A 115,343-nucleotide genomic window follows, 5' to 3' on the forward strand; every position below is an offset into this window, starting at 1 on the left:
CAGGTATTTATAAGCATATACATAGGATATTTAACATACTACTTTGTAAGAAGTAATTTCTCTCTTGCAAAAGCTTATTTAGTAGATCAAGGTTTTAGTAAATTAGAACTAGGTTTTGTAGCATCAGCTCTTGGAATAGCTTATGGAATAAGTAAATTTGTAATGGGAAATGTATCAGATAGATCAAATCCAAGATATTTCCTTGCAATTGGGCTAATAGCATCAGGGATAGTTAACATATTCTTCCCACTAACAAGTAGCATTACACTTATGTTTATCTTGATGCTAATTAATGGTTGGTTCCAAGGAATGGGATGGCCACCTTGTGGAAGAACAATAACTCACTGGTTCTCAGATAGAGAACGTGGAGTTAAAATGTCACTTTGGAATACTGCCCATAATGTTGGGGGTGGACTTATAGCAACAATAGCCGTACTTGGAGTTTCTATATTCCATGGATGGAAAGGTATATTCTATCTTCCAGCAATAATTGCAATTGTAGTTGGAATACTTTATATGATTTTTGCAAAAGATACTCCTCAATCTGTTGGATTACCTCCAATAGAAGAGTACAAAGACGACTATCCAGAAGTTGCAGTTGATGATAGAGAAAGAGAACTTACAGGAAAAGAAATACTATTTAAATATGTATTAAACAATAAATATTTATGGTTTGTTGCTATAGCAAATATATTCGTATACCTTGTAAGATATGGGGTAATAAACTGGGTTCCAACTTACTTAGAAGAAGTAAGAGGGTTTAGTATGCAACAGTCATCAGTTGCATTCGCATTATTCGAATATGCAGCAATTCCTGGAACAATCATAATTGGATGGCTTAGTGATAAGGTTTTCCATGGAAGAAGAGCACCACTTGGTATCTTCTGTATGATTGGAGTATTCATTGCTACATTTGTATATTGGAAGAGTAGTAGTCCAATCGCAATAAACTGTGCATTAGCATCAATAGGTGCACTTATATATGGACCGGTAATGTTAATCGGTGTAAGTGCTTTAGACTTAGTTCCAAAGAAAGCTGCAGGAACAGCAGCTGGATTCACTGGATTATTTGGATACATGGGAGGACAAGTATTTGCAGAAGTTGCAATGGGTGCAGTAGTAGATAAATTCAGCTGGAGTGGTGGATTTATGTTACTTATGGCTTCTTGTATATTAGCAATAGTATTCTTAGCATTTACTTGGAATGTTCATAACAGAGCGGAAGAATAGAAGGATTTTTAAATAATCTAGAATTTAAATTTAGGACATTATAACATTAGACCCATTTACTAATGCTTTTATAAATAGCGATGATAAATGTTATTTTAAATTTTTATAATCATAGGTAACTTATTTAATTAAAAACATTTATAAATAGTACTAATTTAATAAATTTCAAATTTTATAGTTTAGTTAACTTATAAAAGGGAAGAATCATAATATAGATTAAGCCCATAATTAAAATAAGGAAATTTTATAAAATATGAGGTGTGTTAGTATGAATAAATTAAAAGCTTTAGTTTCTAAGGAAAATTTAAAAAATACTACAATAGTAGGCATTAGTGCAGCCACAGTACTTATAGGATTTGGAAGTGTAATACTTTTTAAATCAAAACTTAAAAAAGACGCAATATGACCAATTTCACCTTAAATAGGATGCTTAATTTAGCATCCTATTTTTGTTTATAACCAAAATTTTTTGGTAAATAAAATTTTCACTACAATTAATACTTTATGATATAATCAATATTACAAAAGCTAAGAAAAAGGTGAATTATAATGGTTAAGAAGAATGAAGAATACATTTTAGATATAATTAGTGAAGGATATGAAGGTGAAGGAGTAGCAAAGCTTTCAGGTTATCCAATATTTATACAAGGTGCTTTAAAAGGGGAAAAAGTTAAAGTAAAAATAGTAAAAGCAAATAAGAATTTTGCCTATGGAAAACTCATTGAAGTTTTAGAGTCTTCAGAAGGTAGAGAAGAACCTAAGTGTAAGCACTTTAAAAGATGTGGTGGATGTAAGATTCAACATATGAACTATAAAACACAGTTAGATTTTAAATATGAAAGAGTTAAAGATTGTATAAAGAAAATTGGTGGATTAAACGAAGAATTAGTTAAATATCCAATAGGAATGGAAGACCATCCTTATAGATATAGAAATAAAGTTCAATTACCTATTGGAATGGTAAATGGAAAACTAGCAGTAGGATTTTATGCACCAAGAAGCCATGATATTATTGATATAGATGAATGTTTAATTCAAGACGAAGATGGAGATAAGGTAGCAAGAATAACTAAAGAATGGGCATTAAAATTTAATATTAAACCTGCTTTTGTAGATGGTAAGTTTAATAAAAGTGGTTTATTAAGACACGTAATGATTAGAAAAGGCTTCAAAACTGGTGGAGTTATGGTTGTATTAGTTGCAACTAAGAAAAATGTTCCTCATATTGAAGAATACATAAATAGTATTTTAGAAAATGTTAAAGGGATTGAAAGTATAGTACTTAATGTTAATAGCAAAGATACTAATGTAATACTAGGGGAAGAGTGTATTACATTATGGGGATCAGATGTTATAAAAGATTATATAGGAGACTTTAAATTTAATATATCACCACTTTCTTTCTTCCAAGTAAATCCTGTTCAAACAGAAGTTTTATATGGAAAAGCATTAGAATATGCAAATCTTACAGGAGAAGAAACTGTATTTGATGCTTATTGTGGTACAGGAACAATAACACTTTTCTTATCTAAAAATGCTAAGAAGGTTTATGGTGTTGAAATTATAGAACCTGCAATTATTAATGCAAGAGAGAATGCTAAAAATAATAATGTAGATAACGCAGAATTCTTTGTAGGTAAATCAGAAGAAGTTATACCAGAACTTATTGAAAGTGGAGTAAAGGCTGATGTTATAGTTGTTGACCCACCAAGAAAGGGATGTGACATTAAACTTCTTGAAGCTATAGGAAAAGTTGAACCTGAAAGAGTAGTATATGTATCATGTGATCCAAGTACATTAGCTAGAGATCTTAAAGTGCTTGATGAATTAGGTTATGAAACTAAAGAAGTTCAACCAGTTGATATGTTTCCTCATACTAGTCATGTGGAGAATATTGCTTTAATTCAAAAGAAAAAATAGTAGGACTTCTTTAATATAAGCATTTTGCCAAGAGTTAGAATTTTAAGAATATAGGCGTATAATAATCACGTTAATAAATACTATAATAAAAAGTAGTCTGAAAAAAATATCAGACTATTTTTTATTATTCACCAATATTTATTAAGGTTAAAATAATAATTAGTGCAATAAATCACTTAGACAATCAACAGCACAGCGAGAATCAGCTACTTGACCATTAAGAGTTTTTAGTTGTTTATCTAATGATAATAAAAGGAATTTTTCAGTTTCATTTATACATCCTGAATTGCATAAAACTTGAGTTAAGAATATTAAGTTAGATTTAGTTTCAGCTAAAGTAGCTTTCATATCACATAAATCATTTTGAATGTTTCTTATAGTTGAACATGGACATTGAAAATTATTATTTTAGCAATTATCTTTAAAACTGCAACGTTCAAATGAATCTATCATTAGTTTTCCTCCTATTACTCTTAAAAATCATTATTTATATATACTATGTAAATATTAAAGGAATAGTTACAAGAATAAAGTAGAAAAGATAAGTAAATTGAATAAAAAATACATAAATGGTACAACTAAGGAAGTGATTTGTAAATGCAAGGGTAATGATTTAAATGAAAGTGCTCTTAACGATAGATTGGGATTATTTTATGCCTTATGTAGGTTGTTTCAATTTATCTTACTTAGAGAATAGGAGAAATATAGACAAGCATTGTTATAAGTTATATATAGAGAATAAACAATGTGGTATAGATATAACTAAAAAAATGGTTGTTGGGAAGGATAAAAATAATTTTTGGACAAACATAAAAAATATTTTTGATCTAAATAATATAGATAAAGTTATAGTTTCTGATTCTTATAAAGTAGCTTATGAATTGGCTAAAGTAGCTAAATGTGAAGAGGTATATAATTTTGATTCTCATACTGATTTAGGATATGGGGGGCGGAAAGTCTTAATTATGAAGTTAATTGTGCAAATTGGTTAGGAAAGTTACTTAATGATGGATTAGTAAAAAAGGCGAATATTATATTAAGCTCGTATACTAGTGAAAGAAAAGAATATTTTGATGAAATTAATAAAAGGTTTAATGTTTTATATAAAGATATTTGTGATATGAAGTCAAAAATAACAGTAGGTATATTGCACATTTGTAGGTCTGGTGCATGGACGACTCCTTGGTTTGACAATGAGTTTGATGAGTTTATTAATGAATTGAATATACAAATAGAATATAAAGAATATGTGGATAGGGAATGGAATGTTAATAATATTACCTTAGCTGATCAAATAGAATATTTATTGTTTGGTTAGAAGTATATATTTGTATTAAATATGTACTTTTTTAATGTACAAAAGGTACTAAAGTGTTATTTACAATTATTGTAATGATTTGCTATATCCTATATTAGTATCATATTTAGCTTATTTTAGTAAGTTGTCAATAAAAATTTGCATCTGTATAATAAAATTAGACAATACTAATTGAGGTGAGTAATATGAAAGTGGAAAAAAACATGTTGAAGTTTTCAGCAATAGGTTGTTTGTTTTTTGCTGCATTAGGATTAGGATGGGGAATAGTAATTAAGTCAAGCATGATTATGTTTGATGGTTTATATTCATTTATTAGATTATTTTTATCTATTTTAGCATTATGGATAACTAATTATATAAGTAAAAATGATTTTGAAAAGTTTCATTTTGGAAAGGGTATGTTAGAGCCAATAACTGTAGCTTTTAAATCTATAGTTTTAATAATAATGTGTAGTACTACTTTTACTAATGCAGTTAAAGAAGTGTTAGCAGGCGGAAATTACGTAGATACAAATATGGCTTTAGGATATTCAATAATAGCTACAGTTGGTTGTGCTGCTGTATATTTTGTTATAGCTAAAAAAGGAAAAAATTATCATCTGATATTTTAAATGCAGAAAGCAATCAATGGCTTATGGATACAATTTTAAGTGCTGCCGTACTTGTTGGATTTATGGTATCATTTCTTTTATCAAAAACTTCTTTGTCATATTTAACAGTATATGTAGATCCATTTATGGTTATAATATCATCTGTAATGTTTATTAGAGTTCCTGTAGTAGCGCTAATAAATAGTTTTAAGGAAATTGTTAATGTTAATGCAGATGAAGATATAAACAATAAAATATATACGATTGTAAAAGATATAGAAGAAGATTATAATTTTGAAGATTCTATTACAAGAGTAAGTAAGATTGGAAGAGAATTAAGAATCGAAATAGACCTTGTATTTAATGAGGAATCAAAATTGAATGAACTTAAAGAGATGGATAAAGTAAGAGAAAGAGTTTATAATAATATGTCTGGTATTAAACTAAAAAAATGGATGAATATAAATTTTACTGGAGATAAAAAGTGAGCTCTTTAGTTGACAGAAGATATTATAGATGATAGGATTAATAAAAAAAGGTGATGGAGTTCACCATTTAAATGCTATATGCTAATGACTCCTACAAAGTATAGATTAAATTTCTATATTTTGTAGGTTTTTTTATTGTAAAAAATTGTTTGGAGATTAAAGTATGATACTAAGTTTAGCAATAATAATTACATTGGGTCTTATATCTAACAAATTATTTAAGTTGATAAAGCTACCAGGGTTATTAGGAATGATTATATTTGGAGTTATAATTGGGCCTAATATGTTAAAATTAATTGATAAAGATATACTTGCTATATCGCTAGATTTAAGGAAGATAGCTTTACTAGTTATACTTTTAAGGGCTGGTTTTGGGATAAATAGAAATACATTAAATAAGATAGGTAAAACAGCATTAAAAATGAGTTTTTTACCATGTGTAATAGAAGGCTTTTTTATTGCTTTTGCTGGAAAGTACATATTAGGAATATCCTTTGTTGAAGCAGGTATGTTAGGATTTATAATTGCAGCAGTATCTCCTGCAGTTGTAGTACCTTAAATGCTTGAGTTGATTAATAAGGGTAAGGGAAATGATAGTGGAGTACCAACAATAATTTTAGCAGCATCATCTATAGATGATGTATTTGCAATAACTATATTTTCAACATTCTTAGGATTATATGGTGGAAGTGATATCAGTATTTCAGGAAAACTATTAGGTATACCTATATCGATATTATTGGGAGCTGGTATGGGGGGATTAATAGCTTTATTATTAATAAAAGTATTTAAAAGATTTCATTTAATAGATACAGAAAAAGTGTTAATAATACTTGCTGCAAGTATGTTGTTAACTAGCTTAGAGGAAATGCTTAAAAATATAGTTCCTATAGCTAGTCTTCTAGGTGTTATGGTTATTGGATTTATATTATTAGATAAGTATCCTAAAGTGGCTAATAGGTTATCAGAGAAGTTTAATAGAGTTTGGGTGTTAGCAGAAATATTATTATTTGTGTTGGTTGGAGCTCAAGTGGATTTTACGGTTATTGTACACTCTGGATTATTAGGGTTAATAGTTTTAATTATAGGATTAGTGGGAAGAAGTATAAGGCTATATATTTCTCTTATGGGAAGCAATCTTAATTTAAAAGAAAAGTTATTTTGTATAATTTCATTTATTCCTAAAGCAACAGTTCAAGCGGCTATGGGTGCAGTACCGCTTGCATCAGGAGTGGCTTTAGGAAATTTAATATTAGCTATTGCTGTTTTAGCAATAATAGTTACAGCACCACTTGGAGCTATAGGAATAAAATATTTTGGAGATAAGTGGATAAGTTAATTGTGAAATAAAATTTCTAATTGACAATTACATATGTGAAATTTTACAATTAATCTTAGGAGGGGAGAAAATGAGCTGTATATATAAAATAAGAGAAGGTATTGGAAGTTTTACAGATACAGAAGAAAAATTAGCGGATTATATTTTAAATAATAAAGATGAAGTGGTTATGTTAAGTGCTCAAGAGTTTGCAGATAGAGTAGATACATCAGCTGCTGCAGTAATACGATTTTCGAAAAAGGTTGGTTATAAAGGATTTACTGAATTGAAGGTTGAATTAGCAAAGGACAATAGTGAGTCTAATCAATATTTTGATGAAGTTATTAAAGAAGATGATGATGTTAAGGCTTTAGTAGAGAAAACATTAAATTTAAATTATCAAACATTACAAAAAACTTATAAATTGATAAATTATAGTGATTTAGAGCAAGCTATAGAGTATTTAATTAATTGTAATAATATATATTTATTTGGAGTAGGTACATCAGGAATTGTGTGTACCGATTTTCAACAAAAGTTATCCAGAATTAATAGGAATGTTATTCATCATACAGATACACATATACAACTAGCATCAGCTATTCACATAAATGAAGATGATGTGGCTATAGCTATAAGTTATAGTGGTAATACAAAAGAAATAAATGAAGCTATGTTTTATGCAAAAGAAGTTGGAGCGAAAACAATATCAATAACTCAATTTACTAATAGCCCTTTGTCTAAGGCTTCAGAGTTAGTTTTACATATACCAAGTGAAGAAAAAGAATTAAGAATAGGAGCTATATCATCAAGAATGGCGTCTCTAATTTTAACTGATTTATTATATTTAGGTGTTGCAAAACAAGATATAGAAAGAACTAAGAAACAGTTAGTTAAAACTAGAAAAATGATAAAAAAAATAAAATAAAATATATTATAAAAAATTCCAAAAGAATTTATTCATATAATTAGAAATATATGAGTATTCTTTTGGAATTTTATTATATTAGCATGAAATTAAGCTTCTGATTTTATTGAGATTAATAATGTTGAAGCGATAGGATCAGATTTGATAGCTTTTTTAGCGATTGCTATAGCTGATGCATCATCTTCAAGATCACATGAAAAACAAAGTTTTACACCTTCTTTTTTTATAAAAGTAAATTTTGGCGATTCAATAGATTCAATTATTTTTTTTATTTTATCTTGCATTATTCCACTGTTTACAACTATCATCTTTAATCATCCTTTCTTTTGAAATCATTATTAGGAACAAGTATAGTTTATCAGTATTGACATAAAATGTCAATATAAAGATAATATAATTGAAATAAAATTTTAGAAGGGGGTACTTACAATGAGAGAAGATCAAAAAAGAGAAATTAAGTTAACTATTGAAGAGTGTTGTTCTAGAGGAGTGTTTCCAGGAGCAAATGTTGCTATATTATTAGAAGATGAAGAATATTTATTTTCAGTAGGGAAAAAATCAATTTTATCAAAAGAAGAAGCGAATAATATTGATACTATTTATGATATAGCATCTTTAACAAAAGTATTGGTTACTACTACGTTGACTATGAAATTGATAGATATGGGTAGATTAAGGTTAGATACTCTTGTAAAAGATATAATTCCAGAATTTAAAAATAAAGATATAAATATTTTTGATTTATTAACTCATACTAGTGGCATGCCAGATGATATAAAAATAGATTTGAGTGCAGATAAGGAGATAATAAGAAATAAAGTATATAATTGCAATTCAATATATGAAAAAAACTCTAAAGTTGTATATTCGGATATAGGATTTATATTACTTGGGTTTATAATTGAAGAGTTAATAAAAAAGCCATTAGATATAGTTGCTAAAGAATTTATATTTAGTCCATTAGATATGAATCATACTTCTTATCTTATAGATAGTAAATTGATTGATAAATGTGCACCAACAGAGAACTCTCCACATTTTCATAAAATATTAAGAGGAGAAGTGCATGATAGAAAGGCTCATTTAATGGGAGGGGTATCAGGGCATGCAGGAGTTTTTTCTGATATAAAAGATATGAGTAAGTTTGCAAGGATGATTTTGAATTCAGGAAAATACAATAAAAACAGAATCCTAAATGAAAAATCAGTAGAGTTACTATTTAAAAAACAAACTCCTGTTGGAGAAATTAATAGAGGGTTAGGGTATCTTACTTTTGATGAAAGGAGTCCATTTAGTGCAATGAACTCTAATGAATCTATCTTTCATACTGGTTTTACAGGAACGTCATTGCTAATTGATAAAAGAAATAAAATTTCAATAATAATACTTAGTAATAGGGTTCATCCAACTAGAGAAAATACTAAGATAATTGAAGAACGCAAGAAAATACATGAAAAGATAATGAAAATATTACTTAGCTAATATAAAGATATTATTGAAAGGGAATGTTTTGTTGTAGCATTATCTTTTATTTTGCACTTTTTAAAATATTGTTTCAAAAAATAAAAAAATATATTGAAATAATATTTTGAATATGATAGACTTAGTACTGTAATATATTACAAAATTAAAAGAGGGTGAGGTTTATACATGGAAAAATTAACAGGATTTATTGAGGAAAAGATAGCACCGCCGCTAATAAAATTTTCTCAAATGAGATATGTTCAAATTATCCAAAGAACTTTTATTACTTTTACAGGATTATTAATCGTTGGGTCATTATTCTTATTACTTGCATCATTCCCTGTACAAGGATATAAAGATTTTATTGGAACATTTTCATCTAAGTTTGCAGCAGCGTCAGGAGTTGGTACATCATTTATAGGTTTATTTGTAGCAATATCAGCTTCTTTTGCAACTATAGAGTATTACAATAAAAATGGTGAAAATAATGATATTTTAGGACCAGTAATTCTTTCAGTTGCATGTTTCTTTTTAACAGTTCCAGCTCAAACAGTAAAAACTTTTATTGAAGGTAAAGATCCTGGAACATTTACAGGGGTTCCTACAGAATTCTTAGGACCTAAGGGAGTATTTGCAGCACTTATAATTGCAATTGTTACTGCGGAATTATATCGTTTCTTTGTTAGAAAAAAATTAGTTATAAAGATGCCAGAAGGTGTTCCACCAATGGTTGCACAAGCTTTCGTAGCGTTAATACCATCATTATTAATAGTTACTTTCTGGTGGGTAATTAGAGTTGTACTTAATATTAATTTACCACAAATTATTATGGGGGCATTCCAACCATTAGTAAGTGCAGGTGATAGTGTAGCTACAGTAATGACATCAACTTTCTTAAATCGTATACTTTGGTCAGTTGGTATACATGGAGGTAACGTAGTAGGTTCAGTTGCATCACCAATTTGGACTCAAATGAATGTTGCTAACCAAGCTGCTATGGCTGCTGGAGAATCATTACCACATTTATTTAGTGGTGTATTTTATGATAACTATGTTTGGATAGGACTAGCACCTTTATCAGCTATTATGTGTTTCTCTAAGTCAAAACGTATTAAAGCATTAGGTGTATTATCATTACCAGCTGCTCTATTTAATATTGGGGAACCACTAATATTTGGATTACCAATAGTTATGAACCCATTAATGATGATTCCATTTATTTTAAGTTATATGGTAATTGCAGTTGTAGCAGTAGTATTAGTGTCAACAGGTATTTTACCAGTGCCAGTACTAACAGTGCCATGGATAACACCAGCACCAATAAAAGCCTTCTTAGCTACTAATGGTAATTTAACAGCAGCACTTTTTGTTATAGTAACATGGATTATTTTAGCGATTGTATTCTGGCCATTTGTAAAAGCTATGGAAAAGAATGATTTAAATGAAGAATTATTATCAATAGATGGTGAATAGCAGGAGGAAAATATGTTAGGAATATCAGTTTATTTTCAAGATTTAGATTATGATTATCTTGAAAAAGCAGCAAAGATAGGCGCAAAATATATTTTTACATCACTTCATATTCCTGAGGAAGATTATTCAGAGCTAGATAAGAAGATGCCCGTATTTTTAGAAACTTGTAAAATATTGGGGTTAGAAATAGTTCCTGATGTATCTCCAATAACATTTGAAAAGTTGAATATTTCTCATAAAGATTACAATAAATTAAAAGAATTAGGGTTTAAGGCATTAAGATTAGATTATGGATTTGATGACTTTGATACTATAAAGGAGTTATTGAAGGATTTTAAATTAATGCTAAATGCAAGTGTTGTTAATGAGGAATATTTAAGAGCAGCAAAAGAAGCTGAGGTAGACTTTACAGAGATTTCTTTAACTCATAATTTCTATCCTAGAAATAATACAGGACTTGGATTAAATTATTTTAAAGATAAGAATAGAGTATTTAAGAAATATGGATTAAAAGTACAAGCTTTTGTACCAGGAGATGATTTAAAGCGTTTTCCATTATATGAAGGTTTACCAACTGTAGAAAGGCATCGTCAAATGCATCCATATGTTGCAGCTATTGAGTTAATCAGCAGCTGTGGAGTAGATGATGTGCTGATAGGAGATAGTAAAGCTAAAATAGAAACATTAGAGTATATAAATAGATATATAGAAGATAAAGTAATAACTATAAAAGCTCATTTTGAAAAAGAGTATGAGTATTTATATGAAGAAGAATATACTTGTCGTAAAGATTTTTCAGAATCAGTTTTACGTTTAATTACACCAAGAACATCTGGAATCAGACCATATAATAATGGATTCCGTAGAAGAGGCTCTATAACTATAGACAATGAGCTTATAGGAAGATATTGTGGAGAAATTCAATTAATTAAGAGAGACTTTGAATCAGATGCTAGAGTTAACAACATTGGTTTTATACATCCTGATTATGTGGATTTACTAGAATATGTGGATTATAAGACAAAAATTAAGTTCGTTAGAATTTAAAGAATAGAGATGATTAATAAGATATAAAGTTAAGGAGGTTCCCAATGGCAGAAGTAAAAATCACTCATTTAGTTACAGAAAAAAGAAATCAGAAAACGATGGGACTCGACGAAATGAGTATTTGTAGCTTTTTAAAAGTTATGAATGAAGAGGATTCTAAGGTTGCAGAAAATGTTAAAAAATCACTTCCTGAAATAGAGGAAGCGGTAAAACATATTATAGAAGCATTAAATAATAATGGAAGATTAATATATATAGGATCAGGTACAAGTGGCCGTTTAGGAGTACTTGATGCAGTAGAATGTCCTCCGACATTTGGAACTACTACTGAGGTAATAGGATTAATAGCAGGAGGCCCAGATGCTTTTGTTAAGGCTAAAGAAGGCGCTGAAGATAAAAAAGAGCAAGGAGCAAAAGATATAGTAGATGCAGGTGTAAAAAGCAATGATGTAGTAGTTGGAATTGCTGCTAGTGGTAGAACTCCTCATACTATAGGTGCGTTAGAGAAAGCAAAGGAAATAGGAGCATTTACTATAAGTTTAAGCTGTAATCCTAATAGTGAAGTAGGAAAGATTGCGGACATTGCCATTGAAGTTGAAGTTGGACCAGAAGTAATAACAGGGTCCACAAGATTAAAGGCAGGAACAGCGCAAAAGTTAGTTCTAAATATGCTTTCTACAGCTAGTATGGTAGGAATAGGAAAGACATATCAAAATCTAATGGTAGATATGAAAGCAACAAATTTGAAACTTCTTGAAAGATCTAAAAGAATTATAATGGAAGCTACAGGATGTACCTATGAAACAGCAAGTATTAAATTTGAAGAATCAGATAGAGAATGTAAGGTAGCTATAATAATGGTACTACTAAATTGTACTAAAGAAGAGGCAGTTAAGAGATTAAATGCAAGTAAAGGTTTTGTTAAGAAATCTATAAATAATTAATTAAAAAGACTGTATTTTTATACAGTCTTTTTCGAATAGGAGGCAAAATATATGTATGCTGTAGGCTTAATGTCCGGTACTTCCTTAGATGGTGTAGATGCTATACTAGCAAAAATAAATGGAAGTGGCTTAGATACAAGAATAGAGATGATAGGCTTCAATACTTATGCCATTCCAGATGATATAAAAAAAGATATAAAAATGGCATGTAGTTTAGAGCACTCTAATGTGAAATTAGTATGTAGCTTAAATTTTAAGTTGGGATATTTATTTGCAGAATGTGTTAAGAAGATATGTAAAGAAAGTAACTTTGATATATCTAAATTGGATTTTATAGCTAGTCATGGACAAACTATTTATCATATTCCAAGAAAAGGAGAAGGGGTTGTTCCATCTACTTTACAGATTGGAGAAAGTGCAGTTATAGCTTATGAAACTGGGACAAAAGTAATTTCAAACTTCAGAGTTATGGATATGGCAGCTGGAGGTGAAGGTGCACCACTTGTGCCATTTAGTGAGTATATACTTTATGGAAGCAAGGGAGAAGGGGTACTTCTTCAGAATATAGGGGGGATAGGGAATGTAACAGTTATCCCTAATAATGTAGGTGTTGATGAAATTTATGCATTTGATACTGGACCAGGAAACATGATTATTGATGAAGTAATGCTTAGACTTTTCAATAAAAGATATGATTTGAATGGGGAGACTTCTGCAAGAGGTAATGTAAATGAAGAGATGCTAGATTTTATGATGTCTAATCCGTATATAAATGCTATTCCACCAAAAACAACAGGTAGAGAAGAGTTTGGAGAACAATATGTAGAAAAGTTACTTGAGAAATTTAACTTTATTAAAAATGAAGATATTGTTTCTACAGTAACTATGTTCACAGCAAAATCTATAGCAGAAAACTATAAGAATTTCATTTTAGATAAGCATGTTATTAATAAAGTTATTATAGGTGGCGGTGGTGCACATAATTCTACATTACTAAAATATTTAAGAGAATTATTACCTGAAATTCAAGTAGTAACTCAAGAGGATGAAGGATATTCAAGTGATGCAAAAGAGGCTATTGCTTTTGTTATATTAGGAAATGAAACAATACATAGAAGTTTTTCTAATGTGCCAAGTGCTACAGGAGCAAGAGAGAAGGTTGTATTAGGGACCATATGTGAGTGTCCTTTTGTAGGAGGCAATTAAATGAATGAATTGGCAGAAAAGTTAAATGAGAAACTATCAAATCCCATAATGTTTTTATCTGAACAAAGACATTTAAAGGCTATAAAGATGGCAATAATAGGAGCTATGCCATTGTTAACGGTATTAGGAACATTTGTATTTATTGTTTCTTTAGGTATGGAGTTTAATATTAGTTTTATACAAAATAACAAGGAAGTTTTGGTGATTCCATATTTCCTTTTTAATGCAATATTATTCATATATATTTCATATGGAATAGGATCTGAATTAAGTGGTTCTTATGGAATTGATGGGAAAAAGGTTGGATTTATAACTACTTTTTCTACTATTTTAATTTTATGGAGTCAATATATAAATTTTGCCGAAAATACTATGAATATTTATGAATATTTATTTTTATCATATTTTCCTACAATTATAATTTCAATTATAGCTGTAGAAGTATATAGATTATGTTCTAAGATTACTTTAAGAAAGTTAAATTTTAAAGAAGTTCCTGTAGCTGCTATAGAGTACCTAGATGGAATAATTGGTATTTTTATTGTGGTTATAATAATGACTATACTTGCAAATTTAGTGTCTGTTAATTGGATTGTACCTATAAGTAATATATTAGCTCCAGTAATGAAATTTATAGGATCATATTTTGGGATGACGATAATATTAATAAGTAGTTGTCTATTCTGGATTCTAGGCATACATGGGGTAGCTATAATAGGTGTTTTAGTTAGACCTTTTTGGTTTCAAATGATATTCCTAAATACATTTGCAAAAATAAATGGATTTACTTCTCCATATATAGTTAATGAAATGTTTTATCAATGGTTTGTATGGATTGGTGGTTCAGGGTGTACTATAGGCCTAGTATTTTTGATGAGATACTTATCTAAGAGCAATTATCTTAAAAGTATTGGAAAAAGTACCTTTATATCATCTTTATTTAATATAAATGAAGGAGTAATATTTGGTACTCCTATAGCATGCAATAAGACAATGATGATTCCATTTTTAATAGCACCATTTATATCTGGAACAGTAGCTTGGTTTGCAATGAATAGTGGCTTGGTAAATGCTCCATTTATATTAGTTCCATGGGTGCTTCCAACTCCAATAGGTGCATTTATATCTACAGGTGGAGATATATCGGCTATTATTTTATGTGCTGTGCAAATAATAATATCAGTAATTGTGTACTATCCATTTTTTAAATCATATGATAATAAATTATTTTGCGAGGAGAATGAATAATGCGTAAATTAGGAATTTCTATTTATCCAGAAAAATCTACAAAAGAAAGAATATTAAGATATATAGATGAAGCATATGAGGCTGGTTTTAGTAGAATTTTCTCATGTCTTCTTTCAGCGACAGAAGATAAAGAAACTATTAAAAACACTTTTAAAAGTATAAATGAATATGCTTCAAAAAAAGGATTTGAAATAATAGTAGATGTAAGTCCAAAGGTATTCTCAAAGTTAGGAATAAGTTATAGTGACTTAACGTTTTTTAAAGAGATAGGAGCAGGTGGGATACGTTTAGATGCAGGTTATAGTGGAAGTGAAGAATCGATTATGACTTTTAATCCTCAAGGTCTAAAGATAGAGATAAATATGAGTAATAATACAAGTTATATTGATACAATAATGGATTATATGCCTAATAAGTATAATTTAATTGCTTGTCATAATTTTTATCCTCATAGATATAGTGGATTAAATCTACATCATTTTTTAGATTGTACAGATAGGTTCAAAAAGTATGGTTTAAGAACGGCAGCATTTATTACTTCACAAAATAATGAAGCTTTTGGACCTTGGCCTGTAATAGATGGATTACCTACTTTAGAGATTCATAGAGATTTACCAATTCAGGTGCAAGCTAAGCATCTAATTGCTTTAGGATGTATTGATGATATAATAATTTCTAATTGTTATCCAATTAAAGATGAGCTAAATGAATTGTCAAAAATTTGTAAGGATATGGTTACGTTTAACGTGAAATTGGTTAATAATATTCCAGAAATAGAAAAAAAGATAATTTTAGATGAATTACATTTTAATAGAGGCGATAAAAGTGAAAGTATGATACGTTCTACTCAAAGTAGAGTTAAATATAAGAATCATGAGTTTAAAATATTTAATACTCCAGATATTTTAAAACCAGGAGATATAATAATTGAAAGTAGTGAATATGGACACTATGCAGGAGAGTTACAAATAGTATTGAATGAAATGAAAAATAGTGGAAGAAGCAATGTAGTAGGTCATATTGTAGAAGATGAAGTGTTTATTTTAAAGGAAATAAAACCATGGCAAAAGTTTAGTTTTAAAAGTGTGTAGGAGGTAAATATGTACTATATTGGAATAGATGCAGGAGGTACAAAAACATTATTCTCATTATTTAATGAAGAGGGTAATGTGTTATATAAAGTAATATATAGAAAAACTTAGAGGGAGAAGCATATTTGAATTATCAGGTGGTGAAAAACAAAAAAAAATGCTTTCGCATCTGTTTATGCAATGAATCCTGATATTTTTTTATTAGATGAACCTTCATCAAATTTGGACATGATAGCTATAAAAAATTTACGTAAGAAATTAAAAAAACTAAAAGATAAAGGAAAAACAATTTTAATTGCAGAACATCGGATTTTTTATTTAATGGATTTGGTAGATAAGATTATATATTTAGAGGAAGGGAAAATAGCTAAAGTGTATTGTCCTAAAGAATTTAGAAAAATACCTTTAGAACAAAGAAAAGCTATGGGATTGCGTTCTATTAATCTTTCAGAAGAAAATTTAAAATATGGAAACTTATTAAATGCAGAAAAAGATTTAAAAATTAATAACTTAACAGTATTTTATAAAAAAGAGATATAATAATATTAAACTGGAACCTATAAGATGGACACTTATAAAAAAGAGTCTATCTATTATAGGTTCTTTTTTGTACAATAAATTTATGAGGTGGATTTGTTATGAGTAAAATAAGATTTTCAAAGGATGAAATAGTTAAATTATCAAAGAATAAATATGTTAATAAGTTAAGTGAAAAATCAATAACCTATACTAATGAATTTAAAATACATTTAATTGCTGAATCTAGTAAAGGCAAGACTTCAAGAGTTATCTTTGAAGAAGCTGGATTTGATGTAGATATTATTGGGATGCGTCGCGTAGATTGTGCAGGAGCAAGATGGAGAAAAGCATATAAAGATAATGGAATATTAGGATTAGATGATACTAGAAGGAATAATTGCGGGCGTCCGCGTAAGCGTAAAATTACTAAAGACGAAATAATATCAAGACAAAATGCTGAAATTGAATATCTAAAGGCTGAGATAGAATTATTAAAAAAATTAGAGCTGCAAGAAAGGCAGGTGAAAAAAAGTAAAGTAATAGCAGCACAAGCATTTAGACTAATAGAGTCACTAGCTAACAAATTACCTTTAGGAAATTTAATTAAACAATTATGCAATGTGGCAAATGTTTCACGTTCCGGTTACTATAATTATTTAAAGTCTAAAAATAATCGTAAAAATCGTGAAAAGCAAGATGAAATAATTAAAAATAATGTTTTAAAGGCTTTCAATTATAGAGGATATAAAAAGGGATCAAGATCTATTAAAATGATCTTAAAAGAAAGATTCAATATTATTTATAGCAGAAAGCGTATACAAAGGATAATGAGAAAATTTAATATAATTTGTCCAATTAGAAAACCTAATCCGTATAAGCGTATAGCTAAAGCTACAAAGGAACATACTGTAGTTCCAAATTTACTCAATAGGAACTTTAAGCAAAAAGTGCCAGGTAAGGTATTACTTACAGACATTACATATTTGCCATATTCAAATTCTAATATGGCTTATTTGTCTACCATCAAAGATGCTTCAACAAATGAGATATTAGCTTATAATTTATCAGATAGTATAACTTTAGATATTGTTACAAATACGATACATAAGTTAATTACAAATTCTAAGGTAAAATTAGCCGAAGATGCCTTTATCCATTCAGATCAAGGTAGTCATTATACAAGCCCAATATTTCAAAAACTTTTGAAATCTAAAAATCTTGGACAATCTATGTCCAGGCGCGGAAATTGCTGGGATAATGCTCCGCAGGAATCATTTTTTGGACACATGAAAGATGAAATTAATTACAAATGTTGCTCTAGCCTAGAAGAATTACAATTAGTTATAGATGATTATATTGATTATTATAACAATGATCGTTGTCAATGGAATTTAAAAAAGCTGACTCCTGTTCAATACAGAAATTAGCTTTTAGCATCTTAACTCTCTTTTTTTAAATGTCCTTGACATAGGGACCACTTTATATTTAATATATAATTTTATTTTTTAATAGTAATCTAAGATAGATATATAATAATCACATAGATTTACATTAATAATTAAAATATATTGATAATGATATTATAGTATTTTTTATAATACTTATATATACATATATATTTAATTAAAATTAAAAGTTAAAATGTTTTTCACACCATAAATTTGTATTTTTGGATTAAAAATCAAAAGTGATGGCAGCCTTGTTATAATTTAATTATAAATTTGAGATTATTAGGGGGAGGTTATATGATTAAAGTAAAAAAAAGATGATATTAATAGAATAAAAGAAATATTAGGCAGAATATATTTAGATAATGGAGTTACCGATGAGGTGCTATTATTAACTAAACCTGCCAAAATAAAAGTTGTAAATTCAGGACTTTATAAAGATTTTAAAGATGAACTTGATAACTTATGCAACGTAGATGAAGGTAAATATAATCAACCTGTTGTAGCTTGTTATCTTACTATATCAGAGGGTAGAAAACATCAAGTTAAGCGTATGCTAAAGGCTGTAGGATGTTATGTTATGTATTTAAAAAGAGTTGCAATTGGTGATGTAGTATTAGATTAGACATTAGAAAAAGGTAAGTACAGACATTTAACGGAAGAAGAGATTGAAAAATTATTAGAAGAAAGCTATAATTTCTATTTATGATTTCAAATTAAAAATTATGAAGAAGTTTATGTGAATTAAAATTCACACTAAGCATAGGATAAATTTGTTATAATAATAATATAAAATATAAGGACATAATATATTTTTTATTAAGTAATAAATTATTTGAAAGGATGATAGGAATCATGAGCAAAAAGAAAAGCATAAATATAGCAAGCATTATACTATATGTAATAGCAGCATTATTACTTATTTTTATGGTTTGGGCAATTGTAAGTTGTCATGAATATATTTCACAAATGATAGCACAAGGTGCATTAGTAACAGAAGGAAATGCATTTAATATCATAAGTTATTATATGACAAACTGTGCTCAATATGGATTCTATGCAATTGTTTTAGTTGTATTAGGAATTATACTACAAAAGTTAGATAATAATAAAGTAAAAGTAACTACTAACAATGTAGTTATAGAAGAAGTTAAAAAGGTTGAAGAAAAATAATATTATTATTTAAATCTAAAAAAGCTGATTTCTGTATTATTCAGAAGTCAGCTTTTTTATTTATTCAAGAATTTTTCATTAACCTATCAATGATTCTTTAAGTACCTTATTACTTTTTGGACAATATTACCTTGAATAATAATTGATAATTATTATTGACTGATAAGATAAATCATTATATAATTAACTGGCGAATATGAAAATCATTATCATTGAAGTAAGTTCAAGGATTAGTACATAAATTGTGGGAGGAATACATATGAAAAAGTTAAAATCATTAATTTTGATAGCATTATCAGTTGCATCAATGGGTGCCTTTGTTGCATGTGGTGATACAACTAAATCAGATAATAAAGAAGCAGAAAAAAGAACTGTAACTACTCTAAAAGGAGATGTTGAAATACCAACAAATCCACAAAGAATAGTTGATATATCAGGAAGTAGTGAAGACCTAGCTATTTTAGGATATACGCCAGTTGGAACAGCAAATATAGATTCATATGATACAACTAAAGTTCCAAGCTATATGAGTGATAAATTTAAGGACACTAAAGTTGTAGGACATTCAATGATGGAAACTATGGACATGGAAGCAATACTTTCATGTAATCCAGATTTAATAATAATGAGTCAAAGACAAGAAAAAATATATGATCAATTAAAAGATATAGCACCAACAGTTATGATAAAAGACTATGCAAATGATTGGAGAGATAGATTAACTGACATCGGAAAGTTATTTGAAAAAGAAGATGTATCAAAAACTTGGCTTGAAAATTACGATAAAAAAGCAGAAGAACTAGGAAAAGAAATAATAGCTAAAAAAGGAAATGAAACTTACTTACCAGTGCTTGCAAGTCCAGGAAACTTCTTTGTATTTACTGATGCCGGTATAGGATCAATATTATATGACGATATGAAATTAGCTAAGCCAAAAAATATGCCAAAACAAGATGGTATATCACTACCACAAGTTACAATGGAAGGCTTAACGGGTATAGATGCTGATAACATTGTTGTTATTGCAGATGAGTCAAATAAAAAAGATTTAAAAGCAAGTAAAGTTTGGTCACAAATAAGAGCAGTAAAGAATGGCAATGTTGTAATGCTTAATACAAGCCCATACTTCACTCAAGTTTATAACCCAATAGGAAAAGAGTTAATCTTAGAATCAATTAAAAATGAATTAGTAAAATAATTATGAAGGTGGCCTCTTTTGCCACCTTCTTGTTATAAATGCAGGAGGCTAAATGGACATTAAGAAGAAAAGAAAACTAAGAACATATGGATTAGTTACAATAGGATGTATTTTATTAGTATTAGGTCTTTGGCTTTCTATATCATTAGGAGCTAAAGAGATAGATTTATCTACAATTTTAAAAAGTATATTTGTTAATGGTGATGATGTAAATATAAAAATAATAAGGGATATTAGAATACCTAGAGCTATTGCTGCTGCATTAGTTGGAGGGTTTTTAGCAGTTTCAGGAGCAATAATGCAAGGAATTACACGTAATCCAATAGCAGACCCTTCAGTAATGGGTATTACTCAAGGTGCAACATTTACTATAGCAATAGCATTTGTTCTGCAAGCAATAAATCCTAATTTAGCTATAGGTAGCGTAGGTATTATGATATTTGCGTTTTTAGGTGCAAGTATAAGTGGAATTTTAGTATATTTTATAAGTTCAAGAACTACAAGAAAAGTTAATCCAGTAAAATTAGCTTTAGCTGGAACTGCAATTGGAACATTACTTATATCTTTAGCTGTAGGAATAGCTATGTATTTTAATTTATCACAGCAATTAAGCTTTTGGATATCAGGAGGCTTAACTGGGGCTAAATGGGATGGAGTTTATTTATTAGCCGTTGTTGGAATTATAGGAATGGTACTAGCAATTATAATGGCACCAAAAATAACTGTTTTAAGTTTAGGAGAAGAAGTTGCAATAGGACTTGGTCAAAATACTAATAGAGTAAGATTAATATCTATTTTCATCGTAATTCTTTTAACAGGTGCATCTGTTGCAGTAGCTGGAAATATTGTTTTTGTTGGTCTTATAGTTCCACAGATAGTAAAGAAGATAGTTGGTTCAGATTTTAAATATATAATACCAGCATCATTAATAATTGGAGCTGTTTTACTTGTCTATGGTGATATAGTAGCAAGAATGATAAATCCACCATATGAAACACCAGTTGGTTCTCTTACAGCATTAATTGGAGTTCCTATATTTATATATTTAATTAGAAAAGGAGAAAGGTAATTAATGAAAAATAAGAAGTTTGTCTTTATATCAATAGCATTAGTAGCATTAATTTTTGTTACGATTTTAGTTAGTTTAAACCTTGGATCTTTTTCTATGAATCCATTAGAGGTAATAAAAACATTAATAGGACAAGGCACTAGAAGTCATAGTATGGTTATCTTTAATATTAGATTACCTAGAATAATCATTGCACTATTAGTTGGAACAGCTCTTGCAACTGCAGGAACATTACTTCAAGGAGTTACAAAAAATGATTTGGCTGATTCAGGGATACTAGGAATTAATTCAGGTGCAGCTTTATTTGTTGTAGTTTACATATACTTTATGAATGGTGATGTTTATAAAGGAGTAAGCAATTTTACTATATTCACTATGCCTATAGTAGCACTTTTAGGAGCTTTATTAGGAGCATTTTTTATCTATATTTTAGCTTGGAAAAACGGAATAAGCTCTTCAAGGCTAATTTTAATAGGAATAGGAATAAATATAGCATTCTCATCAATACTTACTATATTCCAATTAAAGTTTACTACTCAAGAATTTAATAGAGTAATGGCATGGACACAAGGAAGCATATGGGGTGCAAATTGGAAGTACGTTATAGCTATAGCACCTTTTATAATTGGGTTCATGGCTCTTACAATATATAAATCAAGATATTTAGATACATTAAATTTAGGTGATGAAGTTGCAACAGGACTTGGTGTAAGTGTTGAAAAAGAAAGAAGAAAATTAATTGTCTATGCAGTTATATTAGCAGGTATTGCTACATCAGTTGCAGGAAGTATATCTTTCTTAGGTCTTATAGCGCCACATATTGCAAGAAAGTTAGTTGGTCCAAAGCATAAAACACTTATACCAACAGCAGCACTTATTGGAATTTTAATATTATTAATAGGAGATACAATTTCAAGAAATTTATTAGCACCAATAGAAATTCCAGTGGGAATTGTAGTCTCAATAATAGGTGTTCCATACTTTGTTTATTTAATGTTATCAGAATAGTGGAGGATTAGAAGAGATATGAATTGTATAAGAACTAAAGATTTAAATATATCCTATGGAAATTTAGATATTGTAAAAGATCTTAATTTAGAAATACCAAAAGGAAAAATAACAACAATTATTGGATCCAATGGTTGCGGAAAATCTACAATTTTAAAAACGTTAGCTAGAATAATTAAACCAAAAAGTGGGTCAATATATATAAATGATAAAGAGTTAAATAGTCAAGATTCAAAAGAACTTGCAAAGGCTATGGCAGTTTTACCACAAAGTCCAAAGGCGCCAAATGGATTAACTGTTGAAGAATTAATTTCATATGGAAGATTTCCACACCAAAAAGGATTTGGAAAATTAAAAGATGAAGATAAAAATATAATTAATTGGGCTTTAGAAAAGACAAGAATATTAGAATTTAGAGATAGACCAATAGAAGCTTTATCAGGTGGTCAAAGACAAAGAGCTTGGATTGCTATGGCATTAGCACAAGAAACAGATATCCTTTTACTTGATGAACCTACAACATATCTTGACTTAGCTCATCAATTAGAAGTACTTAAGCTATTAGAAGAACTTAATAAAAAAGAAGGCAGAACAATAGTTATGGTAATACATGAGCTAAATAATGCAGCTAGGTTTGCAGATCATATGATTGGAGTTAAAAAAGGAAAAATAGTATGTCAAGGAACAGCGCATGAAGTTATGACTAAAGAAAATCTTAGAGAAATATTTAATATTGATGCTGAGATTGTTAATGAGCCAAAGAGTGGAAAACCAGTTTGCATAACTTATGATATGGTTTAAAACCATATAGACATAATTAAGAGGTTAAAAATGAAGAATATAGAAAGTTTAGCTGAAGAAAAAATTAGTAAATTACTTATTAAATATTCCGTACCAGCTATTTTAAGTATGTTAATAACATCTTTATATAATATTGTTGATAGAGCTTTTATTGGAGCGATTAAAGATGTGGGACCATTAGCAATAGCAGGACTTGGAGTAACAATGCCAATATTTACTTTGATAGTTTCTTTTGGAGTTTTAATTTCAATGGGAGCAACAACTAATATTGCAATAAAACTTGGAGAAAAAAATCATAAAGAAGCAGAAAAATATTTAGGGAATGCTTTTATTTTCTCAATAATAGTTGCATTAGTACTTATGATAATAGGACTTACTTTTATAAATCCTATCCTAAAAATATTTGGGGCAAGCCCTGATACAATAATTTATGCAAAAGAGTATATTAGTGTAATATTAATTGGATCAGTTAGTTGCATAACAGGTTTTACACTTAATAACATTATAAGAGTAGATGGGAGTCCAAAATTTGCTGCAAGAACTATGATATTAGGATGTTTAATAAATGTTATATTAGATCCAATATTTATATTTACATTCAATATGGGTATAAGAGGAGCAGCTATTGCAACTGTACTTACTCAAGTTATAGTATTTATAGTTATAATATGGTACTTTCTTAGTAATAAATCTACTATGAAGTTAAAAAGAGAAAATTTTAGGTTAGAGATTAGAACCGTTAAGAAAATTATACTTCTAGGAATAGCACCCTTTTTAATGGAGCTTGCTACAAGTTTTGTATCTTTAATAATGAATAACTCTTTAAAGATTTACGGTGGAGATTTAGCAATTGGTGCTATGACTGCAGTTACATCAATAGTACTAATATTTATTATGCCTATTTTTGGAATAAATCAAGGTGTTCAAACTATTATAGGATATAATTATGGAGCAAAGGAATATAAAAGAGCAAAGGATTCATTAAAATTAGCCATTTTATATTCGACAATTATATCAGTAATAGGATTTATATTAATTGAGATTTTCCCAAAGGTATTTATTAGTATATTTAGTACAGATTTAGAGCTTATGAATATAGCAATAAGCGGACTTAGAGTATATGCTTTAACACTTCCACTTATAGGTGTTATATTAATTGGACCAGCTTACTTCCAAGCTATAGGGAAAGTTAAGCAGTCAATGTTTTTATCAGTTCTTAGACAAGTTATAGTATTAATTCCTGTATTATATATATTACCTAAGTTTATTAACTTAGATGGGGTATGGGTTGCACAGCCAATTACAGATGTAGTATCATCTTTAATTATTGTATTTTTATTAGTTAAAGAATTTAAAATTAATAATATAAATATAGTATAAATAGATAGATTTATTTTAAAATATGTAAAAATAACCTATAATAAAATATGAAAAGTAAAAACCGTGCGCCAATATTGTACGGTTTTTTGTATTGAGGGAGAAAAAATATGAATAACAAGAAAATATTTATTATAGAAGATGAGGAAAAAATAAGAAATGAGTTAAGTACTTTTTTAAATAAGTATGGTTATATAACAAGCGTAGCAACAAATTTTGAAAATGTAGTTAGAGATGCAATTAATGAAGATCCACACATAATTTTGTTAGATATAAATTTACCCTATTATGATGGATATTATGTATGTAGAGAAATAAGAAAACAAAGTGACGTTCCAATAATTGTTGTTACAAGTAGACAAAGTGAAATTGACGAGCTTATGAGTATGAATTTAGGTGCTGATGATTTTGTAACAAAACCTTATAATACTCAAATTCTTTTAGCAAGAATAGCCTCAATAATAAAAAGAACATATAGCAATAGCAATGAAACAGAAATTTTAAATTATAATGGATTAAAATATAATTTATATAAGAGTGAAGTAGAGTTCAATAATAAAAGTATTGATTTAACTAAAAACGAAAGCAAGATATTATTTATTTTAATAAAAAATAGTGAAAAGATAGTTTCAAGAGATGAAATAATAAAGACTTTATGGCAAACGAATGAATTTATAGATGATAATACTTTAACAGTAAATGTGAATAGATTAAGAAAGAAAATTGAAGAGTTGGGGGCAAAAGGGTATTTAAAGACAAAAAGAGGACAAGGATATATATTAATATGCGATTAACTGATTTTTTTAAAGATAGAATAATTTTTATAATAATAAATATATTAATTTTATTTTTTACAGGAGCTTTGCTTAAGGCATTAAATATAAGTAACTTTGCTATTTTATTTGTAATAATAATAAATATGTTAGGTATTATTTTATTTCATATATATGATTATTTAAGAAAGAAAAAGTATTATAGTGAGCTGGAAAAAAATTTAGATGCATTAGATAAAAAGTACCTTATATCAGATGTTATTAATGAAGGAAGTTTTTTAGAAAGTAAAATATTATATGAAATAATTAAAAAGACAGACAAGTCAATGAATGATGAAATAGCTAAATTTAAAATTAATAATAAAGAGTATAGGGAATATATTGAAATTTGGGTTCATGAAATAAAGACACCTATATCAACATGTAAATTATTAATAGAAAATAATTATAATGATGTAACTAAAAGTATAGATGAAGAAATAAATAAAGTAGAAAATTATATAGAACAAGCTCTTTTTTACACAAGAAGTAATGATGTAGAAAAAGATTATATTATAAAAGAAATAAATCTATTAGATTGTATAAATAATGTTATAAGAAAAAATTCAGATGTTCTTATAAGTAAAAAGGTAAAAATAAGTATTAAAGATTTGGATAAAAAGGTCTATTGTGATAGCAAATGGTTAGAGTTTATAGTAAATCAAATAGTAATTAATTCAATTAAATATATAGATAAAGAATTAGGTGAAATAAAATTCTATACAATTGCAGACTCGGAAAGCATTACACTTAATATAAGTGACAATGGTATTGGAATAAAAGAAAAAGATATAAGTAAAGTATTTGAAAAAGGTTATACAGGAGAAAATGGACGTAAGTTTAGTAAAGCTACTGGCATAGGATTATATTTATGTAAAAAGTTAAGTAACAAATTAGGAATTTTTATAAATATTAAATCTAAAGAAAATGAAGGCACAACAGTATCTATAATATTTCCAATTAATAAAATGATGATTTTTAATTAAAAGATTTAATGTGACAAATATGTAAGTTTCTCGTTATGTTCTCCTATGGATAGAGAGTATTTATAAATATAAAATTTAATTATAAAGAATTTGTTAGGAGGATAAAAATGAGCAAGGAAATTTTAAGGGTAAATAATATAGAGAAATATTATGGTAAGAAAGGAAATGTAACAAAGGCTATAAATGATATTAGCTTTTCTGTAGAAAAAGGAGAATTTGTTGGTGTTATGGGAGCATCAGGAAGTGGAAAAACGACACTTTTAAATTGTATTTCAACTATAGATAAAGTAACTAGTGGACATATTTATTTAGAAGGTAAAGATATTACAGAAATAAAAGAAAAAAGCCTTTCAAAATTTAGAAGAGAAAGATTAGGATTTATATTTCAAGATTTCAACCTTTTAGATACTCTTACTGTTTATGAAAATATAGCATTAGCACTAACAGTTCAAAGAGTAAATAATAAAGAATTAGATAAAAGAGTAAAGGGTATAGGGGAGAAGTTAAATATAAGTGATATATTTAATAAATATCCATATGAAATATCAGGAGGACAAAAGCAAAGAACTGCAGCAGCGAGAGCTATAATTACGAATCCAGCCTTAGTACTTGCAGATGAGCCAACAGGAGCACTTGATTCAAAGTCAGCTAAAATACTTTTAGAAACCTTAGAATATTTGAATGAAAATTTAAATGCAACTATAATGATGGTAACTCACGATGCTTTTACGGCAAGCTATGCAAGTAGAATTCTTTTTATAAAAGATGGTAAAATATTCAATGAAATTGTAAAAGGAAATGATTCAAGAAAAGAGTTTTTTAATAGAATAATTGAAGTTATAACTCTTCTTGGAGGTGACTCAAACAATGTACTTTAAGTTAGCTATTAGAAATTTAAGAGGAAGTTTTAGAGATTATACTATATACTTTTTTACTTTAGTATTTGGAGTCTGTATATTTTATACATTTAATGCGATAGAATCCCAAAGTATATTAATGGAATTAGATGAAATGCAAAAAAATGCTTTTAATTTAGCGGATCAGTTTATAGGAAGTGTATCGGTTTTTATTGCATTTGTACTTGGTTTTTTAATTATATATGCCAATAATTATTTAATTAAGAGAAGAAAAAAAGAATTTGGTATTTATATGACATTAGGAGTTGAAAAGGGAAGCTTATCAAAATTAGTTTTTTTAGAAACTTTTATTATTGGATTGCTTTCTTTAGTAGTTGGAATAATTTTAGGAGTATTATTATCACAGGGGATGTCAGTATTTACTGCTAAAATGTTTAGAGTAAGCTTTACTAAGTTTGAGTTTGTATTTTCAAGCAGTTCTTTTATAAAAACTATATTATGTTTCGCTCTTATTTATATAGTAGTTTTACTTTTTAATAGTATAAGTATTAGAAAAATAAAATTAGTTGATTTACTTATAGCATCAAAGAAAAATGAAAAAAAAACAATAAAGAATATGTGGGTTTCAGTAATACTATTTATAATAAGTATTATTATGATTGGATATGCTTATTATAAAATATTAAGCGAGGGTATTGGAACTTTAAGTTTTAATATTGATGGTGTAGCAATTATATTTGGAGCGGTTGGAACATTTTTATTCTTTTATTCATTAACAGGATTTTTATTGAAATTAGTTAAATTAAATAAGAAGTTTTATTTAAAAGATTTAAATATGTTTGTGGCAAAACAAATAAGCAGTAAAATAAATACAACATTTATATCAATGTCTTTTATATGTTTAATGTTATTTATAGCAATATGTACATTTTCAGGTGGTATGGGGATAAATAGTGCGATAAATGCTGAAATGAAAGATTTAACTCAATTTGATGCAACAATATGGAACAATAATGGGATGAATATAGTAAAAGGATTAAAAGATTATAATATTGATTTAAAAAATTATGTTGATGAATATAGTAGTTCTGTTATGTATGAAAGTAATATTAAATATAGTGATTTTCTAAGTACTAAAGCAATTAAAGAAGAGAAAGCTTACTATCCAATAACAAATGATACAAATATAAGTGTAATGAAAATATCGGATTTTAATTCTGTTTTAAAAATATTAAATAAAAGAACAATAGATTTAAAAGAAGATAAATATTTAGCTTTTAGCAATGTAGATGATGTTATGCCAAAAATAAATGAGAGTTTAGAAAAAGGCATTAAAATAAATTTAAATGGAAAAAGTCTTACACCCCAAAATAATGAAGTAATGAATGTTACTACAGCTAATGGACTTATGAAAGGTGATATTTTAGTTTTTGTTGTAAATGATAACTTAGTTAAAAACTTAAAAATAAATCAATCAATAGTAAATTTTAACTTAAAGAATAAGAAAAAATTAGAGAGTATAGAAGAAAAAATAAGAGAATACAATAAAAAAATTAAAGATAAAGATATAATACATTGTATGAGTAAAGAGGAAATGATATCAAATTCTGTTGGAATTGGAGCTATAGCTTCATATCTCGGAATATACATTGGAATAATATTTTTAATAACAGCCTCAGTCGTACTAGCGATACAACAACTTTCTGAATCAACAGATAATATAGAAAGATATAGGTTGTTAAAAAATATCGGTGTAGATAAAAAAATAATAAATAAAGCAATATTTATGCAAGTGGCAATGTATTTCTTTATTCCATTATCATTAGCAATAATTCATTCAGTAGTTGGCCTTAAAATAGCATCTCATATAGCATCTATATTTGGTAGTTCGAAGATTATGCAGAACATAATAATTACTTCAGTAGTTACAATATTAATATATGGAGGATATTTTATTGCGACATATATAGGTGTAAAGAAAAATATAAATGATAAATATTAGTTTTATTATTAAGGGAGATAAAAATAAGTGCGTATTATAATTAGAGAAGAAAATAATAAAGATTTTAATGAAATTTATGAAGTTATAAAATCAGCATTTATGAATGCAGAACATACAGATCATAATGAGCATAATCTTGTAAATAAATTAAGAGGTAGTGAAGCTTTTGTTAAAGGCTTATCACTTGTTGCAGAAGATAATGGCAAGATAGTAGGACATATACTTCTTACTAAAATAAAGATAGGCAATAATGAAGCACTTGCATTAGCACCACTAGCAGTATTACCTAGTTATCAAAAGCGTGTAATAGGAAGTAGGCTAATTCTTGAAAGTCATAAGAGAGCAAAAGAATTAGGATATAGAAGTGTTATTGTATTAGGACATTCAGATTATTATCCTCGTTTTGGATATAAACCTGCAAGTAAGTGGGGAATAAAAGCACCATTTGAAGTACCAGATGAAAACTTTATGGCAGTTGAACTTATTGAAGATGGATTAAAAGATATTAGTGGTACAGTCAACTATGCTAAAGAATTCTTCGAGTAAATAAATAACTTTATAGATAGTTTTATCTATAAGGTTATTTTTCTTACTTTATGATAAAATAACTTTATAAATACTTAAATACGGAGATGAAGTTATGTTTTTTATAGGCATATTTGGGATAGAAAGTGGTCAAAAAGAAATAAAATCATTAGATAATATACTTTGTAAAAGGTGTAATATTAAAACTACAGGTAAACTTATAAAAACATTTACCATGTTTCAATTCTTCTTTATACCAATATTTAAATGGAATGAAGAATATTATGTGAAATGCAATAGATGCAATGCTATATATGAAATTCCAAAAGAAAAGGGAAAAAGAATTGAAAGTGGAGAAGATTTAGATATAACATATTGGGATTTAAAAGAAGCAGGCAATGGTGGAAATAGCTATTATTATGCACCTAAAAATGTATGCCCATCATGTGGAAAAACAATAGAAGGTGATTTTAAATATTGCCCTTATTGTGGAAGAGAAATTAAATAAATATATTTTTTCATGTTATATCTAACAAAACTTAACTATGAACAATATAAATGTGATTTTATGAATGTAATAAAATTAGTTTGTTTTAGATTAACTATGAGAAATTAAAAGGCTGACATCAAATTTGATGTCAGCTTTTTAATTTAAAATAAATAACTGAGTAATTATAAAAAAAGTACTATTAAAAATATATCTCAGTTAGCAAGAGAGTATAAAGTATCAAAATCATTTGTTTGGAATCTGTTGAAAGATAATGGTATTATATAACTATATATTACAATAAAATACAAAAAATTTAAAATTCACTGTATAAGGAGATAAATATGGGGCATATAGAAAATACGCTAAAAATGCTTTTTAAGTTAAAAAGAGGAGAAGTGATAAAAAAGAAAGATTTAGCAGAAGAACTTGGGGTTTCGGAAAAGCAAATATCAAGATATAAAAATAGTATTGCAAATTTATTTACAATAGAATCTATACCAGGTCCAAATGGTGGGTATAAGATGTTAGATTCATATTTCCCATTTAAGGAATTACTAACAAAAGAGGAAATAATGCTTTTAAAGATTCATATAAACTCTTCACAAAATAGTATGAATAAAAAATTGGAAAAAGCTTTAGAGAAAATAAATTATACAATTTTAAAAGATTCAGATAGTGTAGTAACTCAAATAATTCCTTATTCAAAAGTGAATATAGATGAAGAATATATTATGAAAATACAAGAAGATTTCTATGAAGCTATTTTAAATAAAAATGAAGTAATAATTGATTATTTAGGAAACAATGGAAAAGAATCAACTAGAAGAATACAGCCATATAAATTATTTATATACAAAGGAGAATCGTATATAGTTGCAAATTGTTTAAAAAGAAATGATATAAGATATTTCAAAATAATAAGAATAAAAAAATATATTATAACTACAAAGAAATTTGAGGAAAAATTAAATATAGAAAAATTTATAGAAGAAGAGAGAATGAATAATATCGGAATATTTTCAGGAGAAGAATATGATTTAGAATTAGAAATAAGTCCTCCAATGGCAAATAGTATAAAGGAAAGAATATGGGTTGATAATCAACAAATAGAAGAATTAGAGGAAGGTAAAATTTTATTTAAAGCAATAATGAAAGGAGAGCCGGAAGTAATATCTTGGATATTATCTATGAAGAGCTATGTAAAGGTTATAAAACCTGAAAGTTTAAAAGTGAAGATAAAAGAAGAATTAGAAAAAATGATAAAAAATTTATAAAATAAAAAAATTCATACCCAAAAATGTCTAGTTTAGATATTAAACTTAAAATAAGTTATATAAATAAGGATTTAAAGTATATAAAGAATTTATTTAGGAGTGGTTAAATGAGATTAAGAGTTATCCTAGAATCAAAAGATAATAGAATTCCTAAAAGTAATAGATTTATGAGTACTAGCATAATAAAAAAAGCAATAGAGCTAGGTGATGAAGAATTATTTAAGGAATTATATTTTTATAAAGGAAAAAAGAATAAAAAGATAAAACCATTTGTATTTGGTCTATACTTAAATGACTTTAATATAAAAGAAGATTATATAGAATTAAATGGAGATATTGCGATTACCATAAGTACATCTGACTATAATTTAGGAATTGCTATTTATAATGGATTATTAAGCAAGAATGAATTTAAGTATAAGGATTACACACTTATTAGAAAGAAAATATCTTTAATAAAAGAAAAGAAAGTTACTGAAAGCTCAATATTATGTAAAACGTTATCTCCAATATATATCAAAGATAAATCGAATAAACCAGTACAATTAGAAGATAAAAATTTTGAAATTGAATTAAATTATATAAGTAATTTATTTTTAAAAACCTATAGGGGATACGGGCTTAAAAAAGAATTGAACTTTACACCAATAAAAATGAAAAAACAAGTTGTAAAAGAAGAAATAAACGGTTTCAAGAAGGTAACTAATAAAAAATATATATTTATAGATTCTTATGCAGGAATGTTTAGTTTAGAAGGAGATAAAGAGGATTTAGATTTACTTCTTCAAAATGGACTAGGCTTTAGACGATCAGAAGGATTTGGACTTATAGAATTAATTTAAGGGGGTGATATATGCATGAGTAAAATTAGAATAGAACAAGGAGATTGGCTTAAAAATGCAGCGATAGTTGGGCTAATTAAAGTATTAAGGAAAAATAGTCAAGAACTAGAGAATATAAGAGTGGGAAATGATTATATAGAGTTTGACTCAAGCTTATTAGATGGTTTTGAAGAGGCATACTTTAAGGTATTAATTGAGGAAAATGAAAATAGTTTATCAGTAAATCAACTTATAAGATATGATTCTATATTAAAAAATATGAACATTGATGAATTTAAAGAAAAAGATTTAGAAAGGTTAAATAAGATTATAGAAGATTTTAAATCAAAATCTAAGCTGAATTCTAATAGTTATAAAAATGCATATTTACTTTTAGATGATAGTGATTTAGTGATAAGTTTAGAAAAAAAATTAAAGAAAATAAAATTATCTAAAAAAGATAATATAAATGACTTTTATAGTGAAATAGAAGAACAAATAAATATACTTAGGGAAATAATAGAATATTTAGATAGAAAAGATGTAAAGAGAATAATTGCAGCTAAGAATGTTATGTATTCAATAGTACAGCCATTTTGGAGTAATGTAAGTTTTTTATCAAGTACTAAGAATAAGGAGCATATGTACGAACTTTATAAAAGTGATTTCATAGATAATGCTTTAAATTATATAAATAAAGATCAAACAAAATTTAAGTACAATTGCTTTACGTGTGATAATAAAATATCAAAATTAAATAAACCAGAAGCTTTTGATTTGACTTGGTTAGTTAAAACAGGTGTAGATATGTCAAGGAAATCATCTCATTTTTGGAATCTAAATGGAGATGCCTATATATGTCCAGTATGTAATTTACTGTATTCATGTCTACCACTCGGTTTTACAACAATAAAAGGTAAAGGTTTATTTATAAATAATAATCAAAATATTAACTGTTTAGAGCAAAGTAATATTATAAACGTAAAATATGAAAATGAGAGTCTTGAGGAAATAGAACAATTATCATATTTGAATATAGTTAACTCCATGGAGCAATATAACGTTAATAATTTAGAGAAGGAATTTGAGAATATACAAATTATAAAAATAGATTCAAATAATGATAGAAGACCATATAGCTTTAATATGTTATCACCAAGACTTATGAAAATAATATATTCACATAGAAAAAGGCTTAATACATTAATAAAAGTTAGGGTAAAAATAACTGATAAATATTATATCAATCTTTATGATGAAGTAATAAAGGGATTATATGACGGAAAAAATCTATTTGGATTAATAGCAGATTTAGTTACTTTATATTTAAATGGAAGTTTTAAAGGAATAAATTATATATATAAAATTTTACAGATAAATAGTTCTGTTACAGGAGGTAAAGAGATGAGGTTAGATGATATAAATAGGTTTAATTCTTATGGTTTAAAACTTAGAGAAGTATATGTATCAAAAGGCAGTGAAGGAAAGCTTTCAGGAATAACGTATAGGTTATTAAATGCACTAAAGACAAAAGATAGTGCTAAGTTTATGGAGACTTTAATTAATTCTTATATGTATATGAAACTAAAAATACCTAGTGAATTTTCAAAAGGATTAAAGGATGACGATTTATTACAAAACATTGGATATGCATTTTTGATTGGTCTACAAGGTGAGAATGGAAATAAAAAAGATGATGGAGAGGGGAATAAATAAAATGAAAAGTATTAAAGGATTAACAGCAACATTTATATTTGAAGCAGAAAGCGCAAATTACGGGGAAGGTGTTGGAAATGTAACATCGCTAAAGAAAATATCAAGAGATGGTGGAAGAGCATATACGTATATCTCAAGACAAGCAATTAGATATAATATAGTAAATCAAATGGGTGAATATAGAACACCTTTAGATTTAGATGGAGAAGTATTACAATTCCATCCAGATGCAACAATAATGGATTATGCAGAAATAGATTTATTTGGGTATATGAAAACAAAGAAGCCAGTTAAAACAAGATCAGCAGTAGTAAGATTATCTAATGCAACCGCACTTGAAACATTTAATGCAGATTTAGATTTTTTAACTAATAAAGGTTTGTTAGATAGATTTAATGAAACAGCTAAGAAAAAGAAAGATGGAGGAAACATAGCTCAAAGTGAAATTCATAAAACATATTATGCATATACAATTTCAATTGACTTAGATAAGGTTGGAATAGACTCAAATGATAATATAGAAATCTCAAATGACAAAAAGGCAGAAAGAGTTAATAATTTATTAGATACAATAAAATTCTTATATAGGGATATAAAAGGTAGAAGAGAAAATTTATCTCCTATATTTGCGATAGGCGGAATATATAGCATCAAGAATCCATTCTTTGAAAATAGAGTTAATTGTTATAATAACAACATTAAAATAGAGTCTATATTAAATGTTTTAGAATTAGATAAAGAAATAAAAGAAAATACAAAAGTAGGATTAATAGACGGTATTTTCTCTAATAGTAATGAAATAATTAAGAAATTAAATGCAAAAAGTATTGGTAAGTTCTTTGATGATATGAAATTAGAAGTAAATTCATATTACGAAGTGTAGGTGTTGTTTGTGAGTAAAAGAGCAATAAGATTAGAAATATATCAGAACTTAGTTAATTATAAGAAACCAACAAGTTTTCAGTTAAAGGAGAGTTATCCTTTACCACCACCATCTACAGTTATAGGTATGGTTCATTTTGCATGTGGATTTGAAGAATATAAAAATATGGATGTTTCTATACAAGGGAGCTTTAAATCAAGAGTATATGATCTATATACAAGATATGAATTTGCAGGTACAAAATTTGAAGCTGGAAGGCATCAAGTTAAGTTTAATTTAAAAGATGGTAGTACTTATGGTTCAACTAAAGGGGTTGCAACATCAGAACTTTTAGTGGATGTTAATCTTATACTTCATATATATCCAGAAGATGATAATTTAATTGATATAATTTATGACAGTTTCAGAAGTCCGAAAGAGTATATATCATTAGGGAGAAGAGAAGATATAATAAGAATAGATAATGTTGAAGTTGTAACTTTAGCTGAGGAAGAGGTAGAAGATTTAGATAAAAATATAAATTATTATATACCAGTATCGTATATAAGTGATAATGAGATTGGAACAAATGCAACAGTATATAATTTAAATAAAGTATATAAGAAAGAGCAAATAAGAAAAGGTGTAGAAATTCGAACTTGGGAAAAAGTTAAGGTTCAATATTGTGCTGGAAATAGAACTTTGGTTGAAGGGGCAGAAAGCTATAGAGATAATAAAGGAAGCAATGTGTTTTTAATTTAGTTATAAGGTAGAGTATTACTCTACCTTATATTTTAGGAGGTTTTATGGAGGATTTATTTTTAGCTAAAAGTTATCCAATAGGTAATGAAGAAACTGTTATAGAACACACTGAGAAGTTAATTAAGGAATACAAAAATATAAAAGATATATATCCTAATATGAAAAATATAAATTGGGAAATTTTAAAATTAGCATGTATATATCATGATGTTGGGAAAATAAACACTAAATTTCAAAATAAGATAATAGAAAATATAAATAATGAAAGAAAAAAAGAAGGAAAAACACTATTATCAAAAAAAAGAGATGAATTACTTAAAATAAATGAAGTTCCTCATGGATATTTAAGTAATGCTTTTTTACCATTTGATTATTTGAAAGAGAATTTTACAAAGGAAGAAATAAAAATTCTATGTGAAAGTATTTTTTATCATCACTATAGAGAAAAACTTACCAATGAAAGAAAAGCAGAAATTAAAGAAGTTATAAGAAAAGATTTAGAAAATCAAATAAAAATTTTTACATACGACAAGGTGGGTAAAATTAGTAAATTAGATACTAGCTTTTTTAAGTATTTAAGAACAAGAATATTAATAAAAAATGATATAGTAAGTGATAGGCAGAATAACAATAAAGATCTAGCTAAACAATTTATAATGACAAAAGGGTTATTAAATAAAATAGATTATGCTGCAAGTAGTGGAGTTCAAGCAGAAATAAAGCCAGGAGATTTAGGACAAATAACAGAGAATTCTATAACAAAAAATGGTTTTAAATTAAATAAGTTACAACAATTTATGAAGCAACATAGAGAGAGTAATTTAGTAGTAAAAGCATCAACAGGGATTGGAAAAACAGAAGGGGCATTAATATGGATAGATAATAATAAAGGATTTTTTACACTTCCATTAAAGGTATCTATAAATTCAATTTACGATAGGATTATAAATGAAAATAAGATAGGATATAAAAAAGAAAAAACAGCTCTTTTACACTCAGATAGTGCATCAGAATATATGAAAAGAGAAGATGATGGATGTATAGATAGGAACTATTTAGATTTAACAAAACAATTATCATTACCATTAACAATATGCACTTTAGATCAACTGATAGGCTTTATATTTAAATATGAGGGTTTTGAATTAAAGCTTGCAACATTAAGTTATTCGAAATTAGTTATAGATGAAATTCAGATGTATTCTCCAGATATGATTGCATATTTAATATTGGCATTAAGAGAAATAAATATAATGGGGGGAAAATTTGCTATATTAACAGCGACATTTCCACCTATATTTGAGTACTTTATGAATTATGCAAATATAAATGAAGGAATAGATTATCTAAAACCTAATAAACCATTTTTAAAAGAAATAGATGAAAATATTATGTTAAGACATAAGGTTAATATTTATAAAGAAAATATAAGTAGTAAAAGAATATATGAGGCTTATAATAATCAAAAGGTACTAGTTATTGTAAATACAGTAGGGTTAGCACAAAAACTATATGATGAACTAACACAATATGATGAGATTAAAGATAAAGTTAATATATTTCATAGTAGGTTTATAAAAAAGGATAGGGCAATTAAAGAAGAGCAAATTTTTAAAGATGGTGATCTTAATAATAAATTTGAAGGGATATGGATAACTACACAAGTTGTCGAGGCTAGTTTAGATATAGACTTTGATGTTTTATATACTGAACTCTCAGATATATCAGGTTTGTTACAAAGAATGGGTAGAGTTTATAGAAATAGGGTTTTAGATAAAAGTGAGCCTAATATACATGTATTTGTTGGAGATAAAAACAGACCATCTGGTATTAACAGACAAAGTTCAATTATAGATATTGATATATTTGAAAGATCAAAGGAATTTATATTACAGTATGATGGATTAAAACTTGATGAAGATGAAAAAATGAATTTAGTAGAAAAAGTGTATTCAGTTGAAGGATTAAAGGAATCAAAATACTTTAATAAAATAAAAGATACAATTGAAGCATTTTCAAATATTCAACCTTATGATTTAAAGAAAAATGAAGCTAAACTTAGAGACATATCATCTGAAACTATTATTCCAAAAGAAATGTATGAAAGTAATAAAGAGTATATAAATAAATTAATACAACAATTAAAAGAAGAAAAAGATTTTTCAAAAAGAATAGCAATAAAGAATGAAATAATGGAGAATACAGTTTCAATATCAACAAGATCAATAGATTCAGCAAAAAGAAAAGGTGCAATTATAGATGAAATTGAAATAAATAAATTTGAAACTATAAAAATTTTCCCTTGTAAATATTCATTTGATAAAGGAGTTGAATATTTAGATAAATTTACTGAATTTGATGAATCACAATTTGTATAAAAATTTTATTGTATACCCAATATGTCCTTGATTGATTGTAATATCTAATCAAGGATTATTATTATGGAGGGTATAAGATGGAATTTAATTTTGATGATTTAAAAGTTCAAGGAATAAAATTTAACTATTATTTTATATGTAAAAGGAAACTTTGGTTATTCTCAAAAGGAATTTCCATGGAAAATCTAGATGATAGGGTATTACAAGGAAAAGTAGTACACGAAAGTTCTTACAAAAGCAAAGAGAATAAAAAAGAAAAACTTATTGATAATATGATTAAAGTAGATATTATTGATAAGGATAAAGTAAGTGAAGTAAAGATAACAAGTAAAATGAAAGAATCAGATAAAATGCAGTTACTATACTATTTATATTATTTAGAAAATATCGGAATAAAAAGAAAAGGAACATTAAACTACGTAAAAGAAAGAAAAGTTATAGAAGTAGAACTTAAAGATGAAGATAGAATTTATATAGAAAATACATTAATACGTATAAAAGAAGTATTAGATCTTGAGTATCCACCTAAAGTATTAAAACTACCATATTGTAAAAGATGTGCTTATTATGAGTATTGTTATGTAAGGGAGATAGATTAATATGGGAAGAGATTATTATGTTTTCAGTAATGGAAGGCTCAAGAGAAAAGAAAATACAATATATTTTATAGATTCAGAGGAGAATAAAAAAGCTATACCTATTGAAGAAATAGAAAGAATTCATTTATTTGGAGAAATAGATTTAAATACTAAGCTTTTAAATTATATATCTAAATATGGAGTTCTTATAAATATATATAATTATTATGGTTTTTATTCTGGAACATATTATTCAAGAAAGAAAAATGTATCAGGAATACTTTTAGTAAAACAAGCAGCTGCCTATACAAATAAGAAAAAAAGACAAGAACTTGCAAAGGCTTTTATAGATTCAGCATTTCATCATATTTTAAGAAATCTAAGGAGACATAATGAAATTCCTATAGAGTTAATAGATAATATAAAAAAAGAAAGAGAAGCTGTTAATAATTCTAATAATATAGAAGAACTTATGGGTGCAGAGGGAAGAGGAAGAAAAAGTTATTATGAAGCTTTAAATTATTTTTTAAAAGAAGAGTTTGTATTTAATAAAAGAGAAAAGAGACCTCCAAAAGATCCTATAAATGCATTAATTTCCTTTGGGAATAGTATGATGTATACAACTGTACTTGCAGAGATTTATAAAACACAATTAGATCCAACTATTAGCTATCTCCATGAGCCTTCAACTAAAAGATTTTCCTTAAGCTTAGATATAGCAGAAATATTTAAGCCACTTATAGTTGATCCTGTTATATTTACATTAATAAATAAAAAAGTAATAACTTTAGATGATTTTAAAATAGAAGACGGGATATGTTATTTAAATGAAGTTGGTAGAAAGAAGTTTATTAGGGAATATGAAAATAAACTAATGACTACTATAAAGCATAGAAGTTTAAATAGGAAAGTATCGTATAGAGGATTTATAAAATTAGAATGCTATAAAATTATAAAATTTTTAGTAGAGAATGAAAAATATAAAGCATTAAAGGCGTGGTGGTAATATGTTTGTTGTAGTTACTTATGATGTTGGAGAGAAAAGGGTTAATAAAGTGAGAAAAAAACTTAAGATGTATCTTACGTGGACACAAAATTCAGTATTTGAAGGCAATATAACAGATGGGAAATTAAGAAAATGCTTATCAGAACTTGATTTAATATTAAATTCAGTAGAAGATTCAGTATATATTTATAAAGTTAAAAATAATAACAACATTAATAAATATATTATTGGTAATGAGAAAAATTATGATGAGCTTTTTATATAAAATTATGTTTTGCAGTAAATAGATTTTTATTAGGTATTAACATAAAGTCAATTATTTAGGGACTTAAGAGCAATTTGTAATTAAATTGCTATTTTATTACTGGGATTATACTGCAAAGTTATACCCAATATGATAAAATTAATATATAGTAAATGGCTTAACTAAGCCATTCATTACATTTAATTATTCGGGGTTTTAGATTAACTATGAGGAATGTAAATTTATTCCCACTTGTTTTAATATTCTGTCTAGAGCTGGTTTTAGATTAACTATGAGGAATGTAAATATCTAAAACTTGATTCAACTAAATCAAAAAGAAATGGGTTTTAGATTAACTATGAGGAATGTAAATTAGCTCTTTTGATCGTGTTACTTATTTCTAGCTTTGTTGTTTTAGATTAACTATGAGGAATGTAAATTTGTAACATCCACGTTGAACATATATAGTAATACCCGTTTTAGATTAACTATGAGGAATGTAAATCAGTTAATCTCAACAAATCCTGTTTTTACTGTATCTAGTTTTAGATTAACTATGAGGAATGTAAATAAAGATGCGAGTGTTAGTGTTGATGATGTAGTAAATAAGTTTTAGATTAACTATGAGGAATGTAAATACCCAATTCTTATTACCATTTGCACCAACAAAATCAAGTTTTAGATTAACTATGAGGAATGTAAATTTATCAACAGAATAAGAATTATAACAACTTCTTAAAGTTTTAGATTAACTATGAGGAATGTAAATATATTTAATAAATATGGAAATTTAGCATTTGATCCTGGTTTTAGATTAACTATGAGGAATGTAAATAGCAACGTAATTTTACTAAGCGGAACGCCAGTCGGGTTTTAGATTAACTATGAGGAATGTAAATTTAAAATCCTCCTAGCTTGTCCTTTTTTAATGTTTCAGTTTTAGATTAACTATGAGGAATGTAAATGATGATACAGAAGATTGGTTAAGTGATAAATCATTATTCGTTTTAGATTAACTATGAGGAATGTAAATCTAAATCTTGCTTATTCTGGTAGTTTCTATACACCACGTTTTAGATTAACTATGAGGAATGTAAATAGATCTAACAATTTAACAACTGATATTTTGTCAAAAGTTTTAGATTAACTATGAGGAATGTAAATCCAATTACATCACGAACAGGCTTCGGAAGATAAATAGTTTTAGATTAACTATGAGGAATGTAAATAAAAACTTCAAAGGATTCTGAATCATATTAGTGTGATGTTTTAGATTAACTATGAGGAATGTAAATTAATTAAATCAGTAATAAAACTCCTAATAGCACTTAAAAGTTTTAGATTAACTATGAGGAATGTAAATCAAGATGACGCAAAAAAAATATTTGAAGAACAAGAAGGTTTTAGATTAACTATGAGGAATGTAAATTGGATCTTGGCTAACATCTTTTTCACTACTATATTCGTTTTAGATTAACTATGAGGAATGTAAATTATTCAATAAATTTTGCATAGAAATAAGGGGAATTGTGTTTTAGATTAACTATGAGGAATGTAAATTAATAAAATTAGTTATCTATACTTTAATTTTTTTTGAGTTTTAGATTAACTATGAGGAATGTAAATGGATATATTTAATGTTTCTCCACCGTTGTAGATCCTTGTTTTAGATTAACTATGAGGAATGTAAATATAGAAACAGATTTAGATGAGTTTAATTTATTAAGGTGTTTTAGATTAACTATGAGGAATGTAAATTTTCTTGAAACTTCTGATTTAGTCATAACTGGCATTGGTTTTAGATTAACTATGAGGAATGTAAATCTTTTTAATGTTGCTTTATTATTTACAACTGGTAGTCGTTTTAGATTAACTATGAGGAATGTAAATAACAATTTTGAATTCTGTTCTACTAACCTTTCTATAAGGTTTTAGATTAACTATGAGGAATGTAAATTTCTGCAAGGTTATTGCATTAGCTAAAGCTAGACATAGTTTTAGATTAACTATGAGGAATGTAAATGATGATAAAATTGATAGAGTTAGAGAGGTTATATGTGCGTTTTAGATTAACTATGAGGAATGTAAATTAGCTTACAGGAACTTCATTAAATATATTATCTGAGTTTTAGATTAACTATGAGGAATGTAAATCATTTTAATAATACTCCAGATACATTATATTGTAAGAGTTTTAGATTAACTATGAGGAATGTAAATCTATTTAATAATCTTTGTTGTATAAGTTTTGTAATAGTTTTAGATTAACTATGAGGAATGTAAGTTATAGTGTATTAAGAAAAGCAGCAGAACTAAAAGAAGGTTTTAAATTAACTACAAATAAAATACTACAAATCTGATAAAAGGGAGGAAGTATAAAGTACTTCTTCTTTTTATATCTATATATATTGAATAATTTTAATAACAATAGAAAAAGGTATTTTAAAATAAAGCATTATTAAGTATGATAAATGATTTTATTATGAATAAAATTACAATTATACTTAAATATGCTATAATAGGATTAAAAAAATATAAAAAAGGGGGATATTATGAAAATAGAAGCAAAAAACATAAGCAAGTCCTTTGGAGAAGTACAAGCTTTAAAGAATTTAGATTTCACTATTAATAGTGGAAAAGCTTTAGGGTTACTTGGAAGAAATGGGGCTGGTAAAACAACTGCAATAAGAGTTTTACTTGGAATACTTCCGAGTGACACAGGAGAGGTTTTAATTGATGACAGGAAGAGAAACTTTAATGAAAATTCTTTCGGATACTTACCAGAAGAAAGAGGGCTGTATTTAAAATTTACAGTTAAAAATCAATTATTATATTTTACATCTCTTTATGGAATGAGTAAAAAAGATGGATTAGAAAAAATAAAATATTGGTTAGAAAAGTTTGAAATAAGTGATTATTTAAACAAAAAAGTTGAAACTTTATCAAAAGGTAATAAGCAAAAAATACAATTAATAGTAGCAATAATTCATAATCCTGATGTAATAATTCTTGATGAACCTTTTAGTGGACTAGATCCAGTAAATGTTGAAGTATTTAAAAATGTTATAAGGGATTTATTAAAAGAAGGAAAGACTTTAATATTCAGTAGTCATAGAATGTCTGATGTAGAAGAGTTTTGTGATGATATTATAATGCTAAAAAAAGGTGAGACAATTCTTCAAGGAAATCTAAAGAAGATAAAAGAGGATTATGGAATTAAAGGACTTGTTATAGAAGGAAATAAAGATATAGAAAACATACTAAAAGAAGAAAACATTGATTGTTATGAATACATAAATGGAGCTTTCCATATTGATATGAATGATATAAATAGAGGAAAAGAAATACTTAAAAAGCTTACTAATTCAAATATAGATTTCGATGGATTCTATTTTGAAAGACCATCTTTAAATGATATTTTTATTGAAAGGTTAGGTGAATAGAATGAAGAAATTTTTAACTGTATTTGGATTTACGTATAAAGAAACTATTAGAAATAAAGGTCTTATAATATCAACTATAATTACTTTAATTATAATGGCTGGATTCTTTAATATGGATAAAATAATGAACCTATTTAAAAGTGATTCAGTTGATGAAATTATGATAACAGAGTCAGGAAACTTAAATCTAATAAATAATGAATTTATAAAAAATTTAGATGATAAGAGTTATAAGTTTGTTACTCCAAAAGATAGTAAAGAGGTTGAAAATGTCAAAAAAGAATTAGAGTCTGGAGATTCAAAGTATGTAGCTTTATTAGAAGTTTCAAATAAAGGTGAAATAGAAGGAAAGTTATATGTAAATAAAGCACCAGGAAGTGATTTACAAAAGAAGGTTACTTCAGTGTTAAATGATATGAAAGTAATTTCAAATATGAAAAAATATAAATTAACTACAGAAGAATATACAAGTATTATGTCGCCTGCAAAGCTTGAAATAATTCAAAAAGGTAATTCTTCTAAAGAAAGAATGGTACTTGTATATGCTCTTGTATTTGGTATATATATGATAACTTTAACTTTTGGTTCTATGGTTGCAAATTCTGTTATTGAAGAAAAAACAAATAGAATAATGGAGACTTTAATAACTATGGCAAAGCCTATGGAATTATTCTTTGGTAAAGTTTTAGGGGTTTGTGCTGTTGGATTAACTCAAATAGTAATTATTTTGGGTGCTGGATTTGCAATGCTTAAGACTTCGGGAATAAGTACAGAATCTATAAATGCATTAAACTTAAACTTTGGAGTAATAATTGCATTTATATTCTATTTCTTACTTGGATATTTAACTTTCTCAATGTTATATGCAGCAGTAGCATCACTTGCATCTAGTCCTCAAGATGTAAATTCAGCAATGGGCGGAATAACTATGATTTTTGTTGTTGTATTCTTAATAGCTATGAACTGTATGGGTAATATAGATACTACATTTGCAAAAGTTATGAGTTATATACCATTCGCATCACCACTATTAATTTTTGAAAGAATTATTTTATCTAATGTAAGTGCATTTGAAATAATAATAACAACTTTAATTAATGTTGGATTTATTATTTTAGTTGGTATAGTTAGTAGTAAGTTATACAAAAGAGGAACTCTTCATTATGGAAGAAAGATTTCTTTAATTAAAGCATTAAAAAGTAAATAAAAGAATTAAATAAAGCTAAACAGAGTATCTTTTATAGATTTCTGTTTAGCTTTTTACTTTCTATCTTTATCTTTCAAAAATGTAATCTAATTAAAAGGTAAATCAATACTTAATATTTAGACTTCAATATATAATTATAAATGTAGTCAGGAGAACTTAAAAACTATAAAAAATAATAAAAATAAAATTAACGTTTAAATATATGAAAATTTGATTTATTGGAGGAATGTAATTATGAAAAAGATTTTTGAAATAGTAAAGGCAGTAACAGTAGCAACTTTTATAGGATATGATGAAACAACATTAGATAAATAGTGATGAAACAACTTTTCAAAAGAAATGATAGATAGTATATTATATGTAATAGCAAAAGAGTAGCATTGTTTTTTGAAAGGGAGATATTATGAATAAGAACATAGAAATGATGAAAAAACTTATTGAAGAAAAGAAGAGTAAAGGGGCTAACACTAAGAATAATATGAAAGCTCAAAAGAGTATAGGAAAAGCTTCATCAAAAGGTATTAAGACTGGAAATGGTGGAGGTTTATTTGATAAATAAACTTAGAAAAGACAAATTCAATTATTTGTCCATCAGTTAAATATAAATTGACAAACATAAAAATTAGGTATAATATAGATATAAAATTATGGAATATTTTGTATTTAAATTCTATGAAGAGAAAAAGTAAGTTTTATAATTGTTCCACAGAGAGTTAGCATAATGCTGAAAGCTAACGTTCAATGTATTTCTGAAAATCATCTCTGAGAAGTAAAGCAGAACGAATATAATTCTAGTAAGCTTTATCGGATTTTCACCGTTATAGGAAAAGCGTATTATATAGTACGTAATTAATGAGAGCTATAAATAATTATTTATAGAATCAGGGTGGTAACGCGATTAAACCTCGTCCCTTATATTTAGGGACGGGGTATTTTTTATATGTAAAAAGGGGGCATTTTTTATGGATATTATTGATGGAGACATAGAGATTAGGTGATTTAATATTATAAAAGAATTTGGGGGCGTTTAGAAAATGAACAATTTATCAAAAAAAGATTTAGTACTTGTAAGCTTAATGCTATTTTCATTATTTTTTGGAGCAGGAAATTTAATATTCCCACCTTTTCTAGGACAATCAGCAGGTGATGCTACGTGGGTTACTATATTAGGATTCTTTATTACAGCAGTTGGATTTCCAATCTTAGGAGTTATTGCTGTAGCAAAATCATCAGGATTACACAAATTAGCAAGTAGGGTACATCCTTTATTTGCAACAGTATTTACTATTCTTATTTATCTTTCAATAGGACCAGGACTTGGTATACCAAGAGCCGGAAGTTTACCATTTGAAATGGCTGTAAGACCATTTCTGCCAGAGGGATTTATATCACATGAAGTAGCTTTATTTATATATACTTTCTTATTTTTTGCTGTTGCTTATTGGCTTTGCTTAACACCTTCTAAACTAGTAGATCGTATGGGAAAGGTATTAACTCCAGCTTTATTAATTTTAATTTCAACAATATTTATTGCAAGTTTATTTAATCCAGTTGGAAGCTATGGGAATGCAACTGGAAATTATATAGATTCACCATTTGTAAGTGGATTTTTAGATGGATATATGACTATGGATACAATTGCTGCATTAAACTTTGGTATTGTTATATCTCTTGTAATTAAATCTAAGGGCGTAAAAGGAGAAAAGGCAATTGTTAAAAATTCAGTGAAAGCTGGGATGATAGCAGGAGGATTATTAATAGTTATTTATTCTATGTTAGCTCATTTAGGAGCTTCTAGTGGTGGAGCTTTTGGAGTAACAGAAAATGGTGCTCAAACATTATCAAATGTTATGATGCATCTTTTTGGTAATAGTGGAGGAATACTTTTAGCAGTAATATTTACATTAGCTTGTCTTACAACTTGTGTTGGACTAATTACTTCATGTAGTCAATATTTTGTAACTTTAAATAAAAAAATAAGCTATAAGACTTGGGTTAGGGTTTTAGCATTATCAAGTATGGTTCTTGCTAATATGGGACTTACAAAAATACTTAGTGTATCTGTTCCAGTACTTGATGCAATTTATCCAGTTGCAATTGTATTAATCATATTAGCTATGCTTGATAAATTCTTTAAAGAAAATCAGATGATATACGGAGCTTCAATCTTATTTACAGCAGTAGTAAGTATAATTTACGCATTAAGTAATACAGCATTAAATATTCAATTCCTTACAAAGCTAGTTGATTGGCTACCTTTCTATGATAAAGGACTTGGATGGATTATACCTGCTATATTTGGTATGGTTTTAGGATTTGTATTAAAAGTATTTAAAGAAAGATCATATAGCAGCGATGTTATTATATCAAAAGAAGGCACTATTAAATAAAATTAGTATAAATATTTCATTAAGAACACATTTATTTTTAACTGGAAACCCTAAAATAGCCTTTACTAGCGATATAGAAATTGATACAATGCATAAAGATTTAGTAAATGATAAAACACAATTTCTTAGAGTGAATCCAGCGCCTATAGATAGAACTACTTTTACTGAATTTAGAAATTATAAAATAGTTAAAGTAGGATTTTTATATTTTTCATTCTATTATGGTGAAGGATAATTAAACATCTTAGTCCTTTTTTGTATACATTAAAATTAATGATTAATAGTATACTAGTTTTTTATATGTAGCAATTCTATGCATAGAATAATAGATTAAATTATAGCAATTAATTTTGGGGGAGAATATATGAGTTATACTACGGAAAGACAGCCACAAGGAGATTTAAAAACTAATGCGTCACTTTTAAGAGATGGACTTGTAGCAGAACTTGTAGCAATAAATGATTATAGTCATTTTATAGGACAAACAGATAATAAAGAAGTGAAAGATATCTTCCATCATATTATGGAAGAAGAAAAAGAACATTATGGCTTATTTTTAGAGCAGTTAAGAAGAATAGATCCAGAGCAAAAGGAAGCACAAGAAAAGGTTGCAGGTGAGGAGAGTGTCAGCCCTAAACAAAAAATTAAGGAACATATAAGTAAGAATTTAAAAGGAAATTTGTTAGATGATATAAGATTGGCTATAAAGGGAGAACTTGAAGCTGTATTACTTTATGATGAGTTAGTAGAACATTTAGATGATAAGGAAATAATAGATGTTGTAAGACATGTTTCACGAGAGGAAAAGGAACATGCAGAGGAATTAACAAAAGCGCTTCTTATATTAGATAAAGATAGTTATGGCCCAATTAGTAATAAGAGTGGGAGAAAGACATATGGGACAATATGAATTCAATAAAGATAAGGTGTTTACTGAATTTAGAGATGGTGTGTCAAAATGTGAACCGGTAATAGGAAGAAAATATACTCTCACTCATTCCGATACTACAGGAGATTTGTTTGTAACTATTGGTTTACAATATGCAAAAGATAAGTTTTGTAAATTTCGTGATGAAGTAATTTTAGAATGGAAAGACGAGGATGGAAATAAAATATTATATGGAAAAGTATTAATTGATGGAGATGGCATATTTGGCAATGAAAAAGTAAGAAATAGAGTATTTATGATGGAAATGCCACTTGCACTTCAAGCTATAAGATATGGTGACAGAGAATTCTTTAAGATTAATGAAGAATTAGATGAATCAGTAGTACTAATACATTTTAAATCAAATAATCCTCATTACGATAAAGTGTGCAACTTTGGAAATATGAATATGTATAAAACAGATTTTTAAAAATAATAAAGCCATAATTAATCTTATAAAAGTTTAATTATGGCTTATTAAATAATTAGGTCAGTTTAATTGTTTTGTACGTAGGAAATTTTATTTATATTAATTTTGTTTTTTATCTTTTTTTACGTTTAATGTTAATGATAAAAGGATTAAAGCCATAATAGCACCTAATATTATAAATATAAATGCTCCATTCCATCCGAATGTATCAGCTATAAATCCAACAACGATATCTGCTAAAGTTTCACCAATTAAATATGCACAAAGTCCTGATAATCCAACAGCTGCACCAACTGCAAAGTTTGGAACTATATCTATTAGATTCATACCAATTAGTAATTGTGGTCCATATATGAAACATCCAATAACTGCTACAGAAATCATAGTTATAAGGTGGTTAGAAGTTGTCCAATAAGCAACTATTGCAAATATAACACCTATCATACATATCATACTTAAAGGAGCACGTTTTCCTTTAAATAATACGTCTGAAAGCCAACCAAGTAATATTGATGCAGGTATTGCAGCATATTCAAATAGGAACATTGCCCAGTTTGAATCAGCAACTGAGAAGCTCTTAGCTTCTTGAAGGTATATTGGAATCCAGTTAACAACACCTTGTCTTATTAAATAAACAAAGATATTAGCTAAGCATAAGTACCAAACATACTTATTTTTAATAACATATTTTAAAACTATTTCTTTAGTACTTAAACTTGTAGCGTCAGTATCAACTTTAACTTCAGCATAATCATTTCTATATTCATCAATAGGAGGTAATCCAACTGATTCTGGAGTATCAGCTCCAATGAAGAATACAAAAATTGAAATTAAAATACAAACTGCAGCTGGTACAAAGAAAATACTTTGGAAGTTATTTGAACCAAATATTAATAAAGCTAAAGTAGCTAAAGGAGCTATAAGACCTCCACCTATATTATGTGAAGTGTTCCATATTCCCATCTTAAGTCCTCTCTCATTTTGAGAAAACCATTTACCTATTATTATAGAACATGGTGGTGCTCCCATTGCTTGGAATAGTCCATTTATTATCATAAGGATTAAGAAAATCCAAACTACGCTTGTAAAGCCCATTAAGATACTAATTATTGAAGAGGCTAAAAGACCAAATCCTAAGAAATACTTAACATTTGATTTATCAGCTAAGCTTCCTAAAACGAACTTACCTAAACCATAAGCTATGGCAAGTCCAGCACTTATTAAACCTATATCAGTCTTACTGAAATTATAACTATTAATTAAAAATGGTGATGCTATTGTGAAGTTTTTTCTAACTAAATAATATCCAGCATAACCAACATACATCATAAGAAACATACGAATACGATAATTTCTATAAGCTGAAGGTATTTTTTCTTGTGGCAATCTAGCTACTGCAGGTGCCGGTTTAAAAAAATTAAACATTATAAGTCCTCCTTAAATATTTATTATGATTACGTTTTCTTTCGATTACATTAATATAATAAAATAAGGAAGATACAATAAAATCTCTTAAATGTTTCATAAATGTAACATTTAAGAGATTTTAAAAAATATTGTGTATTTATTTTGAATTGCTATCATTAAACATTTTCATAATGGTATTTCTTTCGGTAGCAGCATCTTTAAAACTATACTGCTGGTATATGTTATTTGTAATGTCGTTACTTTTTTTAGTAGATATAGAATTAGAATAATTAGGTAAACTATTTGCTATATCATCAGAAAGTATAAAATCTATAAAAGCTTCAGCAACTTCTTTATTTGAAGAATTTTTAATTTCTGCAACAGAATCAACATTCCAACCAGTATTTTTAGGAGTTATACTAATTATATTAGGATTGAATTTGCTTTCAAGAATTTGATCACCTAAAAAGTTTATAGTAATTGCATATTCTCCTGAAGAAACTCTCTGTATTGAATTAAATCCACTAACAGTATAGGAAGAAACATTATTGCTAAATTTATCTAAAAAGTCTTTGTAACTTTTTTCACCAAGCCTTTGATAAAGAGAAGCTAAAAAAGTATATCCTGTGCCAGATGTTTCAGGACTTGGGATTATTATTTTATTTTTAAAGTCCTTTTTTAGTAAATCATTAAAATCAGTTGGAAGCTTTATACCTTTAGGTTTAAATTCTTTATCCCAGACCTCTTTATTTATACCTATAGCTAATGTATCAATTTTAAATCCAGTCCAGTAATTAGAAGAATCCTTATATTCAGAGGGTATATTTTTCGCATTAGGAGATTCATACTTAGCTAAAGCTCCGTTTGTTTTTAATAATTCGTAAGCATCACAAGTACCACCTATAAATATATCACCACTTGGATTTTCATTTTCATCTAATATTCTTTTAACTGCCTCTTCAGTAGGAAGTTTTATGTATTCATAAGTACAGCCTGTCTCTTTCTTGAATTTTTCAAGTAGTGCTTTAGCTTCTTCTTCTCTTAAAGCAACATAAGCAGTTAAATGTTTACCTTTAAGGTTTGGATATTTAACCTTTGGCTTAGAAGGGTAAAAATAAAATAGTAAAACTAAAAAAATAACTAATGGAAGAAGTAATAATAATTTTTTATTTAAAATATGTTTCATTAAGATCACCTTTTATGTAAATATTTTTGCCATTTTCATCGCCTAAGTATTGAACAATTAAATATTTTTTATAAACTATAAGGTAAATTGTATTATTAGAATTTAAGCTATTATTACTGTTTATATAAATATTAAATACACCTTCTGGTTTTTCATTTAAATTAGTGTCTAAAAAGTCTTTATTATCTTCCATAGTTTTAAACTTCTTTAAAGAAGCTATTAATTTATTTCGCTTATTTGAATCTAATGTATAAGAAGTATTATGAGCTTTATATACAATTTTGGTTTTAGAATTTCTAAGTATATTTATTATATTGTCATATGTATAAAGACAACTAAACAAAGTATTTCTTAAAGTATTTATTGAATATGAATTACTTGAATAATTTTTATTATTTAAAGTTAATGAGTTATTTATTTTAAAATCTTGAGTACTACCATTTGAATAAAAAATTTTACCGGACAAATTCACTACATTATTATTTTTGATTTTATTTTGTGTAGATGAATTATAAACAGTTATATTAGAAAAATACTTTAATATATCATTCATCAATAAATTATCATTTATAGTTATATCACCTAAGTATTCGTTATGTATAAGTATTTTATTTGGAATTTTAGTAACAAGTGAACTATCACTTGAATCAAAGTGATTAATAACTTTTAAGTTATTATATACAATTTTTGTAGAGTAAAAGTAAAAAACTAAAATTATTATTACAAAGATTATGTAGAATGTAATTATATTTTTAAAATTATTTTTCATAGAATATCCTTTCTATAGAAATTAACAACTACTATATATTTTCTTTAAAGAAAATTATAGTTACTGTTGTACCTATATTTAAAGTACTTTCTATATTAAAGCTACCTTTTTGTGTAGAGATAATTTCTCTACAAATATTAAGGCCTAAACCATTACCTTTTGTACTTTTTGCATTTAATAAATCAAATCCAACTCCATCATCAGAAATAGATATTTGAATTTTATCATCTAATGATTTTGCTTTAATTTCTATATTTTCGCATCCACTATATTTAATAGCATTATCTATTATATTAATGAATACTTGTTTAGTTTTATCGTAATCTCCATATATAAATAAATTATCATAGTCTTTAATTATGTTTATATGATAATTATGAAGTCTAATATTTAATATATTTAAACATTCATCAATTAAAGATTTTATATTTATATAAGTAGCTTCAATTGAAAAGTTTTCTTTATTAAGTTTTGATAATACTAAAATTTCTTGGACTAAATCTAAAAGTCGTCTACCTTCTTTTTCTATAAGCGAAGAGCATTCTATTATTTCTTTCTTTTCATCCAATTTAGGTATTATTTCAGAGAAGCCAATAATTGCAGTTAGCGGAGTTTTAAATTCATGAGATATATTATCAAAAAATCCTTTTTGGCGGGTTTTAGCCATTTGAATTTCATCTATGTAATTCTCAATATTTTCGCTCATAACATTAAATGTATTAGCTAGATCTTCAAATTCATCACCACTATTAATTAAAACCTTTTCTCCAAAGTTTCCATTAGAGATTTTTTTAGATTTTTCTTTTAATGTTAGTAATGGATTTACAAGTTCTTTTGAAAAAATATGAATTAATAGTATTCCAATACCGATAGCAACAATACTTACAATTACCATAATCATAAGAGTATTATTTAATATATTTACAGATGATGTGTTTAATAAAACTAGTCTTAGAACACCACATTTAGTGTTTTTATAAAATATAGGTGTAGATAAAAATATGCAAGGTACACCGTTAACTTTTTTTATAATATAAGATTCAGATCCTTCTAGTGCTTTATCAATATCTTTGTTATATAAGCTAATTTTATTTTTATTTGAATCATAGTATACTTGTCCAGAATTACTTATAGTTTGAACTCTAATATTAAACCTATTACTTAAATTAGTTGCAATAAAAGGGGAGATTGATTTAAAAGCTTCCTCTTTATTTGGATTATTATTTGATTCTAATAAACTTTCAGTATAGCCTCTCATAGTAGTACTTTCTTTAAGTAAATATTGAAGAGAGTTATCTAACAAATTTTTTGAAAGAGTATTAAATGTTACTATGTATATAAATGCAATAATAGGTACTAAAATAGCTATATTAGTTAATATAATTTTCTGTTTAACAGTAAGACGCATTTTATAAATCAAATTTATATCCTGCTTTATATAAAGTTTTTATATAAGTTTGACAAGGTCCTAACTTTTTTCTAAGTCTTTGAATTAGAATATCAACAGCTCTAGTTGTACCTTCAAAGTCATATCCCCAAACTTTATTTAAAAGGTCTTCACGACTAAAAACTATACCTTTGTTTTCACATAAACAATTTAAAACTTCAAATTCTTTAAATGTTAAATCAACATACTCATTATCAACTAAAACTTTTCTTTCATCGGCTATAATAGTAATTCTACCAAGTGATAGAGTTTTATCAGTTTTCTTTGAAAACTTCTTTATCCTTTTAGATATTACTTTTATTCTTAAAAGTAGCTCTGTACTATTAAATGGCTTAGTTATGTAATCTTCTGCACCTAATTGTAGTCCAAGTAATTTATCATTAATATCATCTTTGGCTGTTAACATAATAATTGGTATATCATCTATTAATTTAATTTTATGAATAAGTTCAAAGCCACTAATGTCGGGAAGCATTGCATCGAGTACTATTATGTCTGGTTTTTCTTTTATTGTAAGTTCTAATGCTTCATTTCCGCATGTAGCTGTAACAACATTATAATTTTGAAGCTTAAGATTCATTTTTATAAGTTGTAAAATACTAATTTCGTCATCAACTACTAAAATATTCAAGATTTTTCTCCTTTAGTTAAATAATTATTAAATTTACAACATTAATTATACAAAAGTATGTAAGAGTTTACAATTGAAAAGAATTTGGTTTAAAAGTATATTTGACATAAAATTGGTAATATGGTATATAAAAATTAGGGGTTAGCACTCTAAGTGGTAGAGTGCTAATAAACAAATTTAATTATAATTTGTATGAAGGGAGATATTAGAGAAATGGAAAAGAAACAATTTAAAGCTGAATCAAAAAGACTTCTAGATCTTGTAATTAACTCTATCTACACTAATAAGGATATATTTTTAAGAGAACTTATATCTAATGCAAGCGATGCTATAGATAAGATATATTATAAGGCTCTAGTAGATGATTCTATTACATTTAACAGAGAGGATTATTACATCAAGATAAATGTAGATAAGGAAAATAGAGAATTATCAATAGTTGATACAGGTATTGGTATGTCAAAGGAAGAACTTGATGATAATCTTGGAGTTATAGCAAAGAGTGGATCATTTAAGTTTAAAAATGATACAGAAATAGAAGATGATCACAGCATAATTGGCCAATTTGGTGTTGGATTCTATTCAGCATTTTTAGTTGCTGATAAAGTTACAGTTATAAGTAAAGAATTTGGAAGCGATAAGGCATATAAGTGGGAATCAGATGGAATTGATGGATATACAATTGAGGAATCTATTAAAGAAGATCATGGAACAATAGTTACATTACATTTAAAAGAAAATGCTGAAGATGAAGATTATGATCAATATTTAAATGAATATAAATTACAATCATTAATAAAGAAATATTCAGATTTTATAAGATATCCAATAAAGATGGATATAATGGAAAAGAAACTTAAAGAAGGAACTGAAAATGAATATGAAGATATTATAGAAGAAAAAACAGTAAACAGTATGGTTCCTATATGGAGAAAAAATAAAAAGGAACTTACTGATGATGACTATAATAACTTCTATTTAGAAAAGCATTTTGGATTTGATAAACCATTAAAGCATATTCATATAAGCGTTGATGGTATGATAAGCTACAATGCAATATTATATATTCCAGAAAGAATACCATATGATTTCTATACATCAGATTATGAAAAAGGATTAGAACTTTATTCAAATGGAGTATTAATAATGGAGAAATGCCAAGAACTTTTACCAGATTACTTTGGATTTGTAAAAGGGGTAGTGGACTCTCCAGATTTATCACTTAATATATCAAGAGAAATACTTCAAAATGATAGACAATTAAGATTTATTGCTAAAAATATAAAAAATAAAATTAAAAATGAACTTAAAAAAATGCTAAAAGATAATAGAGATATGTATGAAAAATTCTTTAAAGCATTTGGAAAACAATTAAAATACGGTGTTTATAGTGACTTTGGAGCAAATAAAGATGTATTACAAGATTTATTAATGTTCTACTCATCAAAGGAAAAGAAACTTACTACTTTAGAAGAGTACGTTAGTAGAATGAAGGAAGATCAAAAGTTCATTTATTATGCAGTTGGGGATTCAAATGAAAGAATTGAAAAGATGCCACAAACTGAAATGATACTAGATAAAGATTATGAAATATTATACTTTACAGATGATGTAGATGAATTTGCAATTAAAATGCTTACTACATTTGAAGAAAAAGAATTTAGATCAGTATCAGGTGGAGATTTAGGTTTAGAAGATAAAGATGAAAAAGATGAAGTACAAGATGAAGAAAGCAAAGAAGTAATTAGTTTTATGAAAGAAACTTTAGAAGGTAAAGTTAGTGATGTTAGAGAATCAAAGAGATTAAAAAATTATCCTGTATGTTTATCTAATGATGGTGATCTTTCAATTGAAATGGAGAAGATATTAAACTCTATGCCAAACAATGATCAAAACATTAAGGCTCAAAAAGTTTTAGAAGTAAATGTTCATAGTGATGTATTTAAAGCATTAAAAGCTTCATATGAAAAAGATAAGGATACAGCTAAGTTATATACTAACATATTATATAATCAAGCTCGTTTAATTGAAGGATTACCAATAGAAGATCCAGTAGAATTTACAAACGATGTATGTAAGTTAATGAAATAAAATATATAAGTTTTAAAATAAAGAGTTAGTTAATAAAGTGTTATTGATTTTATTAATTAACTCTTATTTATTTTGTATGAAAATTAACTTTTAATATAATAAATTAAAATATGAAACTAATACATAAATGTAATATAAAATAAGATTTAACTATATAAATATAATATATATTGAACAAAATGACTTATAGTCATTAATTATATGACAAAGTGCTAATTTACAATAAGAAAATGTTTACATATAGTGATATAATACAAATAAAGCATACTATGATTCACCAAAATAAATAGGGAGGAGAGAATATGAAATTTGATACTATTATTAGAAATGGTACTATCGTAACTGCAACTGACATTTTTAAGGGTGACATAGGAATAAAGGATGGAAAAATAAATAAAATTGGTATGGCATTAGAAGAGGAGAGTGAGAAAATAATTGATGCTAATGGTAAATATATATTCCCAGGAGGAATAGATCCACATACTCATTTAGATATGCCTTTTGGAGGAACATTTTCAAGTGATAATTTTGAAACTGGAACAATAGCAGCAGCTTGTGGAGGAACTACAACAATAGTAGATTTTGCAGTTCAACCTAAAGATAAAGATTTGAAAGAAACAGCAGAAATTTGGAGAGAAAAATCAGATGGAAAGGCTGTTATTGATTATGGAATTCATATGAATATAACTCATATAGATGATGAAATTCTAAATGAGATTCCATTTATGATTAAGGAAGGATATCCAAGTTTTAAAGTATTTATGACATATAAAGGTATGAGGGTAGATGATGGAACACTTTTTAAGACATTAAAAAAGGTAAGTGAAAATGGTGGACTTACATGCGTTCACGCTGAAAATTTTCATATAATAGAATGTAATGTTGAGAGACTTTTAAAAGAAGGAAAAACAGCACCAAAGTACCATGCAATATCAAGAGGAAGCTTAGTTGAGGGGGAAGCTGTAGGTAGAGCTATAAATATAGCAAAAATGGCAGAAGCCCCATTATATATTGTTCATAATACTTGTAAGGAAGCTGTTTTTGAGATAGCTAGAGCTAGAGAAGAGGAATATCCTATAATGGGTGAGACTTGTACTCAATATTTATTATTATCAGAAGATGAATACTATAAAGAGGGATTCGAAGGAGCAAAATGTGTAATGTCACCACCTCTTAGAAGTAAAGATAATTTTAAATATTTATGGAAGGCTATAAGAAATAATACACTTCAAGTTGTAGCAACAGATCATTGCCCATTTTTTATGAAACAAAAGGAGCTTGGAAAAGATTCTTTTGATAAAATTCCAAATGGAGCACCTGGAATAGAGCTTAGAATGGCACTTTTATATACTTATGGTGTTCTTAAAAACGAGATAAATATAAATAAGTTTGTAGAAGTTACATCAACAAATGCAGCAAAGATTTATGGTATGTATCCTAAAAAGGGGACAATAGCTGTTGGTAGTGATGCTGATTTAGTTATATTTGATCCAGATAAAGAAATTGAGGTTACTGTAGATATACTTCATGAAAATGTTGATTATACACCTTATGAAGGATTTAAATTAAAAGGATTCCCTGAAGTAACTTTAAGTAGAGGAGAAATTATTGCAAAAAACGGAAAGTTTGTTGGAGAAATAGGTAGAGGAGAGTTTATTAAGAGAAATTCTCCTATGATTTTATAATAATCTAAGGAGGCAGTATTATGGGAATATATGAAGATATAAATAAGATTTCAAAAGAATTACACAAAGATACAGTAGATTTTGCAAAGAGACTTTTAAAGGTACCAGCACTTTCAGGAGATGAAAAAGGAGTTGCTGACCTTTATATTAAAGAAATGCAAGATTTAGGATATGATGAAGTATTTAGAGATGATTTTGGTAATGTTGTTGGAATAATAAATGGAGATGAGGATGGAAGAACGATAATGTATAATTCTCATCTAGACCATGTTGATACTGGAGATTTAAGTGAATGGGGTGGATATGACCCTTATGGAGGAGAAATAGATATCTGCGAGATATTCGATCAAGACCAAATTAAACTAGAAGAAACAGAAGTTATACATGGAAGAGCAGCCGCAGATGTTAAAGTTGGAGGAGCATGCCAAGTTTATTCAGGAAAGATTTTATTAAAGCTTAGGGAAATGGGATATAAATTTAAAGGAAGATATATGTTTACTGGTGTTGTTCTTGAAGAGCCAGCAGAACAACTAGGCATGAAAATGCTTTTAGATAATACATTTAAAGAAAGAGGAATAGAATATGATGGTGTTGTTTCAAGTGAAGCAACTAGTTTAAAATTATATTTAGGACATAGAGGACGTGTAGAATTATTAGTTACAGTAAGTGGTGTAACATCACATGGAAGTGCACCATGGCTTGGAATAAATGCAGTTAATAAATCTACAAAGCTTATAGATAAAATAGAAGAAGTTGTTAGCAAAGAATCTAAGGAAGATGAACATTTAGGAAAATCAAGTATAGCACTAACAATTATTAATTGTACACCAGGTTCTATGTGTATAGTTCCAGATAGATGTTATATAACTTATGATAGAAGATTTGTACCAGGAGAAACTTATGAAGACTGTGTAAATCAAATACAAGGGATAATTGATGAACTTTCTAAAGAGGATAAAGATTTTAGAGCTAAGGTTCAAGTAGCATCAGTTCCAAGAACAACATATACAGGTAAGACAGTAGAAGTTCCAAACATTAAAGAAGCTTGGAAAATTGATAGGGATAGTGAGTTTGTAAAGGCTTGTGCTAAAGCTTTAGAAAATGTAGGACAAGAAGTTAAATATGGATATTGGGACTTTGGAACAGATTTATCTGTTATATCAGGGAGAGATAAAAAGCCTGCTATTGGATATTCTCCAATGCAAGAATTTTATTGTCATAGACCTGTCGATAGGGCAAGATTAGATTTTATGGAGAAAGCATTAGCTGGTAATGTGAGTATATTCTTATCTCTTAGTGACTTAGATAAGAATGAATGTCATATTAAATAATAAGAATGCAATAGGGTATTAACTTTATAGTTAATACCCTTAATTTTTATTGCTTTAGAATATATTAAAAAGGTGTTGGGTAACTTAAATGTGAGGTGATTTTAATGGGAAAAGAAAATTTAGATGTACATAGAAATATTAAAGCAGTAGGGACGTTTACTAAAAATGCCATTAAAGATTTTGAAGAAAATATAGTATCTAAAAAGGATTATTTAGAAGAAGTAGATAAAAATATTAATAATAAAAACTCATAAAGCATAAATGTATAAATTATAAAAAATAGGAGTTATTTTGATTTAAATAGCTCCTATTTTTTTATTGTTAATAAACAATGTACATTTTAAAAGTAATGTGTATTAACAATAAATTTTCTTATATATATGCATCAAAATGAATAAAGTGTGATTAAATATAAATAAAAAAGTAGTTATTTTACGTTTTTAATATAAATATATGAATAAATATGCAATAAACTATTAGATGAATTATGAGGAGGAAATGTTATGAGCGAAAATAATAATCAAAAACTTACTTTAATTTCTTTAATTTTAATGATATTTACATCAGTATTTGGTTTTACAAATATAGCAAGAGCATATTACCTTATGGGTTACTCAGCAATTCCGTGGTACATATTATCTGCTGTAACATTTTTTATACCATATGCATTTATGATGGCTGAATATGGAGCAGCTTTTAGAAAAGAAAAAGGTGGGATTTATTCTTGGATGGATAAATCAGTAGGACCTAAATACGCATTTATAGTTACATTTATGTGGTACGCTTCAAATATTATTTGGATGGTATCAGTATCTTCATCAATTTGGGTTCCATTATCTAATCTTGTGTTTGGAGCAGATAAAACATCAACATTATCAATTTTCGGAATGAGTGCACCACACACTATGGCGTTACTTGCAGTTATATTACTTTTAGTAATTACATTTACAGCATCAAAAGGACTAAATAAAATTACTAAATTCACATCAATAGGTGGTGCTTTTTCAGCTTTTGCCAATGTAATTCTCTTTATACTTTCAATTGTAATACTTGCTTTAAATCATTTTAAACTAGCTACACCAGTTAGTGCTGAAGCATTTACTAAATCACCAAACCCAGCTTATCAATCTCCACTTGGAATATTAGGATTTTTAGTATTTGCAATATTTGCTTATGGTGGAATAGAAGTTATAGGTGGATTAGTTGATCAAACAAAAAATGCAGAAAAAACATTCCCAAAAGGAATTAAAATTTCAGCTATAGTTATAGCAACTGCATATTCTGTTGAAATTTTATGCGTAGGATTCTTTACAAACTGGAATGTTACATTAAATGATAAAACAGTAAATATGGCAAATGTAGCATATGTAGTTATGGGGAACCTTGGATACTCATTAGGACAAGCTCTTCATTTAGATCCATCAACATGCCATATACTATATAGCATATTTGCAAGATTTATTGGACTTTCAATGTTCTTAGCTTTAATGGGAGCTTTTGTTACAATAGTATACTCTCCATTAAAACAACTTATAGAAGGAACTCCAAAGGAAATATGGCCTAAAGTATGGATTAAATTAGACAAAAATAATATGCCTAAAAATGCAATGATAATACAATGTTTAATAGTAATAGCAATAGTTTTAATAACATCATTTGGTGGAGAATCAGTTTCTAAGTTTTTAAATTATTTAATACTAATGGGAAATGTTGCGATGACAATACCTTATATATTTATAGCATTAGCCTTTATTTCATTTAAGAAAAATAAGAATATAGAAAAGCCATTTGTAATATATAAGAGTAATAAATCAACTTTAATATGGACAGCAATTATTGTTATAACGGTTACCTTTGCAAACATATTTACAATAATACAGCCTATAATAGACTCAGGAGATTATGTAGCAACAATATTCCAAATAGCAGGGCCAATAGTATTCGGAGGAATTGCATTAATTCTTTATAATAGATATGAGAAAAAGAAAAACACTATAATTATAGAAGAAGTAGAAGAAATAGAAGAGATAGAAAAATAGAATAAATATTAAAATAAAAAGGTTATTTAAAATAACCTTTTTTCTATGTAATAAAGTTTAGCACAATTTATAAAATGTAAATAAAATTTAAATAAATATCCAATATATTCTTAAAATGTTAATATTACTGGAAGGGAAAATACATTAAAATATTAAATAGAGATTAACATAAGAGATAAAAATTAGGGGGAACGCAAATGAAGAGTAAGAAGATAGCTGCAGTATTAATTGCAAGTGGTGTTATATGTGGTTCAATATTATTATCACCAGCAACATCAACTTTTGCTGATACAAGAAATAATTCTAAGGATACTAATTATACACAAGATATAAATAGTAAAAGTCAGGATAAAGATACAAAAAAAGAAGTAGTTACAGAAGAAAAAGATTCATCTACAAAAGCAAAAGAACCAGTAAAAAAAGATGTACAAGATACTACTAAAACTAAAAAAGATGGACAAGAAGATACAGCTAAAGCTAAAGATGAACCTAAAAAGGAAACTGTAAAGGAAGTTAAAGAAACAAAATTCCATTCTAAACTTCAAGAGAATCTTTATAACTATATGATGGATCCTAATCACCAAGAATCAGTTCATTTAAAAGCAATAGAATTACATAATGGAGATACAAGAAACAATTGTGTATTTTTCACTTCAGAAGCGTTAAGAAGGGTATCAGTTGATATTCCAAAAAATATATCATATACAACTAATTTAGAAAAAGAGTTAGTTAAGAGAAATTGGGGTAAAGTAAAAGACTTAAAGAAATTAGAACCAGGAGATATTTGTTTTGCTGGAGAAACTCACGTATATATATTCATGGGATGGGCAAACAAAGAAAAGACAGTAGCTTATATAGTTGATAACCAAAAAGCAAGATTTGGATCAACTTACCATGAAAGACAATTATATGATGCACCAGGTATAGATGCAACTACGCATTTTTATGAGTATTTAGGACAAGATATTAAAAAAGAAGTATCTAAAGGAAAAAATAAAGTAATAAAAACTGGTGTAGTTAAAGTAAATACAGCATTAAATGTAAGAAGTGCTGCATCAACAAATTCAGAAGTTATAGGAACATTAACTAATAATACTAAAGTATATATAACAGGAGTAGATGGAGACTTCTATAGAATTAACTACATGGATGAAAGTGGATATGTTTATAGTGGATATATTAAGAATGTAGCAGTAGTTAAAGATGAAACAAAACCAGTTAAGAAAAAAGATAAAGATAAAACAGAAAAACAAGAAGTTAAAAAAGATGACACTAAAAATAAAGAAAAAGATAAGGTAAAACCAGAAACAAAACCAGCAGTTAAACCAGAAATAAAACCAGAGACAAAGCCGGCTACTAAGCCAGCAGTTAAACCAGAGGCAAAACCTGTAGTTATAAAGGCGAAGGTAGGAACTATTAATGTTCACACATATCTAAACGTAAGAAGTGGAGCTTCAACTAGAACAAGTATAATAGGGTCATTGGGAAGAAATGCAAAGGTAACTATTAAAGGAGAAGAAGGAAACTTCTTTAAAATAAATTACAATGGAAGAACTGGATATGTATCAAAAGATTACGTAAGGGTAAGTTATGATACAAAAACTATATACCAAAATGTTACTAATGAGAAGCCGAAAACTAATAATATAAATAATAACAGCAAAAAAATAGGTATTATAAATGTTAACACATACTTAAATGTAAGAAGTGGGGCTTCAACTAGAACAAGTATAATTGGGTCATTAGGAAGAAATGCTAAAGTAACTATTAAAGGAGAACAAGGAAACTTCTATAGAATAGACTACAAAGGAAGAACTGGATACGTATCAAAAGATTATGTATCAGTAAAGAAAGCTTCAAATAGCACTAGAAGAGTAAATAATAGCAATAATAAAGGTAACACTCAAAACTCTACAAAAGTAAGCAATAATACTAAGAGAACAGGTATAGTTAGAGTTAATAATTCATTAAATGTAAGAAGTGATGCATCAGTTAGAAATAGCGTAATAGGATCATTAGGAAGAAATGCTAAAGTAACTATAACAGGAGAAAAAGGAAACTTCTATAGAATAGACTATAAAGGAAGAACTGGATATGTATCAAAAGATTACGTATCAGTAACAAATGGATCAAATAAAAGTTCAAATATTTCAAAGAATGAATTAAGAATAAATGCAAATTCAGGATTAAGAATGAGAAGTGATAAAAATACACATTCTAGAACTATAACAGTTATTCCTAATAAAACTGTAGTTAAAATGCTTAAAGAATCAAATGGATGGTATAGAGTTAATTATGCCGGACATACAGGATGGGTTTCTGGAGACTACGTAAGTAGAGTTTAATATATAGAGAAGGGGTTGTAGCACTAAAAAATTAGTGTACAACCTCTTTTGAATATAATTTATATTTTTCTTTAGAGTGTATATGCTTAATTTTTATAGATTTAAAAGAAAACTTAATTAAAAAAGTAGTTACTTGAAATAATAAATGTTTTTAATATATAGTAATAATAGTATTATAAAGTTTGGAGGTATGAGAATATGTCAGTAAAAATGTTACACACTTGTATAAGAGTAAAGGATTTAGATGAATCATTAAAATTTTATAAGGAAGCATTAGGTCTTATTGAAACTAGAAGAAAAGACTTTCCAGAGCATAAATTTACTTTAGTTTATTTATCAGATAAGGAAGGTGGATATGAGTTAGAACTTACTTATAATTATGATGTAGAAAAACCTTATGAATTAGGAAATGGATTCAGTCATACTGCAATTGGAGTAGAGAACTTAGAAGAAATGAGAGAAAAACATAAAGCATTAGGTTATAAAGTAACAGATTTAAAAGGATTGCCAGGAGAAGCTCCTAAGTATTATTTTGTAACAGATCCAGATGGATATATGGTAGAGGTTATAAGATTATAGTTTGTTAAGTTAAGGAAAAAATAATTTGAATTTAATATAGAATTTAGAGAACAAGCCCTAGAAGTTAGTCTAGGACTTGTTTTTTTGAATAAAAAAATATAGGTTAAACAAAATATATAGTAATGACAAAAAATACTTTTTATTTAAATAGATCAAATTACAAATTTAATCAAAATGTAATAAATTTTGTTATATTTGTAAAGAATAATATTGATTTTGATTATGTAATTATTTTCTAGAATTAATAGGCAAAAAGGGGATAAAAGAGAAAATGTGTGGATTTTTACAATTATTTAAGAAATCAATAGAGGAGTCGGATATTTGTGCTTGTAGAAAGGGTGCAAAAGAAATAGTACATAGAGGACCTAATGATACTAAAGAAATAATTCATGAAAATGCTCTATTTATTTTTAATAGATTAAGTATTATAGATATAGAAAATGGAGCACAACCATTTAATTATAAAGATAAATATACAATAGTTTTTAATGGTGAGATTTATAATTATAAAGAACTTAGAGAAGAACTTATTAAAGATGGATATGAATTTAAAACTAATTCTGAAATAGAAGTTATAGCATCTTTATATGACAAGATGGGAAGTGAACTTGTAAATAAACTTAGAGGAATGTTTGCTATAGTTATATATGATAAAGAAAATGAAAAGATAACAGCTTTTAGAGATTACTTTGGAATTAAGCCATTATATTATATGAATATAGATGGAGGATTATATTTTGCATCAGAGCTTAAAGCTTTAAAAGAAATATATTCTAACTTAACATACAGAAATAATCTACTAGGTGAATATGCTACATTCCAGTACATACCTTCAAATGATAGTATTTTTGAAGAAATTAAGATGTTACCACCAGGACATACAATTGAAAAGAAACTTAATAATACTGAGAAAATATATAGGTATTTTGATGTAACATTTAATGAAAAAGAGCATGATAAAGAAGAATTAAAGAAAAATATAAAAAAGGTTATTAAAGATTCTGTAAAAATGCATTTAGAAAGTGATGTACCTGTTGCAACTTTCTTATCAAGTGGAATAGATTCATCTATAATAACTAAAATTGCAAGTGATATAAATCCTAATATAGTATCTTATACAATTGGGTTTGATATAGATGGATATGATGAAACAGAGCTTGCTAAAAAGTTTGCTAAAGATATAGGAATTAAAAATGTAAGTATAAAACTTAATTATAAAGATTATGTAAGGGAATTACCTAAAATAATATATCATATGGATAGCCCAATTGGAGATCCTTCAATAATACCTTTATATCATATATGTAAGGAAGTAAGTAATAAATATAAGGTAATATTATCTGGAGAAGGCTCAGATGAATCCTTTGGAGGATACAATATTTATACAGAGGATGAATCTTTAAAGATGTTTAAATACATTCCAAAATGTATAAAAAGTGCATTAAGAGGAATGGCATCAACAATCCCAGATACAGTTAAAGGTAAAAGTTTCATTATAAGAGGAACAACTCCTTTAGAAAAAAGATATGTAGGTAATGCAAATATATTCAATAAGAATGAAAAAGCCAAAGTATTTTATGGATATGATAAATCAAGAAATGACCTACAGCTTACAGAGAATTTATTTAAAGATGTTAATAAGTTTGATAATGTAATAAAAAGACAGTATATAGATATAAATACTTGGCTTGTTGGAGATATTTTAACTAAGGCAGATAGGATGTCTATGGCAAATTCTTTAGAAATTAGAGTTCCTTTTGTTGATAAAGAAGTATTTAAATTAGCTTCAACATTAAAGAAAGAAGATAAGATTAAAGGATTTACAACAAAATTTATGCTTAGAGAAGCATTTAAAGATGAATTGCCAGATTATTTATATGATAAGAAAAAGCTTGGATATCCAGTTCCAATAAGAGTATGGCTTAAAAATGAGCTTTATGACTGGGCTTATAATATAATAGATAAAAATCCAGTAAAGGAAATAAATAAAAATGAGATACTATCCATGCTAAAAAAACATAAAGAGGGAGTATATGATTACTCAAGAAAGATATGGAGCATGATAGTATATATCTTATGGTATAGATTATATGTTGATAAAACTTTAGATAAAGATTTTATTTTTGAAGTTTAAAAAAAGTAATATTAAATAATAAAAGACCTAAATTTATTTAGGTCTTTTTGTTTTAAGGATAATTATTTTATATATCAAATTATAGATATAAAGTTTAAGCTGTAGGTCTTTCTTTTAATTGCTTTCTATCATTAAAGAAATCTTTGTATGAAAAGTAAGTTGCAATTAAAGTTGAAATTGAAGCTGATGATAAAATCATAAAAGTAACCATTATTTGAAATTTAATTGCAGTTAATGGAGAAGATCCAGCAAGTATAAGACCTGTCATCATTCCAGGTAATGATACAATACCAAGAGTTTTAGCTGAATCAAGGGAAGGGATTATAGCCATTTTAATACTTTCCCTAACAATGTCTTTAGATGCAACATTTATATCAGCACCTAAAGAAAGTTTAACTTCAACTTCACTACGTCTTGTTTTAAAGCTTGTACGTAAATTTGTATAACTAAGTCCTATCGCTATCATTGAATTAGAGACAATCATTCCTGCAATAGGTATTATATCGTTTGGCGTATATGATATTGCACCTGAAAGCACTAAAACAAATAAAGTTATAAATGCACCTATAATTAATGAAATAAATGATATTAATACTACATTTTTAATTCCTTCACCTCTTTTTTTAGTGTTAAAGGCAGCATTAAAGATCATAATAAGAACTAAAACTGTAGTTAATATAGAATTTCTAACATTAAATACCCATTCTAAAATATAACCAACTGCAACTAATTGAATAATTGCTCTTAACATACTTATTATAAGTTCTTTTTCTAGATGTAATTTCTGTTTATAAGAAATTGCAATTGGTATTATTAAAAGAAATGAGGCTATTATTAAAGAAAATATACTCATAATTATAAAGCCTCCTCTTTTATAATTTCACCAAGAGATACGGTTAATCTCTTATTAAATATTCTGTTACTTTGATTAAGATTATGAGTAACCCAAAGCACAGTAACACCTTTTAAATTTAAACTTTTAATAATATTTTCTACTAATTCAGAATTCTTAGGATCTAGAGCCGAAGTTGCTTCGTCTAATAGAAGAATCTTTGGTGTAAATATTAAATTACGAATTAAAGAAATCCTTTGTTTTTCTCCACCAGAAAGATTAGTTATGTCTTTATATAAATAATCTTTAGAAAGATTAAATTCATCTAATAAAGAAATAACCCTATTCTCATCAAAATCTTTTTTACGAATTTCAAATGGAAATTTTAAATTATCTAAAACTGTATCACCAAATAAAATAGGCATTTGAATACAATAGCTTATTTCACGTCTAAGCATAATCAAATCATAATCATAAAAGTCCTTTGAATCAAAAAATATATTACCACTTGTTGGTGAAACTAAGGAAGAGCAAAGTTTAAGCAAAGTACTTTTACCACTTCCTGAAGGTCCAATTAATGATATACAATCACCTTTAAATATTTCTAAATTAATATTCTTTAAAATATCTGTATTATCTAGTTTATAGCTAACATTATCTAATTTTAATATACTCAAGTTATATCACCCCCATAAGATAATTATACTTAAGGTTTAATTAAATAAGAAATAAGATTAAGCTACTTAAATAGCTTTTTAGCCCTATAAGAGCTAAGTAATACTAATAATATAAGAATTCCTTTTAATATGCTAGTTATACTAACAGCCCACCATACACCATCTATTCCTAAAACATCAGGTTTAGATAAAATATAAGCTAAAGGAACTCTAGCACCAGTTAAGGCAATACTTATAATAGAAGGTATATAAGTTTTTGAAAGTCCATTAAATACTCCTGCTGTAGTTATTTCTATACACATAAATATTTGAGAATATCCAAGTATTTTAAGGTAAGAAGTTCCTTGAATTATTGCTTCTTGTTCAGGAATAAAAATAGAGAATACATGATCTCCAAAGAATATAAGTAATATAGAAGCTATTACCCCTACAAATAAAGCAAGTCCAAGAATTGCTTTATAGCCTTTTGTTATTCTTTCATATTTCTTTGCACCAAAGTTTTGTCCAACAAAAGCACCTAAAGCTACAGCGAGTCCCTCTGTTGTCATCCAAGAAATAGATTCTATTTGAGAACCAACCTTTTGAACGGCTATAGGAACAGGACCGAAAACTGCTATAATTCTACCAAGTATCATAGAGAATATAGTAAATAAACCACTGTGACAAGCTGAAGGAATACCAATTTTGCATATAGTTTTAATATACTTTATGTTAAAATCTTTGAATATGTTTACCTTTAAGAAAGAATATTCACTTTTTAAAATAGCAAATAAAAACAATGATGAAACAACTATTTGTGCAATGACAGTAGCAATAGCTGCACCAAGTACTCCAAGACCTTTAAAAGATCCTATTCCTAAAATTAATAATGGGTCTAATATTATATTAACAATAAGACCACATGTATTTATGTAAAAAGGAGTTTTACTATTTCCAGATCCATTAAATATAGCAGTAAATACAGGGTTAATAAAATAAAATGGTAGTCCAAAAACTATAGCTATTAAATAAGTTTTTGCCATATTAATAACTTCTGTATCACCTAAGTTAAAAAATCCAATAAGTGGACCATTGAAAAGTAACATAACTAAAGAATAAATAATAGATAAAGCTATATTTATTTGAATTGCTGCATTAACATAATTTTTAGCAGCTTTATAATCTTTTCTACCAATACTTTGAGAAACTTTTATTTCTGCACCCATCTTAGAGATTATTACAAATGCCATGGCAAACCATGTGAAAAATCCAGCTGTACCGACAGAAGCAACAGCAGAGCTTCCAATTCTTCCAACCCAAATCATATCAATCATATTATAGGCCATTTGAATAAAAGATGTTCCCATTATTGGGAGTGATAGTGCAATTAATTTTTTTATAATATTACCCTCTGTTAAATCTAATCCATTTTTCATTTAATACATTCACCTCCAAAATATTCAAAACAAACTATATTATAACTTTCTGATTAATAAATTAGCAATAATTTATTCAAAATTTATTAATAAAACTATCTTTTATAACATAGCGAAAAATGGGGTAAAAAGTCGAAGAATTTTTAGTGACAAAAATGACTTTTAGTCATAAAATTTTAGTAAGGTTAGTATTATTTATTATTAGGAGGGAGGATTGTAGAGATGAAAAAGTTTAGTAAGTGGATATCTAAACACAACAAGATTGTATTAATAATAACAGTTATACTTTTAGTACCATCAATATTTGGATTTATAAATACAAGAATAAACTATGATATTTTAAGTTATTTACCACAAGAATTAGAGTCTGTTAAAGGGCAAAATATACTAGAGGATGTATATTCAGATGCTGCAACAGGTCTTTTAATTATAGATGGTATGAAAAGTAAGGATATTGTAGATATAAAAGAAAAAATTAAAAAAGTAAATGGAGTAGATGATGCCATTTGGATAGATGATGCATTAGATATATCTATTCCAAAAGATATTTTACCAGATGCTATTAAAAATCAACTTTTTAGTGGCGACTCAACAATGTTAATTATAAAGTATAAAGGTTCAACAGCAGATGAAAGTACGTTAAAGGCAATTGGAGAGATAAAAACTATAATGAACAAACAATGTTTTTTAAGTGGTATGTCTGCAATAATGGAAGATACAAAAAATCTAGCAGATAAAGAAGCTCCGTTTTATGTTGCTTTAGCAGTATTTATATCTCTTATTATTTTAATATTAACTATGGAATCTACAGCAGTACCTGTAATATTCTTAATTTCTATAGGAATTGGAATTCTATTTAATATGGGTACAAATATTTTCTTAGGAGAGATTTCATATATTACAAAAGCATTAGCCGCAGTCTTACAGCTTGGCGTTACTATGGATTATTCAATTTTTTTGATGCATAGGTATGATGAAGAATTACTTAAGCATGAGGAAAAAGAAGATGCAATGGCGCAAGCAATTTCTAGTACAATGTTATCCATATCAGGATCATCACTTACAACAATTGCTGGATTTTTAGCACTTTGTGCAATGGATTTAACTCTTGGAACAGATATTGGTATCGTAATGGCCAAAGGAGTTATTATTGGAGTTATTACAGCAGTTACAGTATTACCAGCATTAATATTAACCTTTGATAAATTAATTCATACATTTAAGCATAAAACAATTATTCCAAACTTTAATAAGTTATCAAAAGTAGTAACAACTCATTACAAAGTAATAATAGCAATATTCTTCATTCTTTTAATACCAGCAATATACGGTTCAAATCATACAAAAGTTTACTATAACTTAGATAAAACATTACCTAAAGATATGCCATCAATTGTAGCAACAAATAAGCTTAAAGATAAATTTAATATGATGACAACACATTTTATATTAGTAAAAGATGATATAAAACCATATAAGGCAAAAGAAATGGAAGAAAGAATTGAAAAAATAGATGGAATAACAAATGTTATAGGTTATGACAAGATACTAGGACCTGCAATTCCAGAAGAATTTATACCAGAAAATATAAGAAATATTTTTAAAAGTGGCGGATATAATTTAATTCTTGCAAACTCACAGTATAAAGCAGCAACTGATGAAGAGAATAATCAAATTGATAGTATAAACGAGATTATTAAAGAATATGACCAAAATGGAGTAGTTGCAGGGGAAGGAGCCTTAACTAAAGACTTAATAACAACATCAGATAGAGATTTTAAGATGGTTTCTCTATATTCAATAATAGCAATATTCTTAATTATATTAGTAGTATTTAAATCAATATCAATACCGGTTTTATTAGTTTCAGCTATAGAGTTCGCTATATTTATAAATATGGGAATACCATATTTTACAGGAACAACAATACCATTTATAGCAAGTATAGTAATTGGAACAATTCAACTTGGAGCTACAGTAGATTATGCAATACTTCTAACATCAAGATTTAGGGAAGAACTTAGAAATGGACATGAAAAGCATGAAGCAATTTTGATAGCTGTAGAAGAATCAGCAAAATCAATTGTTACATCAGGGCTTACATTCTTCGGAGCAACAGGTGCAGTAGCATTAGTTTCTGATATGGCTCTTATAAAAAGTTTATGTTTCTTAATATCAAGGGGAGCAATAATAAGTATGGCAGTTATACTTTTAATATTGCCATCATTTTTACTAGTTTTAGAAGGCCTAATAAACAAGACATCAATAAAGTGGAAAGTTAACTAGATTTAAAGGAGAGGTGAAGTATAATGTATAAACCAATGTCTAAAAAAGTAGTAGCTTTTGTTTTAATTGGAAGTATGTTAGGAACAACAATTGCAAGTGCTAGTGAAATAAATAAAGACGAATCTGTATATGTAAATTTAAATTCAGAAGGTAAAGTTACAAAAGAAACAGTAACTAACTGGGTTCATACAGATGAAGGAGATTTAAATATAAATGATAAATCATCTTTAAACAATATAGAAAATATAAAAGGTGATGAAGATCCAGCTAAGGATGGAGAAAATCTTAAATGGAATATAAAAGGGAGTGACTTATATTATAAAGGAGAAACTAATAAAGAACTTCCTATAGATGTTAATATCAAATATTATTTAGATGATAAAGAAATAAAAGGTGAAGATTTAATAGGTAAATCAGGAAAGTTTAAAATTGAGATGGAACTAAAAAATAAAAGTTCTAAAGAAGTAGATATTAATGGAGAAAAAAGAAAAATATATACACCAATAATAACAGCTTCAGTAGTAACACTTCCTGTGGGTAAATTTAAAGATATAAAAGTAAATAGTGGAGAAATAATATCAGAAGGAAATAATAATATAGTAGCATTTGCATCAGTTCCAGGTTTAAAGGAAAGTCTTAACTTAAAAGATAATACATTAGATTTAGACCTAGAAGAAAAACTTGTAATTGAAGGAAACGTAGAAAATTTTGAATTAGGACCAGTAATGATTACAGCAACATCACAAATGCCAGATTTAGATAAATTAGAAAAGAGTGATTCATTAGATAAAGTTATGGATGCATTAGGTGATTTAAAAGATGCATCTAGTAAATTACTAGATGGTACAAATCTTTTATCAAGCGGGATAAATGAAGCTAAAGGAAAGCTTGATCAAGGAAAAGCAGCATTTAATAATAATTTAAAAGAAGCTATGAGTTTATTATCATCAGATCAAAAGGTGAAAATGGCAAACAAATTGATTGAAGATGCTTATTTTGCAAAAGATTTAGATACAGCAAAGCTAAAAGAAATATTATCACTATTAACAGACGAAAATATAAATGAAGCAAATAAACTAATAAAAGATGGACAAGGAATAATGGAGCATAAAGAACTAATAGAAAGCTCTGTAAATGTATTTAAAGGCTTAGCAAATGATAATAATTTCAACAAATTATTAAATGATGTTTCAAGTTTAAAAGGAAAATACGATAAGATAGATGATGCTACACTTAAAAAATTAGAAACTTTAATGAATACTTTAAATAAAAATAATCTTACAAGTATGCAAAGTTTAGTTAGAGGAATGATTAGTTTAAAAGGTGATTTTACTCCAGTAGATAATGTTATAAAAAGTGGAATAAATAGTGCACCTGGTGGAAGCATGGAAGAAAAGGGTAGCAATTTCATAAAAGGATTAAATGCAAATCTTAATAAAACTACATCAATATTAAGTAATGAAAATTTAAATGAAATAAATGGAATGAAAAATGATGTTTCAGTATATGGATCAAGCTACTTAATAATGAAGGGTATTATAGCAAGTGATATGAAAAATGGAACATCTCTAAATGAAAGTAAGGCTAATATTAATAAGAGCATAGATGAAGTATACGGAAGTAATGGGGCAGCCCTTAAAAATATAGTAAATAGCTTTAGTGAAAAAGACTTTACTCAAGGTAGCATAGCAAGTGATGTAAATAAGATAAGTAAAAATGGTGAAAAGTTTAATTCACTTATGAATGATATTAAAGGATTAAAAGGACTTGAACCAATAATTAAAGCTACAACAAGTGTATTATCTAAAAATGGAGAAGCAGAAAAAATAGCTAAAGTATATAGTGGATTAAATAACGAACAAAATAAAAATACTATTAATGGACTAGCAGAAGGATTCTTAAGCTTAAGTGAAAAAGATATAAATGAATTAATGACACTAAAAGATAGTATAAATGAAATACAAAAAGATATAGAAAATAATAAATCAAATATTGAAGCTATAAATAAAATGGCAGAAGGATTAAAGGGAAATCCTGATTTAGTTGAAAAGCTAAATACATTCTCTAAAGACTTAAAAAATAGCGATAAACTTATAAATGATTTGAATAAAGTCATATCTCAAAGTGGAGATTCAAAAGATATAAATCAAATAAAGAAATTAGGCGAACAATTACTTTCAATGCAACAAGATTTAAAAGACGGTGAAGACATTTTAAGAATAACAAAAGGCGCTTTAGAAGAGAATAATATAAATCGTGCAAGAGAACTTGTAAAGGCACTTCCAACACTTGAAGCTGGAGTTGATGCTTTAGCAAAAGGAAGTACTGAGCTTAATGACGGAATGAAAGAGTTCAATAAAGAAGGTATCAATAAACTTTATGATACTGGAGAAAAGGGAAAAGAAGAAGTAGATAAACTATTAGCTGCTAAAGATGAACTTGTAAAAATGTCAAAAGAATATGATACATTTACAGGTAAAGATGAAAAGATGAATGGTTCAGTTAAGTTTATAATGAAAACAGATGAACTGAAAGCTAAAGAAGAAACAAAAGAAAGTGTAGAGGAAGAAGAAAAAGGTGGATTTATTAATTGGATAAAAGAAGTCTTTAGCAAAATATTCGGATAAAATAAATAAGAGTTAATATAATATCGGATACTAAGTATATAGTATACTTAATATCCGATTTTTTGTTTATATAAGTATTAAGTTATCTTTATATATTGTTATAAGAAACTTTAAAAAATTGTATTTATTTTATGATATAAATGGTAGTATTGAGAACTATATAGGAAGAAGGAAGTAATATGGAAAGTGAACAAGAGATAAATGCCAAGGTACTGATAGGTAAATTAATATTATTGATAGCAATAATAATATTTATATCAATATTTTCTAGTATTTTTGGATCCGATAATACATTAATAGGTGTAGTTATTATAACCGCAATATTAATGTTTAGTTCAATGAATTTAAGTTTAGAATTTAAAGATGCTATTTTAGGTATAATTGTATTTTTTTCAGCTATGGGGATAACATCTTATTTTATAAAATATCATCCTTATATAGGAATAGTAATAGACTTTATATTAGTATTTTTAATGACATATATATTTTCTATTGATATGAAGAAAAAGCTATATTTACCATTTATTCTTTGTTATGTATTTTTGCAAGGAAGTCCAGCAACTGATAGTGAACTACCTACAAGAGTTATAAGCCTTTTTATAGGTGGAGCATTAGTTGCAATTATTTATTATTTAACACATAGAAAAGCAGAGGAAGAGGATAGAAGAACAATAAAAGATATGTTATCAAATATTGATATACATTCACTTCAAACTAATTTTTCTCTTAGAATGGCAATTGGAATAACTATTGCTATTTTTATAGGAACTATATTTGATTTTACTAAAGGTATGTGGATTACATCAACAGTATTGTCATTAACTCAGCCATATTATAATGATATAAAAGAGAAGATTGGACAGAGATTAGTTGGAACAGTGATTGGAGCAATAATATTTATAATATTATTTAATTTCTTAATTCCAAAATCTTTAGATTCTATTGTACTTTTAGTTATTGGATATATTTATTCATTTATAAAGCCATATAAAATTCAAATGATATTTGTAACATTAAATTCATTAGCAGCAGCTATGATCTTATTTGATACTTCAATATCAGTTCCTATGAGAATATTCTTTGTAATAATTGGGATTGTAATTGCAGTATTAGTAAATGGACCTATATGTAAAATATATGAGAATACACATAAAGAACAAATTCATTAATAACTTATAATAAAAAAACTGCTTAATAAATACTTTTTAGTATATATTGAAGCAGTTTTTATAATTTAATCATTTATATATTCTAGAATATCACCTGGTTGACAATCAAGTTCTTTACATATAGCTTCTAATGTTGAGAAACGAATAGCTTTAGCCTTATTATTTTTTAATATAGAAAGATTCGCATTAGTTATCCCAACTTTTTCAGCTAAATCTTGAAGGGAAATTTTCCTCTTAGCCATCATTACATCTAAATTTATTACTATTGACATCTAACATCTCCCTTTCGTTATATTGTATAATCATTTTCTTCCTTATATTTAATAGCTTCTTTAAAAACAGCAGCTAAAATTAATATAAAAATTCCAGCTAGAAAGAAAATAATAGGTTCAGTATCAGTATGAATAAAATTGCTATCTACATAGATAAATTTATAAATATGATTTTTAAAATTAAAAAGAATATTTGCTAAATAACAACCTGTTACTATAAAGCACTCTACTGATATTTTATATAATGATTTTACATTACTCAATACAAAAGGATTACTTTTTATAATAGTTTTAAGAATCTTTTTCAAATCAAAAACTATTAAGAACGTAGATATTATACCAATTGTTAAGATTACTATCATTATAATAGTTTGTGTATTAGAGAGAGTAGAATTATCTTTAGCTTCTACAAAAATAGAATAATATATTTTAGCCGTAATTATAAGGCCCAATACAATTATTACATTTAAAATAATATCTAATGTTTTAGACATGTTTTTACTATAAAATTTCATAACAAGCTCCTTTTAAAAATAATAAGATTAATGTTTAGAATCTAAAGCATCTTTTGCTATACTAGGAATCTTATTAGGATTTACTTCCTCATAAAGTCTAATATCATGAATATCATTATTATCTTTATCACCTAAAACAGCTAGGCTAAGGTAAGCACCTTTTCTTAAATTCTTTTCTGCATAGAATCTTACCTTTGTTTCATCACCATCTTTATTATAAGCAGTTGCTTCATAATAATAAGGCCAAAGATCTCTATTGGGTTCTAGTTTACCATCAGTATTTATTTGAACAAAGTATTCAGAAGTCCCAAATCTCTCCATAAGTGAAGGATTAATTTTTGCTATGACTATTAAGCTAATAAAGGCTACTAAAAAAATACATAATATACTACATATAATTTTATTTTTCTTTTTCAAGAATATCAACTCCTATATTTATGATATTGATATATTATCATACAGCAAAACGTAATTCAATAAAAAATTATTGTTTTTCGATAATAATGAATTGGAAAAGAATAATTATAAAAATAAAAAGCATAGGGAAGCCCTATGCTTTTTTATCTTTTTAGCCAATCGCCTGTATTAACTTTTGTAAGAATATCATCTTTATTATTAATTGATTTATTATTGTATTTATAAAAATAAGCTTTTTCTTTAGAGCCATCGTCTAAAGAAACCTCTACAATTTCTCTTAAGTACTCTGAATTATTGTCATTAGGTTTATAATTTTCAAGTTCATCTAGATTCTCTAATGTACTATTAAAGTTCTTTAAATCCATAAGCTCACCAACTATATTTTCATTTCCATCAATAACAGCAGGATAGCCTTTATTTTCAATATGGAATAGTTCTCCTTTTATAGTACCAGTTTTAAATTCTTTAACTTTGCCTTGAAGTAATTTGTCATAGTTAAACATTCCACTTCTAAGACTTCCATAAACAAATACTTTTTCTATTAGCATATTTCTCCACCAATTGCCTTGATATCTTCATTATATATAGTACAAGCTTCTATAGATAACTCGATTCCTTTAACTATTTGATCTAATGACATAAATGGAGTATTCTTTTTATTTATAACTTGTGATGTTTCATATGGAATGTGGATAAATCCGCTTTTCATATGTGGATATTTTTTATCTATCATATATAGAACACCGTACATTACATGATTACAAACAAAAGTTCCGGCAGTATTTGAAAGGGTACTTGGAATACCATTTTCATTTAAGTGTTTAACAATACCTTTTACAGGTAAGTTTGAGAAGTATGCAGCTTTTCCATCTTCTCTTATAGGTTCATCAACTGGTTGATTACCTTCATTATCTTTAATTCTAAAATCATTTATATTAATAGCAACTCTTTCTGGAGTTATATCAAATCTTCCACCTGCTTGTCCTATGGAAATAACAATGTCAGGATTATGCTTTTTTATAGCTTCATCAATAGCTTGAAGAGATTTTTCATAAACAGTTGGAATTATAAGCTTTATAACTTCAGCGCCATTTATGTTATTTGAAACTTTATTCACAGCTTCTTGTGCTGGATTAATTTTTTCTCCACCAAACGGATCGAAACCTGTTAATAATATTTTCATTGTACATTCCTCCTAAGTTTTCTTTAAATTTTACTCCCTATATGTTTCATAAAAACTATTATTATAAAAACAATTTATTAAAATGCTAAGAAGTACATAGCAAATACATGAACTACTAATAAGATAATAGCAGTAGGTGCTTGATATTTTATTACGTCATATTGATTTTTACATTCAAGTAATGCTGATGGTACTATATTAAAGTTTGCTGCCATTGGTGTTAAAAGTGTTCCACAATATCCAGCAGTAAGTGCAAGTGCACCAACTATTACAGGATTAGCTCCTTGTGCAAGTACAAAAGGAACTCCAATTCCAGCTGTAATTACTGAAAAGGCTGCAAATCCATTTCCCATAACCATTGTAAATAATGCCATTCCAAGAACGTATGCAACTACACCAAAGAATCTATTATCTGCTGGTACAACACCTGATATATATTTAGATATGACTTCTCCAACACCAGCTTGTGTAAATAATGCTCCAAGTGCAACTAATAATTGAGGAAGCATACTTGTTGGTCCCATCTGATGAAGAAGTCTTGCACCATCGTTTACAGCTTCTTTTGGTTTAGCTTTAGTTATAATAAAGGCAGTTATTATTGCAGCTATGGCACCAACCCCTATAGCAAATTGTGATGAATTTTTAAAGTTTGTAAGAACCATAGCAACTAAAACTGCTGCAAATGCTAATACTAATGAAGGAACGAAAATCTTATTTTTGATCTTTTTAGAAGCTTTTTCACCGTCTTCTTCACTAGCCATATCATATTTTGCAAAAACAACTTGTTTTGAAAGAGTTAATAAACTTGATAATACTAATATTCCACCAACTACATTAGAAGGTAAAACTTTACCAAAAATAAATGGTAGAGAAATAAGTGCCCAGAAGGCAGCTGTAAAATATCTTTTATTTGAATCTATTGTTGTAAATGATTTATATGCTATTACAAGCATAAGTAACCCCATAATTACATAGAAAATTTCTAGCGATATATTTATAAAGTTTTGCATATAATACCTCCAATCTTTTTAAAACTATTTCTGATATTTTTTAGCCATCTTTTTATCATATAAATAGTTTTGAAGTACTGAAATTAAAAAGGCTATTACAGCCATTACTATACTAGCTTTTGCTACATCTAACGCTGTAACGTTATAGCCAAATTCAGTAAGAGTACTTGAAATTAAAAGTACACCTGAACTACCGGCAAAAAGATTTTGTCCAAAGAAATTACCATAGTTTTCAGAGGCTGCTGATAAAGCTTTTATCTTTTCTTCATCTTCCTCATCTATTTTTTCGTATTTATTAGTAGCTGCCGCTTGAGCCATTGGATTAACTAGCGGTCTAACAAATTGAGGATGTCCACTTATTCTGATTGAAAGGGCACCTGTAATTTGTCTAATTAAAGTATAGGCACTTAAAACACCACCAGTTGTAAGTTTCCCTAATTTTTTTACTAAAAATATTGCTCTTTGTCTTAGGCCATATCTCTCTAAAAGACCTATAACAGGTAGAGTTAATATAAATAGAGAAACAGCTCTGTTAGCTACAAATGATTGTCCAAGAACTGTTAATATTTCATTTAAATCCATACCAGCGACTAAGCCAGTAGCTAGTCCAGCAACTAAAACTGTAAATAGAGTTTCAATCTTAAAAACAAACCCAAGTATTACAATTAATATTCCTATTAGTTTAATCATTAACCATACTCACTCCCATATCCGTAATATAAAGGATAATTAATTAAAAATAATTTTCAGAATATTTTAATTAATTTATACCTTTTTTAAAATAATATACTATTTTGTTCACAATTTCAACATATTTTTAATAATATCGACATAAAATAAGAAAAATATAGTAATAAATGGACGAGGATTAATAGTTAAAGATTAGTTGGAGAGTTAGTTAAAAGAAAAAAATGTGGCTAAATTAGCCACATTTTTATATTCATGTTAAATTAGTAATTTATAATGCTTGCCAAGCTTCAGTAGTTCCTGGTGCTTGCCCTTGTACCCACCATTTACAAAGATACTGTTTTCCATGATATATAACTTTGTCTCCAGATGTATATATTTTACTTGGATCGTAGGTATCAGTTTGAGTAGGAGAGCCTACTGTTACTGTACAAGTTTTAGTAGTTTTAACTCCTTTGCTATTTGAAACTTCATAAGTTAGTTTATAAGTTCCAGCTTTTGAAGTATCAACAGTACCAGTTACTTTTATTTTACTTGTTAAATCACCATCAGTTTTATCAGAAGCAGTTATACCATCTAATGGGTTAAACTTATCATTAATCTTTAAATTAACATCTTTAACTCCGGAGATAACAGGAGCTTCTTTTTCTGGAACATTTGATATATTTTTACCTACAGGCTTTGCACCATTAAATGTAAGATTTCTAACACCAGAGAAGCAAAGTCCAATCATACCTTGGACTTCAATTGTTGCTCCAGGATCAATGCTTTGCCAAGCTCCACCAGTTAAAGTTACAGTAGTAAAATCTCCATTGTCCTTTAATGATGAAGTACCACCCCATGAAGATTTATATATAGCAGACTTTGGAAGGTCGAAGGAAACTTTCCAACCACCGTCTATTTTAGTATTAGTATGATTAGTTAATTTTAGGCTATAAGTGTAGTTTGGATGATCATATACTCCAGAGAAATTAGCCTCAACACCGATTTCAGGAATATCTTTTAAATCTTCATTAGTTTCTGTACATAAACCTATTTTATCTAGGCCTTCTTTTAATCTTTTAGTTAAAGTATTACCGAAAGTATATTTTCCTTCATTAACATTAGTTGAGCCTTTTACATAGTTTGGATTTTCTCCATAATCACCATTCATTACCCAAATTAAAGCTCCACCTAGGTTCTTTTCTTTTATATAATTGATTCTTGCATCGATTGATTGTTCATTTTCAAATGATAGGAATACCTTTTCATTATCTTGCCATACATAAGGAACTTTACCTACGTCATCCCAATGTACTTTTAAGTTAGGATCTTTTTCTAATAAGTTTAAAACATGCCATAATGGGTTAGCGCCGGCAGGTTCTAGGTTACCGTCTCCATTTAGGTCATCACCCCATATGTTGTATTTTCCTGAGGCTGGTGTTTTACTTGTACCATGAAGTCCATTTGTTCCACCTTGAACGTTTTCCCAGCCTCTAGTATAGTATGGGATTCCCATAATTATTTTTTCAGGAGGAAGAACTCCGCGATAATATCTATATGCCCAGTCCATACAAAGTACAGGCATTAACATATTGGCAGTTTCTTTATCTGCAGGGTCTGGGTAAATGTTAGCTAAGTTTTCAACAAATTCATTCCATCCACCATGGAAATCATAAGACATAACACTTAAGAAATCTAGATATTTTGCATATTCATTTGAAGAAACGCCACCAAGTACCCATGAAGATGCAGTTACTGCAGCTGTTAATAAATAAGGTTTGTTATCTTCAGCAGAAGCTTTATCTAATTTTTCTCTTAAAGTTTTCATCATTAAATTATATCTTTCATTGATTGTTTTTCTTCTAGGTTCTGAAACATCAAAATCGTCAGGATTTCCACTTTGTGAAGTAGAGGATGGATATTCAAAGTCTATATCGACCCCATCAAAACCATATTGTCTAATGAAATCAACACATGAATTTGCAAAGGTTTCGATTCCTTCATCAGTATCTAACATAGTGTAAAAGCCTCTAGAGCCAGCCCAACCACCAACTGATATAAGTAAATCTACGTCAGGATATTGTTTTTTCATAGTTTGTAATAAATTGAAATGTCCTTTATAAGGGAGGTTTTTATCTAATTCTAAAGGTTTTCCTTTGTGTGTTATATTAATGTCTTTAAAGTCCTCTTCAATTGCAGCATGTTTATCACCAAATGCTATTTTATTTGTAGCTGGATCAACCATTGCAAATGAATATTGAATATGAGTTAGATAGTCCCACTGAAGATCACCTACATCGAAATACCCTTGGGCTTCACTTTTATAAGCCCATTCAGGGAAGTACCCAACAACTTTTCTCTCAAGCTGTTTTTCTTTTGAAACTTCTACTTTCTTTTCTTGAGTAATGGTTTTCGCAGAAACTGGAGATGTGAATGTTGAAAATGCTACGGCTGTCACTAAAAGAGAAGATAAAACCTTTTTTAGTTTGCCTTTTTTCATTTTTAGGACCCTCCTTAAATATTAAATTTTAGTACTCTCTTTTATAATATAACTTGTGGTAAATATTTACAATGGGTTTTAGTAAAAATATTAAATTTTAATGAAAAAAATTAACGACAAATTTAGTGAGAATAAAAATTTTTTAAAGAAATATGGGGAGTTAATTGCCATATTAAGAAGGAATGAATATAATATTAACAATTTTGTTAACATATTGACAATATTTTCTTAGGGGCATAGACTTAAAATAGTTGGCGCCACAGTATGAAAATATTAATTTATATTAAGTTCAGCAGGAGGCAAAACTCCCTCTGGATAAATTTATTTTATAAAGAGGTGAATTGTAATGGGAATCAAGGATACCATAACAAAAGGAACAAAAGAAGCAATAATAAAGGCTGGAGTACAAATATTAGAAAAAGATCCTGAAAATAATGTGGACAAGATATTTAGTATTATTAGAAAAGGCATAAGAGATGAATTTTCTAAAGAAGGAATAGATGAAGTAGAAAGATACTACAATGAAATACCAGTAGTACATGATTTTATTCAAGATATACTTAAAACTACAAATAAGAATTGTTTAACAAAATTCTTTGCAAACTTTGTTGGAAACTCAATGTGGTATGGAATACCAAAGAGAGAAAAAATGGGAAAAAAATTAGATACTAAAATACCATATACAATTTTAATAAGTCCATCAATGAGATGCAACTTAAGATGTACTGGATGCTATGCTGCAAACTATAGTAAAAAAGATGATATTCAATTTGAAGAAGTAGATAGATTAATAAAAGAAGCAAGAGATTTAGGGATATACTACATAGTAGTTTTAGGTGGAGAACCTTTCTTTAATGAATCAATGCTTGACATATATGAAAAATACAATGATATGTATTTCACACCATTTACAAATGGTACTTTATTTGATGAAAAACTTGCAAATAGATTAGCTGAACTTGGAAATGTTATGCCAATGTTCTCACTTGAAGGTTTTAAAGAACAAACAGAAGGTAGAAGAGGAGAAGGCGTATTTGACTCAGTTATGAAAGGAATGGATCTTTTAAGAGAAAAAGGAATACCATTTGGAGTTTCTTCAGCAACTGCTAGAAATAATATTGATATTGTAACTTCAGATAAATATATCGATATGTTAGTAGAAAAAGGTGCTAGAATGATATGGTACTTTATGTTTATGCCAGTTGGTGATGAACCTATAAAAGATATGGAACTTATGTTAACTCCAGAACAAAGATTAAAACTTGGGAAAAGAACTAGAGAAATTAGAATGAATAAAAAGATATTCCCAATAGATTTCTTTAATGATGCACCTTACGTTGGAGGATGTATTGCAGGAAAATACTACTGCCATATAAACTCTAAAGAAGATGTTGAACCATGTATTTTCTCTCATTTTGCTACTGATAATGTAAAAGGTAAACCACTTGCAGAAGTTTTCCAAAGTGCTTACTTTAAAGAATTAAGAAAGAGACAACCATATAATAAGAATTTATTAATGCCTTGTCCTATGATAGATAATCCAGAGCAAATAAGAGAAATAGTAAAGGTTACTGGTGCAAAAGCTACACATCCAAGTGCTGAACTAATGGTGACAGATAAAGAATTCATGGATAAATTAGATAATCTTGCTAATGAATTTAGTAAATATGCAGAAAAGGAATTTAAAGAAGAATTCAACGGAACAGGAAATTATGATTTCTCAAGAGGCTAAAACTAAATAAAAGGATTAATAGAAGAACCATCTAAAATAGTAGATGGTTCTTCTATTAATATAATAAATTACTTTTCAATATTAATATTGAAGATGTTAATTAATAATGTATACTTAATAGTATATTAATAAAACTACTATTATAAAGAGGAGGTACTATATCATGAGTAGTATGGAATTATATAGGGATATGATAGAGATATACAGAGAAGCGGACTTAGAATGTAACTGTAAACTTACTAACATTCTTCAAAAAATAAATAATAAAGGTGCATTATTAACAGCAAAAGAGCTTATAAGAGAAGATATAAAGGAAGATGGATTAGATGTACTAATGAAATGTGGAAGAGAAGATATATCATTAGAGAGTTTAATATTAAGCAATAAATATAAAGATTTATTTAATGATGAAGATAGAGAAATATGTAGAGATAGACTTAAGAATGCAAAAGTAGAAGAATAAAAAGTCCTAAGGGGCTTTTTTATTTTATTCATATTTAAATAAAAAAGGTGTAATAAAAAAGTACAAATATGGTACTAAAGTAATATTTTATGACAATTTGTAAATAAAGTGTTAAAAATATATTGAAATTATGAACTATATAGTATATGATTTTAAATGTAGCAACACTCAATTAAATATTCCTTATGAGGAATTTCTAAATTAATAAAATTTAACAAAGGAGGAAGTTTAGGGAGAGAGAAGTTTAATGTACTATCTAATGATAGTTTTTTATAGCAAGCATATTAAGTTAGGGTACATCTCATTATGAGATATTTCAATTATGAGATTAAAGGTTTAATGTTGCATTACTTGTGGGGGCAAGAAGCAGCAAAGTATTAAAGTATTTTATGAGAGTTTTTTCGCGATGAGGTTAAAGGGAATCGCGTGGGTTTATGGGTAAAAGAATAATATGATTATAGAGCAGTTTAGTATAAGGGAAATACTAGACTGCTTTTCGTTTATATATTTTTAATAAATTGTAAATACGTTGACATAAAATATATTATTTATATAGACTATATTATGAAGTATTTTATAATAAATTTAGATACAAATGAAAAAGAGGTATATTTATGAAGAAAAGAAAAATTAGTAGTGTTATTGGGAATTGTATATTTTATTTATTTATAATTGCTGTAATAGCAGTTTGTGCAATTAGCATTACTGGAAGCAAGGAAGGAAAACATCCTAGTATATTAGGATATAGTAGTTATTATATTTTAACTGGAAGTATGAAGCCTAATATAAATCCTGGTAGCCTAGTTATAGTAAAGAATGGTACGGATCAAGACATAAAGGCTGGAGATGTAATAACATTTCAAGGTAAAGAAGCTAACAACATAATTGTTACTCATAGAGTTAAGCAAGTTATAAATGGAGGAAAAGAATTTATAACTAAAGGGGATAACAATAATACAGTAGATCCAGTAGCTATAGAAAGAAGTCAGGTAATTGGAAAGGTAATGTTCCATATACCTTATTTAGGGGAAGTATCACAATTTATACAAAAGAATTTAGTAGTTATAATAATCATTATATTAGCTATTTTCGGAATATCTTTTGTATTAGATAAGAAAAAAGGAACAAAGAAGTCTTAATAGGCTTTTTGTTCCTTTTTGTCGAAAAGCATATAAAAATGTATAAAATGAAAACAAATATTTAATAATTTTTGAACTTTATTGATAAAAAAATATAAAAATGGTATTATTTACGTGAAAACAGTCATAAAAATTTGATAGAAGCTATGAAACATATTCTGTATATGGGCACTTGGGATATGTGGAGCTAGTAGTGCAACCGGCTAATTATTTTTATTCTAGTAATAAGTAATTAGTCTTTTTTTATGTGAAAAATAATTAAATAATAGAAGCATTGAAATATATCCTGTATATGGGCACTTGGGGTATGTGGAGCTAGTAGTGCAACCGGCTAATATACTTATTTGTAAAGCTTAGCCTATTTTTTAGGCAAAACACTTACAGAAATATCTATATTTTGAAAAAAATACAAAGGGAGAGGATACATATGAAAAAGAAAAAAATAATAAGTGTTATAGCAGCAGTAGCGGTAGTAGCGTCATTAGCGGTAGGATCATTAGCATACTTTACTTCAAAGGAAACTGTTAAAAACTCATTTAGTACAATTGGTCAAGGTAATGAAGATAAAGGCGGAGATGCTGGAATAGATATAGTAGAAGATTTTAAACCAGAGCAAGCAAAAAATATGATTCCTGGAGATACAGTAAATAAAGATGTTCAAGTAGATAGTACAGCAAATTATCCACAATTTATAAGAGTTAAATTAGATCCAAATTGGGTTGATTCAAATGGTAAAATAAATGTAGATTTAAATTCAACAGATAAAGACGATATAATTTTAAATTGTGTCAATACATCAGAAAATATGGAAAATAATAAATGGTTTAAAGCAGGGGATTACTATTATTATATTGCATCAGTACAACCAAAAGGACAAACTGGAGATAAAACAGCCAGATTATTAGATTCAGTTACATTAGCAAGTGATACTGAAAAATCAGTATTAGGAAACGGATTTACAGTTGATGTAACAGCGGAATCAGTCCAAGCATCAAATGATGCAGTAGAACAAACATGGAAAGATGCTCCATCAAATGTAATAGCTAAATTAAAATCATTACAAATGCAAGGTAAAACTGAACAAAATACAACAACTAAATAATTAGATGTGTTTAGGAGTGATATTATGAAAAAAGTATTAAAAATCTTTGTAATATTAATTTCACTTCTTTTAGGAATATCAACTAATGGGATGGCAAAAGAATTGCCATCCTATAATATTACATTAGATGGAGATAGGATACATTTTATTTACACTAAAGATAATAGTGATAAATTTTTACAGGGCAAAAATATGATGCCAGGTGACTCTGTAAGCGGAACACTTACTATAGAAAACCATCTAAAAGAACCATTTAACGTATTTCTAAGAGCTGAAAGAGTCGGGAAAAAGGAGAAAATTGATTTAGCAAAGGTTTTAAATCTTGTAGTAAATTATAATGGAAACAATATATATAACGGAAGTGTTAGTGGAGAAGATGGACTAAGAAAAGATATAAACCTTGGAGTAGTAAATCCAGGAGAAAGAAAGGTCTTAGAAGCAAAAGCAATACTTGATGGAAATGCAACTGATAATAAATATAAAAATAAAAAATTAGATGTTAATTGGGTTTTTACTGCTATAGGTACTAATGATAATTCAAAGATAATATCTAGTGATAATAAAAATACAATAAATGACTCCACAAATAATAATATACTACAAAATGGGTTTAATAAAATAAAAGCTATAATTCCTAAAACTGGGTATAATGGTATGTTTGGAGTTGGAGCTATACTTATAATTTTAGGAATAATATTATTAGCAATTAAGGTTAGAAACTCTAGAAAAGAAAAGGCTTTATAGCTAAATAATATTAATTGGAGTGTATTTAAATGAAAAAAGTAGGAATAGCAATAGCAACAATTATTTTAACAATTACTACAGTTGCATCTTTAGCATATTTAACTTCAAAAGAAAGTGTAAAAAATAGTTTTGGAATAGGTAAGATTGAAGCAACTGTAGTTGAAAACTTTGATGAAAATAATGCGAAGGATTTATCAACAAATAAATCGATAGAGAAAACTGTAGCAGTTACTAATACAGGTAAAAATCCTGAAATAGTTAGGGTTATAATTAATCCACAATGGAAAGGAAAATCTAATGATAATAATATACCTGTATCAGCTTCAAATCAAGTTAAACTTAATTTTAGAAAAGGATTTGAGAATGATTGGATAGAAGGAAAAGATGGATATTATTATTATAAACATATATTAAAGCCTAAGAATAACAATACAGGTTCTTCAGAAGGTGATGAATCTAAGACAAGTACTTTATTAGAGTCAGTATCAATAAATAAGAATATAACAGATGAAGAAAAAAAAGAATTTTCAAATAGAGAATTAGTAGTAAATGTTTCAGCAGAAGCTATACAAGTAAATTATGATGCTATAAAAGAGAGCTGGAATATAAATAATACTATGGATAAAGATGTGCTTAATTATTTTGATGAACTTATAAATAAGAAATAAAAGAAAGGAGGATAAATATGAAGGGCTTTAAAAGAGTTATAGGTGTTATGCTTAGCCTTCTTTTAATAATAAATTATACTGTGCCACAAGCTGCTAATAAGGAGAAAAAAAGCAGTGATTTAACTAGTAAAGTTATAGAGATACCATTAACTTGGACAAGAAATACTATGAATGAAGTAAATTCTGTAGCTTGGAATAAATATAATTCAAGTCAAATAGAAAAAGCAAGTTATATTAATGGATTTTTTTATAGAGATAACTCTGGAAATAATAATCTTATATCTCCAGATAATTTTAATGGTATAGATACAGGAAAAACCTTAAGAACCAAGTATATTTTAAGTAGTGCTAATAAGAATTCCTATACTATAGATTATAAAACATTAGAGAAATGGTTTGAAAGTGGAAACAAAGATGGAAAGGAACCTTATCCATTAAAAAATAATTTAGAATGGGGAGCAGTAAACAATACGGCACAAGGCTGGGATCAATCAACTCCTAAAGATTATTATACACAAGACTGGAATTTATTTAGGGGAATAGTAGATTTAAACAATGTTAAAGATAGTAATGGAAATACAATAGATCCAGAGGAATATAATTTCTATCTAGGCTCTCCAAATGACCATGCTATGTTTATTGGGGCAAATGACCTTATTTCTGTATTTGTTGATGAAATGGCAACGGAGATAAATTATACCACAACTCAGCAAAAAGGTGAATCTGCTAAGAAAATAAAATTTATTCAAGGAGATGGAAGTACAAAGACAGTAACTTACAAGCAAGAGTATCAAGGGAAAAGTGGTTCTGGAATCTCTGCGTTTCATGATAAATGTATAGCTAAGGAATTACCAAAGTACAACAATATAATTGATGGGTGGCATGTTGATTTAAATGATCCAGTTCAAGATAAAGATGGAAACACAGTTTTAGGAAACGTTACAAATATAATTAGGAGTAACAGATTTGGATCACAACATATGATTGATCTTTTAACTAGTGAATGGTGTAACTGGGGTGGTGTTACAAAAGTTTGCTTATATGCTGTAAAGAAACCTACTATGAAGGTGGAAAAGGTTGCTTATGTAAAAACAAAAGACTTAAACGGACAGAAATTATCAGCCGATAGTATAGCAAAAGAACAAGAAAATAATGATGAAATAATCTTAAATACAAAAGAGAATACACCTAAGGTACCTGCAAATGTACCAATTTACTTTAAATTTATACTGTCTAATACAAGTGATACAGAAATTGATAATATAGATTTAAATGATATTTCATTAGAACAGGATTATAATTCTTCTAATATTAAGAATAAAGGAAGTTCGCTTAATTCGCTTAAGATAATAGATGCTTCTGGAAAGAAACATGGGCTTGATAAATTAGAACCACACAGTAAAATAATCTTGCAAGATGAAGATAATTTAAAATATATTGAGAAATCAAATAATTTTAGTAATTTAAATAGGGTTATTACAAATAAAGTTGAAGCAACAGGAAGTTATTTCTTTAATCAATTAACTATTAAGGATGAAGATACTGTAAATATACAAGAGATTTCCCCTAAACTTAATATTACAGTTAATAAAGAAATCGCAAGAATTATAAGGGATGGAAAAGATGTAGATGTAAAGAGTAACCCTTCACTAATAAAAGGTGATGATGTTCTATTTAAGATTTCTATGAAGAATAACACATTAAATGGAAAGAATCCAATAAACGTGGATAAACTATCTTTAGAAGATACGTTAAGTGGATATATTGGAGAAAATAATAGTTATAATAAATCAAAGTGGAAATTCCTAATTAACAATAATAATAAATCTGAAGAGCTTGGAAGAGAGTTTACTATCCCTGGTGGAAAAACGTTAGATGTTTATACTTGGTGGAAAGTTGATTCAAATGATCTTACAAAGGGAAAAAATGAAGTTAAAGTTAAAAGAGAAGGAAATGATATTGCAGAAAGTGAAGTTTCGTTCCCTATGAAATCAAAAAAAGGAACTGTTAATGTTACTAAAGTTGTATCTAATTATAATTCATTAGATAATGAAGATAAAAAGTTAGTAGATAATCAATTATTTACTATAAGATTAAAAGGTGAAGATGGAAGTATACAAAGTATAGCATTAAAAAATGGACAGACAGGACAATTCCAAGGACTTACTTATGGAATAAAGTATACAGTAGTAGAAAGTATTCCATCAAAATACAAATTAAATTCGATAAGTGATAACAATGTTACAGATTTAGATAATGATACTAAAACATTAACATTTAATATGGATGAAAAAGCAGATAAATCAAATGTTCAAATTTTAAATGAGAAATATAATAAAGGTTGGTTTGATTGGATAACTAATAAAATAAATAACTTAAAGACAGCTGAAAATATATAATAAAAAAGAGGTTTAATAATTATTAATTAAACCTCTTTTTATTATAAGTAATTATCATAAAGTATTTTTAGTTTGTAATATTTCTAAAAGTATTAAATGCTCCCTAAAAATATCATTTAACACCTTTATTAATATAATGATTAAAATCTTTTATATTAAAAGTCCTATATTAAAAATCCTTATTAAAAATTAAAGCAAAACAAATTATTTAAGTCTTCTTTAGTTAAAATTCTCATTATACACCTTCTTATTTTATTATTAAATAATACCATATTTACATAATACTTTTAATATTTGTGATATTATAAGTAGGAAGAAATGGTTTAAAAAATTTAAGGGAATTGGGAGGTAGAATTTAGTTTTGAGAATACTATTTACATATTTATTTAAAAACATATGGGAAAAGAAATTAAGAAGTATACTTATAGTATTTGCAATTGCAATTACAACTGCAATGACATTTGCAGCTTTTGGTACATCAGATAATTTTAAAGACATGGTAACAGAAAAAAATAAAGCTGAATTTGGAGATGCAAATATATTAATATCATCTAAAGAAAATTCAAATAATCCTTTTTTAGATGAAAAAATTTTAAATGACAATTTGAAAGATGACAATAAAGTATATATATTTAATGGAAGTGGTTTATTTAAGGAAAATGACAAATCACTTAGGGTAAATATTATAGCGCCTAATAATATAGAAAATCTTCAAAAGATTAATCCTATAAATATAAGCTGTAATATAAATGATCTTAGTGAAGATGAAATTATAATATCTAAAAGGGTAGAGAAGGAATTTAATTTAAATGTAGGAGATAAATTAAAGATTAAAACTGAGGATAAAGATATTAATCTTAAAATAAAATATATAGCACTACCGGATGGTATATTTACTGAAAAGCCAGGAGAAATGACTATTGTTATAAGTAACAAAGGGTTATCAAAGCTTTTAAATAGAAAAGAAGTAATAACAACAGCATTAGTTAAAAGTGATAAAGGTGTAGATGAGCTAAATAAAACAGATTTAAAAGAATATTCTTTAAAAGAAACATTAAATTTAGATGATTTACATTCATTAGTAAAACAATTTACAATACCATTTTATATAATGCTTGCTATTGTAGTTTTAATGGCAGCGTTTATTATTTATTCTTCATTTAAAGTTATAATAATAGAGCGTATGGGCGTAATAGGTACATTTAGAAGTATCGGAGCCACAAAAATAAAAACAGATATAATAATTTTATTAGAAAGTATTTTTTATTGGGTAATTGGAGCAATTTTTGGAGGCTTTTTAGGAACTCCTATTTTATATTTATTAAATGAAAGCTCTAATCAATTTAAGGAGTTTGGAATAGAGACTACTGTAAATTTCTCTTTTAAAAATCTTATTATAGCACTTTTATTATCGTTAGTATTATGCCTTATAAGTGCAATTATTCCGATAATAGGGATAGGTAAATTCAATATTAAAGAGATAATACTTGGTGAATATACTACAAACTCTACTAAGAATTCATCTATGTGGGTAGTTGGAATTCTCTTTATAGTATTACCGTTTATTTATATATATAAATTCGAAGATACAGGAAGCTTCATTCTTGGAGTTTTAGGAGCATTTTTAGTAGTGATTGGAATGAGTATGATAATACCAATTATATTTAAAGTACTATCAATGACATTTAGAAAAGTATATAGATTTATATTTGGGAATATTGGAATACTTGCATTAGAAAATGTGGGAACTCTTAAAAATTTAATTAATAACGGTATTTTAATATGTGCAGCACTTGCAGCAGTAACTGCAATATTTATAGCATCTTTTAGTGTAAAAAGTATAATAACAAAATCTTATGATAGTGATAGTTATAACGTTGAGATATCAAACATTTCAAAAATGAATTACGATAATATATTAAAAGAAATGAATAAGTTAGAAGATAAAAATGACTTAACTTTTACTAATACTTATATTGAACATAACATAAGTATTAAAGATAAAAAAATGAATATAGGAATTCTTGAAGGAATTAATTATAAAGAATATAAAAACTATTTTAGTGGTGATGAAATTTTTAATGATTCATCAAATAGTGAAGAGGAAATACTTAATGAATTAAAAGATGGAAATAAAATAATATTAGCAGATATCTTTAAAAAGAAATATAAATATAAAAGTGGTGATAAAATCACTTTAGAAATTAATAATAAAGACTATGAGTATGAAATAGTAGGATTTTTATCTAATCCGATAAGTGCGCAAAAAAGAAATTGCTTAATAAGTGATAAAAGCTTTAAGAGTATGCTAAATAAAAAAATACCAACTACATTGCTTGTAAAAGGAAATAATATAAGTGAAAGATTACTAAAAAATGAATTAAATAAAAGCTTAGAAGAGTATGGAGTATCTATAAAGACAAAAGAAGAACTAAAAGATACAGAGCTTAAAAATAATGCAGGGCTTATGAGCTCACTTGAAAGTTTCTCTTTTATGGCTTTAATAATAGGTTCATTAGGAATAATGAATAACCTTATGGTTAGTTTTATGCAAAGAAAAAAAGAATTTGCTGTATTAGCATCTGTTGGTATGAGTAAAAGGCAAAGAAGTAAAATGATATTAATTGAAGGTATTACAATTGGTATAGTAGGAAGTATATTAGGGGTTATAACTGGAGTTTTAGTATGTGAATTTATACCTGAAATAAGTTTATCATTAGATACTTATTTAAAAGTTATAGTTCCTTATTATGAAGTTATTAAGCTTTGTATATTTGGAATTTTATTAATGATAATAGCATCATTAGTACCTGTACTTAAGGGAAGTAAAATCTCAATTGTATCAGAAATAAAATACGAATAAGAAGGGGAAGGGGAGAGTATATGGATAAAATAATAGAAGTAAAAAACTTATGGAAGGACTTTAGTGTAGGTAATGAAAAAATCGATATATTAAAAAATATATCTTTAGATATAGAAAAGGGAGAATTTGTTTCTATAATGGGACCTTCAGGTTGTGGTAAAAGTACTCTTTTATATTTAATGGGAGGATTAGATACTCCTAGTAGAGGTGAAGTATTATTAAATGGAATTAATATAAATAAGCTAAATGATAAGCAAATGAGTAAGCTTAGAAGAAAGGAACTTGGTTTTGTATTTCAATTTTATAATTTAGTTCAAAATCTTAGTGTAGAAGATAATATAATGCTTCCTATATTACTAGATGGAGAAAATATGAAAGATTATAAAAAAGATTTAAATGAGATATTAGAAATAATAGAGCTTTCACATAAAAGAAAAGCTACACCAAGAGAACTTTCAGGAGGACAGCAACAAAGAGTTGCAATAGCTAGGGCTCTTATAAATAAGCCGGAAATAATATTAGCTGATGAACCTATTGGAAACTTAGATTCAAAAACAGGTGAAGAAATAATGAAATTATTCCAAAGAATAAATAGAGAAAGAGGAATGTCTATAGTTAATGTTACTCATTCAAAAGAATCAGCAGAATATGGTACTCATATTGTTAACTTAAAAGATGGGATGATTTTAGAAAAAGCTTTAATATAAAAATTAAAAAGGTTATATCAAAATGATTTTATTTTGATATAACCTTTATTATTTTAAATAGTAACTATTTTTAAATTATCACTTTTAAATGAAATGCTATTACTAGATGCAAGAATTAATATAGTATCTAATTTTTTAGCAAGTCCATAATTAATAGCGATATTTCTAGCTTCTTCAATAAATTTATCTTTATCTTCAAAATCTTTATATATAAAAGGTATTATTCCAAATTGAATTGATAAATATCTACCTACAGATTCATTATTAGTTACAGCAATTATTGGTGACTTAGGTCTGTATTTTGAAATACTTCTTGCAAGATGTCCATCTTTAGTTCCAACTAATATTGCTTTAGCTGGGAACTTATTAGAAATATCAGCAACTGAAGATGCCATTAGGCTATCATAATCTAAAATTAAATCATTAGAAAAACTATTTTTGTATTCCTCATAATCTAGATTATTTTCACTGTCTTTTAATATCTTTTTTAGCATTAAAACAGTTTCTATAGGATATAAACCATAAGTTGTAGTGGTAGTTAAAATAGCTGCATCAATTCCATCTGAAACTAAGTTATAAACATCACTAACTTCAGCTCTTGTTGGTCTTGGATTTTCAGTCATTGAACTTAAAATTTGAGTTGAAACTATAACTAATTTATTTTTCTTATTACATTTCTTTATTATATCTTTTTGAATAAATGGTATTTGCTCAACTGGAACAGTTACACTAAGTTGTCCACGTGAAATTATTATTCCATCACTTAAATCCACAATTTCATCAATATTATTAACACTATCAATATTTTCAATTCTAGATATAACTTTAACTAAACCGTTACTATAATTAAATGCTAAATCTTTATATTTTTCTACATCACTTTTAGTTTTGATAGATGAACAGCTTAAGAAATCAAATCCCTCTATGCAAGCAAACTTAATATCTTTTTCAATTTCATCATTTATAAGTGCAGAGTTAATTATAGTATTTTTAATAGTTATTTGTTTGTTTTTAGAAATAGTACCACTAACTAATGCTTTGCATCTAATTTCTCTTCTTACTATATCGCAAACTTTAAATTGAAGAGAACCATTATCAATAAAAATAATATCATCTATATTTACCTTTTCATAAAGATAATTATTTGTAATAGCACAGTGAGTATTATCACCAACTAATTCACTGCCGCATAAAAATGTAAAATAGTCACCAGCTTTAATTTCATAGCTTTTTTCTTTAAAATTTTTAGTTCTTATTTTATTATCTTTAATTACTGCAATTAAAGATGTTAAAGTATTTAGTTCCTTATCTATGTCTCTAATATCTTTAACTATTTTTTGTATATCTTCATAAGAATAATTAAAAAAGTTTATTGAAATTGCATTTACCCCATTTTTTATAATTTCTTTTAGAGTATTTCTGTTTTGTATAGATTCTCCTAGTGTAGCTATTATTTTTGTCTTTTGCATTTAAAATCACCCCTTAAATTTATGGTTATACAAATTTAAAATATGTATATTAAAATTATACAAAGGGAAGAAAAGTTTTTTGTACATTATTGCATTTATTATTTAAATATTCACATTTAATTATAAAAGAGTATATAACTTAGCAGAATAATATTAAAATACTTATCTTACAAATTTGTAAGGTAAGTGAAATGTAATTCAATATGTTATATTTCTTATATAGAATAAAATAAATACATAAGATAATCATTAGTAAAAAAACGGAATAAAATAAGGAGTTGAAATAATGGAAAATATACTAGAAGTCCAAAACATAGAGAAATACTATGGCAATAAAGATAACGTAACAAAAGCAATTGACGGAATAAGCTTTAATGTAGAAAAGGGAGACTTCGTTGGAATAATGGGAGCATCAGGAAGTGGTAAGACTACACTTTTAAATTGCATCTCAACAATCGATACAGTTACTACAGGAAAGATATTATTAAAAGGAAAAGATATAACAAGACTTAAAGGTAAAACTTTAGAAAAGTTTAGAAGAGATGAACTTGGATTCATATTCCAAGATTATAATCTATTAGACACTTTAACTATTTATGAAAATATTGCATTAGCTTTAACTATACAAGGAAGAAAAGCAAAAGAAATAGATAAATTAGTTACAGATATGGCAAAAAGACTTGGAATAGAAAAGTTATTAAATAAATATCCATATCAAGTATCAGGTGGTCAAAAACAAAGAGTTGCAGCTGCTAGAGCTATAGTTACAGATCCTTCATTAATACTAGCTGATGAACCAACAGGTGCATTAGACTCAAAGTCAGCAAGACAACTTCTTGAAAGTTTTGAAAATATAAATGAGGAGCTTAAAGCAACAATTCTTATGGTAACACATGATCCATTTACAGCAAGTTATGCAGATAGAATCTTATTTATTAAGGATGGAAAAATATTTAATGAATTAGAAAAAGGAAATGATTCTAGAAAAGACTTCTTCGATAGAATAATTGAAGTTGTAACTCTTCTAGGAGGTGAAAACAACGATGTATTCTAAATTAGCCATAAATAATGTTAGAAAAAGTTTTAAAGATTATACAATATACTTTTTAACACTAACATTTGCAGTATGTATATTTTATAGTTTTAATTCAATTAGTGCTCAAAGTACAATGTCAGTTATAAATGATGGTAAATCAGATGCCATTAAGCTTATATCAACGCTTATGTCATATTTATCAGTATTTGTATCTATAGTATTAGGATGTCTTATTATATATGCAAATAACTTCTTAATTAAAAGAAGAAAAAAAGAACTTGGTTTATATATGTCATTAGGTATGGGAAAAGGTAAGATTTCAAAATTATTAGTTCTTGAAGAACTTATAATAGGAATTTTCTCATTAATAGCTGGAATATTACTAGGTCTAATTGCATCACAAGGATTATCAATTATAACTGCTAAGTTATTCGATATAAGTTTAAAAAATTATAAGTTTGTAATATCAGTGGATGGTATTATAAAAACAGCTATTTACTTTGGAATAATATATATATTAGTTATGATATTTAATACAATTATTATTTCTAAGTATAAATTAATTGATCTTTTAACTGCACATAAGAAAAATGAAAAAATAAAGATTAAAAATCCTATAATAGCAGGAATTGTATTTATCATATCATTAATTATGTTAGGTACAGCTTACTATTTAGTAAATAAAGTAGGATTAGATGTACGTACTAAAGAATTCCAAACATCTATATTACTTGGGATAGTAGGTACAGCAGCTTTCTTCTATGGATTAACAACATTTTTAATTATGGTTATTCAAAAAAATAAGAGAATATATTTAAAAAGATTAAATATATTCACATTAAGACAAATGAATAGCAAAATAAATACTAATTTTGCTTCAATGACAGTAATATGTTTAATGTTATTTTTAACAATATCAATGCTTTCAGTAGGTGTTAGTTTTAAAAAGCAAAATGTTGATAGTAATATGCCTTTTGATATGAGCGCATATACTTACGATATTAAGGATAACAATGTATCTCTTGAAAGTATACTAAATAAGAATGGATTTAAAATTCAAAAAGGCGATAAATATGCATACGTAACAATATATAAAGGTAAGGAAAAGTTAAGTGATATATTATCTAAATATACTTCTAGCAAAAACCTTGAAAGTTTAGTTAATATGGGAAATGTTGATATTATGAGCATAACTGATTTTAATAAGGTAAGAGAACTTAAAGGTGAAGAGCCAATAACTCTTAATAATGAATCTGTTTTAATTCAATCAAATGTTTCATTTATAAAAACAGAAGTAGATAAGTTTATGGAGGATAATACTAAAATAAAATTACAAGGTAAAGAGTATAACATAGCTAATAAGAAAGCAATAGTAGATGCTAATGCAACAACTGGAATGTCAGATATATTCTTTAATGTAATAGTACCGGATAGTTTAGTAAAGGGATTAACTCCAAGCACATATTACTTAAATATTAATTATGGAAAAAATAATTATGATACTTCAGAAAAATATTATACAGACTTCTTTAAAGATCCAAGCGCATTTAAAGATGGATTTATATTATCAAATACAAGAACAGAACTTCAACAACAAATGCAACTCTCAACTACTGTAATACTATATATAACTTTATATATAGGTGTAATATTCTTAATTTCAAGTGCAGCAGTTTTAGCACTTCAACAATTATCAGAAGCAAGTGATAGTGCTGATAGATATAATTCACTTAGAAGAATAGGTGCATCAGATAAAATGATTAATAAATCAATATTTATTCAAACATTAATATACTTTGCACTTCCTTTAGTACTTGCAATAGTTCACTCAATTGTTGGCGTGTATCAAGCAAATACATTTATATTAGCATTCGGAAATTCAAGTATAATAACAGCATCACTTGCTACTATGGGAGTAATTATAGTTATATATGGTGGGTACTTTATTGCAACATACTTCGGTTATAAAAATATAGTTAAGAAATTTTAATTAAAAGGAGAGTATATGAAAAAAATATTGGGGATTATTGTAATTGTAGTGGCGATAAGAGTGATAGTTGGGACAAATTTTTTAATAAATGTTGGAGCTACTAAATATTACGTTGAAACAAATTCAAATTATAAAAAAGATGGAGCATTATATTACTACACAATAAATGGATATGATAAAGATGGAAATGAAGAAAAATTAGAATTTTTTACACAAAAAGTTTTAAAAACAAATAGGTTTTTAAAAGTTTATAAGAGAAACAATGAGGTAAAAAGTTATGAAGAAGTAAAGAGTAGCGATTTACCAACTAAAGTAAAAGAGATATATCATATTAAATAAACATAACATATCTAAAGTCTTCTCAAATTAAAAATTGAGAAGACTTTATTTTTGAAATTAATTTAATTAAATTATTAAAATCATATATAATAAAAGAAAGAAGAATTTTAAGGGAGGTTACAGTATGTATAATATTACAATAGTCGAAGACAGCGATACTATAAGAGAAGAACTTAAAAAGTTACTTTCAAAATATGGATATAACATAAACACTCCAACAAATTTTGAAAATATAATTGAAGAAGTACATAGTTCAAAACCAGATTTAATACTTTTAGATATAAATTTACCCTATTTTGATGGGTATCATATATGTAGAGAAATAAGAAAAACATCAAAAGTTCCAATTATAATTGTTACAAGTAGAGATAGCGATATGGATGAACTTATGAGCATGAACCTTGGAGCTGATGATTTTATAACAAAACCATATAACACTCAAATTCTTTTAGTACGTATAGAGGCTTTACTTAGAAGAACATATGGTAGGGAAGAGCAAAGCAATAAATTAACTTATAAAAATTTTGAGTTAGATTTATCAAAGGGAATACTTATATCAGGTGATAATAAATTAGAAATAACAAAAAATGAAATAAAAATATTATCTTATTTAATGGAGCATAAGGGGGAAATCGTAAGTAGAGAGGATTTAATGGAACACTTATGGAACTCAGATTATTATGTTGATGATAATACTTTATCTGTTAATGTAACTAGAATAAGAAAGAAGCTTCAAGAGCTTGGAATAGAAAATGTTATAGAAACTAGAAGAGGACTTGGGTATATAATGCCATGAGATTTATAGATTACTTAAAAGATAAGTGCATATTCTTAATAATTAATTTAGGGATATTTCTTATTTTAACAATTTTCATGAATTTACTTAACTTTGGTAGTGCAGTAATATCTTTTTTATTTGCAGTATGGTTTGGACCATTAATACTTTATATGATAATAGAATTTATAAGGGAAAAGAAATTTTTTGATGATCTGAAAGAAATTACGGAAAATTTAGATAAAAAATTTCTAATTACAGAAATATTAAAAGAACCAGGATTTATTGAAGGAAAGACATTTTATAATGCATTAAGAGAAGCTAATAAAGATATGCATGAACATGTTAATATATATAAGAATAAGCAAAAAGATTATAGAGATTATATAGAAATGTGGGTTCATGAAATAAAAACACCTATAGCATCATCTAAGCTTATTATTGAAAATAATAAAAATGAAGTTACAACAAATATAGATAAAGAACTTAAAAAAATTGATGGAATGATTGAACAAGTATTGTATTATTCAAAAAGTGATGAAGCAAATAAGGATTATATAGTAAAAGAGTTTCCATTAAAAAATGTAGTTATGAACGTAGTTAAGAAGAACTCAAGAGATTTCATTGAAAAAAGAATAGCTTTAGAACTTGGTGATATATCAGAAAATGTGTTTACTGATATTAAGTGGGTAGAATTTATAATAAATCAACTTGTTGTAAACTCATTAAAGTATACAAAGCAGGGTGGTAAAATCAGAATAAGTTCTGAGAAAAATAAAAAGAATATAGCTTTAATTATAGAAGATAATGGTGTTGGAATAAGTGATAAGGATATTAAAAGGGTATTCTTAAAAGGATTTACAGGAGAAAACGGTAGAATATTTGGTAAATCAACAGGAATGGGACTTTATTTATGTGAAAAGTTATGTAAAAAGCTTGGGCTTGGAATAAGACTTACTTCTAAGCAAGGTATTGGAACAACAGTTAGGATAGTATTCCCACAGGGAGGAAAAACTAAATTTTAAAATATTAATATTATAGAGTTAAGTAAAAAATGCAGTGAATTAAAAATTTTAATCCACTGCAAATTGATGCTTAACTTTTTTATTTAACTAATATCCAAGAAGAATCGCTTCCAGGTGTGGAATTAGTCCACCATAAAGCTTTATAATTTAATCCATTATATTTTACAATATCACCAGAAGTATAAGCTTTACCAGGTACATAGTCTGAGCTACCATCTTCATTAGGTGATGATACTAATTCCCAAGCATCAGTAGTTCCAGGGGCTTGACCTTGAACCCACCATTTACAAACGTATTCTTTACCGTTGTAAATTACCTTATCACCTGCATTGTATACTTTACTTGGATCATAAGTGTCTTTGCTTGGAGTATCTTTTTCTTTAACTGTTACAGTACATGTAGCTGTTACTGATAAGCCTTTACTATCAGATACTGTATATACAAGAGGATAATTACCAGCTAAATTTGTATTTACAGAACCTTTAACAGTGATTTTACTAGTCAAATCACCATCTTCTTTATCAGAAGCTGTAACTCCTTTAAGTGCATCAAAAGTATCTCCAACATATATTGTAGAATCCTTTACACCACTTATTATAGGTGCAGAATTTTCAGTGGATTTAGTAGTAACGGTTACTTTTCTAGTAATAGTTGTTTCAAGACCTTTAGAATCTTTAACTTTATATACTAAAGTATATTCACCAGCTTTACTTGTATCAACGCTACCAGTAACAGTAATATTTTTAGTTAAATCACCATCTTCTTTATCAGTAGAAGTAACTCCCTTTAATGGATCAAATGAAGTACCTTCTTCAATAGTAATATCTGTAGCACCTAAAATTGTTGGAGCAGTATTTTCATCAGGTGAAGTTTCTTTTCCAAAGATAACTTGTCTGCCCATTTCAGCACCATTAGCTGACATTCTTTGAGAAATTGCAATACTTTCAATACCTGAATTATCAGAAGGAGCTTTTTCAGTATTTAAAGTCATTGTATAAGTTTGGCCTGGTTTTATAACTTTTGCAGCATATATTGAACTAAGATCTATAATAGTATAACCGTTTTCTTCAGTGATAGTTCCTACATTAGAATCACCACTAATTATTTTATTACCATTATTTTTGATATAGATTTTAGCATTTTTTATAGTTTCAGCAGAGTTTTCAACGCTACTTAAAACATCTCCAGATTCTTCAAGTTTTTCATTATTCTTTAATGTTATTGTATAACCGCCTTTATCACTCCAAGATTCTTTAAATGTTTCAACAGTACAAGATATATCTAAATTATCATAAACTATTTCATAGTCAGGTAAATCTACGCTACCATATAATGCATTCTTTGTTGTTTTTGTAAGTTCATCTCTAGTATTAGATCCAGGTGTTGATGGAGCATCTTCAGAAGCCATCCATGCAATCATACCTCCAAGATTTTTTTCATTTACATACTTACATTTTTCTTCAATTGATCTTACATTATCATATGTGAAGAATGCTCCAGTAGATTCATTATAAAGATAAGGAGCTTTTGCTGAGTCATCCCAGTATTCCTTTAGACCTTGATATTTAGCTTTTAATGCATCAAGAGATCTATAAGACCATACACCACCACGGCGTCCACCTTCACCATTTTTAACAGGTGCTTCATTATCTGCACCAGTAGTTAATGTTTGGTCAGCATCTTTAGCAATCTTTTCAGCAGCTCCAAAAAGACCAGGATTATTTGGATCTACATTATCATTAGATACTTTTTCCCATCCACGAGTATAGTATGCTGCGCCAACAACTATTTTTTCAGGTTCAGCACCTTTAGATATGAAGTAATTTACACTTTCATCAACAGAAAGTCCTTTTCCTTTGAATGGATCGTTAGGATTTGTGTATAAAGGTGTTTGATGACCACTTATTGTATCCCATGCACCTCTCATGTCATAAGTCATGATATTTGCAAAATCAACAGTATCGAATAAAGCATCAACATCAATACCAAGATCTACTTTTTCCTTAGGTGCAGGCAATGCAACAGATAGTTCATATGTCTTACCAAGTTCAGCCCCTTGTTTATCTAAGGCTTTTCTAAAATCTTTAAGAAGTAAAATATAGTTTTCTTTATCTTCAGGTCTACCTTGTGTAGTACCTTCATCATTTTGGTTATCAACTTTATCAGGCTCTCTTACAGCACCAGGATATTCCCAGTCAAGATCAACGAAATCCATATTAGTATACTTAATGAATTTCATAACGTTTTCAACAAACTTAGCTCTTTTTGCAGAGTCAGCTGCTACAACAGAGAAGTCGCCAGATTTTGACCAGCCACCAAGGGAAACACCAATTTTTAAATTAGGATTCTTAGCCCTTAGATCTTGCAAGGCAGGAAGAATACCAGCATTAGGATCACCCCAAGTTACACCATCCATTCCTACTGGATTTTCACATGCAGCGCCCTTATCTGTAAATATTAATTGACCATTTGCATCAAAATCTAAAAATGCAAAATTTAAGTGAGTAAGTTGATCAGCTGGAATATCTTTAGGGTAGAAACTACCTTGGCCTCCCCAAACAGACCAGTCTCCATAGTACATTACATTACGTTTAGTCTTTGAAGTGCTTTTCTCTGCAGTTACTGCTATATCATTTTTTGATACAAATGGTATAGCAGAAGCAGACATTCCCATTAGTAGAGTTGTTAGTGTAGCACAGGCTACAATAACAGTTGAACGTTTTCTGATTGCTCTTTTAGCCATCATTGATCCACTCCTTTTTTATTTATATTAAAATTCCAAAATAGAATTTTAATTTACAAATAATGTAATCAACTTTATATTAACATATAATTCCATTTAAAACTATAGAAAAAAATAAAAAAATAATATAAATAAAAAGATAAAATATTACATAAACAAACAAAAAGTTCTATGGTCTAAACTTGTAAAAAATGGTCATTTATATAATTATATTAAATTAAAAATTAAAGTAATGTATTGAATGATTATAAAACTATATAATATAAATTTTGAACATAATAATATTAGTTTATTAATAATTAGGGGCTGATTTTATGTATAAGAAAGTATTTATTACAGGTAGTGGAACAGGAATTGGGAAAGATGCTGCAATAGCACTTGCTAAAAGAGGGCATGTAGTATTTGCATCTACTCATTATGAAGAAGAAGCGGAGCTTATAAATGAATATGCAAAAGAAAATGGATTAACTAATAATTTAAAAGGAATAAAACTTAATTTACTTAAAAAGGAAGATATGATAAAAATTCTAGATTATGATATAGATGTATTAATTAATAATGCTGCTATAGGAGATTCAGGCTCTGTTATGGATATAGATGTTGATAGGTATAGAAGAACTTTTGAAACAAATTTATTTTCTCCAATTGAATTAACACAATTAGCATTAAAAAATATGATACTAAAAGGTAAAGGAAGAGTTATATTTATATCTTCTTTATTTGGAAGAATTTCTATGGAGTTTTTTTCACCATATTCAGCAACGAAGTTTGCCATAGAAGCGGTAGCTGAATCATTTTATCGTGAAACTAAATTATTAAAGTATGAAGGAATAAACATAGAGGTTGTTTTAATAGAACCAGGTACATACAATACAGGCTTTAATCAGCTTATGATGAATAAAAAATATAAATGGATGATGGAAAAATCATATTTTAAGAATATGCTTAAAGAGATTAAAGAAAAAGAAGAAAGTTTTTTTAATAAAGCTGAACTAAAAAGTACAGATTCAATAGTAGAAGAATATATTAAAGCTACAGAAGATCATAAAGCAAAAAGAAGATATACTGCACCTAAAATGCAAAGTTTTATGACTCAGGTTATTCGAATCTTTGGAAAGTAAAGACTTTAGTTGATTATATATAAGATAATGATAAAATATATATATATTTTTAATTAAGGAGGAATGAATGAGAAAAGTATTAGATTTTTTGCTAAGTAGAATGGTAATAGTAGGATTACTTATATTATTACAATTATTTATATTGCTTTTTGGAATATGGAAAATTAGTGAGTCTTTCTTTGATGTATACATATTCTTTTTTGTTATAAGTGTATTGGTTGTAATATACATAGTAAGTAGAACTGATAATCCATCTTATAAATTAGCATGGACAATACCAGTGTTATTATTCCCTGTATTTGGGGGACTATTTTATCTTATATTTGGTGGAAAGAAAATAAATACAAGATTTAAGAAAAAAATTGAAAAAGTGTACTATGAATCGAAAGATTTATTAATTCAAGATGAAAGTATAATACATGAATTAGAACAAATAGATAAATCTATTGCAAATCAAGCGAGATATACAAGTAAATTTGCCCTATCACCAATCTATAAAAATACTACTACAGAGTACTTATCCCCAGGTGAAAAGTTTTATGAGAAATTAATTGAGGAACTAAAAAATGCAAAGAGATATATATTTATGGAGTATTTCATAATAAATGAAGGAAAGATGTGGGATACAATATTAGATATATTAGCTAAAAAAGCTAAAGAAGGCGTAGATGTAAGGGTTATATATGATGACATGGGATGTTTAAGGACTCTTCCATATAAATATGGAGAGCAGCTTGAAAAATTAGGAATTAAGTGTCAAGTTTTTAATCCTTTTGTACCGTTTTTATCAATAATACTTAATAATAGAGATCATAGAAAAATTACAGTTATAGACGGTCATACAGCTTTTACAGGAGGAATAAACTTAGCTGATGAGTACATAAATGAAATAGTTAGATTTGGGCATTGGAAAGATGCATCTATTATGTTAAAAGGTGATGGAGTTTGGAATTTAACTGTTATGTTTTTGCAACTTTGGAGCTTTAATAGTAAATCACCTGTTGATTATGAAAGTTTTAGACCTAATGAAGATGAGAAAAAGAATTTTAAGACAGATGGATATGTTCAGCCTTATACAGATAGTCCATTAGATGATGAAATTGTTGGAGAGAATGTATATTTAAATATAATTTCAAAAGCTAAAGATTACGTATATATAAATACACCTTATTTAATAATTGATAATGAACTAGTTACAGCACTTACACTTGCAGCTAAAAGTGGAGTAGATGTTAGAATTGTAACACCTCATATAGAAGATAAGTGGTATGCACATATTGTAACTAGAGCTTATTATGCACAGCTTATTAAAGCTGGGGTTAAAATATACGAATATACGCCAGGTTTTATACATTCAAAAACAGTTGTATCAGATGATTCAGTTGCAACCGTTGGAACAATAAATTTTGATTATAGAAGTTTATATTTACATTTTGAATGCGGTGTTTGGATGTACAAGACTAAATCGGTTATGCAAATAAAAGAAGATTATTTAAATACATTAGATAAATGTATGACTATAACACTAGAAGATTGTAAGCATGTTAAGCTTTTTAATAAGATATTAACTGCAATTCTTAGAGTTTTTGCACCACTTATGTAATAAAAGAATCATTTCATACCATTATGGGTGAAATGGTTCTTTTTATTTTTACAATAAATTCATACGTATTTATATAGCATATTATATAATTCTATATATTAAAGTATTAAATAGAGTATATGGAGGAAAAGATGGGATTAATACTTACGTTTTTGATGTTTGGAACAATTTTTATAGTTGTTGTTAATATATGTTCTATTTTATTAAGGCTTACTGGAATGCCAATAAAGAAAGCAAGATTTCAAGTTGTATCACTTTTAACTAGTACCGGATTTACAACAAGGGAAAGTGAGATGGTAGTACAACATCCAATAAGAAGGAAAATAGCTAGTTGGCTTATGATTGTCAGTTATGTAAGTACAGCTACATTTATATCATTTTTTGTAACTATGATATCAGACACAGTTACAGGAATAGGATTTTTTGTTGTAATTGCAGTGTTAGCATTTGTAAATTTTTTCATAAGAAGAACTAAAACTATTGAAAAACTTGAATTAAAGTTAGAAAATAAGGTTTTGAAATCTAAAATATGGGAAAAATTAAATTCAGAGAATTTAACTTTAATAACTAATACAAGAGGATATGGTATATATCAAATATATTTACCAAAAGATAGTAAAATAATAGGGAAAAGTATATTAGAAAGTGGATTAAAAGATTTAGAAATAGAAGTTCTTAATATAGATAAAGGTGATAAGTTTATAAAATTTGCTTCACCTGATTATGTATTTGAAGTATTTGACAGAGTAACTGTATACGGAAATTTAAAAAATATAAGAAATGAATTTGAACATATAATTAAATAAATTTCATCTATTGAAATGTACAAACAAGTAAACTATAATTTTATAATAGGGTAAAGTAACTAGATAAAATAGTACTACAATCATTTTTCATTAGTTTGGAAAGGAAGTATAAAAATGAAAAAATTATCGATAATAATCCCAATGTATAATGAGGAAGAATCTCTTCCGCACCTATACAAGAGATTAGATGCATTAGGTGAAAGTATACCTAATTATGAATTAGAATTTTTATTCGTTAATGACGGAAGTAAAGATAATTCATTAAATATAGTAAAAGGGTATAGAAAAAGTGATCCTAGAGTATGTTATGTAAATCTTTCAAGAAATTACGGGAAAGAAACGGCTATGGGAGCCGCTTTTGACTATGTAACAGGAGATGCTGTTGCTATAATAGATGCAGATCTTCAAGATCCACCTGAATTAATCGTGGATATGCTTAAATATTATGAAGAAGGCTATGATGACGTTTATGCAAAAAGAAGAAGTAGAAAGGGAGAAACGTGGCTTAAGAAATTTACATCTAAGAAATTTTATCAAGTTTTACAATCAGTTTCAAACGTTCCAATACAAACAGATACAGGAGATTTTAGACTTTTAAGTAGAAGAGCTATAGAAGCATTAAGAGCATTCCCAGAAAAACAAAGATATACAAAAGGAATGTTTAGTTTAATTGGATTTAAGAAAAAAGCTATTGAATTTGACAGAGATCCAAGAGTTGCAGGAGAAACTAAATGGAATTACTTAAAGCTTGTTGATTTAGCTATTGAAGGAATAACTTCATTTACAACTGCACCACTTAGACTTGCAACAATATTTGGAGGAATCATTGCATTTATAGCTTTCATATATATGATATACATAATAGTAAAAACAGCTATGCTAGGTGTTGATGTACCTGGATATTCAAGTCTTATATGCGTAATGCTTATGATGGGAGGAATACAATTAATTTTCCTTGGAATTATCGGCGAATATTTAGGAAGAGTATTTACAGAAGTTAAGAATAGACCATTATACTTTATAGACGAATATGCAGGACCACAAGAAACTGTAATAGAAAAAGAAGTAGAAACAAATAATGATAAATAAAAATAAAAGGAAGTAGCTAAGCTACTTCCTTTATTTTTATAGATTAAAAGATATATAATAATATAATTTGTATTATTAATATAGTAGGCAATCCTAATTTAAATTTTATATGGTTAGTTTTATGTCTAAATAGTTGCATTCCAATTATACTTCCGATGCTTCCGCCTAATATAGAGATAAGTATTAATGTATTTTCGGATATTCTCCATTTATGTTTTTTAGCTTTTTGTTTGTCTATAAACATAAGAAAAAGTCCTAATATGTTAATTATAAATAGATAAATTATAAAAAAATTATTCAAAATCAAACACCACCTAACAAATTACTAAAATAAGTTTACTATATAAGGAATAAAAAAAGAACAAAAAAGTTGTATATGTTTACAAAATATGGTAGTATTAATATATATTTGAAATAAATTATAGATTTATACTATAAAATAAGTAAAAAAATGTAAAATAATTAGGAGGGGTTATGACTAAAAAGCATTATGAAAAACTAAAAGATATAGAAAACTTTTATAAGAAGAAATCTTACTATCAAAAACTTATGAGAAAAAGAAGAAGAAGAACCGTTATAATTTTATTAGTATTCATTATTATTTTAGTATCAGGAATATTAGTTTATAGACATTACTCATCAAATAAGTATTCAACATTTTTATATAATAATAAAGGGGTAAAGATAAGTAATAGTAAGTTACTAAAGAATATTGATAGTATAAATACTTCATTTAAAATAGAAGAGATAAATTATAAATGGGGAGACAATCTAGAAGAGTATAACTCACCAAAGAGACTTATAATACATCACTCAGCTTCTAGAAATGTCTCACCTGAGACAATACATAAATGGCATTTAGATAAGGGCTACGGAGGAATTGGATATAATTATTATATAAAAAAGGATGGGACTATTTATAAAGGAAGAGATGAAAAGATGAAGGGAGCACATACCTTATATGAAAATGGTAAAAGTATAGGGATTTGTTTAGATGGAAACTTCGAAGAAGATAGTATAAGTAAAGAACAGCTAGAAAGTTTAATAAATATTGGGACGAGCCTTGTAATTAAATACAATCTTGAAGATGTAGTAGGGCATAGAGATTGTAATGAAACAAAATGTCCAGGTAAAAATATAGATATACATAGTATAAAAAATAGTATTGCATCAAAGTTAGAAAAAATGGCAGAAAAGTTACAATAAATATTTGTTATAGTGAGTATAGTAATTTATAAAAAGCCTAATACTAAATATAAATATTAGGAAAGAGGGTTTTTTAATGAAATTATTACATATAATCGTAAATTCTAAACCTGAGGAATTGTCATCAAGTAAAAAAGTGGCAAGTCGATTAATTAATAAATTATTAGATGCACATCCTGAATGTAAAGTAGAAAATCTAGACTTATACAAAGAGCATATCCCAATTATTGATTATAAATATTTAGCAGGAAGAAGCTCAATAGTAAGTGGAGAGGAATATGAAAAGTTAGGTGAAAAAGATAAAAAAGAAGTTGATAGAATTAATGAACTTTGTAATCAATTTATATCAGCCGATATTTATGTTATTACTGCACCTATGTGGAATTTATCATATCCAGCGCCTTTAAAAGCATATATTGATTGTGTTATTCAAAATGGAAAGACAGTTGAGATTAATAAGGAACATGTAAAGGGATTATTAGATGATAAAGAAAGAAAAATGATATATGTTCAATCATCAGGTGGTCCAGTACCTTGGATACTTAGAGGCAAGATTAGTCAAGGCGTTGAGTATGTTGAAGATATAATGAAATTTGTAGGAATTAAAACATTTAAGGAATTATTGATAACTAATACAGGCTTTGATATAGAATCAAAAATCGAAGCAGAACAAAAAGCAATATCAAAGATAGATGCTCTTATTGATGATATTGAGAACTAAAATTTAATAGAAAATATATCCTTATAGAATAATTATACGTTAAAATTATTAAAATTTCGTGACTAACGTATAATTATTCTTTTATTATATAAAAAATACTTTGATGAATTAAAATTTTCTGTTATCCTAGATAAGTAACAAAAAAACAAAATACGACATTTTAATTTACTTTAGGAGATGTTTTAGGTGAAAGAAAATATTAAAGAATATTTAATCATAACATTAGGTGTAATATTAGTCGCAGTATCTATTGAATACTTTTATGCACCTAATAATTTAGCTGCAGGTGGAGTTAGTGGACTTGCAGTAGTAATAACACATTACGTACCATCACTTAGTGTTGGTGGAATAACTCTTTTTGCAAATATATTTTTATTTATATTAGCTTTTATATTAGTTGGAGGAGATTTTGGATTTAAAACTATATATGCAAGTTTTGGACTTTCACTTCTACTATGGTTTATTGATAAATTCTTACATCCTCAAGCATTAACAACAGATTTGTTATTAGCTACTATATTTGGTACTATAATAACAGCTATTGGACTTGCTATGATATTTAATATTAATGCATCAACTGGTGGAACTGATATTTTAGCTAAAATATTAAATAAATATACAAATTTTAATATAGGAATTTCACTGTTATGTGTAGATTTTATAGTAACTTTAATGGGTGCTTTAACATTTGGAGCAGATAAAGGTTTTTATGCTCTTTTATGTGTTTTATTTAATGGACCCCTTATAGATAGACTTATTGCTTGGGTAAATCAAAAGAAGCAAATAACAATTATAAGTAAGAAACATAAAGAAATAGCAGATTTTATAATGAATGAATTAAAAAGAGGATGCACAAGCCTTTATGGAAAAGATGCATGCAGTGAAAAAGATAGAGATATAATATACTCAATCTTAACTAAAAAAGAAATAGAAAAAGTTAAAGAATATATAGAAAATGTTGATGAAGAAGCTTTCTTTACTATAGGTATAATTGATGAAGTTCAAGGAAAAGGCTTTTTAAAAGTATCAGGATTATAAGTAGTGAATATTAAATTTAATAAAAGAGGGTAATTAAAATTTTAATTACCCTCTTTTATTATATAAATATTAATATAGAAACAATAAACCGGTTATGTGTAAAAAGTAAAGATTTTATCAAAACATAGATGTTCTAATATTTCTTAATTATATCCTGTACTTGCTTTAGGTAATTTCTTATATTCTTCTTTACTTTCTATTATTTGTTGAATTTTTTTAAATAGTTCTCTTAATTGAATAGCATCTTCAGATTGAGAATCACTATTATCTTCCCAAGAAATGCTTTTATTTATCCCGTCTGAAATTATTTGAAAGTTATAAGTATAATATGGTTTTTGCATTACATTATCTTTTGGTTTAAAACTATCTGGATAGTCTAAAATATTAATCCTTCTTATTTCTGAATAAATATTATCCATATCTTGTTCAGATAACTTTAGATTAATAGTAACTGATGGTTCTGTAATCATATCTTTAGTAAATTGTCCTTTTATAGTATCTAATTTATTTTTAGAATCCACCCCATAACTAAAAATAAAATTAATATCTTTTGGCTTATCTTTAGGGAGTTTGTTTTCTATATTTGTTGAGTCACAACCTATAAGTATGCTAATACTAAAAAAAAGACTTAAACAGAGTAACTTTTTAAACAATTTCATAGTGACACCTACCTTGATTAATTGCTAATTTAACTTTAAGATTATTATATTTATGCCGTAAATAAACTTTTTCAATTTCACCTCCTAAAAATAACATATATACAATATAGTAACTTAAAATTAAATAAAATGTAAATAAATAATGGATTAAATAACCATACTAAAGATAGTTGTTATAATTATATATGAACTATTGGAGGATTATAATATGAGAAAATTTCTTATAGCGTTAATATCTTTATTAATAGTACTTGGGGGACTTGGATGCGAGGGGAAGAAGTTAAATAGAGTTGTTGAAAGTGATTCACCTGAAAATGTTATTAATTCCTTCTTTTCAGAATTTAAAAAGTGTAACTTTGAAAAAGCAGAAAGCTTTATTATAAATAAGCCATTATTAAATATGGATATAGATATTTATAATGAACTTACACCAGGGGAGAAGAGAGTAATAAAGTATTGGAATCAAAGAATAGGTTATGAAATAGTATCTAGTAATATTAAGGGAGATAAAGCTAGTATTAATACTAAGGTGATGGCATTAAATGGAGAGAAAATTTATAAAAGATATATTAGTGATATAACAAAGTTAAAAAAAGATTTATCTATTCAATATAATAAATCAAAATTTTATAGAGAGTATGATAAAGCGTTAATAAAAGAAGTTAGAAATAAAAATAATGAAATAGTAACTAATACTGTAACTATTAATTTAAAAAATATAGATGGTAACTGGTATATAGAAGGAGATGAAAATTTATTTAAGGCATTATGTGGTGGATTAAGTTTAGATAAAATAAATAATTTTTAATATTGGGAGATAGGAGAAATTTTATGAAAAAAGTTATTTTAGGTATATTTATAGTAGCATGCTCTATATTTTTAATAGGATGTGGAGATACTAAAAAGGCATCAGAGAGTGTAGATAATTTCTTTAGTGATTATAAAAATATGAACTTACAAAAAGCTAATGAATATGTTGAAGGTGGCGGATTATTAGAAAAGTCTATAAAGGCATTTGAAGATTATGATAGTGCAAGAAAAAGTGCCTTAAATTACTGGGGTGGAAAAATGAATTATAAAATTTTAAGCACTAAAAAAGAAAATGGAGAATATGTTGTTAAAACTGAAGTAACAGCACTTAGTGGAGTTGATATATATAATCACTACATGAATAATGTTAGTTCATTAGATTTTGGAGAAAGAGTTTTAAATAATGATGTAATAAATGGTGAAAATATAAATGGAGATTTAGATAATGCCTTTATAACAGCATTAGAAAATCAAACTATTCCATTAAAGACAACAACAGTAGATGTTATTGTAAAAGATGATGATGGAAAGTTTAAGATACAAAATGATAAAGAAGTAATAACTGCTATTTTAGGTGGACTTGATCCATCAGAAATAACAGACTAATTTAAAGCCAATTCAAGAATGTATTAATTTTTGAGTTGGCTTTTTATATAAATTTTGTGTGGAAAATATAATAAGTGTTTACAAAAATACGAAAATGCTATAAAATATAATTAGATATTTAACTATTTGGTTAAATATCTAATTATCTATAAGGAGGTGAAATTTACATATGAATAAAGTTTTTAAGGCATTGTCAGATGAAACTAGAAGAGAAATACTAAAGCTTCTTTCAGAAAAGTCAATGTCAGCAGGAGAAATTGCAGATAATTTTAATATGTCTAAACCATCTATATCAAAGCATTTAGATATTTTAAATGAAGCAGAGCTTGTAGTAAGGGATAGGCAAGGACAATTTATAATATACTCAATAAATACATCAGTGCTTCAAAGAGTACTTAGTGGATTTCTAGATATATTTAATAAATAAAATTAATTAAAGGGAGTGGGAACAATGAAAAGAAAATTTGATTATGGGACAATATTAATAACTTTATTTACTATTATTTTTACAATTGTTATGTATTCTAAATTACCTGATAATGTAGATTCAGAAAGAAGCAAAACATCTCTATTTTTTATAGGTATAGGAATAATGATTGTAGTTACTTTATATGCGCAATTTGCTCATAAAATATCAAAAAAGGAATGGGATGATCCTAGAACAAAGACTATAAGAAGACAATTGACTTTTACAACTGCAATTATAGCAGTATTAATAATGTATAAAAGCTTAAGCTTAATTAATAAAATAGCTATAAGTGAGAATACATTTGAGATATTATTTTCATCAATATTAATAATAGTTGTAGGAAATAGCTTTACTAAGATTAGTAATAATAGAAATATTGGAATAAGAGTTCCTTGGACTAGAGCTGATAATGAAATTTGGGATAAGACTCACAAATTATCAGGATATTTATCCCTTCCATTTGGAATAAGTATTCCTATATTATACTTATTATTTGGAACAACTATTGCAGTAGTTATTGGGATATTAGGATGGGGGATTATTTCAATAGGTTACTCAATGGTTTTATATTATAAAAAGTTTGGTACATTATTATAATTTATAAGGGAGATATATTTATGATTAGTAATATGTCAATTATTATGATGTTATTTACTACTTTAGTAAGCCTAGCATTACCTATAACGTTAATAGTTGTAATGAGGGTAAAGTATAAAGCTTCATTAAAAAGTTTCTTTATTGGAGCAGCTGCATTTTTTATTGCAGTACAATGTGTTGAGAGACCAATAAATTATTATTTTTTAGTAGGGAATAGAAGTACATCAAGTATTATAACAGGAAATACTATTTTATTTATGCTTTATGGTGGTCTTATGGCAGGAATATTTGAAGAAACTGCTAGGTATATATGCTTTAAATTTATTCTTAAAAAAGAAAGAAGAATACAAGATGCGATAAGTTATGGTATAGGGCATGGAGGGATAGAGTCAATTTTACTTGTTGGAATAACTTATCTTGCAAATACTATTGTTTCAATTATGATTAACTTAGGTACACCGCTTGAAAATGGATTAGAATTAGTATCTGCTCAATTATTAGGTGTAGAGCCTTATATGTTTGCAATTGCAGGAGTTGAGAGGCTATCTACAATTATTATTCAAATAGGTTTATCAATTATTGTGTTTAATTCATTTAAATATGGTAAAAAGAAATATTATTTCTTAGCGATACTTATTCACGCATTAATAGATTTTCCAGCAGTATTAGCACAAAGAGGCGTAATAAATATATTTACAGTTGAAAGTATAATTATATTAGTTGCAATAGCTTTTATAATATTTATAATTAAAGAAATTAAGAAAAATAAAAAGGATTTAATTGTAACGAAAAAAATATAACGCTTACAAAGTTCAAATAAGACACATTATTAATTAATAATGTGTCTTATTTTTATATACTAAAATATTGAAAAATGTAGAATAAAATGGTAATATGGAATTAATTATTAACAAAATATTAATAATATTTTAATAAATATTTAATAGGGGGACGAGAATGAAAAATAAGAGAATAATTTCATCAACATTAATACTTACTATTGTTTCTACATCAGTTCCTATAATGGCACAAAATAGAGAAAATGTAATTAGCAGAAATAATAGTAGTTATTCTAATGTACTAGAGACTAATAAAAATGAGAAAAGAAATATTTTAACTGGAGATTTAGAACTTGATATAAAATTTAATCTTCCAATAAAAAATACTTCTATCGAGAAAACAGCTCTAGGAATCACTTTAAGGAATGGAAATGAAAGTGCAACTATTTCACTTGGAGGAAAAGAATCAAACTTAAAAAGTAAATTAACACTAGGTGGAAAAGAATATGAATATAGAGTAAAGAAACTAAATAAAGAAAGAGGATTTGTAACTTTAGAAGATACTGAAGTAGCTTATTATAATGTTACAATTAATAATCTTCCTTCTGATAAATATGATGTAGAAGTATTTGGAGAAGGTTTTACTAAGCTTGAAGCAAAAGATATAGAAATAAAAGATTATTCAAAAAGATTAGTTATAGAAGATACTAAAAATTTATTAATAGGAGATTTTAATAAAGATAATATAGTCAATAGCGAGGATTATAAAAAGGTTTTAGAAAATATAGAGACTGAAGACAATGAAAAGATTAAAAAGTATGACTTAAATAGAGATTCAGAAGTGGATATATTAGATCTTC

103 protein-coding genes, 3 pseudogenes, 1 CRISPR repeat array, 3 riboswitches and 1 other annotated feature (2 of these 111 cut by a window edge) are annotated in these 115,343 nt (G+C 27.1%); of the genes and pseudogenes, 83 read left to right on the plus strand and 23 right to left on the minus strand.

The window, feature by feature from the left end:
• The 3 genes from glpT to rlmD all read left to right on the plus strand — a co-directional run.
• Positions 1-1,230, plus strand: the 3' portion of a protein-coding gene (glpT, locus tag ACZ5TJ_RS02220; RefSeq protein ID WP_464201005.1) for a glycerol-3-phosphate transporter. It extends 84 nt beyond the left edge of the window; the window shows 1,230 of its 1,314 coding nt (coding positions 85-1,314); the start codon falls outside the window, past its left edge; it ends in the stop codon at positions 1,228-1,230.
• A 268-nt stretch (positions 1,231-1,498) separates the two neighbouring features.
• On the plus strand, positions 1,499-1,636 hold the full coding sequence (locus tag ACZ5TJ_RS02225; RefSeq protein ID WP_155499145.1) for a hypothetical protein: 138 nt from the start codon (positions 1,499-1,501) through the stop codon (positions 1,634-1,636).
• Between the two features lie 143 nt (positions 1,637-1,779).
• The gene (gene rlmD / locus ACZ5TJ_RS02230; protein ID WP_464201007.1) at positions 1,780-3,150 is read left to right on the plus strand and encodes a 23S rRNA (uracil(1939)-C(5))-methyltransferase RlmD; all 1,371 of its coding nucleotides are present in this window, start codon (positions 1,780-1,782) and stop codon (positions 3,148-3,150) included.
• 159 nt (positions 3,151-3,309) lie between these two features.
• Here rlmD and ACZ5TJ_RS02235 read toward each other — a convergent pair whose 3' ends face one another.
• Entirely contained in the window at positions 3,310-3,498 is a 189-nt protein-coding gene (locus ACZ5TJ_RS02235; RefSeq protein ID WP_464201008.1) for a hypothetical protein, read from the minus strand.
• Between the two features lie 269 nt (positions 3,499-3,767).
• Between ACZ5TJ_RS02235 and ACZ5TJ_RS02240 the strand changes: the two genes are divergently transcribed.
• The 4 genes and pseudogenes from ACZ5TJ_RS02240 to ACZ5TJ_RS02255 all read left to right on the plus strand — a co-directional run bounded on the left by ACZ5TJ_RS02240 (position 3,768) and on the right by ACZ5TJ_RS02255 (position 7,792).
• Positions 3,768-4,142 carry a hypothetical protein gene (locus ACZ5TJ_RS02240; protein WP_464201010.1) on the plus strand — a complete coding sequence of 125 codons (375 nt, stop codon included), beginning with the start codon at positions 3,768-3,770 and terminating at the stop codon, positions 4,140-4,142.
• Positions 4,143-4,671: 529 nt separating this feature from the next.
• Positions 4,672-5,546: pseudogene (locus ACZ5TJ_RS02245) on the plus strand (cation diffusion facilitator family transporter).
• Between the two features lie 40 nt (positions 5,547-5,586).
• Positions 5,587-5,647: riboswitch (Fluoride riboswitch) on the plus strand.
• A gap of 62 nt (positions 5,648-5,709) precedes the next feature.
• Positions 5,710-6,885: pseudogene (locus ACZ5TJ_RS02250) on the plus strand (cation:proton antiporter).
• Positions 6,886-6,955: 70 nt separating this feature from the next.
• The gene (locus ACZ5TJ_RS02255) at positions 6,956-7,792 is read left to right on the plus strand and encodes a MurR/RpiR family transcriptional regulator (RefSeq protein ID WP_464201011.1); all 837 of its coding nucleotides are present in this window, start codon (positions 6,956-6,958) and stop codon (positions 7,790-7,792) included.
• Between the two features lie 89 nt (positions 7,793-7,881).
• Here the strand turns inward: ACZ5TJ_RS02255 and ACZ5TJ_RS02260 are convergent, their stop codons facing one another.
• Complete coding sequence (locus ACZ5TJ_RS02260; RefSeq protein WP_464201012.1) at positions 7,882-8,100, minus strand: hypothetical protein; 219 nt, start codon at positions 8,098-8,100, stop codon at positions 7,882-7,884.
• Between the two features lie 121 nt (positions 8,101-8,221).
• Here ACZ5TJ_RS02260 and ACZ5TJ_RS02265 point away from each other — a divergent pair, with 121 nt between their 5' ends.
• From ACZ5TJ_RS02265 to ACZ5TJ_RS02450, 38 genes are all read left to right on the plus strand, one after another.
• Entirely contained in the window at positions 8,222-9,274 is a 1,053-nt protein-coding gene (locus tag ACZ5TJ_RS02265; RefSeq protein ID WP_464201014.1) for a serine hydrolase domain-containing protein, read from the plus strand.
• A gap of 168 nt (positions 9,275-9,442) precedes the next feature.
• Positions 9,443-10,729, plus strand: coding sequence for a PTS sugar transporter subunit IIC (locus ACZ5TJ_RS02270; RefSeq protein WP_464201015.1), 1,287 nt, complete (start codon positions 9,443-9,445; stop codon positions 10,727-10,729).
• A gap of 12 nt (positions 10,730-10,741) precedes the next feature.
• The gene (locus ACZ5TJ_RS02275) at positions 10,742-11,776 is read left to right on the plus strand and encodes a MupG family TIM beta-alpha barrel fold protein (protein WP_464201016.1); all 1,035 of its coding nucleotides are present in this window, start codon (positions 10,742-10,744) and stop codon (positions 11,774-11,776) included.
• 44 nt (positions 11,777-11,820) lie between these two features.
• Positions 11,821-12,720, plus strand: coding sequence for an N-acetylmuramic acid 6-phosphate etherase (gene murQ / locus ACZ5TJ_RS02280; RefSeq protein ID WP_464201017.1), 900 nt, complete (start codon positions 11,821-11,823; stop codon positions 12,718-12,720).
• A gap of 51 nt (positions 12,721-12,771) precedes the next feature.
• The gene (anmK, locus tag ACZ5TJ_RS02285) at positions 12,772-13,926 is read left to right on the plus strand and encodes an anhydro-N-acetylmuramic acid kinase AnmK (protein WP_464201018.1); all 1,155 of its coding nucleotides are present in this window, start codon (positions 12,772-12,774) and stop codon (positions 13,924-13,926) included.
• Positions 13,927-15,174 (plus strand): PTS sugar transporter subunit IIC, encoded by a 1,248-nt coding sequence (locus ACZ5TJ_RS02290; RefSeq protein ID WP_464201019.1) that lies wholly within the window; start codon positions 13,927-13,929, stop codon positions 15,172-15,174.
• Positions 15,174-16,265: a DUF871 domain-containing protein gene (locus tag ACZ5TJ_RS02295; protein ID WP_464201020.1), complete on the plus strand. Its 1,092-nt coding sequence runs from the start codon at positions 15,174-15,176 to the stop codon at positions 16,263-16,265. The genes ACZ5TJ_RS02290 and ACZ5TJ_RS02295 overlap by 1 nt, the downstream gene beginning before the upstream one ends.
• 180 nt (positions 16,266-16,445) lie before the next feature.
• Complete coding sequence (locus ACZ5TJ_RS02300) at positions 16,446-16,805, plus strand: hypothetical protein (RefSeq protein ID WP_464201021.1); 360 nt, start codon at positions 16,446-16,448, stop codon at positions 16,803-16,805.
• Between the two features lie 98 nt (positions 16,806-16,903).
• Positions 16,904-18,211 (plus strand): IS3 family transposase, encoded by a 1,308-nt coding sequence (locus tag ACZ5TJ_RS02305; protein WP_464201022.1) that lies wholly within the window; start codon positions 16,904-16,906, stop codon positions 18,209-18,211.
• Between the two features lie 403 nt (positions 18,212-18,614).
• The gene (locus tag ACZ5TJ_RS02310) at positions 18,615-18,857 is read left to right on the plus strand and encodes a hypothetical protein (protein ID WP_464201023.1); all 243 of its coding nucleotides are present in this window, start codon (positions 18,615-18,617) and stop codon (positions 18,855-18,857) included.
• 230 nt (positions 18,858-19,087) lie between these two features.
• Positions 19,088-19,405: a hypothetical protein gene (locus ACZ5TJ_RS02315; RefSeq protein ID WP_464201024.1), complete on the plus strand. Its 318-nt coding sequence runs from the start codon at positions 19,088-19,090 to the stop codon at positions 19,403-19,405.
• 259 nt (positions 19,406-19,664) lie between these two features.
• Positions 19,665-20,603 (plus strand): ABC transporter substrate-binding protein, encoded by a 939-nt coding sequence (locus ACZ5TJ_RS02320; RefSeq protein ID WP_464201025.1) that lies wholly within the window; start codon positions 19,665-19,667, stop codon positions 20,601-20,603.
• A gap of 52 nt (positions 20,604-20,655) precedes the next feature.
• On the plus strand, positions 20,656-21,672 hold the full coding sequence (locus tag ACZ5TJ_RS02325) for a FecCD family ABC transporter permease (RefSeq protein ID WP_464201026.1): 1,017 nt from the start codon (positions 20,656-20,658) through the stop codon (positions 21,670-21,672).
• Positions 21,673-21,675: 3 nt separating this feature from the next.
• Complete coding sequence (locus ACZ5TJ_RS02330; protein ID WP_464201027.1) at positions 21,676-22,680, plus strand: FecCD family ABC transporter permease; 1,005 nt, start codon at positions 21,676-21,678, stop codon at positions 22,678-22,680.
• An 18-nt stretch (positions 22,681-22,698) separates the two neighbouring features.
• Positions 22,699-23,481, plus strand: a complete 783-nt coding sequence (locus tag ACZ5TJ_RS02335) for an ABC transporter ATP-binding protein (protein ID WP_464201028.1) — start codon at positions 22,699-22,701, stop codon at positions 23,479-23,481.
• Positions 23,482-23,511: 30 nt separating this feature from the next.
• Complete coding sequence (locus ACZ5TJ_RS02340) at positions 23,512-24,861, plus strand: MATE family efflux transporter (protein WP_464201029.1); 1,350 nt, start codon at positions 23,512-23,514, stop codon at positions 24,859-24,861.
• Between the two features lie 107 nt (positions 24,862-24,968).
• Entirely contained in the window at positions 24,969-25,652 is a 684-nt protein-coding gene (locus tag ACZ5TJ_RS02345) for a response regulator transcription factor (RefSeq protein WP_045724928.1), read from the plus strand.
• The gene (locus ACZ5TJ_RS02350; protein WP_464201030.1) at positions 25,643-26,656 is read left to right on the plus strand and encodes a sensor histidine kinase; all 1,014 of its coding nucleotides are present in this window, start codon (positions 25,643-25,645) and stop codon (positions 26,654-26,656) included. The genes ACZ5TJ_RS02345 and ACZ5TJ_RS02350 overlap by 10 nt, the downstream gene beginning before the upstream one ends.
• Positions 26,657-26,763: 107 nt before the next feature.
• Complete coding sequence (locus tag ACZ5TJ_RS02355; RefSeq protein ID WP_045724926.1) at positions 26,764-27,534, plus strand: ABC transporter ATP-binding protein; 771 nt, start codon at positions 26,764-26,766, stop codon at positions 27,532-27,534.
• Entirely contained in the window at positions 27,524-29,515 is a 1,992-nt protein-coding gene (locus ACZ5TJ_RS02360; protein ID WP_464201031.1) for an ABC transporter permease, read from the plus strand. Before ACZ5TJ_RS02355 ends, ACZ5TJ_RS02360 begins: the two co-directional genes overlap by 11 nt.
• A gap of 27 nt (positions 29,516-29,542) precedes the next feature.
• Positions 29,543-30,061 carry a GNAT family N-acetyltransferase gene (locus ACZ5TJ_RS02365; RefSeq protein WP_464201032.1) on the plus strand — a complete coding sequence of 173 codons (519 nt, stop codon included), beginning with the start codon at positions 29,543-29,545 and terminating at the stop codon, positions 30,059-30,061.
• Positions 30,062-30,155: 94 nt separating this feature from the next.
• Positions 30,156-30,548, plus strand: a complete 393-nt coding sequence (locus ACZ5TJ_RS02370) for a zinc ribbon domain-containing protein (RefSeq protein ID WP_464201033.1) — start codon at positions 30,156-30,158, stop codon at positions 30,546-30,548.
• A gap of 323 nt (positions 30,549-30,871) precedes the next feature.
• Positions 30,872-31,804: a helix-turn-helix transcriptional regulator gene (locus ACZ5TJ_RS02375; protein ID WP_464201034.1), complete on the plus strand. Its 933-nt coding sequence runs from the start codon at positions 30,872-30,874 to the stop codon at positions 31,802-31,804.
• 107 nt (positions 31,805-31,911) lie between these two features.
• A complete protein-coding gene (cas6, locus tag ACZ5TJ_RS02380; protein WP_464201035.1) occupies positions 31,912-32,646 on the plus strand; it encodes a CRISPR-associated endoribonuclease Cas6 in 735 nt (244 codons plus the stop codon).
• A 15-nt stretch (positions 32,647-32,661) separates the two neighbouring features.
• Positions 32,662-34,341, plus strand: coding sequence for a type I-B CRISPR-associated protein Cas8b1/Cst1 (gene cas8a1, locus ACZ5TJ_RS02385; RefSeq protein WP_464201036.1), 1,680 nt, complete (start codon positions 32,662-32,664; stop codon positions 34,339-34,341).
• A 1-nt stretch (position 34,342) separates the two neighbouring features.
• Positions 34,343-35,224, plus strand: coding sequence for a type I-B CRISPR-associated protein Cas7/Cst2/DevR (gene cas7i / locus ACZ5TJ_RS02390; RefSeq protein ID WP_464201037.1), 882 nt, complete (start codon positions 34,343-34,345; stop codon positions 35,222-35,224).
• Positions 35,225-35,233: 9 nt separating this feature from the next.
• The gene (gene cas5b / locus ACZ5TJ_RS02395; protein ID WP_464201038.1) at positions 35,234-35,965 is read left to right on the plus strand and encodes a type I-B CRISPR-associated protein Cas5b; all 732 of its coding nucleotides are present in this window, start codon (positions 35,234-35,236) and stop codon (positions 35,963-35,965) included.
• A 44-nt stretch (positions 35,966-36,009) separates the two neighbouring features.
• Positions 36,010-38,343, plus strand: coding sequence for a CRISPR-associated helicase Cas3' (gene cas3 / locus ACZ5TJ_RS02400; protein ID WP_464201039.1), 2,334 nt, complete (start codon positions 36,010-36,012; stop codon positions 38,341-38,343).
• A 77-nt stretch (positions 38,344-38,420) separates the two neighbouring features.
• Positions 38,421-38,942, plus strand: coding sequence for a CRISPR-associated protein Cas4 (gene cas4, locus ACZ5TJ_RS02405; protein ID WP_464201041.1), 522 nt, complete (start codon positions 38,421-38,423; stop codon positions 38,940-38,942).
• Between the two features lies 1 nt (position 38,943).
• Positions 38,944-39,927, plus strand: a complete 984-nt coding sequence (gene cas1b, locus ACZ5TJ_RS02410; RefSeq protein WP_464201042.1) for a type I-B CRISPR-associated endonuclease Cas1b — start codon at positions 38,944-38,946, stop codon at positions 39,925-39,927.
• Between the two features lies 1 nt (position 39,928).
• Positions 39,929-40,192, plus strand: coding sequence for a CRISPR-associated endonuclease Cas2 (gene cas2 / locus ACZ5TJ_RS02415; RefSeq protein ID WP_464201044.1), 264 nt, complete (start codon positions 39,929-39,931; stop codon positions 40,190-40,192).
• Between the two features lie 192 nt (positions 40,193-40,384).
• A CRISPR array of direct repeats spans positions 40,385-42,456; the repeat unit is 29 nt; unit sequence GTTTTAGATTAACTATGAGGAATGTAAAT.
• A gap of 267 nt (positions 42,457-42,723) precedes the next feature.
• Complete coding sequence (locus tag ACZ5TJ_RS02420) at positions 42,724-43,614, plus strand: ABC transporter ATP-binding protein (RefSeq protein WP_464201045.1); 891 nt, start codon at positions 42,724-42,726, stop codon at positions 43,612-43,614.
• A 1-nt stretch (position 43,615) separates the two neighbouring features.
• On the plus strand, positions 43,616-44,821 hold the full coding sequence (locus tag ACZ5TJ_RS02425; protein ID WP_464201046.1) for an ABC transporter permease: 1,206 nt from the start codon (positions 43,616-43,618) through the stop codon (positions 44,819-44,821).
• Positions 44,822-45,224: 403 nt separating this feature from the next.
• On the plus strand, positions 45,225-45,380 hold the full coding sequence (locus tag ACZ5TJ_RS02430) for a hypothetical protein (protein WP_338627098.1): 156 nt from the start codon (positions 45,225-45,227) through the stop codon (positions 45,378-45,380).
• A gap of 104 nt (positions 45,381-45,484) precedes the next feature.
• Positions 45,485-45,737, plus strand: a binding site (T-box leader).
• A 118-nt stretch (positions 45,738-45,855) separates the two neighbouring features.
• Positions 45,856-47,211 carry a branched-chain amino acid transport system II carrier protein gene (gene brnQ / locus ACZ5TJ_RS02435; RefSeq protein ID WP_464201048.1) on the plus strand — a complete coding sequence of 452 codons (1,356 nt, stop codon included), beginning with the start codon at positions 45,856-45,858 and terminating at the stop codon, positions 47,209-47,211.
• Positions 47,177-47,446, plus strand: coding sequence for a hypothetical protein (locus ACZ5TJ_RS02440; RefSeq protein ID WP_464201049.1), 270 nt, complete (start codon positions 47,177-47,179; stop codon positions 47,444-47,446). The genes brnQ and ACZ5TJ_RS02440 overlap by 35 nt, the downstream gene beginning before the upstream one ends.
• 129 nt (positions 47,447-47,575) lie before the next feature.
• Complete coding sequence (locus ACZ5TJ_RS02445; protein WP_464201051.1) at positions 47,576-48,121, plus strand: ferritin family protein; 546 nt, start codon at positions 47,576-47,578, stop codon at positions 48,119-48,121.
• On the plus strand, positions 48,108-48,569 hold the full coding sequence (locus ACZ5TJ_RS02450; protein WP_464201053.1) for a staygreen family protein: 462 nt from the start codon (positions 48,108-48,110) through the stop codon (positions 48,567-48,569). The genes ACZ5TJ_RS02445 and ACZ5TJ_RS02450 overlap by 14 nt, the downstream gene beginning before the upstream one ends.
• 99 nt (positions 48,570-48,668) lie before the next feature.
• On the opposite strand, the gene pgtP is transcribed toward ACZ5TJ_RS02450, so the two are convergent.
• The 5 genes from pgtP to ACZ5TJ_RS02475 form a co-directional block, all read right to left on the minus strand.
• Entirely contained in the window at positions 48,669-49,994 is a 1,326-nt protein-coding gene (pgtP, locus tag ACZ5TJ_RS02455) for a phosphoglycerate transporter protein PgtP (RefSeq protein ID WP_464201054.1), read from the minus strand.
• 139 nt (positions 49,995-50,133) lie between these two features.
• Positions 50,134-51,162 (minus strand): ABC transporter substrate-binding protein, encoded by a 1,029-nt coding sequence (locus ACZ5TJ_RS02460; RefSeq protein WP_464201056.1) that lies wholly within the window; start codon positions 51,160-51,162, stop codon positions 50,134-50,136.
• Positions 51,143-51,931, minus strand: a complete 789-nt coding sequence (locus ACZ5TJ_RS02465; RefSeq protein WP_464201058.1) for a DUF3919 family protein — start codon at positions 51,929-51,931, stop codon at positions 51,143-51,145. The genes ACZ5TJ_RS02460 and ACZ5TJ_RS02465 overlap by 20 nt, the downstream gene beginning before the upstream one ends.
• Positions 51,932-51,962: 31 nt before the next feature.
• Positions 51,963-53,351 carry an ATP-binding protein gene (locus ACZ5TJ_RS02470; protein WP_464201060.1) on the minus strand — a complete coding sequence of 463 codons (1,389 nt, stop codon included), beginning with the start codon at positions 53,349-53,351 and terminating at the stop codon, positions 51,963-51,965.
• A complete protein-coding gene (locus ACZ5TJ_RS02475; RefSeq protein ID WP_464201062.1) occupies positions 53,341-54,009 on the minus strand; it encodes a response regulator transcription factor in 669 nt (222 codons plus the stop codon). The genes ACZ5TJ_RS02470 and ACZ5TJ_RS02475 overlap by 11 nt, the downstream gene beginning before the upstream one ends.
• Before the next feature lie 213 nt (positions 54,010-54,222).
• Here ACZ5TJ_RS02475 and htpG point away from each other — a divergent pair, with 213 nt between their 5' ends.
• The 8 genes from htpG (at position 54,223) to asnB (ending at position 66,213) form a co-directional block, all read left to right on the plus strand.
• Positions 54,223-56,100, plus strand: a complete 1,878-nt coding sequence (gene htpG, locus ACZ5TJ_RS02480) for a molecular chaperone HtpG (protein ID WP_464201063.1) — start codon at positions 54,223-54,225, stop codon at positions 56,098-56,100.
• A 302-nt stretch (positions 56,101-56,402) separates the two neighbouring features.
• A complete protein-coding gene (gene hydA, locus ACZ5TJ_RS02485; RefSeq protein ID WP_464201065.1) occupies positions 56,403-57,785 on the plus strand; it encodes a dihydropyrimidinase in 1,383 nt (460 codons plus the stop codon).
• 20 nt (positions 57,786-57,805) lie between these two features.
• Entirely contained in the window at positions 57,806-59,116 is a 1,311-nt protein-coding gene (locus ACZ5TJ_RS02490; protein ID WP_464201066.1) for a M20/M25/M40 family metallo-hydrolase, read from the plus strand.
• 104 nt (positions 59,117-59,220) lie between these two features.
• Complete coding sequence (locus ACZ5TJ_RS02495; protein ID WP_464201067.1) at positions 59,221-59,370, plus strand: hypothetical protein; 150 nt, start codon at positions 59,221-59,223, stop codon at positions 59,368-59,370.
• Positions 59,371-59,619: 249 nt separating this feature from the next.
• Positions 59,620-61,155 (plus strand): glutamate/gamma-aminobutyrate family transporter YjeM, encoded by a 1,536-nt coding sequence (gene yjeM / locus ACZ5TJ_RS02500; protein WP_464201069.1) that lies wholly within the window; start codon positions 59,620-59,622, stop codon positions 61,153-61,155.
• Between the two features lie 197 nt (positions 61,156-61,352).
• A complete protein-coding gene (locus tag ACZ5TJ_RS02505) occupies positions 61,353-63,500 on the plus strand; it encodes an SH3 domain-containing protein (protein ID WP_464201071.1) in 2,148 nt (715 codons plus the stop codon).
• Positions 63,501-63,698: 198 nt separating this feature from the next.
• Entirely contained in the window at positions 63,699-64,079 is a 381-nt protein-coding gene (gloA, locus tag ACZ5TJ_RS02510; RefSeq protein ID WP_045724893.1) for a lactoylglutathione lyase, read from the plus strand.
• A 271-nt stretch (positions 64,080-64,350) separates the two neighbouring features.
• Positions 64,351-66,213 (plus strand): asparagine synthase (glutamine-hydrolyzing), encoded by a 1,863-nt coding sequence (gene asnB / locus ACZ5TJ_RS02515; RefSeq protein WP_464201073.1) that lies wholly within the window; start codon positions 64,351-64,353, stop codon positions 66,211-66,213.
• A gap of 94 nt (positions 66,214-66,307) precedes the next feature.
• Here the strand turns inward: asnB and ACZ5TJ_RS02520 are convergent, their stop codons facing one another.
• The 3 genes from ACZ5TJ_RS02520 to ACZ5TJ_RS02530 all read right to left on the minus strand — a co-directional run bounded on the left by ACZ5TJ_RS02520 (position 66,308) and on the right by ACZ5TJ_RS02530 (position 69,137).
• Positions 66,308-67,066 carry an ABC transporter permease gene (locus tag ACZ5TJ_RS02520; protein WP_464201075.1) on the minus strand — a complete coding sequence of 253 codons (759 nt, stop codon included), beginning with the start codon at positions 67,064-67,066 and terminating at the stop codon, positions 66,308-66,310.
• A gap of 2 nt (positions 67,067-67,068) precedes the next feature.
• Positions 67,069-67,722, minus strand: a complete 654-nt coding sequence (locus ACZ5TJ_RS02525) for an ABC transporter ATP-binding protein (RefSeq protein ID WP_464201077.1) — start codon at positions 67,720-67,722, stop codon at positions 67,069-67,071.
• Between the two features lie 62 nt (positions 67,723-67,784).
• Complete coding sequence (locus ACZ5TJ_RS02530) at positions 67,785-69,137, minus strand: MATE family efflux transporter (protein WP_464201079.1); 1,353 nt, start codon at positions 69,135-69,137, stop codon at positions 67,785-67,787.
• Positions 69,138-69,359: 222 nt separating this feature from the next.
• On the opposite strand from ACZ5TJ_RS02530, the gene ACZ5TJ_RS02535 reads away from it, so the two are divergent.
• From ACZ5TJ_RS02535 to ACZ5TJ_RS02545, 3 genes are all read left to right on the plus strand, one after another.
• Entirely contained in the window at positions 69,360-71,423 is a 2,064-nt protein-coding gene (locus tag ACZ5TJ_RS02535) for an efflux RND transporter permease subunit (protein ID WP_464201081.1), read from the plus strand.
• Positions 71,424-71,446: 23 nt separating this feature from the next.
• Positions 71,447-74,050 carry a hypothetical protein gene (locus ACZ5TJ_RS02540; protein WP_464201082.1) on the plus strand — a complete coding sequence of 868 codons (2,604 nt, stop codon included), beginning with the start codon at positions 71,447-71,449 and terminating at the stop codon, positions 74,048-74,050.
• Between the two features lie 179 nt (positions 74,051-74,229).
• Complete coding sequence (locus tag ACZ5TJ_RS02545) at positions 74,230-75,219, plus strand: FUSC family protein (protein ID WP_464201083.1); 990 nt, start codon at positions 74,230-74,232, stop codon at positions 75,217-75,219.
• A 65-nt stretch (positions 75,220-75,284) separates the two neighbouring features.
• On the opposite strand, the gene ACZ5TJ_RS02550 is transcribed toward ACZ5TJ_RS02545, so the two are convergent.
• The 9 genes and pseudogenes from ACZ5TJ_RS02550 to ACZ5TJ_RS02590 all read right to left on the minus strand — a co-directional run.
• Positions 75,285-75,491 (minus strand): helix-turn-helix domain-containing protein, encoded by a 207-nt coding sequence (locus tag ACZ5TJ_RS02550; RefSeq protein WP_464201084.1) that lies wholly within the window; start codon positions 75,489-75,491, stop codon positions 75,285-75,287.
• 17 nt (positions 75,492-75,508) lie between these two features.
• A complete protein-coding gene (locus tag ACZ5TJ_RS02555; RefSeq protein ID WP_464201085.1) occupies positions 75,509-76,006 on the minus strand; it encodes a DUF2975 domain-containing protein in 498 nt (165 codons plus the stop codon).
• A 27-nt stretch (positions 76,007-76,033) separates the two neighbouring features.
• Positions 76,034-76,423 carry a YxeA family protein gene (locus ACZ5TJ_RS02560; protein WP_464201086.1) on the minus strand — a complete coding sequence of 130 codons (390 nt, stop codon included), beginning with the start codon at positions 76,421-76,423 and terminating at the stop codon, positions 76,034-76,036.
• 143 nt (positions 76,424-76,566) lie between these two features.
• Positions 76,567-76,971: a gamma-glutamylcyclotransferase family protein gene (locus tag ACZ5TJ_RS02565; RefSeq protein WP_464201088.1), complete on the minus strand. Its 405-nt coding sequence runs from the start codon at positions 76,969-76,971 to the stop codon at positions 76,567-76,569.
• Positions 76,965-77,606 (minus strand): pyroglutamyl-peptidase I, encoded by a 642-nt coding sequence (gene pcp, locus ACZ5TJ_RS02570; RefSeq protein WP_464201090.1) that lies wholly within the window; start codon positions 77,604-77,606, stop codon positions 76,965-76,967. Before pcp ends, ACZ5TJ_RS02565 begins: the two co-directional genes overlap by 7 nt.
• A 77-nt stretch (positions 77,607-77,683) precedes the next feature.
• Positions 77,684-78,616: a DUF979 domain-containing protein gene (locus tag ACZ5TJ_RS02575; RefSeq protein WP_464201092.1), complete on the minus strand. Its 933-nt coding sequence runs from the start codon at positions 78,614-78,616 to the stop codon at positions 77,684-77,686.
• A gap of 24 nt (positions 78,617-78,640) precedes the next feature.
• Positions 78,641-79,303 carry a DUF969 domain-containing protein gene (locus ACZ5TJ_RS02580; protein ID WP_464202259.1) on the minus strand — a complete coding sequence of 221 codons (663 nt, stop codon included), beginning with the start codon at positions 79,301-79,303 and terminating at the stop codon, positions 78,641-78,643.
• A gap of 271 nt (positions 79,304-79,574) precedes the next feature.
• Positions 79,575-79,967: an immunoglobulin-like domain-containing protein gene (locus tag ACZ5TJ_RS02585; protein WP_464202261.1), complete on the minus strand. Its 393-nt coding sequence runs from the start codon at positions 79,965-79,967 to the stop codon at positions 79,575-79,577.
• 6 nt (positions 79,968-79,973) lie between these two features.
• Positions 79,974-81,785, minus strand: a pseudogene (locus ACZ5TJ_RS02590) (glycosyl hydrolase family 18 protein); the annotation flags it as partial.
• A gap of 346 nt (positions 81,786-82,131) precedes the next feature.
• Between ACZ5TJ_RS02590 and ACZ5TJ_RS02595 the strand changes: the two are divergent.
• The 9 genes from ACZ5TJ_RS02595 to ACZ5TJ_RS02635 all read left to right on the plus strand — a co-directional run bounded on the left by ACZ5TJ_RS02595 (position 82,132) and on the right by ACZ5TJ_RS02635 (position 93,602).
• The gene (locus ACZ5TJ_RS02595; RefSeq protein ID WP_464201094.1) at positions 82,132-83,517 is read left to right on the plus strand and encodes a radical SAM protein; all 1,386 of its coding nucleotides are present in this window, start codon (positions 82,132-82,134) and stop codon (positions 83,515-83,517) included.
• A 163-nt stretch (positions 83,518-83,680) separates the two neighbouring features.
• Positions 83,681-83,980 carry a hypothetical protein gene (locus ACZ5TJ_RS02600; protein WP_464201095.1) on the plus strand — a complete coding sequence of 100 codons (300 nt, stop codon included), beginning with the start codon at positions 83,681-83,683 and terminating at the stop codon, positions 83,978-83,980.
• Between the two features lie 614 nt (positions 83,981-84,594).
• Positions 84,595-85,119 (plus strand): signal peptidase I, encoded by a 525-nt coding sequence (locus tag ACZ5TJ_RS02605; RefSeq protein ID WP_464201097.1) that lies wholly within the window; start codon positions 84,595-84,597, stop codon positions 85,117-85,119.
• Positions 85,120-85,249: 130 nt separating this feature from the next.
• A riboswitch (cyclic di-GMP riboswitch) is annotated at positions 85,250-85,333 on the plus strand.
• A 44-nt stretch (positions 85,334-85,377) separates the two neighbouring features.
• Positions 85,378-85,461, plus strand: a riboswitch (cyclic di-GMP riboswitch).
• A gap of 85 nt (positions 85,462-85,546) precedes the next feature.
• Positions 85,547-86,221, plus strand: coding sequence for a BsaA family SipW-dependent biofilm matrix protein (locus ACZ5TJ_RS02610; RefSeq protein WP_464201098.1), 675 nt, complete (start codon positions 85,547-85,549; stop codon positions 86,219-86,221).
• Between the two features lie 24 nt (positions 86,222-86,245).
• The gene (locus ACZ5TJ_RS02615; RefSeq protein WP_464201100.1) at positions 86,246-86,965 is read left to right on the plus strand and encodes a hypothetical protein; all 720 of its coding nucleotides are present in this window, start codon (positions 86,246-86,248) and stop codon (positions 86,963-86,965) included.
• A gap of 29 nt (positions 86,966-86,994) precedes the next feature.
• Complete coding sequence (locus ACZ5TJ_RS02620; protein ID WP_320683602.1) at positions 86,995-87,633, plus strand: SipW-dependent-type signal peptide-containing protein; 639 nt, start codon at positions 86,995-86,997, stop codon at positions 87,631-87,633.
• Between the two features lie 17 nt (positions 87,634-87,650).
• Positions 87,651-90,032 carry a hypothetical protein gene (locus tag ACZ5TJ_RS02625; protein WP_320683603.1) on the plus strand — a complete coding sequence of 794 codons (2,382 nt, stop codon included), beginning with the start codon at positions 87,651-87,653 and terminating at the stop codon, positions 90,030-90,032.
• A 361-nt stretch (positions 90,033-90,393) separates the two neighbouring features.
• The gene (locus ACZ5TJ_RS02630; RefSeq protein ID WP_464201104.1) at positions 90,394-92,895 is read left to right on the plus strand and encodes an ABC transporter permease; all 2,502 of its coding nucleotides are present in this window, start codon (positions 90,394-90,396) and stop codon (positions 92,893-92,895) included.
• Between the two features lie 20 nt (positions 92,896-92,915).
• On the plus strand, positions 92,916-93,602 hold the full coding sequence (locus ACZ5TJ_RS02635; RefSeq protein WP_464201105.1) for an ABC transporter ATP-binding protein: 687 nt from the start codon (positions 92,916-92,918) through the stop codon (positions 93,600-93,602).
• 53 nt (positions 93,603-93,655) lie between these two features.
• On the opposite strand, the gene pyk is transcribed toward ACZ5TJ_RS02635, so the two are convergent.
• Positions 93,656-95,071 carry a pyruvate kinase gene (gene pyk, locus ACZ5TJ_RS02640; protein WP_464201106.1) on the minus strand — a complete coding sequence of 472 codons (1,416 nt, stop codon included), beginning with the start codon at positions 95,069-95,071 and terminating at the stop codon, positions 93,656-93,658.
• 286 nt (positions 95,072-95,357) lie between these two features.
• Here pyk and ACZ5TJ_RS02645 point away from each other — a divergent pair, with 286 nt between their 5' ends.
• The 5 genes from ACZ5TJ_RS02645 (at position 95,358) to ACZ5TJ_RS02665 (ending at position 100,236) form a co-directional block, all read left to right on the plus strand.
• Positions 95,358-96,125 carry an ABC transporter ATP-binding protein gene (locus ACZ5TJ_RS02645; protein ID WP_464201107.1) on the plus strand — a complete coding sequence of 256 codons (768 nt, stop codon included), beginning with the start codon at positions 95,358-95,360 and terminating at the stop codon, positions 96,123-96,125.
• Positions 96,115-98,097 (plus strand): FtsX-like permease family protein, encoded by a 1,983-nt coding sequence (locus ACZ5TJ_RS02650; protein ID WP_464201108.1) that lies wholly within the window; start codon positions 96,115-96,117, stop codon positions 98,095-98,097. Before ACZ5TJ_RS02645 ends, ACZ5TJ_RS02650 begins: the two co-directional genes overlap by 11 nt.
• Before the next feature lie 15 nt (positions 98,098-98,112).
• The gene (locus ACZ5TJ_RS02655; protein ID WP_464201109.1) at positions 98,113-98,436 is read left to right on the plus strand and encodes a YxeA family protein; all 324 of its coding nucleotides are present in this window, start codon (positions 98,113-98,115) and stop codon (positions 98,434-98,436) included.
• Between the two features lie 124 nt (positions 98,437-98,560).
• The gene (locus ACZ5TJ_RS02660) at positions 98,561-99,232 is read left to right on the plus strand and encodes a response regulator transcription factor (RefSeq protein WP_464201110.1); all 672 of its coding nucleotides are present in this window, start codon (positions 98,561-98,563) and stop codon (positions 99,230-99,232) included.
• The gene (locus ACZ5TJ_RS02665) at positions 99,229-100,236 is read left to right on the plus strand and encodes a sensor histidine kinase (protein WP_464201111.1); all 1,008 of its coding nucleotides are present in this window, start codon (positions 99,229-99,231) and stop codon (positions 100,234-100,236) included. The genes ACZ5TJ_RS02660 and ACZ5TJ_RS02665 overlap by 4 nt, the downstream gene beginning before the upstream one ends.
• 79 nt (positions 100,237-100,315) lie before the next feature.
• Here the strand turns inward: ACZ5TJ_RS02665 and ACZ5TJ_RS02670 are convergent, their stop codons facing one another.
• Positions 100,316-102,982: a glycosyl hydrolase family 18 protein gene (locus ACZ5TJ_RS02670; RefSeq protein WP_464201112.1), complete on the minus strand. Its 2,667-nt coding sequence runs from the start codon at positions 102,980-102,982 to the stop codon at positions 100,316-100,318.
• Between the two features lie 311 nt (positions 102,983-103,293).
• On the opposite strand from ACZ5TJ_RS02670, the gene ACZ5TJ_RS02675 reads away from it, so the two are divergent.
• From ACZ5TJ_RS02675 to ACZ5TJ_RS02690, 4 genes are all read left to right on the plus strand, one after another.
• A complete protein-coding gene (locus ACZ5TJ_RS02675; protein WP_464201114.1) occupies positions 103,294-104,100 on the plus strand; it encodes an SDR family NAD(P)-dependent oxidoreductase in 807 nt (268 codons plus the stop codon).
• 67 nt (positions 104,101-104,167) lie between these two features.
• On the plus strand, positions 104,168-105,703 hold the full coding sequence (gene cls / locus ACZ5TJ_RS02680; protein WP_464201115.1) for a cardiolipin synthase: 1,536 nt from the start codon (positions 104,168-104,170) through the stop codon (positions 105,701-105,703).
• 131 nt (positions 105,704-105,834) lie between these two features.
• Positions 105,835-106,509, plus strand: coding sequence for a TrkA C-terminal domain-containing protein (locus ACZ5TJ_RS02685; RefSeq protein ID WP_464201116.1), 675 nt, complete (start codon positions 105,835-105,837; stop codon positions 106,507-106,509).
• 114 nt (positions 106,510-106,623) lie between these two features.
• A complete protein-coding gene (locus ACZ5TJ_RS02690; RefSeq protein WP_464201117.1) occupies positions 106,624-107,598 on the plus strand; it encodes a glycosyltransferase family 2 protein in 975 nt (324 codons plus the stop codon).
• Between the two features lie 43 nt (positions 107,599-107,641).
• Here ACZ5TJ_RS02690 and ACZ5TJ_RS02695 read toward each other — a convergent pair whose 3' ends face one another.
• On the minus strand, positions 107,642-107,899 hold the full coding sequence (locus ACZ5TJ_RS02695) for a DUF1294 domain-containing protein (RefSeq protein ID WP_464201118.1): 258 nt from the start codon (positions 107,897-107,899) through the stop codon (positions 107,642-107,644).
• A gap of 173 nt (positions 107,900-108,072) precedes the next feature.
• Here ACZ5TJ_RS02695 and ACZ5TJ_RS02700 point away from each other — a divergent pair, with 173 nt between their 5' ends.
• The 3 genes from ACZ5TJ_RS02700 (at position 108,073) to ACZ5TJ_RS02710 (ending at position 110,563) form a co-directional block, all read left to right on the plus strand.
• The gene (locus ACZ5TJ_RS02700; protein ID WP_464201119.1) at positions 108,073-108,804 is read left to right on the plus strand and encodes a peptidoglycan recognition protein family protein; all 732 of its coding nucleotides are present in this window, start codon (positions 108,073-108,075) and stop codon (positions 108,802-108,804) included.
• A gap of 76 nt (positions 108,805-108,880) precedes the next feature.
• A complete protein-coding gene (locus ACZ5TJ_RS02705; protein ID WP_464201120.1) occupies positions 108,881-109,525 on the plus strand; it encodes an FMN-dependent NADH-azoreductase in 645 nt (214 codons plus the stop codon).
• Positions 109,526-109,711: 186 nt separating this feature from the next.
• Entirely contained in the window at positions 109,712-110,563 is an 852-nt protein-coding gene (locus tag ACZ5TJ_RS02710) for a YitT family protein (RefSeq protein ID WP_464201121.1), read from the plus strand.
• A 143-nt stretch (positions 110,564-110,706) separates the two neighbouring features.
• Here ACZ5TJ_RS02710 and ACZ5TJ_RS02715 read toward each other — a convergent pair whose 3' ends face one another.
• On the minus strand, positions 110,707-111,222 hold the full coding sequence (locus tag ACZ5TJ_RS02715; RefSeq protein ID WP_464201122.1) for a hypothetical protein: 516 nt from the start codon (positions 111,220-111,222) through the stop codon (positions 110,707-110,709).
• 208 nt (positions 111,223-111,430) lie between these two features.
• On the opposite strand from ACZ5TJ_RS02715, the gene ACZ5TJ_RS02720 reads away from it, so the two are divergent.
• The 6 genes from ACZ5TJ_RS02720 to ACZ5TJ_RS02745 all read left to right on the plus strand — a co-directional run.
• Positions 111,431-112,030 (plus strand): hypothetical protein, encoded by a 600-nt coding sequence (locus ACZ5TJ_RS02720; RefSeq protein WP_464201124.1) that lies wholly within the window; start codon positions 111,431-111,433, stop codon positions 112,028-112,030.
• Positions 112,031-112,053: 23 nt separating this feature from the next.
• Positions 112,054-112,638, plus strand: coding sequence for a hypothetical protein (locus ACZ5TJ_RS02725; protein ID WP_464201126.1), 585 nt, complete (start codon positions 112,054-112,056; stop codon positions 112,636-112,638).
• 169 nt (positions 112,639-112,807) lie between these two features.
• Complete coding sequence (locus ACZ5TJ_RS02730; RefSeq protein ID WP_464201127.1) at positions 112,808-113,065, plus strand: autorepressor SdpR family transcription factor; 258 nt, start codon at positions 112,808-112,810, stop codon at positions 113,063-113,065.
• A 24-nt stretch (positions 113,066-113,089) separates the two neighbouring features.
• Positions 113,090-113,704 carry an SdpI family protein gene (locus ACZ5TJ_RS02735; protein ID WP_464201128.1) on the plus strand — a complete coding sequence of 205 codons (615 nt, stop codon included), beginning with the start codon at positions 113,090-113,092 and terminating at the stop codon, positions 113,702-113,704.
• Between the two features lie 20 nt (positions 113,705-113,724).
• Positions 113,725-114,504, plus strand: coding sequence for a YhfC family intramembrane metalloprotease (locus ACZ5TJ_RS02740; protein WP_464201129.1), 780 nt, complete (start codon positions 113,725-113,727; stop codon positions 114,502-114,504).
• 157 nt (positions 114,505-114,661) lie between these two features.
• Positions 114,662-115,343: the 5' portion of a fibronectin type III domain-containing protein gene (locus ACZ5TJ_RS02745; protein WP_464201130.1), read on the plus strand. 4,481 nt of this gene lie beyond the right edge of the window; the window shows 682 of its 5,163 coding nt (coding positions 1-682); the start codon lies at positions 114,662-114,664; its stop codon lies off the right edge, out of view.

The sequence above is a fragment of the Clostridium budayi genome, assembly GCF_055396605.1.

Excerpts from the sequence above, each read along its gene's own strand:
- ACZ5TJ_RS02225 (WP_155499145.1), top strand. The coding sequence starts at position 1,499 with ATGAATAAATTAAAAGCTTTAGTTTCTAAGGAAAATTTAAAAAATACT.
- rlmD (WP_464201007.1), top strand. The coding sequence starts at position 1,780 with ATGGTTAAGAAGAATGAAGAATACATTTTAGATATAATTAGTGAAGGA.
- ACZ5TJ_RS02235 (WP_464201008.1), bottom strand. The coding sequence starts at position 3,498 with ATGAAAGCTACTTTAGCTGAAACTAAATCTAACTTAATATTCTTAACT.
- ACZ5TJ_RS02240 (WP_464201010.1), top strand. The coding sequence starts at position 3,768 with ATGAAAGTGCTCTTAACGATAGATTGGGATTATTTTATGCCTTATGTA.
- ACZ5TJ_RS02255 (WP_464201011.1), top strand. The coding sequence starts at position 6,956 with ATGAGCTGTATATATAAAATAAGAGAAGGTATTGGAAGTTTTACAGAT.
- ACZ5TJ_RS02260 (WP_464201012.1), bottom strand. The coding sequence starts at position 8,100 with ATGATAGTTGTAAACAGTGGAATAATGCAAGATAAAATAAAAAAAATA.
- ACZ5TJ_RS02265 (WP_464201014.1), top strand. The coding sequence starts at position 8,222 with ATGAGAGAAGATCAAAAAAGAGAAATTAAGTTAACTATTGAAGAGTGT.
- ACZ5TJ_RS02270 (WP_464201015.1), top strand. The coding sequence starts at position 9,443 with ATGGAAAAATTAACAGGATTTATTGAGGAAAAGATAGCACCGCCGCTA.
- ACZ5TJ_RS02275 (WP_464201016.1), top strand. The coding sequence starts at position 10,742 with ATGTTAGGAATATCAGTTTATTTTCAAGATTTAGATTATGATTATCTT.
- murQ (WP_464201017.1), top strand. The coding sequence starts at position 11,821 with ATGGCAGAAGTAAAAATCACTCATTTAGTTACAGAAAAAAGAAATCAG.
- anmK (WP_464201018.1), top strand. The coding sequence starts at position 12,772 with ATGTATGCTGTAGGCTTAATGTCCGGTACTTCCTTAGATGGTGTAGAT.
- ACZ5TJ_RS02290 (WP_464201019.1), top strand. The coding sequence starts at position 13,927 with ATGAATGAATTGGCAGAAAAGTTAAATGAGAAACTATCAAATCCCATA.
- ACZ5TJ_RS02295 (WP_464201020.1), top strand. The coding sequence starts at position 15,174 with ATGCGTAAATTAGGAATTTCTATTTATCCAGAAAAATCTACAAAAGAA.
- ACZ5TJ_RS02300 (WP_464201021.1), top strand. The coding sequence starts at position 16,446 with ATGAATCCTGATATTTTTTTATTAGATGAACCTTCATCAAATTTGGAC.
- ACZ5TJ_RS02305 (WP_464201022.1), top strand. The coding sequence starts at position 16,904 with ATGAGTAAAATAAGATTTTCAAAGGATGAAATAGTTAAATTATCAAAG.
- ACZ5TJ_RS02315 (WP_464201024.1), top strand. The coding sequence starts at position 19,088 with ATGAGCAAAAAGAAAAGCATAAATATAGCAAGCATTATACTATATGTA.
- ACZ5TJ_RS02320 (WP_464201025.1), top strand. The coding sequence starts at position 19,665 with ATGAAAAAGTTAAAATCATTAATTTTGATAGCATTATCAGTTGCATCA.
- ACZ5TJ_RS02325 (WP_464201026.1), top strand. The coding sequence starts at position 20,656 with ATGGACATTAAGAAGAAAAGAAAACTAAGAACATATGGATTAGTTACA.
- ACZ5TJ_RS02330 (WP_464201027.1), top strand. The coding sequence starts at position 21,676 with ATGAAAAATAAGAAGTTTGTCTTTATATCAATAGCATTAGTAGCATTA.
- ACZ5TJ_RS02335 (WP_464201028.1), top strand. The coding sequence starts at position 22,699 with ATGAATTGTATAAGAACTAAAGATTTAAATATATCCTATGGAAATTTA.
- ACZ5TJ_RS02340 (WP_464201029.1), top strand. The coding sequence starts at position 23,512 with ATGAAGAATATAGAAAGTTTAGCTGAAGAAAAAATTAGTAAATTACTT.
- ACZ5TJ_RS02345 (WP_045724928.1), top strand. The coding sequence starts at position 24,969 with ATGAATAACAAGAAAATATTTATTATAGAAGATGAGGAAAAAATAAGA.
- ACZ5TJ_RS02350 (WP_464201030.1), top strand. The coding sequence starts at position 25,643 with ATGCGATTAACTGATTTTTTTAAAGATAGAATAATTTTTATAATAATA.
- ACZ5TJ_RS02355 (WP_045724926.1), top strand. The coding sequence starts at position 26,764 with ATGAGCAAGGAAATTTTAAGGGTAAATAATATAGAGAAATATTATGGT.
- ACZ5TJ_RS02360 (WP_464201031.1), top strand. The coding sequence starts at position 27,524 with ATGTACTTTAAGTTAGCTATTAGAAATTTAAGAGGAAGTTTTAGAGAT.
- ACZ5TJ_RS02370 (WP_464201033.1), top strand. The coding sequence starts at position 30,156 with ATGTTTTTTATAGGCATATTTGGGATAGAAAGTGGTCAAAAAGAAATA.
- ACZ5TJ_RS02375 (WP_464201034.1), top strand. The coding sequence starts at position 30,872 with ATGGGGCATATAGAAAATACGCTAAAAATGCTTTTTAAGTTAAAAAGA.
- cas6 (WP_464201035.1), top strand. The coding sequence starts at position 31,912 with ATGAGATTAAGAGTTATCCTAGAATCAAAAGATAATAGAATTCCTAAA.
- cas8a1 (WP_464201036.1), top strand. The coding sequence starts at position 32,662 with ATGAGTAAAATTAGAATAGAACAAGGAGATTGGCTTAAAAATGCAGCG.
- cas7i (WP_464201037.1), top strand. The coding sequence starts at position 34,343 with ATGAAAAGTATTAAAGGATTAACAGCAACATTTATATTTGAAGCAGAA.
- cas3 (WP_464201039.1), top strand. The coding sequence starts at position 36,010 with ATGGAGGATTTATTTTTAGCTAAAAGTTATCCAATAGGTAATGAAGAA.
- cas4 (WP_464201041.1), top strand. The coding sequence starts at position 38,421 with ATGGAATTTAATTTTGATGATTTAAAAGTTCAAGGAATAAAATTTAAC.
- cas1b (WP_464201042.1), top strand. The coding sequence starts at position 38,944 with ATGGGAAGAGATTATTATGTTTTCAGTAATGGAAGGCTCAAGAGAAAA.
- cas2 (WP_464201044.1), top strand. The coding sequence starts at position 39,929 with ATGTTTGTTGTAGTTACTTATGATGTTGGAGAGAAAAGGGTTAATAAA.
- ACZ5TJ_RS02420 (WP_464201045.1), top strand. The coding sequence starts at position 42,724 with ATGAAAATAGAAGCAAAAAACATAAGCAAGTCCTTTGGAGAAGTACAA.
- ACZ5TJ_RS02425 (WP_464201046.1), top strand. The coding sequence starts at position 43,616 with ATGAAGAAATTTTTAACTGTATTTGGATTTACGTATAAAGAAACTATT.
- ACZ5TJ_RS02430 (WP_338627098.1), top strand. The coding sequence starts at position 45,225 with ATGAATAAGAACATAGAAATGATGAAAAAACTTATTGAAGAAAAGAAG.
- brnQ (WP_464201048.1), top strand. The coding sequence starts at position 45,856 with ATGAACAATTTATCAAAAAAAGATTTAGTACTTGTAAGCTTAATGCTA.
- ACZ5TJ_RS02440 (WP_464201049.1), top strand. The coding sequence starts at position 47,177 with ATGTTATTATATCAAAAGAAGGCACTATTAAATAAAATTAGTATAAAT.
- ACZ5TJ_RS02445 (WP_464201051.1), top strand. The coding sequence starts at position 47,576 with ATGAGTTATACTACGGAAAGACAGCCACAAGGAGATTTAAAAACTAAT.
- ACZ5TJ_RS02450 (WP_464201053.1), top strand. The coding sequence starts at position 48,108 with ATGGGACAATATGAATTCAATAAAGATAAGGTGTTTACTGAATTTAGA.
- pgtP (WP_464201054.1), bottom strand. The coding sequence starts at position 49,994 with ATGTTTAATTTTTTTAAACCGGCACCTGCAGTAGCTAGATTGCCACAA.
- ACZ5TJ_RS02460 (WP_464201056.1), bottom strand. The coding sequence starts at position 51,162 with ATGAAACATATTTTAAATAAAAAATTATTATTACTTCTTCCATTAGTT.
- ACZ5TJ_RS02465 (WP_464201058.1), bottom strand. The coding sequence starts at position 51,931 with ATGAAAAATAATTTTAAAAATATAATTACATTCTACATAATCTTTGTA.
- htpG (WP_464201063.1), top strand. The coding sequence starts at position 54,223 with ATGGAAAAGAAACAATTTAAAGCTGAATCAAAAAGACTTCTAGATCTT.
- hydA (WP_464201065.1), top strand. The coding sequence starts at position 56,403 with ATGAAATTTGATACTATTATTAGAAATGGTACTATCGTAACTGCAACT.
- ACZ5TJ_RS02490 (WP_464201066.1), top strand. The coding sequence starts at position 57,806 with ATGGGAATATATGAAGATATAAATAAGATTTCAAAAGAATTACACAAA.
- ACZ5TJ_RS02495 (WP_464201067.1), top strand. The coding sequence starts at position 59,221 with ATGGGAAAAGAAAATTTAGATGTACATAGAAATATTAAAGCAGTAGGG.
- yjeM (WP_464201069.1), top strand. The coding sequence starts at position 59,620 with ATGAGCGAAAATAATAATCAAAAACTTACTTTAATTTCTTTAATTTTA.
- ACZ5TJ_RS02505 (WP_464201071.1), top strand. The coding sequence starts at position 61,353 with ATGAAGAGTAAGAAGATAGCTGCAGTATTAATTGCAAGTGGTGTTATA.
- gloA (WP_045724893.1), top strand. The coding sequence starts at position 63,699 with ATGTCAGTAAAAATGTTACACACTTGTATAAGAGTAAAGGATTTAGAT.
- asnB (WP_464201073.1), top strand. The coding sequence starts at position 64,351 with ATGTGTGGATTTTTACAATTATTTAAGAAATCAATAGAGGAGTCGGAT.
- ACZ5TJ_RS02520 (WP_464201075.1), bottom strand. The coding sequence starts at position 67,066 with ATGAGTATATTTTCTTTAATAATAGCCTCATTTCTTTTAATAATACCA.
- ACZ5TJ_RS02530 (WP_464201079.1), bottom strand. The coding sequence starts at position 69,137 with ATGAAAAATGGATTAGATTTAACAGAGGGTAATATTATAAAAAAATTA.
- ACZ5TJ_RS02535 (WP_464201081.1), top strand. The coding sequence starts at position 69,360 with ATGAAAAAGTTTAGTAAGTGGATATCTAAACACAACAAGATTGTATTA.
- ACZ5TJ_RS02540 (WP_464201082.1), top strand. The coding sequence starts at position 71,447 with ATGTATAAACCAATGTCTAAAAAAGTAGTAGCTTTTGTTTTAATTGGA.
- ACZ5TJ_RS02545 (WP_464201083.1), top strand. The coding sequence starts at position 74,230 with ATGGAAAGTGAACAAGAGATAAATGCCAAGGTACTGATAGGTAAATTA.
- ACZ5TJ_RS02550 (WP_464201084.1), bottom strand. The coding sequence starts at position 75,491 with ATGTCAATAGTAATAAATTTAGATGTAATGATGGCTAAGAGGAAAATT.
- ACZ5TJ_RS02555 (WP_464201085.1), bottom strand. The coding sequence starts at position 76,006 with ATGAAATTTTATAGTAAAAACATGTCTAAAACATTAGATATTATTTTA.
- ACZ5TJ_RS02565 (WP_464201088.1), bottom strand. The coding sequence starts at position 76,971 with ATGCTAATAGAAAAAGTATTTGTTTATGGAAGTCTTAGAAGTGGAATG.
- pcp (WP_464201090.1), bottom strand. The coding sequence starts at position 77,606 with ATGAAAATATTATTAACAGGTTTCGATCCGTTTGGTGGAGAAAAAATT.
- ACZ5TJ_RS02575 (WP_464201092.1), bottom strand. The coding sequence starts at position 78,616 with ATGCAAAACTTTATAAATATATCGCTAGAAATTTTCTATGTAATTATG.
- ACZ5TJ_RS02595 (WP_464201094.1), top strand. The coding sequence starts at position 82,132 with ATGGGAATCAAGGATACCATAACAAAAGGAACAAAAGAAGCAATAATA.
- ACZ5TJ_RS02600 (WP_464201095.1), top strand. The coding sequence starts at position 83,681 with ATGAGTAGTATGGAATTATATAGGGATATGATAGAGATATACAGAGAA.
- ACZ5TJ_RS02605 (WP_464201097.1), top strand. The coding sequence starts at position 84,595 with ATGAAGAAAAGAAAAATTAGTAGTGTTATTGGGAATTGTATATTTTAT.
- ACZ5TJ_RS02610 (WP_464201098.1), top strand. The coding sequence starts at position 85,547 with ATGAAAAAGAAAAAAATAATAAGTGTTATAGCAGCAGTAGCGGTAGTA.
- ACZ5TJ_RS02615 (WP_464201100.1), top strand. The coding sequence starts at position 86,246 with ATGAAAAAAGTATTAAAAATCTTTGTAATATTAATTTCACTTCTTTTA.
- ACZ5TJ_RS02620 (WP_320683602.1), top strand. The coding sequence starts at position 86,995 with ATGAAAAAAGTAGGAATAGCAATAGCAACAATTATTTTAACAATTACT.
- ACZ5TJ_RS02625 (WP_320683603.1), top strand. The coding sequence starts at position 87,651 with ATGAAGGGCTTTAAAAGAGTTATAGGTGTTATGCTTAGCCTTCTTTTA.
- ACZ5TJ_RS02635 (WP_464201105.1), top strand. The coding sequence starts at position 92,916 with ATGGATAAAATAATAGAAGTAAAAAACTTATGGAAGGACTTTAGTGTA.
- pyk (WP_464201106.1), bottom strand. The coding sequence starts at position 95,071 with ATGCAAAAGACAAAAATAATAGCTACACTAGGAGAATCTATACAAAAC.
- ACZ5TJ_RS02645 (WP_464201107.1), top strand. The coding sequence starts at position 95,358 with ATGGAAAATATACTAGAAGTCCAAAACATAGAGAAATACTATGGCAAT.
- ACZ5TJ_RS02650 (WP_464201108.1), top strand. The coding sequence starts at position 96,115 with ATGTATTCTAAATTAGCCATAAATAATGTTAGAAAAAGTTTTAAAGAT.
- ACZ5TJ_RS02655 (WP_464201109.1), top strand. The coding sequence starts at position 98,113 with ATGAAAAAAATATTGGGGATTATTGTAATTGTAGTGGCGATAAGAGTG.
- ACZ5TJ_RS02660 (WP_464201110.1), top strand. The coding sequence starts at position 98,561 with ATGTATAATATTACAATAGTCGAAGACAGCGATACTATAAGAGAAGAA.
- ACZ5TJ_RS02665 (WP_464201111.1), top strand. The coding sequence starts at position 99,229 with ATGAGATTTATAGATTACTTAAAAGATAAGTGCATATTCTTAATAATT.
- ACZ5TJ_RS02670 (WP_464201112.1), bottom strand. The coding sequence starts at position 102,982 with ATGATGGCTAAAAGAGCAATCAGAAAACGTTCAACTGTTATTGTAGCC.
- ACZ5TJ_RS02675 (WP_464201114.1), top strand. The coding sequence starts at position 103,294 with ATGTATAAGAAAGTATTTATTACAGGTAGTGGAACAGGAATTGGGAAA.
- cls (WP_464201115.1), top strand. The coding sequence starts at position 104,168 with ATGAGAAAAGTATTAGATTTTTTGCTAAGTAGAATGGTAATAGTAGGA.
- ACZ5TJ_RS02685 (WP_464201116.1), top strand. The coding sequence starts at position 105,835 with ATGGGATTAATACTTACGTTTTTGATGTTTGGAACAATTTTTATAGTT.
- ACZ5TJ_RS02690 (WP_464201117.1), top strand. The coding sequence starts at position 106,624 with ATGAAAAAATTATCGATAATAATCCCAATGTATAATGAGGAAGAATCT.
- ACZ5TJ_RS02700 (WP_464201119.1), top strand. The coding sequence starts at position 108,073 with ATGACTAAAAAGCATTATGAAAAACTAAAAGATATAGAAAACTTTTAT.
- ACZ5TJ_RS02705 (WP_464201120.1), top strand. The coding sequence starts at position 108,881 with ATGAAATTATTACATATAATCGTAAATTCTAAACCTGAGGAATTGTCA.
- ACZ5TJ_RS02715 (WP_464201122.1), bottom strand. The coding sequence starts at position 111,222 with ATGAAATTGTTTAAAAAGTTACTCTGTTTAAGTCTTTTTTTTAGTATT.
- ACZ5TJ_RS02720 (WP_464201124.1), top strand. The coding sequence starts at position 111,431 with ATGAGAAAATTTCTTATAGCGTTAATATCTTTATTAATAGTACTTGGG.
- ACZ5TJ_RS02725 (WP_464201126.1), top strand. The coding sequence starts at position 112,054 with ATGAAAAAAGTTATTTTAGGTATATTTATAGTAGCATGCTCTATATTT.
- ACZ5TJ_RS02730 (WP_464201127.1), top strand. The coding sequence starts at position 112,808 with ATGAATAAAGTTTTTAAGGCATTGTCAGATGAAACTAGAAGAGAAATA.
- ACZ5TJ_RS02735 (WP_464201128.1), top strand. The coding sequence starts at position 113,090 with ATGAAAAGAAAATTTGATTATGGGACAATATTAATAACTTTATTTACT.
- ACZ5TJ_RS02740 (WP_464201129.1), top strand. The coding sequence starts at position 113,725 with ATGATTAGTAATATGTCAATTATTATGATGTTATTTACTACTTTAGTA.